This window comes from Rhizobium grahamii CCGE 502 (assembly GCF_000298315.2).
Classification (GTDB): domain Bacteria; phylum Pseudomonadota; class Alphaproteobacteria; order Rhizobiales; family Rhizobiaceae; genus Rhizobium; species Rhizobium grahamii.
The window spans coordinates 1-115,343 of the sequence record NZ_AEYE02000001.1 but is presented as its reverse complement, the minus strand read 5'-3'; the positions used below and the strand labels follow the sequence as shown (position 1 = coordinate 115,343).

Sequence of the window (115,343 nt, the reverse complement as noted above, 5' to 3'; positions counted from 1 at the left end):
CCGCTTTTCCGCATCCGGTCCTGCCGGATAGCCGGTCTGCAATGCTGCCAGTCCATCCGTGGTCAGCGTCGCTCCGGTAACGTCGAAGGGCATCATTCCCTTCTCGAATGGCTGCAACCTTTCGGATGCTCATGCCAATCTCGTTAAGGAGATTTATAGAGGCGGCAAGTGACACGGGGATGACGTCCAAGTGGCGTTTTTGTGAAGCGTCGAGGCAAACCGCGACGACAGATTGTACTGTGCCAACGCCCCCGGCGCGAGGGTCTAGACCGCCGATCAGCGTTGGTGCTGCCAGCGCCATTGCTCCATCCGGTCAAAACGGGACTTGTGCCCTCCGGCAAAATCGTGCGATGTCCCATTTTGGCTGGGGAGACCAACATGGGGGTAAATTTTGCCAACAGGTAAAGTCAAGTGGTTCAACCAGGACAAGGGCTTTGGGTTCATCACGCCGGATGACGGAGGCACTGATATCTTTTTGCATGTCACGGCCGCTCAACGGGGCGGAATCGACAATGTGAAGGAAGGCATGGGCGTCGCGTTCGAAGTCGCACAGGACCGTCGAACCGGCAGAACGTCTGCCGACAACGTCCGACAGGTTTGAAATGATCGGTGCGGCTGCAAGGCCGCACCGACTTGATGCTCGGAGACAAAATGAAGCGTAGCTTTGCTGTCTGCCTCTTCATGCTTCTGGCCACCGGACCGTCCCTCGCCGACGACGCCACCGCCAAGCTCGCGTTCTTCTACGACAGTTGTGTTTCCTCAGGTCCCGACTTTGAGCGTACGTCCGAGCGCGCGAAAGTCGACGAATGGCCTTCGATGGCACAGGACTTGGCGCTAACCTTCACGCCGATGGAAAACCCGGAAGCGCTCCAGGGATGGATTGTCAGCGGCGGCGAGAGCGAGAGCTTTCGTGCACTGGTGGTCTCCCGGGCGGATGTTGGCGGCAAGATTGTCGAAGGCTGCACGGTGGCATTGGGCGACGTCGACGCAACTGTCTTCGAGAGCGCCTTGGTCGAGAAGGCAAACGCCGTTTCGGCAGGCGAAGAGCAAGGGCAGGACCGCATCTACAAGCGATATACAGCCACCATCAACGGACGCAGTGAGGCGATCACCCTGACGCTTCCGCTCTACGCAAAAGGCTCCGATCAAATCATCGCCAGTGCGGTCGCAGAGCAGCAGATCGAACACTGAGATCGACTTGCCCGCGACGGTGATTCTCCACTTCACTATGAGATTTTAATACAGGAAGCCTCGCGGCCGAATGGAAAGCATACGGCCATTTCCCCCATCTTAGTGATGAAGCGCCGTGAGCCGACGGCTACCCGAGTGACTTCAACATAACTGGCTCTTGCTCGACCGCTCATCATATCGCCCCTGGGCAACGCATGGGCGGTCGACTTCGGACCACTCGTTCAGCTGGCCACCTCATCCATTGTCAGGAATCCCGCATGCGTCCCCAAAAGAAGCCATTCGTCGTGGAGATCAAGAGAACACGCCGTCTTTCTTCGAGAGTGCCATCAAAAAGCAATGTTCCTTTGGAGAAGGCCAGTTCCGAACACGAAAGGCATCTCCGTAGCGGGTCTGCTGCGAGCGCCGCACCGAACGACGAAAGGCAATAGGATGGTGAGCAGACACCTCCCTCACGAATATTTCTTCCTCAATGGTTCGCAATCTGACGGACCGGTTATCGGTCACATCGACGGCCGCCCCATTCCTGCACGCATCATCGACACGCGAGGCAGCCGCTATCGCTTCGTGGGCCTCGCCCGCCGCGACCCGCGTGGTCGCCTCGATGTATCCGCGCTGCGGAGGAATGAATGGCTGGTCGCACCCGACCTGATCTATGTGGCCGTTGCTTGAACCGCGACCTGTTGGACTTCACGGCGACCGGCTCGTGGTGTTTGATCCCCAACGGCGAACTTTTACGAAGGCATCGATAGGTTCTCACGGCATTTCCGCTTCCCATGCGGCGAAAATTCGCTAAGACCGATCACCGGCTATCACCAAACACCGGGACCTTACCCTTTCATGACCAAATTCGATGTTCTGACTGTCGGCAATGCCATCGTCGATATCATCGCGCGTTGCGACGACCAGTTCCTCATTGACAACAAGATCACCAAGGCAGCGATGAACCTCATCGATGCCGAGCGCGCCGAGCTTCTCTATGCGCGCATGGGACCGGCGGTGGAAGCCTCCGGCGGCAGCGCCGGCAACACGGCGGCGGGTGTCGCAAGCTTTGGCGGCAAGGCCGCCTATTTCGGCAAAGTCGCAGAAGACCAACTTGGCGAGATCTTCGCCCACGACATTCGCGCGCAGGGCGTTCACTACCAGACGCAGCCGAAGGGTACGTTCCCGCCGACCGCACGCTCGATGATCTTTGTGACTGACGACGGCGAGCGTTCGATGAACACCTACCTTGGCGCCTGCGTCGAACTCGGACCTGAGGACGTCGAAGCCGAAGTGGTTGCCCAGTCCAAGGTGACCTACTTCGAGGGTTACCTCTGGGATCCGCCGCGCGCCAAGGAGGCGATCCGCGAATGCGCCCGTATCGCCCACGAGAACGGCCGCGAGATGTCGATGACGCTTTCCGACAGCTTCTGCGTCGACCGCTACCGTGGCGAATTCCTCGACCTGATGCGCTCCGGCACTGTCGACATCGTCTTCGCCAATCGCCAGGAGGCGCTGGCGCTCTATGAAACCGACGACTTTGAGGAAGCACTGAACAGCATCGCAAAGGACTGCAAGATCGCGGCGGTGACGATGAGCGAGGATGGCGCCGTCATCCTCAGGGGTAGCGAGCGCTTCTATGTCGATGCGATCAAGATCAGGGAACTGGTCGATACGACGGGCGCTGGCGATCTCTTCGCATCCGGCTTCCTCTACGGCTACACGCAGGGCCGGACGCTGGAAGATTGCGGCAAGCTCGGCTGCCTCGCCGCCGGCATCGTGATCCAGCAAATCGGTCCACGGCCGATGAAGTCGCTGGCCGAAGCGGGCAAGCAGGCGAGCCTTATTTGAAGGCTTCGCCGGGATAAGCGCCCCAGATCTCCGACTGCGCCACCCAGCCTTCGGCGCCGTCGATCTTGGCAAAGCACCAGTCGCCATTGCATTCGCCGATGTTCATCATGACGCCGGGTTCGAGCTTGGCGACGACGGTTGCCGACGACAGGGCGTCGCGGCGCATGTTGACATAGACAGACTTGCCCTTGCCCTTCATCCATGGAGCGGCAATCGCCGCCCGTGAACCCGACAGCAACGATTGGTTGACCCAGCCTTCGGTGCCATCGGCATCGCGGATCTGGCGCCAGTTGTCGTATTCCTGAATGATCTCGACCGGCAGGCCGGCCTTCAGGTACATCCAGGAAGCTGCATAGTCCGTCCCGGGGCCGATTCGCAAATTGACCCGCTTGGACTTGAGCGTAACGAAGCGCGGCAGCGGTAGGCCGCTCGGTCCCTTTGCCGCCTGTGCGGAGGCCATTTCAGCCGTTCCCGCCGAAAGCACGAAACCGATCGCAAGGGCGAGGCAAGATTTCAGGACTTTGCTATGCATGGGATTTCCGTTTGCTCAGAGGAGGGCAGGACTGCTGCCTGATTCCGGGAATTCGACATTCCTGCGCACGCTGGACGAGTTTTGTTTGTCTTCGCGTGCGGGTCTGGTAGAAATTGCCCGGAACGGGAAAATTATCCCGCGTGTTGGTTAAGGACCTCTTTACAAGTTAGCGCCGGCGCACATGACGACGAAGAAAAAACCGAAGGTCTACATCACGCGGAAGCTGCCCGATGCGGTCGAAACGCGCATGCGCGAACTCTTCGACGCGGAACTCAATATCGACGATGCGCCGCGCTCCAAAGCCGAGCTGATCGCCGCAGTCCAAAACGCCGACGTGCTGGTTCCAACCGTGACTGACCGAATCGACGCCACGGTGATCGAGGAAGCCGGACCACAGTTGAAGTTGATCGCCAGCTTCTCGAACGGCACGGACCACATCGACGTCGAGGCGGCGGCCCGCAAGGGCATCACCGTGACCAACACGCCGAACGTGTTGACTGAAGACACGGCCGACATGACGATGGCGCTCATTCTCGCGGTGCCGCGCCGGCTTGGCGAAGGTGCGCGCGTGCTGACCGATCAGCCGGGCGAATGGGCCGGATGGTCGCCGACCTGGATGCTTGGGCGACGTATTCACGGCAAGCGCATCGGAATCGTCGGGATGGGGCGAATTGGCACCGCCGTTGCCCGCCGCGCCAAGGCTTTCGGCCTTTCGATTCACTATCACAACCGCAAGCGCGTGAACCCCGCGACCGAAGACGAGCTGGAAGCGACGTACTGGGAGAGCCTCGACCAGATGCTTGCCCGCGTCGACATCGTTTCGATCAATTGCCCCTCGACTCCGGCAACGTTTCACCTGCTGTCGGCCCGCCGCCTGGCTTTGCTGCAACCGACCGCCTACCTGGTCAACACCGCCCGCGGCGACGTGATCGACGAGGCGGCGCTGATCAAGAGTTTGCGGGAGGGAAAGCTTGCCGGTGCGGGTCTCGACGTTTTCGAGAACGAACCTGCGGTCAATCCGAAGCTCGTCAAGCTGGCCAACGAAGGTAAGGTCGTGCTTTTGCCGCACATGAGTTCGGCAACGATCGAAGGTCGCATCGACATGGGCGACAAGGTCATCATCAATATCCGGACCTTCATCGATGGCCATCGCCCGCCAAACCGGGTGCTGCCAGGCCGCTAAGCCGAGATCGCCTTGCGCATCTCGATCGACGTCGTTCTGGTGAAGCCGGGATGGGCATTTTCAGCGGTCTTCTCGAATCCCCAGCGCGCAAAAACGTCATGATTCTCGACGAGTTCGATGCGTGTTTCGAGCCGGAGCGACGGCAGTGCGTGGTCTCGTGCCGTCTGCTCCGCGACCACCAAAAGCCTACGGCCAATGCCTCGACCTTGCGAAACCGGAGCAATCGCCAGTTTGCCGATGTAAAGGCAGCCTTCTTCCGGTCGCAGGAAGACGCAGCCAGACAAGGTTTCGCCTTCCATCGCCACATAGGCGATTTCAACGCGGGCCTTGTCGGCAAGCGTCGCCCGCGTGAGGTTCGAGGCAGAGGACGGCGGATCGATGCGATCGTTCATATAGGCGAACGACGACAGGATCAGCGCCAGCAGCTCGTCCCAACGCTGAAAATCCTCATCGAGGCGGACGATGTTCATGATGCCTGGCTATGCCTTGAGCGGCGGCGCTTGTAGCGGATCGTGTCGAAGCGGGCGGCAAGCGCATCGTAGAGCACTAGCCGGCCGATCAACGGCTCACCGGTGCCGGTTACGAGCTTGATCGCTTCCATCGCCATCAACGTGCCGATCACTCCGGTCAACGCGCCGATAATTCCGGTCTCGGCGCAGGCCGGGATCAGTCCCGCGGGCGGCTTCTCGGGGAAGAGATCGCGATAGGTCGGGTTTGGCGTCCCGTCTTCGGTGGCCGCATAAGGCTTCAGAACCGTGACGGAGCCATCGAAGCGACCAACAGCGCCGGTCACCAACGGGATTTGCGTCGCCTCGGCAGCGTCAGCTGCCGTATAGCGCGTATCGAAATTATCGGAGCCATCGATCAGGAGATCAAAGCCGGATAGATGACGGCGCGCAGAATCCGGCGAAAAGCGTTCCTCAAAACGGATCACGTTGACATGCGGGTTCAAGCGGGCAATCGCGAAGGCGGCGCTTTCTGTCTTCAGCTCCCCGACCGTTCCCGAATCATGGATCACCTGCCGTTGCAGGTTGGAAAGCGAAACCCGATCGTCATCGGCAATGCCGAGCGTGCCGACGCCGGCGGCTGCGAGATATTGCAGGACCGGCGCCCCGAGCCCGCCCGCACCGATAACGAGCACGCGGGCGGCTTTCAGTTTCTGCTGGCCGGCGCCACCGATCTCCGGAAGCAGGATATGACGCTGATATCGCGCGATTTCTTCCGGGCTGAGGGGTTCCATGGGCAGGATGCTAGCACGGCCTTTGGTTAAGGGGGAAGCGGCATCGGTCATTCGAAAACCTTTCCGTCGGCAACGGTGAAAAATTGCGCGCGCTCGCCAAGGGCCGAGAACATGGCACGGTCGGTTCCCGTCATGAAAGCCTGACCGCCGAGTGAGTCAATGAGGTCGAAGAGCGCAGCACGCCTGCCTTCGTCGAGATGCGCGGCGATTTCATCAAGCAGCAGGACCGGCGCGTGGCCGGTGAGATTGGCGACCAACCGGGCATGGGCAAGGATCAGCCCGACCAGCAGGGCCTTCTGCTCGCCGGTGGAACACCGCGATGCCTCCATCTGCTTCTGCTGGTGGCGGACAAGCAGATCGGCGCGATGGGGGCCGTCGAGCGTGCGACCAGCCGCGGCGTCGCGGTAGCGGCTCTCCGCGAGCATGGCGGCATACTCATCCTCAAGATCGACGGCGGGGCGCGAGAACTGGCCATCCATGAAGCCGGCAAGCTCCAGCGCCGCGGCGGGAAAGGGCGAAGTTTCGTGCGTTTCGTCGATGAGGCGTGCAAGAAGGCCCAGCATCTCCTGCCGCGCCATCGCCATGGCAATGCCGAGACTCGCCATCTGCTGCTCGAGGCCGGAGAGCCAGGCGGGATCGAAGCGGCGTTCGTCGAGCAGCTTGTTGCGGCTGCGCATGGCGCGCTCGAAATCGCTGGCACGGCGGCCGTGGGCCGGATCGAGCGACAGGACGAGCCGATCAAGGAAACGACGGCGTTCGGACGAGCCACCAGTGAACAGCCCGTCCATCGAGGGCGTCAGCCATAGAAGGCGGAGGTGATCGGTCAATTCGTCGGCTGATTTTGCCGGCGTGCCGTTAATCCGCAGCCGGCGGGAGGCGCTGTCGTCGGTGGTATCGACGCCGGTGCCGATCTCCACCTCACCGTCCATGCCATCGAGCTCCGCGAAGATCGAGAAGCCGGCGGTCGCGCCAACACGGGTGATGTCGCCATAAGTGGCGCGGCGCAGGCCACGACCCGGCGACAGAAGCGAGACGGCTTCCATCAGGTTGGTCTTGCCGGCGCCGTTGTCTCCAGTCAGCACCACATGCCGACCGTCGAGCGACAGCGAGACAGACGCGTAATTGCGAAAGTCGGTCAACTTCAGACGGGACAGGGAGACCTTGTGCGGCATTCGATATCCGGATTCGTGGTGTCCGAGAGCTAAGCGCAACGAGAGCGGATGGCAAGGGTTCGACGCCGCTGCCGATGCAACGCGACGGAAGAGTGCATGTTGGCGCCATCGTCAGAGGATCGTATGATAACGCCGAGGCCGGGGGGACTTCGATGAGACAGTTGACGAAAACGCGGATAGTAGGCGGCGGTGTGGCGATCCTGTTGGTAGCCTATCTGATCGTTGCCTATTTCTTCATGCCTGAAATATGGATCCATCGCGACGCCAGCCGCGTCGCGGAATTTGGCCCAATGGTGACCACCACCAAACAAGACATTCGCGGCGATCCCATCAATGTCGGGCTTGTCGGCGCAAAGGAGGACGTGTTGCGGGCATTCGCGTCGGCAGGATGGGATCCAGCTGACAAGATCACGCTGCGGACATCGGCCGAAATTGGATTGAGTGTCGTGCTCGATCGGCCCGACCTCGACGCTCCGGTCAGCCCGTTGCTGTTCGAGGGACGCCAACAGGATTTGGCGTTTGAAAAGGCCGTGGGCAAGAGCGCCGACGAGCGCCACCACGTCCGTTTCTGGGAAACCAAGAGCACTGGCGAAGACGGGCGCCCGGTGTGGCTCGGCTCGGCTAGCTTTGACCGCGGTGTTGGCTTCAGCCACGACACCGGCCAGATCACCCATCACATTGCGCCTGATCTCGATGCCGAGCGGAATCTTGTAATCGGCGATCTTCAGTCCGCCGGGCAAGTGTCGTCGACCTACGAGATCGAGGGGATCGGTGCCACGAAGACCGGCCGCAACGGTGGCGGCGACCCGTATTTCACCGATGGAAAAACGCTGATCGGCGTGGTGCGCGGCCTCACCAAGCAATAGCCCGCTTCCACGCCGCATTGAATCGGTGGAAGATGCGGACCGAATCATGAGAGGTGCGCCGTTGAGGGTCGCCGCAGCACAGACCCTGGTCTCTCCCGACATTGCGGCGAACGGCAGCGCAATCCGGAGCATGATAGCGGCCGCGGCCGCCAGCGGAGTGCGTGTCATCAACTTCTGTGAGGGCTCACTTTCGGGCTACTCGAAGTTCCAGATCATGCATCCCGACGACTGGAGGAGCTTCGATTGGGGCAGGCAGGAGGCGGAGCTGAGGGCGATCGCCGATCTCTGCGGCGACCTTGGCATCTTTGCTGTTGTCGGCGGAGCGCATCGGCTGGCTGAAGGCTACCCGCCGCACAACAGCCTCTACATCTTCTCCGAAGGAGGCACACTTCTCACCCGCTACGACAAGAGGTTCCTTTCGAACAGCGAACTTGGCGGCTGGTACTCTCCAGGCACCGCACCCATCACTTTCGACGTCGACGGTTATCGATTCGGCTGCGCCATCTGCATCGAGTCGCAGTTTCAGGAAGTGTTTCAAGAATATGAGAGCCTTGGCGTCGATGCCGTGCTTTTCTCCTCATATGGCGTTGCCGAATACTTTCAGATTGCGCTTCGCGCTCATGCCGGGCTGAACTGCATCTGGATCGGCGCTGCGACGCCGGTCCAGAAGGCACCCAAAGGGCCGGCCGGTATTATCGGCCCGGACGGAAAATGGGTGACGCAGTGTCCCGCAACGCCCGAACCGAGCCTGGTGACCGCGCTGCTCGATCGTGGCGACCCTGTCTACGACATTCCGCTGCAGAAGGCGCGGCCATGGCGGCTAAAGGCGCGACAGGGCGACATCTATCGCGAGAGGATGGCCGATGATCCCAGAAGCGAAAACAGAAGCGGCTATTGATGCGCAATGCTGCTTTGCGTCGCAGTGCCTTCATCTTGTGGCATCGACCGTCTATATCAGCGGGGTCGCGGGTTGCGACGTGCCGGAGTTCATGATGGATACCGAAATACAAGGCCGTGCGGCGCATGTGGCCGCAATACGCGAGCGCGCCGAAGCCGAAATGAAGGCGATGGGCATCGATGAAGCGTTCATCGATCGCTTGGTCGAGACATTCTACGGCCGGGTGCTTCAGCATCCGACGCTTGGGCCGGTGTTCGATGCCAGGCTCTCCGGCCGCTGGCCGGAGCATATGCATAAAATGAAGAGCTTCTGGTCGTCAGTCGCTTTGCGCAGCGGCGCCTATGGCGGCAAGCCAGTGCAGGCGCATATCGGTGTCTCGAACCTGTCTGCCGATCTCTTCCCTCAATGGCTGGCGCTGTTTTCCGAGACGCTCAACGACATTGCCCCGAACCCCGAGGCCAAAGCCTGGTTCATGGCGACCGCCGAGCGGATCGCCAGGAGCCTGACGCTATCGCTGTTCTACAACCCGGCGCTCGACGATCCGCAGCGGAAGCCCGCTTAAGCCAGTTCAGGCAACACGCTTGTAGAAAAACGTCGTGGCGCAGAGGCCGCCTTCCGGCCACAGCGCATAGTCCGGGATGACCCCCACCCGCTCCCAGCCAAGCCGTGGATAGATCGCCTCGGCGTCGCTTCCGGTTGCCGTGTCGAGCACCAGAAGCGTCTTGCCGCGCGCGGCCGCTTCGCGTTCAGCCGCAACCATCAGCACGCGCGCCAACCCCTTGCCGCGCGCGGAGCGATGCACGAGCAGCTTCTTGAGATCGCCGCGATGCGGCTGGTTCGGCATCTGCGCCGCACCGACCTGCACCGTGCCGACGGCGCTCCCATCGATCTCGGCGACGAAGAGCAGCGTCGCGCCTGAAGCAACGGCATCTGCAACGCCCTGCCAATAGGGCTCCGCATCGGCATGGGTGTAGGGCTGCATGAAGCCGACGGAGGCGCCGCCGTTGACGCAGTCGGTCAGTACCTCGCAAAGGTCTGGTATCGCCATGCGGGCCTGTGCCGCGTCAAGAAGGCGGATCATTGCTGTCATCACTTTTTCTCCTGAAATGAATTAACGCCCGCGCCGGTCGAGCACGACGCAATAGCGGGCAGGAATGTTGCCGGGGTTATGGAAAACATGGCCTTCACCGACCGGCATGAACAGACAATCGCCCGGCAGCAGCCGGTAGACTGTGTCACCCGTCGTCATTTCCATCTCGCCATCGAACAGCCAAATGTGCTGAGTCATACCGCTGCTTGCCGCGTGCGGAGGAAAACTGACGCGACCGCCTGGCGGAAACTCGACGTCCACGATGTCGACATCGGACGCGGCGCCGGGCGGCGAGACGGAGCGCCTGAGGTAGCCCGTCTCCGGATCCCTCCAGACCTGCTGCTCCTGCCGGCGCGACAGCGGCGAGGCCTCACCCTCCTCGGCAAAGAACGCCGAAAGCGACAAACCGAGCGCTGCGCAAACCCTCGCGAGCAGCGAGGCTGTCGGACTAGCTTCACCACGCTCGATCCGCGAGATCATCGCGCGACTGACACCCGAGGCGCTGGCGAGGTCGTCGAGCGTCATATTCTTCTGTACCCGCAGCTTGCGGATGCGGATGGCGATCGCCTCTTCCAGTTCCTGTTCCATTATTCGATCCCAGCATTTCTATTATAATAGAAATGCATAGTCTGATCATGGAATCAAGCGCGAAGTTTCCGCCTGAGAAACAGCGAGTTATCGTAAACGAACCCCTGCTTTTCCGCTTTGCGGCAAGGGGCGGCGCTGCTATATGGCGCGCATGAGCACCAATCCGACCACTCCGCTTTCCCATATCCGCAACTTCTCGATCGTGGCCCACATCGACCACGGCAAATCGACGCTTGCCGACCGCCTTATCCAATCGACCGGGGGCCTCGCCGAGCGCGAGATGTCCGAGCAGGTGCTCGACAACATGGATATCGAGCGCGAGCGCGGCATCACCATCAAGGCCCAAACGGTGCGCCTGCACTACAAGGCCAAGGATGGCGAAACCTATATCCTCAACCTGATCGACACGCCCGGTCACGTCGACTTCGCCTATGAAGTCTCGCGCTCGCTGTCGGCCTGCGAAGGTTCGCTGCTCGTCGTCGATGCGTCGCAGGGCGTGGAAGCGCAGACGCTTGCCAACGTCTACCAGGCGATCGACAACAACCACGAGCTTGTCACCGTCCTCAACAAGATCGACCTGCCGGCGGCCGAACCGGACCGCATCAAGGAACAGATCGAGGAAGTGATCGGCATCGACGCCTCCGAGGCGGTACTGATTTCGGCAAAGACCGGTCTCGGTATCCCCGACGTTCTCGAAGCCATCGTTGAGAAGCTGCCGGCGCCGAAGAGCCCGGGCGGCGAGAAGGCTCCGCTGAAGGCGCTGCTCGTCGACAGCTGGTACGACACCTATCTCGGCGTCATGGTTCTCGTCCGCATTATCGACGGTGTTCTGACAAAGGGCCAGACGATCCGCATGATGGGCACGGACGCCAAGTACCAGGTGGAACGTGTTGGCGTGCTGACGCCGAAGATGGTCAATGTCGACAGCCTCGGCCCCGGCGAGATCGGCTTCATCACCGCGTCGATCAAGGAAGTCGCCGACACGCGCGTCGGTGACACAATCACCGAGGACAAGCGCCCGACGGCGCAGGCCTTGCCGGGCTTCAAGCCAGCGCAGCCGGTGGTTTTCTGCGGTCTCTTCCCTGTTGATGCCGCCGACTTCGAAGATCTGCGCGCGGCAATGGGCAAGCTTCGCCTCAACGACGCCTCCTTCTCCTTCGAGATGGAATCGTCCGCGGCTCTCGGCTTCGGTTTCCGCTGCGGCTTCCTCGGCCTGCTGCACCTTGAGATCATTCAGGAGCGCCTGGAGCGTGAGTTCGACCTCGACCTAATCGCGACCGCGCCTTCGGTCGTCTACCAGCTGACGATGACCGACGGCAGCGAGCGCGAACTGCACAACCCGGCCGACATGCCGGATGTTGTCAAGATCGACGAGATCCGCGAGCCTTGGATCAAGGCGACGATCATGACGCCGGACGATTATCTCGGCGGCATTCTCAAGCTCTGCCAGGACCGTCGCGGCATCCAGACGGAACTCACCTATGTCGGCACGCGCGCCATGGTTACCTATGAGTTGCCGCTCAACGAAGTCGTCTTCGACTTCTACGACCGCCTGAAGTCGATCTCGAAGGGCTATGCGTCGTTCGATTATCACCTCGAAGGCTATCGCGAAGGCAACCTCGTGAAGCTGTCGATCCTCGTCAACGGCGAGCCTGTCGATGCGCTGTCGATGCTAGTCCATCGCGCGTCTGCCGAAAAGCGCGGTCGCGACATGTGCGAGCGGCTGAAGGAGCTGATCCCGAAGCACATGTTCAAGATCCCGATCCAGGCCGCGATCGGCGGCAACGTCATTGCCCGCGAGACGATCTCGGCGCTGCGCAAGGACGTGACGGCGAAGTGCTACGGCGGCGACGCCACCCGCAAGCGCAAACTTCTGGATAAGCAGAAGGAAGGCAAGAAGCGCATGCGCCAGTTCGGCAAGGTGGAGATTCCGCAGGAGGCCTTCATCGCCGCGCTCAAGATGGGCGACGAGTAAAGAACCAATATCCAGCCCGGTCGGTGCGCAACGCATGGCCGGGCTGCCACATGCCCTCAGCTGCAGGCCATGTATTCCTTCACCAATCCCTCATAGGCGTCCATCTCCGGTAGCGCCTCATAGCTGCGGACCGCGCCGGTTTCGGCGAAAGGCAGCTTTTCACGTGTCCAGGTCTCGATAAACGGTTTGAACCAACGAGGATCGTCCAACATCGTCGGACGAAGATTGACGAACCAGTCCATCCCTTCCGATCGTGTGAACATCCAGGTCATGCAGTGGCCGCAGAAATAATGGTGCGCCTCGGCGCCGTGCAAACCGCCGACCACGGGCTCCCCTTCCGTGATCGCGAAGCCTTCTGCCGGGATCGCGGCGCTCAGCGAATAAGCGCTCGACGACATCTTCTGGCAGCCCGTGCAATGGCAGGCCATGGTCAAAAGCGGCTTGGCGCTGATCTTCAATCGCACCCGGCCACATCGGCAGCCGCCTTCCCAAGGCAGATCGACTTCACTCATCACGTCCTCCTTTTTTGTCATGCTCAATCTAGTGGCAGTCAGTCCTGCGTCAAACCCGCCCACCGCGAACGACAAACGCACCGGCGGATGCTGCCCTTAGAGCATCGGGAAATTGCGATCCCGGTCGGACATCTGCTCGACCGGCAGCGGCCAGCCGATGGCGATCTTCGGATCGAGTGCGTTGACGCCGCCCTCGGCTCCCGGCGCATAGGGCTTGTCGTGCAGGTAAATCAGTTCGCAGTTTTCCGTCAGCGTCTGGAAACCATGGGCAAAACCCGGCGGGATCATCATTGACCGCGCGTTCTCGGCCGAGAGAACCTCGCCATGCCACATGAGATAGGTTGGCGACTGCGGCCTCAGGTCGACTGCGACATCGAAGACGGTCCCGGCGAGGCAGGAGACGAACTTCGCTTCGTCATGCGGGGCAAGCTGGAAATGCATTCCGCGAATGGCGCCTTTTATCTGCGTCTTGGTGTGATTGATCTGCGCGATACGGCCGATGCCGAAATCCGAAAGCTCCTCGGTACAGAAGAAGCGCGAGAAAAAGCCGCGCTCGTCGCCGAGCCGCTGACGTTCGATCACGAGGAGATTGCTGAGAGCAGTAGGGATACGATTGAAACGGGACATGGAACTCGACCGGAACGTTTGGGGATAGCCGACAGAACGCTTTATCGCCTTGTTTCAACCGACGCAAACTTGACCTCACACCGAAAAAGGGCTCATTAGCGACCACTGTTCGAGAGCACTGATTTGGGCAAAATACTTATCACCGGGGCCTCCGGGTTCGTAGGCCAACACGTCCTGCGCACACTTGTCGCGCAGGGGGCCGATTTGCGTGTGGTCCTTCGACCGAAAGCCGTCGAAAAGGTGCGGGACGTCGAAGCGATCGAGATCGTGGAAAGCCCCTCTCCGTTTTCCGAGAGCGAAGGCTGGTGGCGCGATGCCTTTGCCGGGATCGATACGATCATTCACCTGGCGTGGTACGCGGAGCCTGGAAAATATCTCACGGCGCCGGAAAATCTGGACTGCCTTTCCGGCACGCTAACGATGGCACGGGCCGCAGCCGCGGTTGGCGTACGCCGATTTGTCGGCATCGGGACCTGCTTTGAATACGACGTCAGTTTCGGCAAGCTTTCGGTTGACACCCCATTGAAACCCCTCACGCCCTATGCGGCGGCAAAAGCGGCGGCGTTCATGGGGCTCTCGCAGTGGCTGCCGGCGCAAGGCGTCGAGTTCGCGTGGTGTCGCCTGTTCTACCTGTATGGTGACGGCGAAGATGATCGTCGCTTCGTGCCATATCTCAGAAAATCGCTCGAGGAGGGTCGGCGGGCGGACCTCACACAGGGAAAGCAGGTCCGCGACTTCATGGATGTCCATGATGCTGCCGCACGCATATGCGACGTCATCTTCGGAAAAGCCACGGGGGCTATCAACGTCTGCTCCGGCGTTCCTGTGACGGTGCGGGAACTCGCGGAACGAATCGCCGATCAATATGGTCGACGAGACCTACTGAATTTTGGGGCGCGTCCCGACAATCTTGTCGATCCGCCCATCGTCTTGGGAGTGCCATAGCTTGAGTGCAGCACCAACGGATGTCCGCGTGCTTTATGAGCAGCGGAGCCTGCCGATCTTTCAGAACAGAATGTACGATACCCTCGAGGACGCTCTCGCCTCGCCGAAGGGTGACATCTGCCTGGTGGAAGATCTGCGCACGGGTCTCGTCCGCAACGCAGCGTTCCAACCCGACTTGATGGTCTATGACACATCGTACCAGAACGAGCAGGGCTTGAGCCCAATGTTTCGACGCCATCTGGAAGAGGTCGCGTCGATCATTACCGCGAACATGGGTGAGAAAAACCTCGTCGAGGTCGGCTGCGGCAAGGGACTTTTCCTTGAGATGCTGGAACAGCGCGGTGTCGAGATAACCGGCTTCGATCCTGCGTATGAAGGAACCAACAAGCGAATTCGCCAGGAGTATTTCCAGCCAGGCAGCGGCATTGAGAGCGACGGGCTCATCCTCCGGCATGTCCTGGAACATATTCCGGACCCGGTCGCATTCCTCGGCCAACTGAAGGAAGCCAACGGCGGGCGCGGATACATTTACATCGAGGTTCCCTGCTTCGATTGGATCTGCGAGCAGCGGGCATGGTTTGACGTCTTCTACGAACACGTCAACTATTTCAGACTTTCGGATTTCCAACGAATATTCGGAACCGTCCTCGAAAGCGGTCGGATTTTTGGCGGTCAGTATCTCTACGTCGTCGCAGATCTGGCAACCTTGCGCCAACCAACGATCGATCAGAACGACCGCGTAAAAATGCCGCCGGACTTCGTCGAGAAACTAGAAAGCATCAGCCCCGGCGAAACGCAAACAGCGGTGGTCTGGGGTGGTGCTTCGAAGGGCGTGATATTTTCGCTTTTGCGGCAACGAAAAGGCCGTCCCGTCACCGCCGTGATTGACATCAACCCTTCAAAGCAAGGCAAGTTCCTGCCTTTGACGGGCTTGAAAGTTCAATCCCCGAACGAGGTGCTGCCCGGACTGCCGCCAGGCTCCGATATCTACGTGATGAATCGCAACTATTCTGAAGAGATCAAGAAAATGTCCAACAACGCCTACAACTATGTCGAGGTCGACCGTGGTTGATTTCAAGAGCGAAGTCGCCGACCGCATTGTCGCGATCCAAGGCAACGAAGAGTTCAAACGAAGCGCTTCCGATTTCCTGCGTAGGTCCGTCGAGCCAAAATATTCCTATAACTACTTCTGGATGGGGCGCCCGATTATCCAGTATCCCCAGGACATGGTCGCCATGCAGGAGATCATCTGGGAGACGCGTCCGGACCTCATCATCGAGACCGGGATCGCACATGGCGGCTCGCTGATCCTCAGCGCATCCATGCTTGCGCTCCTTGATATGACCGATGCGATGGAGGCCGGCGTCAGCTTTGACCCACGTACATCGAACCGACGTGTTCTCGGCATCGATATCGATATCCGTGCGCACAACCGGACGGCAATCGAAGCGCATCCGATGGCGTCGCGTATTCAGATGATTCAAGGGTCGAGCATAGACCAGAGCGTCATCGACGAGGTCCACCGGATCGCCAAGCCCTTCAAGCGCGTTCTTGTGTGCCTGGACAGCAACCACACCCATGACCACGTGCTGGCTGAGCTCGAGGCCTATGCGCCCCTGACCTCGGTTGGCAGCTATTGCGTCGTCTTCGACACGCTCATCGAAGATATGCCTGAAGACGCGTATCCAGACCGATCCTGGGGACCCGGCAACAATCCGAAAACGGCTGTGTGGAAGTATCTCGAAACGCATCCTGAATTCGAGATCGACCGGGCGATCGATCAGAAGCTTATGATCACCGTGGCCCCGGACGGCTTTCTGAAGCGACACAGATAGAACTCCCAGAGGCGGCGCTCTCAGGCCAGGAACCCTATATGAAAATCGTCATTCTCGCTGGTGGTTACGGCACCCGCATTTCCGAAGAGAGCCATCTGCGGCCGAAGCCGATGATCGAGATCGGAGGTCGTCCGATCCTCTGGCATATCATGAAGATCTATAGCCACTACGGCTTCAATGATTTCGTGATCTGCCTCGGCTACCGCGGCTACATGATCAAGGAATACTTCGCGAACTACATCCTGCATTCGGCAGACGTGACCTTCGACATGGAGCGCGGCGAGACGACCTACCACGCCACCAAGGCCGAGCCCTGGCGCGTGACGCTTGTCGAAACAGGCGAGGGATCGATGACCGGCGGGCGCCTGAAGCGTGTCGCGAACTATCTCGATGATACATTCTGCCTCACCTACGGCGACGGCGTGGCTGATGTCGACATCAAAGCTCTGACGGAATTTCATCAAAGGCACGGACGCGAAGCAACGGTGACGAGCGTCGTGCCGCCGGGAAGGTATGGCGCACTGCTGACCGACGATGGAAGAGTCACGAGCTTCACGGAAAAGCCCGCGGGCGATAACGGGCGCATCAATGGCGGCTTTTTCGTGCTCAACCGATCCGTACTCGATCGTATCGAGGGAGATCTCACGCCGTTCGAGGCCGCGCCGCTCGAAAGCCTCGCCACCGACGGCCAATTGATGGCCTTCCCGCATGACGGGTTCTGGCGACCAATGGATACGCTACGCGACAAGAACCAGCTGGAAGAGCTGTGGCACAGCGGCCATGCGCCATGGAAAGTCTGGTCATGAGCAGGCTTCCGGATCAGCGCTTCTGGTCGGGAAAGCGTGTCTTCCTCACCGGTCACACCGGCTTCAAGGGAACGTGGGCGCGGCTATGGCTTTCCCGGCTGGGCGCAGAGGTCACCGGCTATGCGCTTTCGCCAGCGACGGTGCCGTCGCTGCATCAGCTTGCAGGCAGCACCAGCCTCGCCGCCGAGACAATCGCCGACATCCGCGACGGAACGACGCTTGCCAAAGCACTGGACGATTGCAATCCCGACATCATCCTGCATATGGCGGCGCAGCCGCTGGTGCGGCGCAGTTATCTTGAGCCGGTCGACACGTTCGACGTCAATGTCATGGGGACGGTACGCCTGCTGGAGGCGGCGCGTTCGCTTGAGGCGCTCAAGGCCATCCTGGTGATTACGACCGACAAGGTCTACAGCAACGACGAGAGCGGACGGCATTTCGTCGAAACCGATCGGCTTGGCGGGCACGACCCCTACTCCGGCTCGAAGGCTGCGGCCGAGATTGCAACCGCGACCTACAGGGACTCCTTCTTCCGCTCGAAAGGCGTGCATGTCGGCACCGCGCGCGGCGGAAACGTGCTCGGCGGCGGCGACTTCTCGGAGGACCGCCTGGTTCCCGACATCGTCCGCGCCGCGATTGCCGGCAAGATCCTTGATATTCGCAGCCCGCTTGCAACGCGACCGTGGCAGCACGTCCTCGACTGCCTGAACGGCTATTTCCTGTTCTGCGAAGCGCTGCATAGCGGGGCCGTACCGGTCGAATCGCTGAATTTCGGGCCTTCGCCTGACGAAGCGCAAATCCCCGTCGGTGTCGTGGCGTCATCCGTCCAGACAGCCATGGGGCTCGGGCAAACCTGGCAGGATACGTCAGCGGCAGACAAGCCGCGCGAGATGCACGCGCTTGGCCTCGATCCTGCGGAGGCGAGCCGTTGTCTCTCCTGGCGCGCAAGGCTGAGCCAAGCGGACGCCATAGACTGGGCCGCGCGCTGGTACGATCAGTGGCGCCGGGGCGAAGATGCGCTCTCGCTCGTCACTGGCCAGATTGATGCTTTCACGAAAGGCGCTTAACCACATGTCTCACCAATGCCGTTTTTGCTCAGCGCCGCTGACGACCGTTGTCGCGGATCTTGGATCGACACCGTGGTCCAACTCTTTTCTGCCCGACGCGGCCGCGATTGCGAAGGAGCGCTCCTTCCCACTGAAGGTCATGGTTTGCTCGGAGTGCTTTCTGGTCCAGACAACCGAGAACGTGCCGGCTGACGAAATTTTCAATGCCGACTACGCCTACCTCTCTTCGTTCTCGACGAGCTGGCTTGAGCATGCCAGGCGTTATGCCGAGATGGTGACCGAGCGCTTCGGGCTCTCGGCGGATTCGACAGTGGTCGAGGTCGCCTCGAATGACGGTTATCTTCTGCAATACTTCGCCGCCAAGGGCATCGCCGTGCTCGGGGTGGAGCCGGCCGCGAATGCCGCAAAGATTGCCGAGAGCCGGGGCGTACCGACCAAGGTTGCCTTCTTCGGCAAGGAGACCGCCACGGCGTTGATTGAGAGCGGCGTACGTGCCGACGTGACGGCCGCCAACAATGTCCTGGCGCACGTACCTGACATCGCTGACTTCGTCAGCGGCTTCGCCATCCTGTTGAAGCCGGACGGCGTCTCGACCTTCGAATTCCCGCATCTTCTGACGATGATCGATGGAATCCAGTTCGATACGATCTACCACGAGCACTACTCCTACATGTCGCTGCTCGCGGTCGAGCGCATTTTCGGTGCTTGCGGGCTGAAGGTCTTCGATGTCGAAGAAATTTCGACGCACGGCGGATCACTGCGGGTGTTCGCACAGAAGGCAGAGGGCACACGCGCTGTGACGGACAGACTTGTCGCCCTCCGGAAAAAGGAAGAGGCGTTCGGTCTCAAGCAGCTGGCGACGTATGAGCGGTTCGGAACGCGGATCGAAGGCGTGTGCCAGGAGTTTAAGGCCTTCCTTGCTCGCGCCAAGGCCGAGGGGAAGACGGTCGCCGCCTATGGCGCCGCAGCCAAGGGCAACACCTTTCTCAACGTCTGCGGCGTCACCGCCGACGACATCGCCTTCGTGGTCGACCGCAGCGACATCAAGCAGGGCAAGCTGCTGCCGGGGAGCCATATTCCGGTGCATGCGCCGAGCCATATCGAAAGTGCAAAGCCGGACTATGTCGTCATCTTGCCCTGGAACCTGACGGAGGAGATCGTCAAGGCGAACGACCATATTCGGGCGTGGAGTGGACGCTTCGTCGTCGCGATCCCGACGCTGCGGATGCTTTGACCTTCGGCGCGCAAAGCGGTGCCCGAACGGCGCACCGCTTTGTCCTTTGGTGTCATGGGCCTGCGCGCAGGGCTTTGAGGTCCGCGAGATTGCGGAACCTCGTCAAGTGTGGATATCATCGGCGCAACGCGCCTCTAGGCCGACAGTGGTGCCGGCGGCATGTTTGCGCCGTTTCTCTTTTTTCGCCTCCGAAAGTCACTTTGCATGTTCCAGCATAGCCTTTCGCCGCACCTCCTCGGACAACGCTACATTTCAAATCAATGGCGACGGCATGTCGCAAACAGACGTTAGAGGGACGCATTTTCCCTTGAATTATCAGCGCAATTCTCTGCAAAAGCGGAGAATGTTGGGCCGGCTAGCGTCAACTTATTCAACCACTGATTGATTTGACGGAGCACGGCCATCTGAACCTAATGCGACCCGAGCGGATGAATATCGCCCTTTCTGTAGCCGGCTGAAGGACTACGGCGCCAAAATCATGGTCGCAGGAGGCGTCGCTCGTCATTTCATTTGGGGGCTTGCAACGTCAGACCTTTACGATAGGTTGCGCGTTGACCTAGACGTAACTGGTCACGGGAACAAACGACTAATAAAAGGCGCTAAGCCTAGAAAGGTGGCCCCCATATGAACTTCCTTACGAAAAAATTCTTGGCTTCAGCAGTGTTTGGCTCGCTGCTGGCCGTATCGGCCCACGCGGCGACTCTCAACATCCACAATGGTGGCGACCCGCAGTCCCTCGACCCTCAGAAGCTGTCGAGCGACTATGAGAACCGCATTGCAGGCGACATCTTCGAGGGTCTGGTAACGGAAGACCCGAAGGACGATCCGATCCCTGGGCAGGCCGAAAGCTGGAAGGTTTCGGAGGACGGCAAGGTCTATACGTTCAAGCTTCGTGACGGTATCAAGTGGTCGGATGGACAGCCGGTAACGGCAGGCGACTTCGTTTTTGCCTTCCAGCGTCTGGTTGATCCGAAGAGCGCCGCCGAATACGCCTACCTGCAGTTCACCATCAAGAACGCGGAAAAGATCAATAAGGGCGAAATCACCGATTTCAGCCAGCTCGGCGTCAAGGCGATCGACGACAAGACGCTCGAGATCACGCTTGAAAACCCGACTCCCTACTTCATCAACTCGCTGATGCACTACACCGCCTATCCGCTGCCGAAGCACGTGGTCGAGGCGAAGGGCACCGACTGGGTAAAGATCGGCAACATCGTCACCAACGGCCCGTACAAGCCGACCGAATGGATCCCGGGCGCATCAGTTACGACCGTCAAGAACGATCAGTACTACGGCGAGAAGGACCTGAAGATCGACGGGGTCAAGTTCTTCACGCTCGAAGACCAGGAAGCGGCTCTGAAGCGCTACCGCGCTGGCGAGTTCGATATCATGACCGACTTCCCGACCGACCAGTATGAGTGGATGAAGAAGAACCTGCCGGGTCAGGCGCACGTCACGCCGTTCCTGGCCAGCTACTACTACGTCCTCAACGCGACGAAGCCACCGTTCGATGACAAGCGCGTCCGCCAGGCTCTATCGATGGCCGTCAACCGTGAAGTCATCGGCCCGAAGATCCTCGGCACCGGCGAACTGCCGGCCTATTCCTGGGTTCCGCCGGGCACTGCCAACTACGGCGAGCCCGCCTATGTGAGCTGGAAGGACATGCCTTACAAGGACAAGGTCGAAGAAGCGAAGAAGCTGCTCAAGGAAGCAGGCTTCGGGCCCGACCATCCGCTGAAGGCGCAGCTCCGCTACAACACCAATGACAACCACAAGCGCGTGGCTGTCGCAATCGCCTCGATGTGGAAGCCGCTCGGCGTCCAGATCGAGCTCTACAACACCGAAACCAAAGTGCATTACGACGAAATGCAGCATGGTCAGGTGGAAATCGGCCGTGCCGGCTGGATCGCTGACTATAACGATCCGGACAACTTCCTCGGTCTGCTCGCTTCCGGCGTTTCGATGAACTATGGCCGCTGGAGCAATGCCGACTACGACAAGCTCGTCAAGGAAGCGAACGCACAGACCGACCTGAAGAAGCGTGCGGAAATCTTCAAGCAAGCTGAACAGCTCGCGCTCGACGATAGCGCCGCTATTCCGCTGTACTACTATGTCTCCAAGAACGTTGTTTCGCCGAAGGTCCAGGGCTTCGAAGACAATATTCAGGACATCCATCGCACGCGCTGGCTGTCGGTCAAAGAATAAGGAACACTGGCCCTTCCCGCCTAGCGTGGGAAGGGCCGATCCACGACCATGATCAAATATGCACTCCGTCGCCTGCTGTCGACGATCCCCGTAATGTGGATCGCCGTGACACTCAGCTTTTTTGTCTTGCGCCTTGCTCCCGGCGGCCCCTTCGATGGCGAACGGCCATTGCCGCCGGTAATCCTCAAGAACCTCGCGGCCCACTACAATCTCGATAAGCCGCTGATCGAACAGTATCTGATCTACGTCTTCGACGTCCTGAAGGGCGATCTTGGTCCCTCCTTCGCCAACGAAGACTTCAGCGTTGCCCAGCAGATCATGATTGGCCTACCCTATACCTTTACCATTGGCGGCCTCGCCTTCATCCTTGCCATCCTCATCGGCGTAACAGTCGGCTGTCTTGGGGCGCTTTATCAGAATAAGGCGCCTGACTACGTCCTCGGCCTGCTTATTCTCGTTGGCCTGGTTCTTCCAAACTTTCTGATTGCTCCCATCCTGCAGCTGATTCTCGGCATCCACCTCGGCTGGTTGCCTGTCGGCGGATGGGGTGACGGCTCGTTCAAATATCTCGTCATCCCGATCGTTGTGTTGGCATTGCCGCATGCGGGCCGTATCTCGCGCATGACCCGCGGCTCGATGATCGAAGTGATGAACCAGAACTACATCCGCACGGCAAAGGCCAAGGGCATCGGCCCGCGGCTGACCGTCATGCGCCACGCTCTGAAGCCTGCCATGATGCCGGTTGTTTCCTATCTCGGACCGGCGGCCAGCTACCTTCTCACCGGCTCGCTCGTTGTCGAGAGCATCTTCGGATTGCCCGGCATCGGCCGCTACTTCGTCAACGCAGCGCTGAACCGCGACTACGGCATGGTCCTCGGCACGGTCATCTTCTACATGGTGCTGATCGTCATCCTTAACCTTCTCGTCGACATCGCCTATGCGTGGCTCGATCCGAAAGTGAGAAACCGATGATCCTCAATCCCGCAAAAAGAGAGCTGCTTGCGGCCGAACTTCTCGAGGCCGAAGGGCTCTCGCACAAGAGCCGCTCTCTTACCGGCGATGCCCTGCGTCGTCTTTCCCGCAACAAGGCGGCCGTCGTTGCCATCGTTGTGCTGCTGCTTCTCATCCTGGCAGCATTTCTTGGGCCATACCTCATTCCGTTCGACTATGAGGAGCCGGATTGGGCGGCGTTCCGGATGCCGCCTGATATGGAAAGCGGCCACTATTTCGGAACCGACCCGAACGGCCGCGACCTGCTGGCCCGCGTGCTTTACGGCACCCGTGTTTCGCTCGCCGTTGCGGCGACCGCCACCATCGTTTCGGTGGTGATCGGGGTGCTGTACGGCGCGATTTCCGGCTATATCGGCGGCAGGCTCGACGCGATCATGATGCGCTTTGTCGATATCATGTATGCGCTGCCTTACATCCTTTTCGTCATCCTGCTGATGGTCGTGTTTGGCCGCAACGTCTACCTGCTGTTTGCAGCAATCGGTGCGCTGGAATGGCTGACGATGGCCCGAATCGTGCGCGGACAGACACTGTCGATCAAGCACCGCGAGTTCATCGAGGCGGCCCGGGCATCCGGCCAGAAGCCTTTCAAAATCATCCTCAAGCACATCATCCCGAACCTTGTCGGGCCGGTGGTGATCTTTGCGGCGCTGACGATCCCAGAAATCATCGCTACGGAGAGCTTCCTGTCCTATCTTGGTTTCGGTGTTCAGGAACCGTTGACATCGCTCGGCACGCTGATTGCGGAAGGCACCGACGCCATGGAAAGCATGCCGTGGCTGTTGGTCTTCCCGGCCTGCTTCCTCGTCGCCCTGCTGATGAGCCTGCTTTTCATCGGCGACGGTCTGCGCGATGCGTTCGACCCGAAGGATCGATAGATGCAACAAGAAACAAAAAAAGATACGCTTCTCGAACTACGAGACTATTCGATCACCTTTGCGACGCCGGATGGCGAGGTGAAGGCCGTTTCCAACCTGAACCTTTCGATCCGGCGCGGCGAACGTGTCGCGATCGTCGGCGAGTCCGGATCGGGGAAGAGCCAGACCTTCCTCGGCGTCATGGGGCTGCTCGCCAAAAACGGCCGCACCAGTGGCCAGGCACTGCTGGAAGGCAAGGACGTCTTGGCGCTAAAGCCGCGGGAACTCGATCATGTCCGCGGCAAGGACATGGCCATGGTATTCCAGGACCCGATGACCGCGCTCAATCCGTCGCTGCGGATTTCCCGGCAATTGACAGAGCAGCTTGAGGTTCACCGGGGCTTCACCGCGCGCGCCGCATCCAACGAGGCGCTCGATATGCTGAAGCGGGTCGGCATCCCCGACCCAACGCGGCGCTTCAACCTCTACCCACACGAACTGTCGGGCGGCATGCGCCAACGCATCGTCATTGCGATGGCACTGCTGACGAAACCGAAGCTGCTCATCGCCGACGAGCCGACGACCGCACTCGACGTTACGATCCAGGCCCAAATCCTCGATCTCTTCAACGACCTGACGGCGGAAATGAACACGGCGCTTGTCATGATCACTCATGATCTGGGCGTTGTCGCCGGCCTCGCGGATCGCGTTGCCGTCATGTATGCCGGGCGGATTGTCGAGGAAGCGCCGGTCGACGAACTCTTCGAGGTGCCGGCGCATCCCTATACGGCTGCGCTGCATGCTTCTATCCCGCGGCCAGACCAGGACGTCGATCAGCTCGCCGTCATTCCCGGCCGTCCACCCAATCTGCAGCACCTGCCGAAGGGCTGCAGCTTCTCGCCGCGCTGTCCCATGGTCCAGAACGATTGTATCGACGCGTCGCCGAAACTTGAGATGTTGGCGAAGGGCCATTCCGCGGCCTGCTTCCATCCTTTCCCGCGCCGTGAGGAGGTTCTGAGCCATGGCTGACCGTTCGCTTTTGAGGGTCGAGAACCTCACGACCCAGTTTGAAATTCCGTCGAAAAGCTTCTTCAAACCACCGATGAAGCTGACTGCGGTGAACAATGTCAGCTTTGACCTGAGAGAAGGTCGGACGCTCGGAATCGTCGGCGAGTCGGGCTGCGGCAAGTCCACGCTTGGGCGCTCGATCCTGCGTCTTTTGAAGTCGCAGAAAGGCCGCATCCTGTGGCAGGGACGCAATCTCCTCGATCTTTCGGACGAAGAGATGCGGGCAGCGCGCCGCGACATGCAGATCATCTTCCAGGATCCGATCGCCTCGCTAGACCCGCGCATGACCGTCGGCGATATCATTGCCGAACCGCTCACCGTCTTCGAGCCGAAGCTTACCAAAGCGGAACGCGTGGCGCGCGTCCGGGAAATCATGGGGGCCGTCGGTCTGGTGCCGGAGATGATCAACCGCTATCCGCACGAATTCTCGGGCGGCCAGGCGCAGCGTATCGGCATTGCCCGCGCTGTCGTGACGAGGCCGAAGCTCATCATCTGTGATGAGCCGGTCTCGGCACTCGACGTGTCGATCCAGGGGCAGGTGATCACCCTGCTGCGCAAACTCCGCAAAGAGTTCGGCCTGACCCTCATCTTCATCAGCCACGACCTTTCGGTTGTGCGGCTGATCTCGGACGATGTGCTTGTGCTCTATCTCGGAAAGGTAGTCGAGGCTGGCGATTGCGCCACCGTTTTTGACCGGCCGGCGCACCCTTACACACAGGCGCTCTTTTCGGCAGCACCAGTGCCTGATCCGAAACTTGCCCGCAACCGGCAGCGCATCCGGCTTCAGGGCGACCCGCCCTCGCCGCTCAATCCCCCGCCAGGCTGCGTGTTTTCTCCGCGCTGCTGGAAGGCCACGGATATCTGCCGCAAGGAAATGCCGCCGACGGAGCTGGTTCGGCCAGAGCAGACTGCAGCCTGCTATCACATGGACCGCTGACAGGGCATTAACACACACGCCAAGGGCCCGCCATCGCGCGGGCCCCTTTGTTCTTTATCCGGCGTACGAGGTGCACAGTCTGCTAGTTTTTCACTGGTGTCGTTACCGTCATCGAAGCGCGTTGCGCTTCGACCCGTTCCGTCAGCAGGCTGTAGGCGACATAGTACTTGAATATATTGCTGACGTACTGGACCGTTTCGCGCCCGACGATGGCCGCAGCGGCGTTTTCGACGTTTCCGAACCAGACGTCAGGGTTGAGCCGCATATCCTTCGCCTTGGCACGAAATTTCCGGAGATTCCCCGGGCCTGCATTGTAGGCGGCGAACGCCATCAACTGCTGGTCACGGGCTGATATGCCGGGATCATTGATATATACCTGAACCAGATAACGAAGGTACTTGGCGCCGGCCTCGACGTTCTTGTCCTCGCTTTTCGCAATGCCTGTGATGCCGATCTCCTTGCCGGACGCCGTGGCCGGCAGCAGTTGCATCACGCCGACCGCACCTCTCGTGCTATGCCGCGATTGATCGAGCTGCGACTCTTGATAGCCCTGCGCCATCAGCATGAGATAATCGAACGAATATGTGCTCGCATGCCTGCGGAATATCTCGACTAGCGCCTTGAAGCGATCGACGTCGGCCGGCGAATAGGCCCGCCGCAGCATGGTATCGCTCTTGAAATAGCGATTGCGCAGCATGTTCCCGAATGTCGTGCCGACCTTGTGCTGCTCGACGAACTTGTCGAGGACAGCCTTCAACTGCGGACTGTCCTTGCGGATCGCCCAGGCGATCTGTCCATGCGCTGACACGGCGATATCGGCATGCACCTTTAGATCCGTGAACACCTTCGACCATATGTCGGCCTTGTATTGGTCAACAACCGTCCAGGGAAGGAGTCCCGCGTTGACCATTTCCATCAGATCCTCGTCCTCGAGGTTCTCATCGATGGGCTTGACCTGGATCTCGGGCTTTCCGTCCTTCTTGAATTGTTCATTGAGTGACAGAAGATGCTCATAGTAGCTGCTGCTCTGGCGGACGCGGATTTCCTTGCCGGCAAGGTCATCGACGCTCGCAATCGGTTCCGCCGATGGCCCGGAGACCAGCACCTCGCTTGCATCGTTGTAGACCGGCGCACTGAAATCGACGTCCTGCAGGCGTGCCGGTGTCACCGTCAGATTGGCCATGACGATATCGCCAGACCCTTCCTTGAGCGCGGGGATCAGCCGGTCCCGGCTGGTCGGGATGAAGGCGATGCGAATACGCTCGATCTCTTTCTTCTTACCCTTGTTCAGCTCCGCCTCGAGGGCTGTCCCGAACTCCACCGCCGTTCCGTACTGACGGCCCCTGTCGATGAAGTAGATAGTCTTGCTATATGGGACCAGGATCCGGATGAGCCGTATCTTGGTCATCGCATCGAGATCGCCTGTGGTCGGCTTCGGCATGATCTTGCCGATTTCGATCTTCGTTTGCGCGAACGTACCAACCTGACCGAACAGTACGGCCATGGTTGCGAGCATTAGGCTGAAAAGGAAATGTCGCATGATCTGCCCCCAGCTGATGCTGAGAGCGTATCACGTCCATTCGACAATCATAGCGGTAGTTGAAGAGAGAAGGATGCCTTGAACAGGCTCTCCCGCTCAAGGCAGTTTGCCGGATTCAGGCGTGTAAGACGCCACCGCTGATTCCTGTTAGCGGGCGCCCCAGGTATCGGTCAACCGATAGCCTTCCGCCCAGGGGTCAGACGGATCGAGCATGTGCTGATGCGTGCCAGTAATCCAGGCGCGACCGGAAATTTCTGGCAGGATCGCTGCGCGATCACCGACTGTCGTGGTTCCCAGAATGCGGCCGGAGAAGGTCGAGCCGATCAATGAGACAGCGGTCAGACGATCTTCAGGCGTCATCTGCCCACGCGCATGCAATACCGCCATGCGCGCCGACAGCGCCGTTCCGGTCGGCGAACGATCGACCTTGCCGGGCTGGATCGCAACCGCAGCGCCTGCCCGCAGGCCTTCCGCGGTGCGCTCCACCGGACCGGCGAAGAGGCAGAAGGAGAAGTGCTTCCAATCCGCATTTTCCGGGTGGTGGAACCCGAGCGCAGCGTTGGCAGTGTTGGTGATGCGCACGCCGAGCTTTGCAATGTCATGCGCCTCGTCGGGCGACAGGCTGAAGCCCATCGCCGCGGCGTCGACGATGACGAAGCTGTCGCCGCCATAGGCAGTATCGACGGTCAGCGTGCCCAGGCCCTCGACTTCCAGCTTCGCATCCAGTCGTTCCGCAAAGCTCGGCAGGTTCTGCACGAAGATGCGCTCGGCCTTGCCGTTCCGGCATTCGGCGCGCACGCGAACGAGGCCACCGGGGGCTTCCAGGGTGATCTCAGTGACGGGCTCCTGCATCGGCAGGATGCCGCTGTCCAGCAACACAGTGGAGACGCAGATCGAGTTCGAGCCGGACATCGGAGGCGTGTCCTCGGGCTCCATGATGATGAAGGCGGCATCGGCATCGGGATGCTTCGGAGGGACCAGCAGATTGACGTGGCGGAAGACACCGCCGCGCGGTTCGTTCAGCACGAAGTTGCGCAATGTCCCGTCACGGGCGATCCAGCGGCTTTGTTCCCATATGGTTTCGCCGGGCGGCGGCGTAACGCCGCCAACGATGACATCGCCCACCTCGCCCTCGGCATGGGCGGACACGACATGGATGGTCTTGGTACTGCGCATGATACCTCCTCAGGAAAGCCAATTAGGGAGCCGCGGGGGGACGCGACCCGTCAGAGCCGCTTCGACACAATCAGCAAGGCTGCCGAAGCGAACGGCGCGGCCGGAGAGCCCTGGGCCGTAGTGGGCATACTTGCCGGAATTCGTCAGCAGGGCACGGGTCCGCGTCGGGAACAGCGGCTCGGAAATCGAACACCAGCAAAGATCGGGGAGGACCTGCACGCCCGCATCCTCCAACCTGTCGAGCAGACCCTCGTTGCGGGCATCACTGATCACCTGGCGACCGGCAGTGACGATCACCGCGACGCTGGCATGTCGGCGACGACCAGCCAGAACCTCAGCCAAGGCGCGGCATTCGGTCAAGGAGGCATGCGGACTGCCGATAGCGATGAGTTCCACCTCCTCCGGCCCGCCGTTCAGGGTAGTCCAGGCCGCAGCCATGTCGGCGCGGGAGATCGATGCACGGTCGGCATCATCGCGGGCAGCGCCGGCAGCTTCGGGCGTGACGCCTTCGATATGCAGCATGGGTGCAGCAGAGGTGGTGCCGAAGGCGGCGCACAGGGCCTTGAGATCATCCGGCGTCGGCTGTGCGGGAGCAAGGCCGCGCAGAAGCGGAATGCGGTCCGGCGCCGCGCGACCGGCGAGATAGCCGATCAGTGGCCAGAAGGCGTCGTCGACCTTTGCCGGCAACTCCACATCGATGATCCGCCGCGCCTTCCGGTGCTCGTCGAGATAGACGCCAGAAAGTGGCGCTCGACCGGTCAGCGCGATGCAGAGGTCGAGAAAATCGGGGTGCTTTGCCGTTCTGGCTCCGAGCACTGTGTTGGCGAAGATCACCGCATTGGATTCCGCCCAGGCGATGGATTCGCCCGCCTGCGGCGCGCTGTCAAGCAGGTAAGGAGAGCAGGTGAAGGTCGGCCGACAGCCCATGCGGACATAGGCATCGGCAAGCCCGGCCGCCGGGTCGCCGAACGCCTGCGGCACGCCCTGCGCCTGCCAATTGGCACGGTCGACGGAAATGGCGTTCATCGTGGTCGGCACGCAAACCTGCGCCCCCATGTCGGCCATCTTTTCCGCGAAGGTGAGATTGGCCGGGCTCGCATAAATGCAGCCGTCGATGTGGCCTTGCGTGACATCGACAAGGCCGTGCGCGCCCTGCTGCGCTGCCATGGCGCTGATGATGCGCATGGCCTGCTGCACGGCGACGCCCTGCTGTCCGTTCAGCATGGCGCGGTCGGCTTCGCTAAGATCGAGTGCAGCGGTTGCCGGTGGTGCAATCGGAATCTCCAACCCGTCTGCCACGACGGCCTTATCGCTGATCTCGGCGGTTTTCGCACGGGAGAGTGCGGAGAAGGCGTCGTGGCCAAGCCGCAGGACAGGCAGCGGCTTTCCGAACATTTCAGACGCGATCAGCGCACCGAGCGTCAGCACATCCTCGGCCTCCGAAAAAACCAGAGCGGCCGGTGCGCGCCCTGTCAGCACAAGATCGAGGAGAACGCCGGAGCCCGTGCAGGACCCACGGCTCGACGGCATCATCAAGATGCTGCCTGTCAGGCACGCCCCGTGAAGCGGGTGGTGTACGTCGATCACACAGCCGGTCGCTGGGTCGACTCCACCCCAGAAGCTTAGAGCCTCATCGGTGGCGATAACCGGACCGCGGACAGAGCCAGCGAGAATGCTGCGATCGGGTACAGAGTGTTTCATGTCGGCGAAGCCTCAAGGAGAGAGATGGCATTCACCAACGGGGATGTTACGAGCAAACGTCACGGTTCGCTCGCATTGATCCCCGTCAGAATCTTTGGGGCGAGAAGGGCGCGATGTCGATCGCGGGCTTCTTGCCGGTCAACAGTTCCGCGACGATGCGTGCGGTGCCTGCCGACTGCGTCAGGCCGAGATGGCCGTGGCCAAAAGCATAGACCACCCGCTTGGTATTACGGGCTTGGCCGATGGCGGGTAGGCTGTCGGGCAAGGACGGACGGAACCCCATCCATTGCACGCCGCCCTGCGGCTTCAACCCGGGCAGGAAGCTGCGAGCTTTCTCCAGCATCGCTTCCGAGCGTTGGAAATTCGGCGGCAGCTTCAGCCCTCCGAGTTCGACGGAGCCACCAACGCGAATACCCGTCGATAGCCGGGTAACGACAAAGCCGTGACCGCCGAAGGTAATCTGCGTGCGCAGGTCGAAAGCCTCGGGAGGAAGCGTGGTATTGTAGCCACGCTCCGTTTCCAGCGGAATCTTCTCGCCGATCGTGCGCGCCACTTGATGGGAAAAGGCGCCTGCCGACAAGACGACCTGTGCGGCCCGTCGCAAACCGCCGCCGACGCTCAGAACATCGACACCACCCTCGGCGGGACGCAAAGCCGTTACCTCTGCGCGCTCAATCATGCCGCCCATCGAGCGGAAGTGATCCGCCAAGGCCAGGGTATAGAGTTTGGGATCGGCGATCGAGTACCAACCCGGCGTGAAGGTGCCATGGGTGAAACGCGTCGCGAGGCCGGGCTGGATCTCGGCGATCCCAGCCGCATCGACGTGGTGGAACTCGACACCGTGCGCTTCGCGCGCCTTCCAGCCGGGAAGCGCGGCCTTCAACTCGGCCTCGCCCTCATAGACCTGAAGGTTGCCGTCCTTGCGCAGCATGGCCATGGTGCCGGTTTGCTGCAGGAACGGTTCGAGCTCGGCTTTCGAAAGATCCATCAGCGCGGTTTGCGCTGCGGTCGAATGGGCGACACAACCGGGCGCACAGGCCCGCCAGAACCGGAACATCCATGGTGCGATCTGCAGGGCATACGCCGGCGGCACCGAAAGCGGCCCGAGTGGGTCGAGCAGCCACTTCGGCGCCTTCTTCAGGATGCCGGGTGAGGCAAGCGGCAGGATGTCGGTAAAGGCGAAGGCGCCGGCATTGCCTGCCGATGCTCCGGCAGCGGGACCTTCGCGATCGAGTACGACCACGGAAAGGCCCCTTGCCTGTGCTACGATCGCCGCGGATAGGCCGACGACCCCCGCGCCGATCACGATGACATCAGGTTGGGTTTGATCGTTCATCATCGCCTCAGTGAGTGGCAGCGAGGAAGGCCTGCAGCTCCGGATCCTTCGGCGCACCGAACAGCTCTTCCGGCGGAGCGATCTCGGCCATTACACCCTTGTGGAAGAAAGCGACGCGATCGGAAACCTCGCGCGCAAACTTCATTTCGTGCGTGACGCAGATCATAGTCATCCCTTCGGAGGCGAGCATGCGCAGCGTGTCGAGGACTTCACCGACCAGCTGTGGGTCGAGCGCCGAGGTGACCTCGTCGAACAGCATGTATTCCGGCGACATCGCCAGCGCGCGGGCAATTGCCATGCGCTGCTGTTGGCCGCCGGACATGCGGTTCGGATAGACCTTGAGCTTCTCCCCAAGGCCTACGTGAGTGAGCTGCTTCACGGCGATCGCTTCGGCTTCTGCCTTGGGAAGACCGAGCACCTTTCGTGGCGCGAGCATGACGTTTTCCAGCACGGTCAGATGCGGGAACGCGTTCCACTGCTGGAAGACGATGCCGAGCTTGCGGCGGAGCTTATTCAGGTCGGTCGCCTTGGCATGGACATCCGTGCCGTCAACGACGATACGGCCGCTATCGATGGCTTCGAGACCATTGATACAGGTGAGCAATGTCGACTTTCCCGAGCCGGAACCGCCGATGATGGTCAGCACCTCGCCCTTCGGGACAGTGAGGTTGATGCCCTTGAGGACCTCCAATGAGCCGAAGGATTTGCGGACGTTTTCAATCTCAATCATTGGGGGACCACCGTCTTTCGAGATACCCGCCAATCCGGGCGATGGGGAAGCTGATGATAAAGTAGACTGCGCCGCAGATCATCAGGATGAACAACGGTTCCTGCAGCCGGGTCACGAGGATCTGCGAGGCGCGCAGCAGCTCAATCAGGCCGAGCCAAAGTACCAGCGCGGAATCCTTCATGACGCCAAGCGTGAGGCCGATCCAGGACGGCAGCGACACGCGTGTCGCAAGCGGCATGACAATGTAGCGCATATCCTGCGACCAGGTCATGCCGAGCGACCGGGCAGCACGCCGCGTGGTCGGCGACACCGAAGAAATTCCGCCTCGGACGATTTCCGTGCAGTAGGCGGCCGTATAGAGCGACAGGACAACGCAGGAGGTCGTGAACGGAGGCCAGCCAAGCCGCATGATCGACTGCAAAGCATTGCCGAGCACAAGCTGGATCAACAAAGGCACCGAGCGGAAGACGTCGAGCGCGAAGGTCAGCGGTGCGGACCAGTAGGGTCCGAGTTCGACGCGGATCATCCCGAAGAGGATGCCGAGGACGGTTCCGGCCGCGACCGAAACAACGGTAACCGCGAGCGTCATCCCCGCGCCTTGCGCCAGGAAGGCCAGATCACCCCAGGTGAGGGCAGTACCAAACATCTCTCACCTCTCTCAGTAGCGGAACATGCGCCAGGCAAGCGCCCGGGCGGCAAGGGTCAGAACTTTGGCGATGACGTAGTAGATCACCGCAGCCAAGGCGAAGAATTCAAAAGTACGGAAGGAGCGCGCATTCAGCTCCTGCGTCACGCCGGCAAGATCGGTGTTCATGCCGACGGTCACGCCAAGCGACGTCATCAGAACGGCCCAGACCATCTGGTTGGTCGCCGGCAGGAACGCCACGCGCAGCATTTGCGGAAGGACAATCAGTCGAAACGCCTGCATGGACGTCATGCCAAGCGAGCGCCCGGCGCGTGTCTGTGTGTCCGGGATCGCCTTCAGCGCACCACGGAAATTCTCCGCCAAGTAACCGGCGTTGTTAAAGGCAATGCCAACCAGGAGCGCGGTAAACGGCGTGAGGTGAATGCCAAAATTGCCAAGGCCAAAATGGGCCATGTAGATCTGGAAGAGCGCAGGTGTGTTTCGCGCAATCTCGACCCAGCCTGTGGCAAAGCCAGCGAGAATACGGTTGCCGGATAGCCGGAACAAGGTCAGCGCAAGCGCGCACGCCAGTCCGATAATCATGGACAGGAGCGCGATCTGCAGCGTTACCAGCGCGCCGTCGAGCATCTGGGGCAATGCCTTGAGCGCTTGGTTCCAGTGGAAGGTGTAGTTGAACATGACCGTCTCACCTTGTCGTAAAGCTACGGCGCGAGGGATGACCTCGCGCCGCGGGAGAAACGGTCCAGATTAGCGGTAAACGCCGTTGACCGCGAGCGACGGGACGTCGCCGCCGACCCACTTCTTGTAGAGCTCGGCGTAGCGGCCGGTGCGAACCTGCTGGTTGATGAACAGGTTCAGGTAGTTGACCAGACCGTATTCCTCACGATTGGTGAAGAGTGCGACGTAGTCGATGTCGAACGGCGCCTTGCCGACCACTGCGACGCCCGGGAACTTGCCGGTCTTGACGTTGGCCTGGGCAACGGTCGAGGTCGAGACGGTGGCGTCAAGCTGGCCCTGGCTCAGTGCGAGGAACACGTCGGCCTGCGTCTGGTAAGGACGGAACTCACCGACGCCCCAAGCCTTGACCTGCTTTTCGAGCGCGATCGCTTCGTAGGTGCCAGCCGTCGCGCCGACAACCTTGCCCTTCATGTCTTCGAACGACTTCACGCCCGACTTCTCGTTGGCGGTAACCGCCATCTCGAAGGCAAAGTAGGGAACCGTCATGCCGACGGTCTTGGCGCGCTCGAGCGTGTCGGAGGTGGAGGCAACGCCGACATCAACGCGACCGGACATCAGCGCCGGAATGCGCTCGGGGAACGGGGTCTCGACGATTTCGGCAGTTACGCCGAGCGCCTTGGCCAGATCGTTGCAGTAGTCCACGTCGAAGCCGATCGGATTGTTGTTCTCGTCGCGCGAGCCCATCGGCGGGAAGTCCAGCACAACGGCGCAGCGCAGCGTGCCCGAACCGATGATGTCGTCCAGCTTGTCGGCTTTGGCCGGGCTGGTCAGGAGGGTGGCGGTGGCCAGAAGGCCGAAAGCGAGGACCGAGGTTTTCATTTTTCTCTCTCCCAGAGTTGGATTTGTCGATGGACAGCGAGGCGCACTATTCCTCTTCAGCGCGCGCAAATCAATCTTAAAATACATCAAGTATGCAAAAAGTATAAGGCGAATAGCGATCATGTCGACAAAAAGGGCGGCCAAGTAGTGGCCGCCCTTTGCTTTTCTACCTCTCGATGAAAATCAGCCGAGGAAATCCTCAGGCAGAAGATCTTCCGACATATTCTGGTACGAGACCGGCCGCAGGAAGCGGCGGATCGACATCGTGCCGACGCTGGTTGCTCCGAAGTTCGTCGAAGCCGGATAGGGGCCGCCATGGACCATGGAATCGACTACCTCGACGCCTGTCGGGAACCCGTTGACAAGGACGCGCCCCGCCTTTCGCTCGAGCACTGGGCGCAGACGGCGGGCGTGGGCGATGTCGCCGGCATCCATGTGGATCGTCGCCGTCAACTGACCTTCGAAGCCGCGCGCCAGCTGCTCCATCTCATCGATCGTCTTAACGCGAACCACAAGGCCAAGCGGCCCGAAGACCTCTTCACCGAGGGCGTGGTCGGCCAGGAACTGCGCACCGGTCGTCTCAAAAAGGTTGGGTGCAGCCGTCCGGCCGGAGGACTCGCCGGTGAACAGCTGCTTGACCGTATTGCGGGTTGCAAAGCGCGTCTGTCCATCCTGATAGGCCTTCGCGATGCCGTCCGTGAGCATGGTCTGCGGCGTTACCTTGCCCAGCGCTTCGACCGTTGCGGCCACGAAGCGATCGGCTTCGGCGCCTTCCGCCACGACGGCGATGCCGGGATTGGTGCAGAACTGCCCGGCACCCATGGTCAGCGATCCCGCCCAGCCCTGGCCGAGCGTTTCGCCGCGTGCCTTCAGCGCTTCGGGCAAAAGGAACATCGGATTGACAGAACCGAGTTCGCCGAAGAACGGGATCGGTTCAGGCCGTGCAGCACACAGGTTGAAAAGCGCGCGACCGCCGGCGAGCGAGCCGGTGAAGCCGACAGCCTTGATACGCGGATGCTGCACCAGGGCTTCGCCGACTTGGCGATTGCCGCCCTGGATCAGCGAGAAGACGCCGGGATGAACGCCGGTCTTACGAATGGCAGCCTCGATCGCCTGGGCGACGATTTCGCCGGTGCCGGGATGCGCCGAGTGACCCTTGACCACAACAGGGCAACCCGCGGCTAGTGCGGCCGCCGTATCACCGCCAGCAGTCGAGAAGGCCAGCGGGAAGTTCGACGCGCCGAAGACGGCCACCGGGCCGATCGGGCGCTGAATGAGCCGGATCTCCGGCCGCGGCGCGGGTTGACGGTCGGGCAGTGCCGCGTCACGGCGGCGGTCAAGATACTCGCCCTTTTCGATGTGATCGGCGAAGAGCCGCAACTGGCCGGTCGTGCGGCCGCGTTCGCCCTGCAGGCGCGCTTCCGGCAGACCCGTTTCCTGGCTACCAATCTCCGTGATTGCCTCGGCGCGCACCTCGATCTCGTCAGCGATCGCACGAAGGAACGCGGCCCGCTCTGCGCGTGTGGAGTAGCCGTAGCTCCAGAAGGCATCTTCGGCCGCCTCGCAGGCGCGGCTCACCAGGTCGACCGTGCCGACGGCGAACTGATGCACTGGACCATGAGCCGGTGCGGATGCAAAAGTACCCGCTCCGTCGAGCCATTCGCCCGCGACGAGGTGTTTTCCATTGGGAGTGAAGACCATTTGCTATTCCTTCCTTGAAAGCCGGGGGCGCCTTGCGAAAATCCATCTGCAGGCGAATTGCGCATGTCGGATCTTTGTATACTCTATGTATTTATAACTTCAACACTCGATCGCCTTCGGCGGCCGGGCCAGCCATGAGAGACACAAGATGAGCGAGAACACCACCCTGACCGTCGCGGCCCTACAGGAGAGGGTCGATGCAATTTTCCGCAAGGCGGGCCTCAACGAGATCCAAGCCGGTGCGCTCGCTCGCGTAATTGTCGCCGGGGAGCGGGATGCCTGCAAGTCGCACGGTATCTATCGGATCGAAGGTGCGTTGCGTACGGTCAAAGCGGGCAAGGTGAAGCCGCATGCGGTTCCGGAATTGCTGCTGCAGGAGGGTTCGGCGATTGTAAAGGTCAACGCAAAGGGTGGCTTCGCCAATCCGGCCTTCGAACTCGGCCTGCCGGCACTCGCGGAGCGCGCCCGAGCATGCGGACTGGCAGCACTCGTTATCAACGACTGCACCCACTTCTCCGCCCTGTGGCCAGAAGCAGAAGCGCTGACCGAACAAGGACTTGCGGGTCTCGTCATGTGCCCGAGCTATGCGACAGTTGCACCGACAGGAGGCAACAAACCCCTGCTCGGCACCAACCCCTTCGCCTTCGCCTGGCCGCGCGCCGGCCAGCCACCCTATGTCTTCGATTTCGCCACCTCGGTTGCCGCGCGCGGGGAAATCGAGCTGCATCGGCGGGCCGGAAAGTCACTGCCAGAGGGGTGGGCAATCGATGCCGACGGCAATCCGACAACCGATCCGGAGGCTGCGCTTGCCGGCGCCATGCTGCCATTCGGCGGACACAAGGGCTCGGCCATCGGCACGATGATCGAGCTGCTCGCCGGCATTATGATCGGCGACCTGACAAGCCCAGAGGTGCTTGACTATCTCGGCACGACAACACTTGCGCCCTTCCATGGCGAATTGATCATCGCCTTCTCGCCGGAAGCCTTCGCCGCGGGCCGGCCGGGCAATCCGTTTGCGCGTGCAGAGATTTTGTTTGAGGCAATCGTCGGCCAAGGCGCCCGCCTGCCCTCACAGCGCCGGTATGTGGCGCGAGCAAAATCGGAAACCAATGGCGTCACGCTGACCGAGGCCGAAATCAAGCAGCTCGAGCGGTTGTTCGCACTCGGTCTGGAGGCGGTGGCCTGAGCCACCACCAGAGACCACCGGAAACGCAAAAAGGCCCTCCGTTGGAGGGCCTTTCGATCTGAGAGCTTTAGAAAATCAAGCCTTGTACTTCGCCACCGCGCCAGGGAGCTTGCTCCACTCCGCGTACCAGTTGTTGAAGAGCTTGAACTGAGATTCGACATAGCCGCGCTGGCTGTCCGTCAGGACGTCGGTTTCGTTGAAGTGGAGCGTGTATTCCTTGTCGCCCTTCAGCACCATCATGTGCTTGAAGAACAGGACGAGGTCCGGGCCTTCGTCGAACGAGGAGAGGACTGCCAGTGCCTGCTCGAGTTCCAGCGCGCGCTGGCGGGCATCCGCATCGCCTTCAGCAGCTGCCTGCGAAAGGTTGCAGAGGTGCAGCACTTCCTTCGGCAGCACATTGCCGATGCCGGTGATGGCGCCGGTCGCGCCGCAGTTCACGAAGCCGTGGAAGACGGCCGTGTCAACGCCGATCATCAGCGAAACACCATCATCGCGGCTGGTGATGTTCTCGGCCGCATAACGCATATCGGCAGCGCCGCCGAATTCCTTGAAACCGACGAGGTTAGGATGCTCGGCCCGGAGCGCAAAGAACAGATCAGCGCGGGTGGCAAAACCATAATAGGGGCTGTTGTAGATGACAGCAGGAAGATCGGGGGCAGCCGAGAGGATTGCCTTGAAGTGCGCCTTCTGGGCGCCGATCACCGAGCCACGCGACAGAACACGCGGGATGACCATCAGGCCCTGGGCGCCGACCTTCTGGGCGTGCGCTGCATGTGCAACGGCCGAGGCGCTGTTGACGGCACCGGTGCCAACGATGACCGGGATGCCAGCCTTTACAAGGCGCTCGACGCCTTCCATGCGCTGCGCATCGGTCAGGAGCGGCCAGTCACCCATCGAACCGCAGTAAACGACTGCCGACATGCCCTGGGCAATCAGTTCCTGTCCCTTGCGGACAAGGGCGTCGAAATCGGGGGTACGATCCTGCTTGCAGGGGGTCATCAGGGCGGGGATCACGCCCGAGAAAATCTTAGCCTTCATATCGGTCTCCTTTCGGCCGTTTGATCAGTCGGCCGACACAAACGCGTGCAGAGCCTCCCTCTTTGTCAGGTGATATATCATCTTGTATTTTATTTGTCGACAAGAAAAACGCAGACGCCGGCGCGGTCTTTAAAGCGCTATGTCGATCCCGACATCACGGCTGAAAAGCTTCTGCACTTGGGCAACGATCTGCTCCGCGTGCGCCTTGCCCAAGCGGTCGGCTGCCTCGATGTCGCGCGCCTCGATGGCGGCGATGATTTCGGCGTGTTCATCGACGAAGCGTTGCGGAAACTGCTCGTCGTAGGATCGATAATAGAGCCGGAGGATGCGTCTTCCCTCATCGAGCAATCGACGGAACAGGCTCGTGAAGTATGGGTTGCGGCCCGCCTCGGCGATCGCTGCGTGAAACGCCGCATTGGTCGAGATCATCCTCAACGCATCCCGCGCATTCACGGCAGCGGCATAGTCTTCGTGGAAACCACGGATGACGGCCAGATCCTCAGGGCGATGGTTTCGCGCGGCAAGCCTTGTCGTGACGCGGTACATCAGCACAAGCGCATCGAAGAAGGTGTTGAGGTTCAGGAAGTCGATATTCGATACCATGGTCGAGCGGTTTGGGAGCGTCTCGATCAGGCCCTCGCCCGCCAGCCGAACCAGTGCCTCGCGGATCGGTGTACGCGACATCTTGAATCGCTCTGCCAATTGCACCTCGTCGATGGGGCTGCCAGGAGGCAATACGAGATCAAGGATCTCGTCGCGCAAGAGGTCGTAGACCATCTTGACGCCGGAGCCGCGCTTGCGCTCTGGGGTGGAGTTCGTATCTGTATCAGCCATTGAAGAATCCTTTTGTCGACAAAAGGAATACTTTTTCTCGCGGACTGGTCAATAGCGCTGGCAACCTCGGCGGGTGAAACGGGCAGCACGTCGCGCGAGCATACAAAGCGGCGGCTCTCCGGATAACATGATAGACTGTCGCGAAGATCCATCGGCGCCACCCGAACTCGGTCGGCAATGCAATTAAGTGCTCATTTATTCCTCTATTCTAGCATTGCAAAACGACCCACTGAGGGGACGAAGGTACGAGACAGAATGCGGATCAGCACGATTACAAATTGGGCCTATGCCGTCACCGTTGTGCTCACCGTTCTCTCGGGCGGAGCGTTCATTCTGTCTGCCTATAGCGCCGTGCGCGAACGATCCGCGGTGGAAACGCGGCAGCAACTCGACGAGCTTGCTGATGAACTCGCAATAGCGGCCGAACAGACGACGGAGGATGCCCGCCTCTTTGTGATGCGCGGCGAGGACCGTCACCTTCAGGCCTTCCGCAGCGCCGATGGCGAGGAACGCGCTCGCGAGGAAGCCATCAAGGGCTTGAAGTTGACCAATCTGTCATCGCCGGAACTTGCCGCATTGCGCCGGTTGGAAAGTGACGCAGAGGCATTGGACCAAATCGAGGAACGTGCCGTTGCCGACTATGGGAACGGCGATCGCGACGGTGCACGGCAGACCCTTTTTGGACCGGAGCACGAGCGCTTGCAGACTGACCTGCTGGCCAGCGTTCAGCATTTTACCGATCTCGTGGCGACCCGCGCCGACGACGAACTCGCTGCAGCAAAAGCAAGAACCGACCTATGGGACAATATAGCGAAGTCGATGTTGGGGCTGACGGCGGCCGTCTTCATCGGCGTCCTGTACTTTGTGTTGAAGCGTCGGGTGGCAACGCCGCTGCTCAGAATGACTGGGATCGTCAATCGACTGGCAAAGCAGGACTATGACGTCGAGGTGCTGCCCGACAGGCGACATGACGAGATCGGCGAAATGAACGAAGCGATCCAGATCTTCCGCGACAATGGCCTGGAGCGAGAGCGCCTGGATGCCGAGCGGCGGCGCGATCAGAAAACGAAGGATCACATTCTTCAGATGATGCATCGGCTTCAGGCTTGCCAGCAACAGGAAGAGCTTGCCGATGTCGTTTCACTTTTCGCGCCGCAGATCTTTCCACATCTCGCGGGACACCTCTACCTCATGAACAGTGGCCGATCGGCCCTCACCTCCGCCAGTCGCTGGCTTCAGCCGAGCCGGTCGCATGACATACTGGCGCCGGCGGAATGCTGGGGGTTGAGACGCGGCAGGCCGCATGTCAGCGACCATTCGCGGGACGATGTCCCCTGCCAGCATCTGGAGGAAGGGGAACACGCTTGCATCTGCATACCGCTCTCCGCTCATGGCGACACGGTCGGTCTTCTCTATTTCGAGGGCACCGATGGCGGCAAGGCGATGGAGACCGCAAGGCTCTACATAGAGATCATCGCCGAGAACATCGGACTGGCGATCGCCAATCTTCAGCTGAGGGAACGGTTGACCCATCTTGCCGTACGCGATCCCCTGACAGGTCTTCTCAATCGTCGCTCGCTGGACGACGAAATGAACCGGCTTCGCCGAGACCCTGTGGATCGTCCCACGGCCTGCCTGATGGTCGACATCGATCACTTCAAGCACTTCAATGACGAGTTCGGACATGATGCCGGCGACCATGTGATGCGGCAGGTTGCAACCCTGATGGCTGAGACGGCTGGCAAGTCGGGTTCGGTTTACAGGTTTGGCGGCGAGGAGTTCACAGTCATTCTGCCCGAAGGGACGAGCGAGTCCTCATTCGATATTGGGGAGAAACTCCGCAACGCGGTCGAGGCTGCACCCATAACCTATCAGGGACGGCCGCTAGGGACCGTAACCGTGTCGATCGGGATTGCCTTGGCGGATGATGACAAACCAGCCGCCACAATCCTGCAAAGAGCCGACGCGGCCCTCCTTCGCGCCAAATCGAAGGGCAGGAACATCACTTTGATCGATGGCGCCGACGGGTCGCCCAATCATCGGCTTGCCGGGTAGCCTTCTCAATCCCTTGACTGCAAGCCCGCCCTTCCCCGCTTCACCGAGGGATCGACACGGTTGACGGCCTCGGCAGAAGTTACTTGCATGATGAAAGTCACTTCTGTACTGACTTGCATCATGCAACGAACAAGCTTCGCCAATTTCAAATGCCCGGTGGCCCGTGCGCTCGACAGCGTCGGCGACTGGTGGAGTATCATGATCTTGCGCGATGCGTTTCAGGGCCTCACACGCTTCGACGAATTCCAGAAGAGCCTCGGCGTTGCCCCAAACATCCTGACCCGCCGACTTGCGCATCTTGTCGAGGCCGGCCTCCTCCAGAAACGGCTCTACAGCGATCGCCCCGCCCGCCACGAATACGTGTTGACCGAAACGGGCCAGGATTTCTTTCCGGTTCTGATGGCGTTGTTTTCGTGGGGCCGCCGCCATGTGCCGGAGGAAGATCTTGCTTTCCTGCTCGGAAACGCTGACTCGGGCAAGGAGCGACGCACCCAACTCGTCGACGTCGAAACCGGCGAAGAACTCACCCCTCGGAATACCTGCCTGCTTCCCGGCCCTGCGGCCGAGGAAAGCGATCGCGAACGCATTGCGCGCGCCAGGGCATGGTATCTCGGCATCGATGCCTAACAAGGAAAAGAGAGATGAATCGGATCGTCGTGACTGGCATGGGACTCGTGTCGCCACTTGGCACGGGAGTCGAAACGGCATGGCAACGGCTGCTTGCCGGCGGTTCTGGGCTTCGCGTTCTCAGTGATGACATCGTCGGCGACCTCTCGGCTAAAGTCGGCGGTGTCGTGCCATCGGTCGCAGGCGACACTGAAGGCGGATTCGATCCGGACCGCTATATTCAGCCCAAGGATCAGAAGAAAATGGACCGCTTCATCCACTTTGCGATGGGCGCTGCTGACGAAGCAGTCCGGCAGGCCGGATGGACCCCTGATGATACGGTCGCGCGGGAGCGCACAGCGACGATTATTGCCTCCGGCGTCGGGGGCTTTCCCGCTATCACGGATGCGGTCCGTACAGTTGAGACGCGCGGCGTTCGTCGACTCTCGCCCTTCATCGTGCCGTCGTTCCTCGTCAACCTAGCAGCCGGCCAGGTGAGTATCCGCTATGGCTTCAAGGGTCCGCTCGGCGCTCCTGTGACGGCTTGCGCCGCCAGTGTCCAGGCGATCGGCGATGCCGCACGGCTGATCCGCTCCGGCGAAGCGGATGTTGCGATCTGTGGCGGTGCGGAGGCCTGCATCGACAGAGTAAGCCTCGGGGGCTTCGCTGCGGCGCGGGCACTCTCCACCGGCTTCAACGATCGACCGGAGCTTGCCTCGCGTCCGTTTGATACCGGTCGCGATGGCTTTGTCATGGGCGAAGGCGCGGGCATCCTCGTCATCGAGTCCCTGGAGCATGCGCTCGCTCGGGGCGCCACGCCGCTGGCCGAGCTGGTCGGATACGGCACTGCGGCCGATGCTTACCATATGACCGCTGGACCCGAAGATGGCGACGGAGCGCGCCGCGCCATGGAGGCAGCAATCCGGCAGGCCAGGATCGCCCCGTCGGAGATCAAGCATCTCAACGCGCATGCGACATCAACGCCGGTGGGCGACCGCGGCGAACTGGCGGCTATCGGCACCGTCTTCGGCCGTAACGGCGAGATTGCCGTGAGTGCGACGAAGTCCGCCACCGGCCATCTGCTTGGCGCCGCCGGCGGGCTTGAGGCGATCTTCACGATCCTTGCATTGCGCGACCAGGTCGCGCCGCCCACCCGCAATCTCGATGAAACTGATCCCGCTGCCGAAGGGCTCGACATTGTCGGCAAGACGGGACGTGAACTCGTCACGGAGTATGCAATCACCAACGGCTTCGGTTTTGGTGGTGTCAACGCAAGCGCCCTCTTCCGACGTTGGAGCTAAGAATTGGACACGTTCCAACCGATCGCTTCTCAGAGTTTGCAATTTGTGGTTCAAATCTCCGTGCTGCTTCCTGTCCCAATCATCTGGTGATGATCACTATCGGGATGGCACAACAGATCATTGGTTGCGCTGTTTCGCCAAATCCGGACCGTATTGCTTTGCTTGAATTAGAGACTTCCCTCTCTCGGTAGGTAAGCTTTGAAGCACTCGCCCCACTGGCGATGCGGTAGTGTCTCTCAACCGTCAATTCCGGCGGGAAGAAGAGGAGAGATACAATGAAAATCAAGGGCCTAGTAATCGCTGCCGTGTTCGCTCTTTCATCGGTTTCCGCAGTTTATGCGGCGGACAATGAGGCCGTCACGGATCAGGGCGGATGGGGCAACTACGCGGGCACAGCCCAGCATGGCAAGGGCAACTTCAGCGGCACGATACAGCGCGGCGGCTGGAATGACGCCACAACTGTTCAACACGGCAGATACAACGAATCCGTAACCTATCAAAAAGGTATCGGCAACGACTCCTATACAGAACAAACGGGCAGAGGAAACCTGTCTTTTACCGGGCAGTTTGGTAAGGGCAACACCTCCTCGACCTACCAGCAGGGCAAGGGCAATACCTCAGTCACCATTCAGCATTAGTATCGTACATTTGAAAGTCAGCGGCATTGCCGCTGACTTCTTTTGCCTGGAGTCCTACAATGATCGCAGCCCTCCCTCCCGTCGTTTGCATCATCGAGCACCATAAGGAAAGTGCCGGAGCGATGACCCTCATTCCGACAATCGAGAGTGACGGCCGCCGCGAAGGAACCTATCAGTTCGAGATTTTCTCGAATGCCAATGGCAATACTTCAAGCAATGTTCAAGGCGGCGATTTCCAGAAGGATGACCCGGGACGACTCGCGCTGTCGCGATCAACGGTCTCGGTGTCGCCGAACGGATGGAGCGCCCGGCTGACCGTCTACGGTCCTGACGGCGAGAAGCTCTGCGTCGTCTCGGTGCCGTGACATTTATGCACCGTTTGGGTGATCTTCCGAATGAAGGAAACGAGGCTAATTGATTGTATACTAAATTATAATAGTAATGGACCTCCGCGTGTCGTGCCGGCGTGCTTCGGCGGCCATATTGAGGTGATGAGGGAATGCGGATTTGTTGGGCCGTTCAGTCTCACAAACTGGCTGCTATCCTTGTTGCGACACTGGCGGGCATTGCAGGTAGCGGCTCCATTGCAGTTGCCGATGACATCAAAACCGCGCCGACGGCGCAGAGTGTTGAGCCTGCACTGGATCTGCAGATCGGGATCGGGATCAACTGGCTGAACCTACCAAGTTGGGGTTCGCGCCGGCCCGACTTCTTCGGAAGTGGAGATAGCAGAGTTACCGATGACGGCTTCAATCTCGGTGTCAGCCTGGATTTGCCACTCGGCCAGATGGGATCGCAGCCCTTTGTGTTGGAATGGAACGGCAGTATCGCCGACCTTTCGTCCAATTCCACTGACCGCACGAGCCTTGCCGGACAGAATTCACTGAACTTAACCTTCGGCAACGCCGCAAACGGCAGCATCAATACTCTGACCGCATCCCCTGTTGGCACCCTTCCTGCGGCTGCGGTGGCAGACGTGACAGTCAACGACAGCGCGGGCGGCGCGGCGCATATCAACTCCACGGCGTCGTCCACGGATCCGACTGGCCGGATTACGCAGTTTGCGTCGAGCAGCTCCATTACCGGTGGCGTTTTTACTGCGCTGGTGACCAATGGCGGCACGCCCAGCGCAGCTGCCTATGCGGCGTTTGCCGACAATACAGGCCTCACGCTGCAGGCGACAGGTGACCTCAGCAACAGCGCTATCGTGGATGAGCGCAATGAAGATGCCACGGTAATCGATCAAGCGCTGCTCCTTGGTGCTCCGATCGACCTGCAAGACGGCTGGGCGATTACGCCAAAAGTCGGGCCAATGTATCGATCAATCGATCGCGACGTAGATTTTCGCAGGACGCTTGTTATCGGGAGCAGCATTCCGGGCGTAGTGGTGCCTGGCGTCAGTGTCGCGCAGAACGACGAACTCGATGCGCGCTATGTCGGCGCTTTGGCCGAACTGGCTGTGACCAAGGCATTGCAACCGGATCTCAGCGTTTCGTTCGACGCACGATTCGGCGGCGCTTACCTTCATTCCCGCTATAGAAGCCACTATTCCGCAGGTCTGCCAAGCGTATCCACCGGCGACTTCGACTTCGTCTCCGAAACGCGCGACGACGCCAGCCTGCTTGCCGGCGTTGGCGCCGGGCTGCGGTACGCGCCGGTGGAGAACCTACAGGTTGGGTTGGACGCCGGCGTGAACTTCGTCAACAAGGTGCCAACAATCGACTATGTCGCGGATGCCGGTGGTGGCGTATCGCCCACGATCGGCATGAGCCACGCCATCGACTATAACGTCTCCGTCAACGTGACTTGGCGGTTCTGAGCCAAAGATCAGCACATCGCGGAGAGCATCGACAGGCAGTGCAGAAATTGCGTCTGCCGGTTCACCCCGACGCGCGCCATCGCGGAGGCAAGCTGGTTGTGGACCGTATTCTTTGAGACGCCACGTTGGCGCGCGATCTCCGACGCCGTTTCTCCCCTCAGAAGGCAATATGCGAGATCGGCCTCTGTCGGGGTCAGGCCAAAGATGGACTTGATCGTGTCAGGTGCCAACAGACTGTTTCCACCAAGTTCGCGTATCGTCAGCATGTAAACACGCTCATTGGTGGCAAAGACGTTCTTGAATTGCGATCCGAGGCCAACACGCCCCGACAGGGCATCGACGCTTACCAACCATTTGACATTCTTGACCTTGTCCTCGACCCAGGCAACGTGCCGAACACGCCCATGTAATGTCGCCAGGCCAATCAGACGGGCAACTTCATCCTGAAGGGCCGAATCGACGAAATCGATCGCCGAATCGCTGTATTCGACAAGCAGGTGCGATGCCTCGACAAATTTCTCGAAACTACCGTTGGCGAGACGCACCTGATAGTCTTCCGTGATAATCGCAGAAGGTGCGGAAGAACTGAAGAAGGCGCTCTCCATATGCGCGGACCTCTCCCGCTCCAGGAGCGTCGCCTTTTGGATGGCAAAGGCCGTCTGAAAATGCGGCAGCAATTTCTGCAGCATTTCGGCGGCTCTATCCGTTTCGGTTCGACCTGGGCGATCGAAATGGAGCATCAGCGTAATGCGGCGTCCGCCTTCCTTGACAAGAACGAGCGTCAGAAGGCTACCCTCCGTACCAAAGCATTCACGCACGGGTACTTCCCATTGGGGACTGAGCCTTGCCTTTAAATCGATCGTCAGGAACGCTCCTTGCCCCAGGGCAAGCGTCGCCGCATGCAATGCGGCAATCATCGGAGGGTTGGAGAGCGCGCTTTTCGGAACGCCTTTTGCGAACACGCTCGCGCGCCGATCTTCCGCTCCCTTGAAGCCTACGACAGCTCCCGCCGCGGCCTTGGTGATGTCGATCAGCTCCGCTATGACCTTTTGCCACTCGGGCGGGCTCACAACGGTCTCATAGATCAACTGCACCAACGGCAAGCATATATCTTCACCAAAGCTATTGACCATCGGACCCACTCCAATGCCTGGCGAATTTCCAAAATCTTACGTCCGGCCGCGTCTTTTAGAAACGCCGACCGCCGCATTTATTCAGCGGCACGATTGCCGCGCTTTCACCTCTCATGAATGTTTCAGGCTACCTTCATCCCGGTCCGACCGTGCGGTCGAAGGTGGTTCCCAGCCACTTGCCTGCTCTCCATGCCTCGGCGGCTTTAGGAAAAGCCGAAGAGAAGCCACGTCTCTATACGAAACAACGATGTCTCCTCCAGATTGTTTTTATGCCTTCTGATCATACAGCCAATGCCAAAAACAAGCAGTGCGCTCATTTGGCCAGAGACGAAATGCCGCTACAGGTGCGGCGTCTGATGTCGGAACAGCTCCGACAACACCCCTAAAAACCTAGAGATTTCTAAGAATAGCATGCGCCTTCTTGTTGTAAAATGGTTAATATCTGTCCTATTCTTACAACAATAGGGGTATATATTACTGTAATCTACAAGAATTACATGGCAATCTGAAGTTGAAATCCGGCTACCATCTATCATACAGTTGAAGTTTCGGCGCCTGGCCTGGCAGAGAACCGGTGGTTTTCTCCCTCGTCGCGCCGCTAAAATCCGATGTTTGCAATTTTTCATTGAATGCGATGTCTTCAAACAACCGTCGCCCTCACATTAACGTTGGGTTAACCATAATCGTCGTTTACCATAGGTAGCGGCCCCAAGGGTCGTTGATTCGCAAGTCCAGCGCGAAATTTGCGTATGGAGGTGAGGAAAGACGATTGCGGCGACCCAAAACGTTCAGTCTGCTGAAGGCATTAGGCTTGGCATTGCTTGCCGGGCTCGTGGCCGGATGTCAGTCTGCGGGAAATGTTAGCTCACCAAACATTTCCGAAACGGTCCCCGCCGAAAGGGCACTGGCTTTGCCTCCGCCAGGCGGCCCTTCGATTGTCAGCGTCGTCGAACACAAGCGCGGCAACGGCACGGAGCAGATGATTTCGCTCTACACATCATCTTCCGTATCCGGGCAAAATTTTCTTAAGGTGCAGTTCCTTGGTGCGTCGGGCGCCAATCCCGGCATCGGAAGCGCTTCCTACCAGATGATCAGTGAGAACGGGATAATCCGCGAAGCATTTGCCGCCGTGCCCGGTGTGCAGATGGCGCGATCGACGACCTATCTGCAAAACAGCTATGGACCGTTTAGCTACGCTTCGGGCGAGAGCGGTTCAGGCGATACGTGCATTTACGGCTGGCAGCAGATCCGCTCCAGCCGGTCGGCCCACACACAAGCGCGCAACTTCGGAATGATCCAGGTACGATTGCGCCTTTGCGATGCACGAGCAACCGAAAGGCAGTTGCTGGGCATTATGTACGGCTACACAATCGTTGGGACGCTCAATGGAGAAATCTGGAATCCGTTTGGATTTCCGCATGGCGCTGATCCAACACTCGGACGCCCTGGCAATCCGATCTATCCTGATGAGGGCGGCTACAGGAACACGCCGATGGCCTTCGGCTATGAACCTGCCCGTCCGGAAATCCAATCTCGTGTCGTTCGCGTACGCAGCGTTCAGCCGAAAGCGGAAGAGGCCCCTCTGCAATTGCCGCCCCCGACAGGTCCTCGTGTACCATTGCCGGACGGCGCCAGCGGTCAGCCGCAACCAGACATGTCAGCAGCGCCTTCGAACGAACAGACACAACAGAGAACCGTAACGGCGAGCGGCGTCACGGTGCCGTTGCCAGAGTGTATAGGGGATTCGGCCATGACGGCCGCGTGCCAGAGATAGACGTGAAGGGGCTATGGTGTTCCCAAGCGCCCAGCCTGCATTGTCAAAGGGATATTGATGCATAAAGCCCGAAGCATCATTACGTGGGCCATCGTTTCTCTGTGCGTGATCGCGTTGATCACATTGCCAGTGAACCTGCAGACCCAGCTGATCGCGAGCATTGTCGTTGTCGCCGTGATGGCGATCATCAAGGGGTTGAAGGCGGAAGGCACATGGAGGCTGATCGCCCTCGCCTTCGGCACCTCAATTGTTCTTCGCTATGTCTATTGGCGTACGACCAACACGCTGCCGCCGATCAACCAACCGGAGAACTTCATCCCCGGTCTGCTGCTCTATCTTGCGGAAATGTACAGTGTGGCGATGCTGGCGCTCAGCCTGTTCATCGTGGCCACGCCCTTGCCTCCGCGCCCATCGCGCGCGAGCAAGGAAGAGCGGTTTCCGCATGTCGACGTGTTCGTCCCTTCCTACAACGAGGATTCGCATCTCCTCGCCAACACGCTTGCCGCGGCGAAGGCCATGGACTATCCAGCCGAAAGACTGCACGTCTGGCTGCTGGACGACGGTGGAACCTTACAGAAGCGCAACTCCAACAAGTTGCTCGAGGCCCAGGCTGCCATGGCGCGTCACAACGAGCTCAGGAAGCTTTGCGACGATCTCGACGTCCGCTACCTCACGCGCGATCGAAACGAACACGCCAAGGCCGGCAACCTCAACAACGGAATGAAGCATTCGAGCGGCGAGTTGATCGCCGTCTTCGATGCCGACCACGCGCCAGCACGCGACTTCCTGCTCGAAACTGTTGGCTATTTCGATGACGATCCGAAGCTGTTCCTCGTCCAGACACCGCATTTCTTCATCAACCCGGATCCCCTAGAACGCAATCTTCGAACCTTCGAAAGAATGCCGAGCGAAAACGAGATGTTCTACGGCATCATCCAGCGCGGCCTCGACAAATGGAATGCGGCGTTCTTCTGCGGCTCTGCCGCCGTTCTCAGCCGGAGGGCACTGGAATCCCAAGGGGGGTTCAGCGGCATCAGCATCACCGAGGACTGCGAGACCGCACTTGCCCTTCACGGCAGCGGATGGAACAGCATCTATGTGGACAAGCCGCTGATCGCCGGGCTGCAACCGGCGACCTTTGCAAGCTTCATTGGCCAACGCAGCCGCTGGGCACAGGGGATGATGCAAATTCTGCGCTTCCGCTTCCCCTTGCTGAAGCGCGGTCTGACGGTCCCCCAACGCCTTTGCTACATGTCGTCGACGCTCTTCTGGCTCTTCCCGTTTCCCCGCACGATCTTCCTGTTCGCGCCGCTTTTCTATCTCTTCTTTGATCTGGAGATCTTCACCGCATCGGGCGGCGAGTTCTTGGCCTACACGCTGGCATACATGCTGGTGAACCTGATGATGCAGAACTACCTCTATGGGTCGTTCCGCTGGCCGTGGATCTCGGAACTCTACGAATATGTTCAGACGGTTCACCTGCTCCCGGCGGTGGTTTCGGTCATGCTCAATCCGCGAAAGCCAACCTTCAAAGTAACGGCGAAGGACGAGTCCATTGCCGTCAGTCGCCTCTCGGAGATCAGCCGACCGTTCTTCGTCATCTTTGCCGTACAGTTGGTCGCTCTAGCGGTGACATTCTATCGGATCTATGCCGAACCGTACAAAGCAGACGTCACCCTCGTTGTCGGCGGCTGGAACATCATCAACCTGATTATGGCCGGGTGCGCCCTCGGAGTCGTTTCCGAACGTGGCGAGCGGGCCGCGTCCCGCCGCGTACGGGTGAACCGTCGCTGCGAATTCGGGGTCGGCGGTAAGTGGTACACTGCATCGATCGAGGATGTGTCGGTACACGGCGCCCGGCTGCATGTGTTCAACAAGCAGCTAGACCCGATGGTGATCGGCTCCGAGGGGGAAATTCGTTTCCAGCCACACAGCGGCGCAAGCATCGAAACGCTGCCACTCATCGTCCGAAACATCCAGCCTTCCGGCGAGATTCTGGCCGTTGGCTGCCAATATGTTCCGAAGAATGCCCTCGACCATCGGCTGATCGCCGACCTGATATTTGCGAACTCCGACCAGTGGACGCAGTTCCAGCAGGCACGCCGCCACAATCCTGGTCTTATTCGCGGAACGATCTGGTTTCTCGGCCTTTCACTCTACCAGACGAGCCGAGGCCTCGTGTATCTTTTCCGCAGCATGAGGCCCGAGCGCGAGCGGCAACATCAGGCCGCGAAGGCAGGCAGCTGATGAAGAAGATCGCATCGATCTCTGCGTTCGTTCTTGCCGCCTCAACAATTGCCTATGCGCAGACGGCGCCTTTCGACATGTCGGGCGAGCGCGAGCAAGGCAGCACGCCAATGGTGCCGAGATTGACATTGCCGGCGGCGCCTGCACCGGCGACGGTCCCACAGACCTCCGTTGCACCGACAAGCCCGGCACCCTCGGCGACTTCCGCGACTCCTCCGTTCTCGATGGCACCTGCCTCACCATCTCCGGCCCCGGCGCCGTCACCGGCAGCGTCGCCCGCGCAGGCGGAACCGCCTCGCCCCCAATCTGCTGCACCCGTCGGCCCGGCGCCTGCAGAAGCGCCGCCACCAGTTCGCCAGCGAACCGCCGATGCGCTCCAGAGATTTGTTATTCCATTTACCAAGTTCGGGTTGGATGGCGAGTATGATCGCAAATCGTGGTCGGTCTACATCACACCGGAGCAGGCCGCAGCACCGGCGAAGTTCAATTTCTCCTATCAGAATGCTGTCGTCGTTGCTCCGGAGGCGTCTGAACTGACGGTTCTTCTGAACAATCGGATCGTCGGGCAACAGCAGATTGGCTCCTCGGACGCACCATCGAACGTTTCTTTCGACGTGCCCGCAGGGCTGCTGCAACCGGGCGCGAATCTCCTCACATTTGAAGCAACCCAGCGCCACCGCACTGATTGTACTGTTCAATCCACTTATGAACTTTGGTCGGACATCGACCCCGCAAAGACCTATCTAAGCTTCAGCGGGCAAGAGGCAGCCAAGTTTTCCAGCACGGATGCCATTCGCGCCATCGGTGTCGATGAAACCGGCAGGACGCAGTTCAATTTTGTCGTGCCGGCGCTCCAGCAGCCAGGCACGACAAAGCCGCTGCTACGCCTAGCGCAGGGACTTGCTGTTCTGAGCGGCATGCCGAACCAGACATTTTCCTTCAGCCCGAGCTCACTTCCTCAGCCTGGAGCCGGGCGCATGACCGTTGTCGTGGGAACGCCGGCCGAACTCCAGCCAGTCATCACTCCGCCGCCGGCCGCCCAGACGGCGCCGTCGGCCTCGTTCGTGACGGACCCGAAGTCGGGGGCCCCGATTCTCTTGATCAGCGGCCCATCCTGGCCCGCAATTTCGTCCGCGATCGACACGATCGTTTCGCCTACCGACCGTCCCGCGACGGCTGTTCGCGACACGCTGGCAACGCAGCGCTGGAGTGCTCCGGATGCGCCGCTGGTTCTCTCCGACACGAACCTCACCTTTTCGCAGCTCGGCGTGAAGACGGCGGAGTTTTCCGGACGCCGCTTCCGGACCAATTTCAATATCGGCGTGCCGTCCGATTTCTATGCGAACGCTTATGGCGACGCCACCGTCCTGCTGGACGCAGCCTACACACAAAACATCCTGCCCGGCAGCCATATCGACATCTATGTCAACGGCAACATCGCTTCGACTGTGCCGATCTCGTCGACAGGTGGAGGCATCTTCCGGCACCTGCCAATTCGCGTGACAATGCGGCATTTCAAGCCGGGCTTGAATACGTTGTCGCTCGAAGCCATCCTGATGACGAAGGAGGACGAGGTGTGCGTGCCTGGCACGACTGCTGGCGCAGCACCGCGTTTTGCACTCTTCGACACCAGCGAGATTCACATACCGGACTTTGCCCGGATCGGGCAGCGGCCGAACCTTGCCGGTCTATCCGGTACCGCATATCCCTATAACCGAGCGACACAGCCAACGCCGCTTTTCATCGACATGATTGATAGCGACACCTTGTCTGCGACCGCGACGCTGCTCGGCCGAATGGCCGTCGCTGCGGGCCGCCCGCTCGACATGGAGCCTGCCGCGACGCCAGGTGCCATCGGCGAACGGGACGCAATTTTCATCGGTTCCATTTCGCAGATGCCGGCAGCCGTGCTCACGCAACTGAACATTGCGACGACCAGCCAGGCATCCTGGCAACCTCCAGCAGCGACGCAGTCAAATCAGACAGAACCATCGGTGAGCTTCGACGATTGGCGCTCGAAAGTCAGTGGCGGCGTGTGGCGTGGGCAAATCACATCGTTTCAGGAGTGGCTACGCCGCAACTTCGACATTTCGCTGAGCTCACTGCAGTTCGTGCCAGGGTCGGAAGAAGTCTTCACGCCTTCTAACGCCGAGAGTTTCCTGATCGCTCAGGGTAAGAGCGCAGCAGGGGGATCGACCTGGACCGTTGTCACGGCTCCCTCCGCTAACGATCTGCGCGAAGGTGCCGAGGCACTCACCGCACAAGTCAACTGGCCGCAGGTCGCCGGTCATATCACCACCTATTCCAGCAAGACCGGTAAGATCGTCAGCGTCCCGGTTGGCCGCTTCGACTTCGTGACCTCTCAGCCGTGGTCAATTTCAAACTACCGCCTGATCGCCGCGAACTGGTTGTCGACCAACATCCTGTCTTACGCGTTCCTCCTGGTCGTCCTTTCGCTGCTGATCGGAGTGACAACGGCTGGCATGCTTTCCAGGCTGGGCAGGCGCGAATGAAGAGGCTTCTAAAACTGATCTGGGCCGCAAGCTTTGCGGTTGCCGCTTTCTGCCAGTCCGCCGAAGCGCAAGGTCCGGGGATCACCCCGGAAGCATGGGGCGCGTACAAGGCGAAGTTTCTCGATGCGAGCGGCCGCATTGTCGATGATGCAAACGGCAATATCAGCCACAGCGAAGGTCAAGGTTATGGTCTGCTGCTCGCCTACCTTGCCAACAGCCCCGCTGATTTCGAGCAGATATGGTATTTCACGCGTACCGAGCTCTTGTTGCGCGACGACGGCCTCGCCGCCTGGAAATGGGATCCCACGGTCACGCCTCACATCACCGATACCAACAATGCGTCGGATGGCGACCTCCTGATTGCCTATGCCTTGGCCCTTGCGGGGTCCACTTGGAAGAAGAGCGAGTATATCGAGGCGGCCGCAAAGATGGCGCAGGCGCTGCTGTCGCACCTCGTGATCAATTCAGGTGGACGTACGCTGCTGCTGCCAGGCGCCAGCGGTTTCGATTCTCCCGATCGCAAGGATGGCCCGATCATCAATCCCTCCTACTGGGTCTATGAAGCAATCCCAGTGATGGCGCTGCTTGCGCCGTCAGACGCCTGGCAGAAACTGTCCGACGACGGTCTGGCGCTGCTGCGCGCCATGCAGTTCGGCCCACGTAAGCTGCCCGCTGACTGGGTGAGCCTCCATCGTATGCCGGTGCCCGCCGCCGGCTTCGACGCGGAATTTGGATACAATAGCCTGCGAATCCCGCTCTACCTCGTTCGCGCGGGAGTTTCGGACAAGGCTCTGCTGGCAAGATTGCGCGAGGGAATGACCGCCGAGGACGGCGTGCCGGCGACGATCGACCTCACGTCCGGCAAGCCGAAAACGCTGCTGCCGGACCCCGGTTATCGAATTGTTAACGATGTCGTGGCCTGTGTGACAAACGGTACGAAGCTGCCTGAGTCGTCGCAGCGGTTTGAGCCATCGCTCTACTATCCATCGACCCTTCATCTTCTTGGGTTGGCATTTATCGGGGAGAAGCATCCGGAGTGTCTGTGAAATCCTCATCCGTTGCAATTGTTGTTGCGGTGGCGGTGGCCGGTCTGGTGGCCGCCCTGAAGGATCGCGCAGCGCTACAGGAGATGCTGGGCTTCCGCACAATGGCTCAAGCGCCTGCGCCGCAATTCATGCTTATGAGTCGTGTCACGGGGCCGGAGGTCAGCCCCAAGCCGCAAATCGACGTCCAGGCGATTGCCGATCGGCTGCAGGCGGCAACTACAGTCCCGCCGCCGGCGCCTCAAGAGAGCGAGATCGCGGGTGAACCGGCCGGGAATTCGGTCGTGGTTGCGCAGGCACCGCAGCAGCAGCCAAGCGCCGCCCCGCCAGCAAAGCCCGCACAGCCAAAAGTCGACGAGAGCGCATTGCGCTATTTCGCCAGCCGCGGCGACAAGGCGCGATTGCAGGCGGAGATCGCGCGGCTGCAGGCGCTGTACCCGAACTGGGTGCCGCCGGCCGATCCTCTGGCTGTTCCGCAGGGCGGCGACCCGCAGTTGGAGCAAATGTGGCAACTATACTCGGAGGGGCGCTACGCAGAACTCCGCAAGGCCATTGCCGATCGGCAAGTTTCCGACTCGGGATGGCAGCCGCCGCCGGATTTGCTGGACCGGTTGGATGTCGCCGAGGCCCGCGCACGCCTCGTCAATGCCTCCGACCTGAAGCAATACGCAACCGTCATTCAGATCGGCGCCAATACGCCGAGCCTTCTCACCTGCAGCGACATCGATGTGCTCTGGAGAGTTGCGGAGGCGTTCGCAAGGACGGATCGCGCGCCACGCGCCCGAGATACCTACGTCTATATTCTGAAGAACTGCACGAATCCGCAGGAACGTCTGGCAACCGTCCAGAAAGCGTCCGCTTTGCTGTCCTACGCGACGATGCAGGATCTCCTGGCGCTCGAGCGTCCTGACGGCAACGGCGGCCGCGAATTCGACAGCATTCGAAACGACTTGGCGCGCCGCTTCGTCGCCGCCGGCAACGACGACCCCGATCTTGCCGTGGCCCCGGCTTATCTCTCGATTGTCCAACGACTCGCCGAAACCGAAGGGCTTGCCTCCGACAGCCTTCTACTTGGTTGGTACCAGCTTCGCCGGGAGAATTATGCGGACGCGGAAAAATGGTTCCGGGCAGCACATGAGAAGGAAGACACGGCTCTTGCCTCCCAAGGCCTGGCGCTGGCGTTAATCGCCGAGAAAAGGCCCCAGGAGGCGGAGGAAGTGGTCTACAAGTGGCGCGGCACCTCCAAGGATGCGACGGCGACCTATCTTGCGGCGACGGCAAATCTGATGGCGCTGCAGCCGCCCGCCAACCTTAGCGAAGAAGTGCTTTCGCGCATGGCGACGGAGGTCATCGCGCAGAAATATGTGCCGACGGCGCAACAGTTCGGTTGGTTTGCCCGAACGCTCAACCAGCCGCAGACGGCAGCGCGCTGGTTCGAAACGGCATTGCGTTGGAAACCGGACGACGAGCCGTCCGCCTACGGATTGGCCATTACACGTCAGCAGCTGCGCGACCGGGCGGGCGTCGCCGAGATCCAGCGCCTTTGGGCAGGCAAGTCCGACCGCATTGCGCAACTGGGCGAGACAGGCAACCGGCAAGCCACACAGCGGCCGCTGCCGCCGCCTGGGCAGACGGTACCGCAGGGCGAAACCGCTTCGCCGCCCGAGATCGTCAAGGCGCCCCCGCAACGCACCGAAGTCGCACGCCAGCCTGCGCTGCAAACGGTAACGGTTCGCCGCGGCGCGCGGCAACTGCGCGGATGCACCACCACGGTGAATGCGCAGTTGCTCGATCCGGAAACGGCGCTGTCGCGTGGCTGGTGCCTGATGGACATCAATCGCCCCATGGAGGCAGCAAAAGCGTTCGAGGCGGCGCTGGCCAGTCCGAACCGCAAGACACGCGAAGATGCAGCCTATGGCCAAAGCCTCGCGTATTTACGCGCCGGTCTGTCCAACAACGCTGCCGTCGCGGCCACGAAAGCACCGCAGACACAACAGCGTGCGGCCGAACTGCAGGTCGCGATCTTGGCCGACAGGGCCGTCGCAGCCTTCGGCGCCAAGCGCTATCGCGAGACCCTGATATACCTCGATCAGCGTGCACAACTCCGGCAGGAGCCGATCGACCTGATGGTGCTGCGCGGATATGCCTATTTGAGCATGACTATGTACGGCGACGCTGAGCGAATATTCACGGCTGCTGCTGCGACGGGCAACAAGGACGCCAATCGTGGCCTTGCCGATCTGAAGGCAGCGACGCATCCCGATACCAACGATTGACGGTGGAGAGGCGGCGCCTGGCGGGGTCTACTTAAAAATCAAGGTAGACGCGTACTCTCGGGCGCATGGTTTCTATCGAGGCTTTGGGTGTGGATCAGTCCTTTCACCTTGCGTCGAGCCACCCGAGCAACACTCTCCGCAAGAATTATCAGGCATCCCAGGAAAAGCAGGCAGGCGCCTGTCAATCCTCCGATCATCCCGAGCTTCACCATCAACCCAACGCCCGCGATCAGCGCGATCGTCAGGAGCGCAACGGCACCATCATCGATGAACATGCCGATGATTTCGTTTAGAGCCATCCTCAGGATTTTCATCTGACGACCTGCCTGACCTGGTTGGCACGATAGCGCTGGAGCGTTCTTACCAACGCGAAAGAGGCCAGGATGAGCACTAAAAGGATCGACAGCAGGGCCAGATCGTCTCCCGGCCATTCCGCACCAATCCCCTCGCCCACCCAAAAAATTCCGAAGGCGCTCAGGAGCAGTCCGACGGCAAACTTGAGGCTGTTTTCCGGGACAGTCGATAGGGGTTTGTGTACAGCGAAACCGACGACAAGAACCAATAGACAAGCCGCAACCGCGCCAACACTTGCGTAGCCGATCATCCCACGGCCGGCGCCAGTCGCAATGACAATGAATACGACCTCGATGCCTTCGAGGAGAACCGCCTTGAAGGCCGTGATGGCTGCCAGTAGATTTGCGCGGCGATCGGAGGTCTGCATGCGAAGTTTGTTCGTCTCTTGTACGAAGGCTTTCTCCTCATCATGCAAGGCAATAAAGCCTGCCGCCCTGAGGATCGCCTTTCGTAGCCATCGCATTCCGAACAGAATCAGCAGCGTCCCGATCACAAACTGCATGAGCTCGATCGGAATCATCCCAAGAAGGGGTCCGAGCGTGAGCACAAGGACCGCCAGAACTGCAATTGCCAAGCCGGTGCCAAGGAAAGCCGGTCGCCAACCCTGCGTAACGCCAACCGCCAGGATAATCGTGAAAGCCTCTACGACTTCAACCAGCGAACCAAGGAACGAGGCCGTGATCGTAGACGATATGCTTGCAACCGTTGTCATGGGTGTTCCGAATTCATTTTTCAGGTTAACAAGCGCGCCACTCCGGCAACCGAAAGGAATTCCTAGCGGCGCCTTCAGGCACTTTGACCGATTGTGCTTGCCTGCGCGAACCGCCGACGTTTAGCCGGTATTAAGCCCCACAAAATATTCCAGGCGGTCGGCAAAAGCGCCGTTCCAAACCTCAGGTGTGCCCTTTTGCTTTTGGGTCCCAAAGCTGACGCACGCCTGAAGAATGGTATTCGCCGAGCAGAGTACCAGCCAATCGACGATTTTCTCGCAGGTCCTACCCTTCGAGCAAGCGACGGATTTCCAACGCACGCTGTGCAGACGGCGCAAAAGATTCGCGGTGGCTATTCGAGCTCGATCTTGGCGTCACGCACGAAGGGTGTCCACTTGGCAATCTCCGCCTTGACGTGGGCAGCGAGCTCTTCCGGTGTGGAACCCACGATAACGGCACTGAACTCGGCCATTCGCTTGCCCACTTCAGGATCGGCGAGCGCCTTGTTGGCTGCCGAGTTCAGACGGGCTACGACATCCGCGGGGGTGCCGGCGGGAGCAAACAGCGCGTTCCAGGTATAGGTTTCATAGCCGGGAACGGTCTCGGCAACGGTCGGCACATCGGGGAAGGATGGCGCGCGTTCCTTGGTGGTAACCGCAAGCGCACGCAGCGTGCCGCTCTTGATGTGGCCAGACGAGGACGGCAGGTTGTCAAACATGATCGGAACCTGATTGCCAAGGACATCATTCAGCGCCGGGCCTGACCCCTTGTAGGGGATGTGCTCCATTTCTACGCCCGCCATCGCCCTGAAAAGCTCACCGGAGAGATGCAGCGGCGTGCCATTGCCGGAGGAGGCATAGCTATATGTGCCTGGATTGGTCTTGAGGAGCGCCACCAGTTCGGCAACCGTTTTGGCCGGCAATTCGGGATTGACGACGAGAACGTTCGGAACGACGACCAACAGCGAGATCGGCGCAAAATCCTTTTCAGGATCGTATGGGGTTGACTTCAGGATCAACGGATTGAGCGCGTGGGTCGCGACGGTCCCCATCAGGATCGTGTAGCCGTCAGCATCGGCGCGCGCAACATTGCCTGCGCCGAGATTTCCGCCTGCGCCTGCGACGTTCTGCACGATCACCTGCTGGCCCAGATCCTCGGACATCTTCTGCGCGAGGATGCGGGCAACGACGTCCGTCGATCCGCCGGCTGCAAACGGGACGACCATCGTCACCTGCCGATCAGGAAAATCTGCCGCTCGCGATGGTGATGCGGCGACCAACGCCGCGCCCACAGCAAGGCCCGCAGCAAGCGTGCTGCGTCGGGTCAGGTTCAGTTTCGTCATCCTTATTCCTCCTCGTTGCGGTCTGTTTGTCGGCGTGATGCCATTTCGTTCCCTCAGTCTTCTTCCTGGAAAACCTCCTCGCGCTTCGCCTTCACCGACGGCAGGAACACCACCAGCAGGACGGCAAGGGCGATCAGAAGCAAAATGGCGCTGATTGGACGTGTGACAAACGTCATCGGATCGCCGCGCGACAGGATCATCGCACGCCGGAGATTTTCCTCCAGCAATGGTCCGAGCACGAACCCAAGCAGCAACGGTGCCGGCTCGCAGCGCAATTTGACCAACAGGTAGCCGGCTAACCCGAAAAAGGCGACCGCGTAGAGGTCGTAGACGTTGCTGTTGACGCTGTAGACCCCGATCGAGCAGAAGGCCATGATAATCGGGAAAAGCACGTAATAAGGAATTGTCAGCAATTTAACCCAAAGGCCGATCAGGGGCAGGTTGAGCACAACCAGCATCAGGTTGCCGATCCACATGGATGCGATGATCCCCCAAAACAACGCCGGCTGCTCGGTGGCCACGTTTGGACCCGGCACGATCCCCTGGATGATCATTGCGCCGACCATCAGCGCCATCACCGGATTTGCCGGAATGCCCAGCGTCAGCAACGGAATGAATGAGGTCTGAGCACCGGCGTTGTTGGCCGATTCCGGCCCGGCCACACCGGCAATGGCGCCGTGACCGAACTCCTGCGGGCGATCGGAGATGCGCTTCTCCACGGTGTAGGAGGCAAAGGCGGCAAGGATGGCGCCGCCACCCGGCAAAATCCCGAGTGCGGAGCCAATCGCCGTGCCACGCAGCACAGGTGCGATCATCCGCCTGAAGTCCTCGCGCGTCGGCCAGAGGCCGCTAACCTTGGCCATCAGCACCGTGCGGGTCTTCTCTCCCTCCAGGTTGCGCAGGATTTCCGCAACACCGAACACGCCAACGGCAACGGCAACAAAATTCAGTCCGTCGGCATATTCGCGAATGCCGAGGGTAAAGCGGGGCGTTCCCGTATAGATATCCGTACCGACCAGTCCAAGCAGCAGGCCGAGCGCGACCATGGCGAGGGCTTTGACAATCGAGCCATGCGCTAGGGCCACCGAGGACACCAGGCCGACGATCATCAACGAGAAGTACTCCGCAGCACCGAATTTCAGGGCAAGTGCGGTGAGCGGGATTGCGAAGATGGCGACGAGGAAGGTCGAGACGGTGCCGGCAAAGAACGAGCCGAGCGCGGCAATCGACAGTGCCGCTCCTGCCCTGCCGCGACGGGCCATCTGATAGCCGTCAATCGCCGTCACAGCCGAGGATGACTCGCCGGGCATGTTGATGAGGATCGCTGTGGTTGAGCCGCCATACTGTGCCCCGTAGTAGATGCCCGCCAGCATGATCAGCGAGGAAACCGGCTCCAGCTGGAAGGTGATCGGCAACAGCATGGCGATCGTCGCGGTCGCCCCGATCCCTGGCAAGACACCGATCAACGTACCCAGCAGCACACCGATGAGGCAGAAAAGAAGGTTTTCCGGTGAGGCAGCGGTGCTGAAACCCAAGGCGAGATTGCTGACAAGATCCATCGTCGCCTCCTAGAACCGAACCCAAGGGCCGAACCGCTCGAACGGCAAGCCAAGCGCATAGCTGAAGACGATGACCGAGAAGAGGGTTATGGCGACCGCAAGCACCAACGCCAGCGGCACCTTCATCCGCGAAGATGCGAAGGCCGCGACCAGCGATACCAGAAACAGCGACGGCACGAAGCCCATCCCGCGCACCGTAAATCCAAAGACGATCGGTGCCGGCAGAATGAAAGCCATTCCGCGCAGCGCGATCGGGCCCAATGGTTCGCCTTGGACCCGTGTTGCCTGGATCAGCACGATCAGGCCAAGAAGCGTCAGGACGACAGCAAGCAGCAAGGGGAAATAGCCCGGCCCCATCCGCAGTGCGGTGCCGAGTTCAAGATCGAGACATTGATAGATGAAGAAGCAACCCAACCCGATGAAAAGCGTGCCGCAAAGCGCGTTGGTGCTGTCGAATGTCAGCGATTTCATATGTCCCCCTTGGCGATTGTCGTGGCGCGGCACGCCGGCTGTCCCGAACGCGAAAAAGGACGGTCGGCTGTCGCATCGATCACGCCGCCCGAAATCCATTCTGGGCGGCAATCGACACTAGCTAGTCGGCGTATTGACCCGCCGCCTCGATCACCGGCTTCCAGCGGGCAATCTCTGCTTCGAGTTTCGCCTTGAGGGCGGCCGGCGTTGCATCCGCTTCCGGCGATGGCTCGGTGCCGAGTTCGGCGAAGCGGGCGACAACGTTCGGGTCCTTAAGGGCAACCTGTAGCGATTTCGACAGCCGCTCGGTTACGGCAGCCGGTGTGCCCTTGGGCGCATAGATCCCATGCCAGATGCCGACCTGGAAGTCGGCAAGACCCGCTTCGACTGCCGTCGGCACATCAGGCAGCACCTTCAGGCGTGCGGGCGAAGTAACGGCATAGGCCTTGATCGTGCCGCCCTGGATCTGCTTGGTCGTGTTGGTGGTCTGGTCGCACATGATGTCGACCTGGCCGCCGAGCAGATCGGTCATGGCGGGGCCAGTGCCTTTGTATGGAACGGTGGTCAATGGCGTTTGGATGGCGCTCATCAGCATCATGCCGCACAGGTGCGAAGCCGCGCCGATGCCGGCATTTGCAACGGTAACGCTGTCCTTGTTGGCCTTGACGTATTCGACAAGGCCCTTGAGGTCGGCCGGCTCAAAATCCTTGCGCGCAACGATCGTCATCGGCACGTCGGTCACTAGGCCCACATACTCAAAGGAATTCAGGGTGTCATAGGCAAGCTTGCGATAGAGCGTGGCGCTGGTCGCCATGCCGATGTGGTGCAAGAGCAGCGTGTAGCCATCTGCATCAGCCTGAGCGACGCGGCCTGCACCAAGGGTACCGCCAGCGCCGCCGACATTTTCGACGACAATCTGTTGACCGAGGTCCTTCGACATCGACTCGGCAACCAGACGGGCCACGGTATCCGTTGGGCCGCCGGCGGCAAACGGAACTACCATCGTGATCGTCCGTTCCGGGTAGGTTTGAGCGATTGCGGATGCGGAAACGAGCGAAACGGCAGCAATGGCCGTCACGCCCAACAAGGCATTCAATATTTTCATTTCATCCTCCCAGTAACCCGCCGGAACGGCTCCCCCCGCTCCGGTCACGAACTGTCACTGTGGAACGCCTCGTGCGCCGGACAACCGGCAGAGGCGTAGCTCCTCGCATTTTCCTGCATGATACCACACGAGACGGGTGGAAAAGGGGACAAACGGACGGGATCGTGGGTGGATTTCCACCCATTCACGCTTCGTCCTCGTCGTCACTCCTCCCTTTTTCGAGCCCGTATTTCTGCATCTTCTCGTAGAGCGTCTTTCGCGAAACGCCGAGCATCTCATAGACCGGGCGAAGACTCCCGCCGTGAGCAGCAAGCGCACTGGCAATAAGGCCACGCTCGTAGGCTGCAACCCTGTCTGCAAGTTTCTGATTTTGCTCTGCTGTGTCCTCCGGCTGGAGATCGAGACCAAGAACCAGCCGATCGGCGGCGTTGCGCAATTCACGCACATTGCCCGGCCAGGCCCGCGAGCCTATCCTGCTGATCATTTCTGGCCGCACCTCCACGTCGCTGCGCCCGTAGCGGGCCGCCGCCTCTCGAACAAGCTGGAGAAACAAAAGCGGAATATCCGCCTGTCGTTGCGCAAGCGCGGGCACGTGAATAGTCGCGACATTGAGACGGTAAAGAAGGTCTGGACGAAAGCGGCCCCGCGCCACTTCGGTTTCCAGATCGACCTTGCTCGTCGCGATGAAGCGCACGTCGAGCGGTACTGCCTCGTTGGAGCCCAGGCGCGTGATAACGCGCTCCTGCAGCACGCGCAGGAATTTAGCCTGAAGATCGAACGGCATCGAACCAATTTCGTCGAGCAGGATCGTGCCACCTCGGCCGTGCTCGAACTTGCCGTATCGCGGCCGAAGAGCCCCGGGAAAAGCACCGGCTTCGTGCCCGAACAGCTCGCTTTCGATCAGGGTCTCCGGCAATGCAGCGCAATTGATGGCGATGAACGGCTTTTCTGCGCGGGCGCTGGTATCGTGCAACGCGCGGGCAACCACCTCCTTGCCGACGCCGGTCTCACCGATGATCAGCGTGTCGGCATCGGTCGCCGCGATTGCACGCAGCCGATACCGCAGATCTACCATGGCCTGCGTGCGTCCCGGCAGACGCGCCTCGATGTCGTCGCGTTTGCCGGCGACGGCGCGCAGCCGCCTGTTCTCGAGAACCAGACTGCGCCGATCCAGCGCGCGTCGGATGATGCCAACCAGATGCTGGGCCGCGAAGGGCTTTTCAACGAAGTCATAGACCCCGGCGTGCATGGCGTTGACGGCGAGCTGCACATCTGCGTGTCCCGTCACCAGAATGACCGGTATCTCGGAATCCATCTCGCGGACGCGCTGCAACAAAGTCATGCCATCCATGCCAGGCATTCGGATATCGCTGATCACCACCCCGTCGAAGCCGTAGCCGACACGCTCCAAAACCGGCTCGGCGCTCGCGAATGTAGCAACGTCCAGTCCGAACAGGCTGAGCGCCTGGGCGGAAGAGCGACGCATTTCCTCTTCGTCGTCTATCAGGAGTATCCGGCCTTCCTTCATTCGGCCGCCTCACTGACAACGGGCGCGGCATCAAGCACGATACGGAACTCGGCGCCCCCGTCTTCTGCATTGCCGACCGAAAGGCTGCCACCGAAATCCTTGATGATATTGTAGGAGATCGACAGGCCCAGTCCGAGGCCGCGGCCAACGCCCTTCGTGCTGAAGAACGGATCAAAGATGCGCTGGGCGATCGACGGAGGAACCCCCGCACCGTGATCGCGAACCGTAATGATCATCTTGGCGCCATCCCGAGCTGCCACGACATGAATCCGCCTGTCATCAAGGCCCTCCACCGCATCGGCGGCGTTGGTGATGATATTGACGAGAACTTGCTGAAGACGCACTGAGCCCGCCTGCACGGCGGCGGAAGGTTCGCCGAGGTCGATGACGAGTGTCGCGTCTGCCACTTTCAAACGCGCGGAAACGATTTCGAGCGTATCGGTGATCGCAGTTGCGAGCGAAACCGGCCCTACCTTTTCATTTGGCTTGCGCGCAAAATTGCGCAGATGTCGGCTTATCGACGCCATCCGGTCTATCAGGCCGGAGATGCGAGAGAGGTTGTCGCGGGCCTCGTCGACTCGATCGCGCTCAATCAGCATCGCGGCACTGTCCACATAGGTCTTGGCGGCAGCAAGCGGTTGGTTGAGTTCATGCGATAGCGCGGCTGACATTTGTCCGAGGCCAGCAAGTTTTCCCGCCTGGATGAGATCCGCCTGCGTCTGGCGAAGCTTCTGTTCAGTCAGCCGCCGCTCGGCGATCTCCTCTTCGATGCGCTCATTGACGCGCGCGAGAGCGGCGGTTCGCTCCTCGACACGTTCCTCCAGTTCATTGCGCGCATCGATCTGCATGCGCATCCGCTCCTGCGCCCGGGCGCGACGCTGCAGCACGATCGCGACAACCAGCCCCAACAGACCGATTGAAAGCAGCACCGCGATGAGCATGGTCCGCGCCTGCGAATGCACCGAACTTGTGTCCATCAACACACTGACGGTCCAGTCTGCATCCTTCATATAATGAGAGAGCGTCAGATATTCCCTCGGCGCGGCGCCGTCGGCGACGGTAAGCAGCCGATGACCATTGGCATACTGCTCGCTAATTGGAAGTGGCCTGAGAGCAGCCTCGGCATAGCGGCGCGATGCCTGGGTGCGTCGCAGGCGCTCCTCTGTCAATGGCAGGACGGAGGAATACAGCCACTCGGGGCTACCGGTCATGAAGATGATGCCTTCCGGGTCGGACACCAGTATCTTGTACTCACCGCCCTTCCACGACGCCTCGATCGAGTCGATGTCGACCTTGAAGACAATAACCCCGCGTACGGTCCGGTTCACCTGGATGGGTGAGGCGAAGTAGTAGCCTCGCTTCAACGACGTCGTACCGAGCGCGTAAAACCGCGCCTGACCGCCTCTTGCAGCGTCTTGAAAGTAAGGGCGGTAGCTGAAGTTCTCCCCCACGAAGCTCGTCGGCCCATCATAATTGCTTGCAGCAATCGTATCGCCGTTCATCCGCATCACATAGATGTCGGATGATTCAAGCAGAGCGTTGATTTCCTTCAGATAAGTGTTTGCTCTACTGCGGAGAGCCTCATTGCCGGGATCGTTCACCAGTTGTTTGATGTTGTCGTGATCGGCAATCAGTTCAGGCAGTGGTTCATATCGGCTCAAATGTCCCGCAAGCGCCGAAACCGCCAGACGCAAGGCGGAACCAGCCTGCAAGGACGCGTCGTTCATATAGCTTCGCGTCGCGAATTCCCTGCCGGACGATATGGCCGCATAGCAAGCAGCCGACAAAAGGCAGAGTCCGACAAGAACACGAAATCGCTGCTTCACGAACGCGGGCTCCTCCCTCCCCTCGCCATGGCCCTTCCGAGCACGGGGTAAGTGTAGAGATCAAAGGCAGAGTTTCCAAGAGCGATCCCGATGGATCCGCCTGGCCAGGAATGGCTTCGGGCATGACAGGCGAAACAAATGGTCCGCTGGACAGGCGGCAGGCTACTCGGCCGCTTGTCGCCGAGCCGTAAAGCCAATCTGCATTCTCTGCGGATTCTCCTGGCGAAGTGTGCGCAGCATCTCCTCGTACTCTCGTTCCATCTCCGGCGTTACAGACGGCCGCACCTCCTGCAGCGCTCTTGTGAAATCCTCGTTGGTGACGGTCGATGCGTCGAGAGACTGGCGAAGCGCGATCAGCCCTGCCCGCCGCGTCAGATCTTCCAAATCTGCTCCGGTGAAGCGCTCGGTCTTTTCAGCCAAGTCGTCGAGATCGATGTCGCCGGCCAATGGCATCTTCTTCGTATGAATGCCCAGGATCTTCCGTCTGGCTTTCGCATCCGGAACGGGAACATAGACCAACTCATCGAAACGGCCCGGGCGAAGCAGAGCCGGATCAAGCAGGTTCGGGCGGTTGGTGGCAGCCATGACGACGACACCTTGCATGTCTTCGAGGCCGTCCATTTCAGCCAGAAGCGTATTGACTACGCGCTCTGTCACAGCGGGCTCGCCCAATCCTCCACCTCTCGCAGGTGCCAAGGAGTCAATCTCGTCGATGAAGACAACTGTCGGCGCAACCTGTCTGGCGCGTTCGAAAAGGCGGGACACCTGCTGCTCGGACTCGCCGTACCATTTAGACAGGAGATCGGACGATTTGGTTGCGACAAAATTGGCCTCGGCCTCGCGAGCGACCGCCTTTGCAAGGAGTGTCTTGCCGGTTCCGGGCGGTCCGAACAGCAGAAAGCCCTTCGCTGGACGGATGCCCATGCGCTTGAACGACTGGGGAGATCGAAGCGGCAGTTCCACCCCTTCTCTCAGCCTCATTTGCGCTTCATCGAGGCCGCCAACATCCTCCCACCGGACGTTGGGAGCCTGGATCATGATTTCGCGCAACGCCGATGGCTGTATGCGCTTCATTGCGGACATGAAATCATCTTGCGATACCGTGAGTCTTTCGAGGACCTCGGCGGGAATGCCATCCCTCAGATTGATATCCGGCAGAATACGCCGCAACGCGTCCATCGCTGCCTCGCGCACCAACGCGCCGAGGTCGGCACCGACAAAGCCGTAGGTCGTCCGGGCGATCTCATCCATGTCGGTGTTTTCAGCGAGCGGCATTCCTCTTGTATGGATGGCAAGAACCTCCCGCCTTCCATTCTGATCCGGCACACCAATGACGATTTCGCGGTCAAAGCGCCCCGGCCGACGAAGCGCTTCATCGATGGCGTCGCGCCTGTTGGTCGCGCCGATCACCACAATGTTTTGCCGCGGCTCCAACCCGTCCATCAGCGTCAACAGCTGAGCAACAATGCGCCGCTCTACCTCTCCGGTGACTTGCTCGCGTTTTGGGGCGATGGAATCGATTTCGTCGATGAAGATAATCGACGGCGCGTTTTGCGACGCCTCCTGGAACACCTGCCTCAGGCGCTCCTCGGACTCACCGTATCGGCTGCCCATGATTTCCGGGCCGGCGATATGGTAGAAGTTGGCTTCCGTTTCGTTGGCAACGGCTCGCGCAAGCAGCGTTTTGCCGGTCCCTGGAGGGCCGTAAAGAAGAACACCCTTCGGCGGATCGATCCCGAGCCGCTGAAACAGTTCAGGGTGGCGCAATGGCAACTCGACCATCTCCCGGACTTGGTCCACCGAAGACCCCAAACCGCCGATATCGTCGTAGGTGACGTCTGCCCTGCGTGCTTCCTTCGGCTCTTCGAACTGCGGGCGAAGCTCAACGACCGTTTGCTCAGTCATCTGGACGATGCCACGGGGCTGTGTTGACACAACAACAAGCCTGATTTCCTGGAGACCGTATGCCGGCAGATCGAGAAGGTTTCGCAACGCCTGATCCCGCGGATCTCGCCCGCTGGCGCGCTGCTGGACGGAGGTCGAGATGACGTCGCCCGCCACCATCGGCCGGTGCAGAAACGTTCGCTGCAATGCCTCGCCCGAACCCTGGAGAACGAGGTTTTTCTGGGCGGGCGCAAGCACTACTTTCGCGGCCGGTCTCGCCTCAACCTTGCGAACCTCGATGTGATCCCCACTCGTCGCCCCTGCATTGACCCGCTGCAAGCCATCGAGACGCACGATGTTGAGCCCCTCGTCATCTGGGTAGGGCTGCATCGCAATAGCGGCCGTGTGACGCTTGCCTATCAACTCGATGAGGTCGCCCTCGCGCACGCCAACCTTACTCATTGCCGCGGCGGATAGCCGCGCGATGCTCGCTCCGGCGTCCTGCGGCCTCATGTTGGCAACTTGCAGCGTGAGAACCTGCTCGTCGGAAACAGACATCGCCCTCTCCAAAATCATTCCTGAAATACGATCATGTGGTAGCTAGAGGCGCATGGAAAAAGACAAGCCATAGAGTCGAGTAACCAGGGTCCTGCGGCACTCTGCCCAGTGACAGCCCATCGGATCCGGCTTGCGATGCGCACCCCGACCGCTAGATCCCATCATCATCGCGGTCCGGTGCAACGCTTTGAATTTGGCAAGGTAGAGAACATGCGTCAGGTACGAGGTCATCCCGAGATATTGCCGGGCTTCAACTGGTATGACATTTCTCTCAAGGAGTGTTTGATCAGAACGGCGATCGGAGGAAGCGGACCACCCCTGCTGCTTCTGCATGGTCACCCTCAGACGCATCTGACATGGCACAGGGTCGCGTCGGTCCTTGCGGAAAACTTCAGCATCATCGCAACCGATCTGCGCGGCTATGGCGACAGTTCGAAACCCGAGGGCGGCCCTGGGCACATCAACTATTCCAAGCGGGCAATGGCCCTAGACCAGATACAAGTCATGAAGGAGTTGGGATTTGACCGCTTCTCCGTTATAGGCCACGACCGCGGCGCGCGCGTTGCGCACCGCATGGCCCTCGACCACCCGGAAGCAATCGACCGACTTGTCCTTGTCGACATCGCGCCGACGGCGACCATGTACGCACGAACCGACATGGAATTTGCTCGCCGGTACTTCTGGTGGTTCTTTCTGATTCAGCCATACCCTCTGCCGGAGCGCCTCATTGCGGGTGATCCGGACTTCTTCCTTGATCAGCACATCGCAAGACAGATCAAAAAGCCGGGCGCGGTCGATCCGCTTGTCCTTCGGGAGTATCGGCGCTGCTTTGCCGATCCTGCAACGCGCCATGCCATATGCGAGGATTATCGCGCAGCTGCCAGCATCGATCTCGTTCACGATGCGGCCGACGAAGACAAGCGCATCCAGGCGCCGCTCCTGATCTTGTGGGGCGCCCAGGGGACAGTCGGTGCGCTCTATGATGTGCTGCAAACCTGGGACGACAAGGCGACCGATATCCGCGGCCACGCCATCGATTGCGGGCATAGTCCGCAAGAGGAAGCGCCCAGCGAACTGCTCGATGCTCTGGAGGCCTTTCTGTGACATCCAGCACCGCCACGGCTCTATAAGGGCGTTTCCCGCGATCAACTACAAAAGTCGCAGGAGGCGATGGGACTTTGGTCCAGTCCGAAGGAACCTACGTCGCAAACTTCGTTCAACCTAAGTAGGTCCCTGCCTGCCCGCGAACTCCCTTACCATACAAGGGGATCGAAGTCGGACCTCGCTTACCGAGGACTGGGATCCGACCAAGGAGGGGGCAATGGACTATCGTGCGTTCTTCACCAACGCCCTGGATGGGCTACGTCAGGAAGGGCGCTATCGCGTCTTTGCCGACATAGAAAGAGTGGCGGGCGCCTTTCCGCGCGCCCGTTATCATGATGGCGAACGGGTGCGTGATGTCATTGTCTGGTGTTCCAACGACTATCTCGGCATGGGGCAGAACGACAAGGTTCGGCAGGCCATGCATCGTTCGATCGACCTGTGCGGCACCGGCGCCGGCGGCACGCGCAACATCGCCGGCACCAACCATAGTCACGTCCTGCTGGAGCGCGAATTGGCCGACCTCCATGGCAAGGAGGCCGCCCTGCTGTTTACGTCGGGCTACGTCTCCAACTGGGCGGCCCTTTCGACCCTTGCGGCGAAGCTGCCGAACTGTGTCGTCCTGTCCGACGCGGGCAACCATGCCTCCATGATCGAAGGTATTCGTCACTCCCGGGCCGACTACCGGATCTTCAAGCATAACAGCCCAGAGGATCTGGCTCGCTGTCTTCGCGAAGTCGAACCCGGCCGCGCAAAGCTGGTCGCCTTCGAGTCGGTCTATTCCATGGACGGCGACATCGCGCCGATCGCGGAACTGTGTGACGTGGCTGAACAATATGACGCCATGACCTACCTGGACGAAGTTCATGCCGTCGGCCTCTACGGCCGGCATGGTGCAGGGATCGCAGAACGTGACGGGGTCATGAATCGTCTTACAATCATCCAGGGCACGCTCGGCAAGGCATTCGGGGTCGTTGGGGGATACATCGCATCCAGCGCTCCCGTGGTCGACTTCGTCAGATCGTTCGCCTCCGGCTTCATCTTCACGACGGCGCTTCCACCGATGCTTGCGGCCGGAGCTCTTGCCTCCGTGAGGCATCTGAAGGAAAGTCAACGGGAACGAGAAGCCCAACAGCGTCACGTCCGGATGCTGCGCGAGCGCCTCGACGAACGGGGCATTCCGCATCTCGCCAATCCCAGCCATATCGTGCCGGTGATGGTCGGCGATCCCGTGAAATGCCGGACTGTCGCCAATCTGCTGCTCGACGATTTCGACATCTATATCCAGCCGATCAATTACCCAACCGTTCCCCGCGGCACAGAAAGGCTGCGCATCACCCCTTCGCCCCTCCATAGCCGGGCAGACATCTATCGGCTGGTCGCTGCCCTGGATGAGGTTTGGGAGCAGACGGGACTCGCTCGCGCTCCAGGGGTCATAAGGAAACAGCCGGCAAGGATGCCGATACCGGCCTGGCAGCCGAAGGAACCAGCCATCTGCGCCGGCTGCCGTACCCTTTTGGCGATGAGCAACTGTTCCACCGGTGGCGACCGCGCCGCAATGGCGGGCGCCACCTTGGCGTAGAGGGTCCGTCATGAACGTGAGACGGGCATGGATGAATAAATCAACTCGGTTCGACACCGCCGCGCGGGGTTGCGTCGGCTGGCTGCGGAAAATGGCATCGGCGATCGCACTTGCGGTGATTGCCGCGGCCGTGCTCGTCAGCCCCCTTCTTGTCGGAAAGTCACGTTTGGGCGCGGGCTCGCCGAAACTTGTCTCGGATATGGGCCTCGCTTCAAATGCGGACAACGCGCCGACCGTCACAACGGTCACGGCCGAAACTCGGCGTCTCGAGACGCGCACGATCGTCTCCGGATCGCTTGTGGCGCGCGAGGAGGTGTCCGTTGGAACCGAAAGCCAACACGCGAGAATTCAGGCGGTCCTCGTGGAAGAAGGCGATCAAGTCCATGAAGGGCAGGTACTCGCCATCCTGGCGTCCGACCTCGATGAAATCGCGGTCTCGATGAATGAGGTCGAGATCGAGCGCGCGAACGCCCTCCTCCTCCAAAGCGAAAGCTCGATCGCGCTGGAAGAGGCCAATCTCGACCTGGCGCGCAAAGCGCTCGAAAGGGCCCAGCCTCTATCCCGCAGCGGCGTGACATCGCTTGACGTGCTCGAGCAGCGCGAGGCCGACTTGAAAGTAGCTAAAGCCAAGCTGAGGACCGCGCAGCAAACGAGACGGGTCGCCGTCGCAGAACGCGCGATCGCCTACGTCAAACGCCGAGAGCTGATGACCCGCCTCGAAAAGAACCGGATCAGGGCGCCCGCCGCAGGCATCGTCACAGAGCGGATCGCAAGGCTCGGCGACATCGCCTCCGCCGACGCGCCGCTATTCCGGCTTGTCAGAGATGGTCTCGTCGAGTTCGAGGCCATGGCGCCGATGCGTCTTGTCGGGCGTGTTCAAACTGATTTGCCTATCGTCGTCACTGTTCAAGGCATGGGCACAGCCGTCTCTGGCACACTGCGGCATATCGCGCCCAGTGTTGATCCATCCACCCGGATGGCACGCCTTCGCATCACCCTTCCCCAATCCGAGGCTTTGAAGATCGGCGCCTTCGCCCGCGCCGAGCTGCCTTACGTCGAAGGAACGTCGCTTGTCCTGCCTCTCATCGCCGTCCGTCAAGCGCCCGAAGGAGCGCAGGTGGACGTGGTGACCTCAGGCGTCGTTGAAAGGCGAAGCGTGGTGACAGGGGAGCAGACGGCTGAGCAGATCCAGATCCTGTCAGGTTTGCGCGAGGGCGAGCATGTGGTGCTGCGTGCAAACGGAATCGTCCAGGCGGGTATGCGTGTGCGACAGGTGCTCGCCGCCTCCGTTCTCGCCTCGAGCAAGTGAGGTTGCTCATGTCGTTCAACCTTTCCCGCTGGTCGATCGAAAGGCCCGCCTACAGCATTGCGATTTTCGTTCTTCTGGTCGTGATGGGCCTTCTGTCGCTGCATGCGTTGCCGATCAACCGTTTTCCCGAAATGGAATCTCCAATCGTCAAGGTCGTGCTTCGGCAGCAAGCGGCCTCGGTCAGCGATCTCGAATATGACGTTGCGCAGAAATCCGAAGACGCCTTGCTCAGGCTTCAAGGGATCCGTCGCCTTGATACCACGATCGAGGATGGCGCTGTAACCTTCAACGTGGAGTTCGATAGCGGCATTGACCCACAGTTGGCGCTCGAGCGTACCGATCGCGCTGTCCGTTCGATGCGAGGCGACCTTCCGGCGGCAGTCGAAGAACCGGCGATCGAGATATCGAATTTGCGGGAGATCGCCATAGCGACCTTCGCCGTGCAGTCGAACACAATGTCTCTCCAGGCGCTCAGCCGCTTGCTTAACGATGATGTCCTGCGCCGGTTCGAGCGAATTCGGGGCGTTGGAAAGGTCGCCCTTAGAGGCGGTGACGACCGTGAGGTTCGGGTCTGGCTCGACCCTGACGAGGTGCTCGCACGCGGGCTGTCCGCTGGTGCCATAGGCGCCGCGCTTCGCACCGCGATCACCAATTCCCCCGCGGGTATCGCGTCCGCCAATGACATCGATCGACCAATCAGAACGGTATCGGCGCCTTCGGCCGTTGCCACACTCGCCAACGTCGTATTGCCGGATCCCAACGGTTCCATTCTGAGGCTTTCGGATATCGCCCGGATCGAAGATGGCTGGGCCGAGGCCAACGGCTTCGCCCAATTAAACGGGGAACCCATCCTGGCTCTCTCCTTCTTCACGGAAAAAGGCGCAAACGAGGTCGAGACATTCGCGCGCATCCGCGCGGCGATTGACGATTTCGCCGCTGAAGACACCCGCCTGCAGTTCACCTTACTGGACGAGAATGCCAGCTACACCCGCAACAATGTTGCAAGCACTGTGAGTGGCATGATCGAAGGCGCGGTCTGCACGATTGCGGTGCTGTTTCTCTTCCTGAGAGATTGGCGTTCGGTCATGATCGCCGCAATCAGCCTGCCACTTGCCGTGATCCCAACATTCTTCGTGATGGAGGCGCTCGGCTTCTCCTTGAACCTCGTCTCACTGCTCGGATTGACGCTGGCGATCGGTCTGCTTGTCGATGACACCATCGTCGAAATCGAGAACACGGCCCGGCATCTGGAAATGGGAAAGACGCCGCTCCAGGCGGTCATCGATGCAACGGACGAAATCGGCAGCTCCGTCATTGCAATCTCATTGACGATCGTTGCCGTCTTTGCGCCGCTTGCCATGATCGGCGGCATGCCCGGTCAATATTTTCGCGAGTTCGGCATGACGGTCGCAGCGGCAACGGTGGCCTCTCTCCTCGTTGCCCGTCTCATGACGCCGCTTCTCGCGTCAAGAATGCTCCGGCCGAGGGCGCCCGATCCGCGCAACTCCGCCTTGCCTGCCAGCGGCTATTCCCGACTGTTGAGATTTGCGACCGGCTGCCACCGCGTTCCACTTGGACGATCTCGAGCGGGCCTGCCTCGCCGCACTATGACGCTTGACGTGTCCTTCATCACGATTGGTCTCGGCATCGCTTCCCTCGCATGGGCTGCCTTTTTCGTCCTGCCCGGCCTGACATGGGGCTTCATTCCGGAAGAGGACGGGACACAACTGCGATTTACGGTCGAGATGGCGGGCGGCACGAGCAACGCCTCCATGCGGGAGAAATCAACCGAAGTGACCAGGTTGCTCGCCGCTGATGAAAATGTGGTGCATGCTTACGCTTACAGATCAGCCTCCACTGGCCGCGTCGCCACCCGACAGGCCTTCTCCATCCAGATTGAACTCACCGACCCTGCGGATCGCGCGCAAACGCGACAAGTCATTGCCTACGATATAGCCCGGAAACTAACATCGGTCGCCGACATCAGGGTCAATCAACTTGGGCTCACCGGCGGGCGGCAGTTTTCCGTCTCGTTGCTGTCAGAGGACGCGGCTGCACTGGAACGCACATCCGATTGGCTAGCGTCCTCAATGGCAGCCATCCCTTCAATCGCTCATGTCTCACCCTTCGGCGCTGCGCACAGGCCGGAGCTTCAAATCATCCCGGACCTTGATCTTGCCGCCTCTTTGGGTGTCGACCTGCATTCGCTGTCGAATGCAGTGCGCATTGCAACGATGGGCGACAGGGATCGGGAACTCGGCTCCATCAAGATCGATGGCCGGAGCGTCCCCGTTCGGGTTGAGGCCGCGAAATCGGCCGATGATCTGTCGCTGGTCGGGACCATTCCCCTGCGAACAGGAAACAGGAAGGTGATCCCCTTGGGCGCAGTTGCACGCATCGCGACAGCTTATGGACCAGGCCAGATCCTGCGTGAGGATGGCTTGCGCCGGATCGAACTCAACGCCGACCTTGCCGCGGGCGCCTCGCCGGGGACGGCGCTCGCGCACGTGAAGTCACTGATTGAACAACATCCATTACCGGCCGGCGTAAGCCTGCAAACGGCCGGGGAAACGCGCTCGATGGAAGATTTTTTTGCGAGCTTTGTTGACGCGAGCATTCTCGGCTCGACCTGCGTTTTTGTCATTCTCTTTGTTCTCTTCGGTAGTCCGTTTCAACCGCTGACAATCCTTCTGTCGCTCCCGCTGGCGCTGTCCGGTGGGCTCATCGCGCTCGCCGCGACTGGCCATGGCGTAACCATGCCGGTTCTGATCGGAGCTCTTATGCTCATGGGCATCGTCGCTAAAAACGCCATTCTGATCGTCGATCTGGCCAGTCGAATGATCGAGGCGGGCGAGGACCCGCGCGAGGCCGTTGTGTTGGCTGCCGAGCGACGACTCCGGCCAATTGTCATGACCACTGTTGCCATGGTTGCCGGCATGATGCCTGTCGCCTTCGGAACTGGCGATGGCGGCGCATTCCGCGCTCCCATGGCGATCTTCGTCATCGGCGGGCTGGTTGCCTCAACCGCGTTGTCGCTCGTCTTCGTGCCGGCGCTCTATCTGCAAGTACAGAAGATAGGCGCCATGATCACCGGCATTTGGTCACCAAAACCTTCTCTCCGCGCTCCGACTCAACTGCCGGTTAAGGTCGGGAAGGACACGGTCGGCGCGATCGGCGTCGGCGGTGCACCGGGCGGCAACCTCGATGAAGCCTGCGCCGTCAGAGCCATCGAGAAGTTGGCCGACAGATTGAAGTAACTGTGATGGAAAGCGTCCGTGCCCAATTGCGGTTCGGACGCTTCATTTGCCTGCCTACGCCTTCGAATATGCGAAGATTGTGGAGTCCTTCGCGTCCGGTTAGAAGTGATAATGGTCCAACGCGCGACGGCGGAATTATGAATCGCTATCCCATGTTCAGCCCGCAGCTTCTGATCAGCTTCGTGGCCGTGAGCGAGACCACCAGTTTTACACGCGCGGCCGACCGGGTGTCGCTATCGCAGTCCACCGTCAGTCAACAGGTGCGCCGCCTGGAGGAACTTCTAGGCAAGGCGCTCTTCGAGCGAACCTCCCATGAGGTGCGGCTAACCGAAGAGGGCATCAAGCTTCTGAGCTATGCGCGACGCATTATTGCGATCAACGAGGAGGCGCACGATGCGCTGACCGGACCGTGGCGAGACGGCGTTCTGCGGCTTGGCATGCCTGAGGATTTCACCGTGCCGACGGTCGAGTTGCTTGCAGCCTTCAAGCGCGAGCATCCGAATCTCCGACTCGACGTCACCAGCGGCCTCAGCCGCGACCTGCACCGCGCCTACCTTCAAGAGGAACTCGACCTCGTGCTGGTCAAGCAGCGACGGGTACACCTGCCGCGCGCCGCACGGGCCGAACCACTGCTCTGGCTCGACAGCCAGAAGCATCCAGCTATCGACCAATCGCCGGTTCCGATTGCCGTCTTTCCCGTTAGCGGGCTCTACCGCGAGGAACTGTGCCAGACGCTGGACAGCCTCGGCGTTCGCTGGCGCGTCAGCTATAGCGGCGGGGGCCTCGCAGCCCTTGCGGCCGCGTCTGCCGCCGGTCTCGGCGTTAGCCTGCTACCGGCAAGCTGCCGGTTGCCGGCGCATCGTGTGCTCGGTACCGCCGAGCATTTGCCACCGGTCGAGGACTTCGAACTTGCTCTGTTCTACCGGGACAACGCTTCCCCCTTGGCGCTCGACCTCGCTGATCGGCTCATTGCTTTCTGCGGTCTGACACGCTGACGTCATTGGCAAATCGAATAGCCAGCATTTTCAAATTTCGCTGCCATGCAACGGGGACATTTCCTAAAATACGTCATCCTTCCATGCACGACGATGAGGAGACGATAGTGCAACACGCTGTATCGCAGAGCCGCAGGGCCTTCCTAAGCCGCACCGGTCAATTGACGACAGTCGCGGCAGTCACAGGGCTGACGGGCGGCATGAGCCGCGAGGCCGCAGCCGAGACCACGAATTGCGCTGAGAGCGCCACGGTAACGACAGTGAAAGACAGCCACTATCTGCTCGGCAACGTCCGCCTTGAAGAGGGTTTCGAGAGGGATGGCGATGTCATCGTCGCCACCCGCACCGCGCTATACACACTGGAAGTCAAAGACGGCAAGGTCGCCGCGCTGCATGCCGCCGGAGCCACGCTACCGGCGGGCCTGCCGACCTACGAGGCAGGCGGTCAACTCGCCCTGCCGACCATACGCGACATGCACATCCACCTCGACAAGACATTTTACGGTGGCGCGTGGCAGGCGCCGCGGCCACGCCAGGGCAAGACGATCATGGATATGATCGCACTCGAGGAAAAGCTGCTGCCGAAATTGCTGCCGACCTCGGTCCAGCGCGCCGAAGGCCTGATCGCGCTCCTGCAGTCCAAGGGCAGCACGATTGCCCGCAGCCATTGCAACATCGATCCGGTGAGCGGCCTGAAAAGCCTGGAGCACCTGAAGCTTGCGCTGGAGAAACACCAAGACGACTTCATCTGCGAGATCGTCGCCTTCCCACAGCACGGTCTGCTGCACTCGAAGGTCGATGGCCTGATGCGTGAAGCCATGCAGATGGGCGTCGAATATGTGGGTGGCCTCGACCCAACAAATGTCGACGGCGCCATGGAAAAATCGCTCGACGCAATGTTCCAGATCGCGCTCGACACCGGCAAGGGCGTGGACATTCACCTGCATGAGACAAGTCCGGCCGGCGTTGCCGCGATCAACTACATGATCGACACGGTGGAGAAGAACCCAGCACTCAAGGACAAGGTGACGATCAGCCACGCCTTCGCGTTGACGACACTCGGCCCTGAAGTCCTCGAAGAGACGGCGGCGCGGCTTGCCGCAAACGGCATGACGATCGCATCGACCGTACCGATCGGCGGGCTGATGATGCCACTACCACAGCTCAGCAAGGCAGGCGTCTTCGTGATGACCGGCACCGACAGCGTCATCGACCATTGGTCGCCCTTCGGCAGCGGCGACATGCTGGAGAAGGCCAATCTCTACGCCCAACTCTACCGCGGCTCCGACGAGTACCACCTGTCCCGCTCGCTCGCCATTTCCACCGGCGGCGTCCTGCCACTCGACAATGACGGCAATCGCGCCTGGCCGAAACCCGGCGACGATGCGGGTTTTACGCTGACGACCGCGAGCTGCTCGGCCGAAGCCGTCGCCCGCATGCCCGCCCGCAGCGCCACCTTCTACAAGGGCCGCCTCGTTTCTGGAGGAATCAGCAAGGCCTCCTCGTAAAAGCGGAAGGCCGCCGAAAAGCGGCCTATTCCCCATCGCGGCGGCACGATCGCGTTCCGGGCAGTTTCTGATCCTTGGAATAACTGGTTGGGCGAGCGGCTAGCGCTGCACCCACGGCCGATTTTCCCGACCGCGCGCGCCCCTTGCCGCAATGCGCCGGGATGCCTCAGAGCGAAGCCGTGATGCCGCCGTCGACGTAGAGCACATGTCCGTTCACGAAAGAGGAAGCGTCGGAGGAAAGGAAGATGCAGGCGCCAACAAGCTCTTCGACTTTGCCCCAGCGGCCAGCCGGTGTGCGTTTTTCCAACCAGGCTGAGAAGGCCGGATCGGCGACGAGAGCGGCGTTTAGCGGCGTGTCGAAATAACCAGGGGCGATCGCATTGCATTGCAGACCGTATTTCGCCCAGTCGGTCGCCATGCCTTTGGTCAGGTTGCCGACCGCGCCTTTGGTCGCCGTATAGGGCGCGATGCCGGGGCGAGCAAGCGCGGTCTGGACGCTGGCGACATTGACGATCTTCCCTGCGCCGCGTTTGATCATGTGACGCGCGGCCGCCTGGCTGACATTGAAAACCGTGGAGATGTTGGTCTTCAGCAACCGCTCGAAGGCATCTGCCGGAAAGTCCTCCAATGGCGCGCGGTGCTGCATGCCAGCATTGTTGACGAGGATGTCAATGGCGCCGATTTCCGCCTCGAAGCCATCGACGGCGTTGCGCACGGCCTCGTGATCCGTAGCGTCGAAGGCAAGCGTGTGCTTGACGCCGAGGCTTTGGGCCGCCGCCTGCAGCTTCGCCTCGTCGCGGCCATTGAGGACGATCTCTGCGCCGGCGCCTGCAAGGCCCTCGGCCAGGGCATAGCCGATGCCCTGCGAGGAGCCGGTGACGAGGGCCCGCTTGCCCTTCAAGCTGAAGAGTTGAATGCTCATGCGTCTTTCCTCAAGTGAATGCAATTTGCGTTTTCATCGATTGCCCCTTGTCTGAGTCGGCGCCAGTGCACGTCTGTCCGCAACCTTGCCACCCTCGTTCTAAACCTCTCCGTCGGATATGGCAGGAAGCGTGACCAAAAACCGTGCGCCTACGCCCTCTTCATTTTCGACGCTGATCGCTCCTTCGTGATCTGCCACGATGAAACGACATATGGCTAGGCCGATCCCAACGCCGTCCGCCTTCGTCGAGAAGAATCCGTCGAAGATCCGGCTTAGATGGTCGGAAGCTATGCCACCACCTGTGTCTTCCACACTCAGCATTATCACTCCATCCAAACCATACGATGTCTCAACAACGATTTGTCGCCGGTCGGTCCCGGCATGCGAGATGGCCTGAATACCGTTCAGCAGCAGGTTCACGATCACTTGCTGAAGCTGAATTCGGTCGCCCAAGACGTTCGGAAGCCCTTGCTGCAGCCGGGATGAAATGTTGACGGCTTGGGCGCGCGCTTCGATCGACACAAAGGTCGAAGCCTCTTGCACCATGGCGTTGATATCGACCGGCCTTCGCACTGGATCGCGCTTGACGGTCATATCTTGAACCCGGCTAATCACTTGATTGGCACGGTGAGCATTTTCCATGATCCGCGTCATCAACGCCTTCACCTTCGAAGGGTTCGGTTCCTCCCGATCCAGCCATCTAGTTCCTGTGTCCGCGTCAGTTGCGATCACTGACAGAGGTTGGCGCACTTCATGCGCGATCGTGGCCACAAGTTCGCCAAGCGCCGATACGCGCGACGCATGCGCAAAATCCGCCTGGACCCTACGAAGTTCTTGTTCGGTTCTCCGTTGCACGGTGACATCTACCATCATCAGCAGCGCAAGGTCCGGGCATTCACGGGTTTGAGGAAATGTCACGAAGAGAAGGACATCAAGAACCTGACCGTCGAAGGCGCGGAGTTTCATTTCTTCGATGTGGCTAGGACGTTCCGTGAAGCGCGCCAATGCGATACGCGTGACGGTGTCCGGGCTTGCTGCAAAGAGATATCCAACGGGACCAACAAGGTCTTCCTTGTTCGCAGCGCGCAACAGTGCGACTGCGCTATCATTGACCGCGGTGACAACCACCGACTCGCTGACAAGCTTCAAGAGTTCGGAGGTTGTCCCAGGGTTGCTCGTCAATTCATCACCGAACTGCTTCGCGCGCGCGAAGGTCTCAGTCATCACCCGTGAATCGATTTGCCACAGCGGAAGCAATAAGTTGTTAATGAGACTTCGATAGCGCTCCTCACTCGCTTTCAACTCTCGATACCGCTGAGGTGCAATCCACTCACCTTCGTTGTAATTGTCGGTGTCGGTAAGGGCGGCGTTCGCGGTGAGGATCCGCTCTCCCCCGAGCAAATTCGTTTGCCCGACCGGCCGGTTCCGAGATGGGGGTTGATCCATGCTATCTCTCAATCTGTTCCAAGCGAACTGCAGGGCACCGCGCGTAACGCCAACCATCTTCGTAGCAGGTCCAACTGCAAAACAACGGTACGGTACTTTACCGTACCGTTGTTGTCAAATTTGGAGCTTGCGGCGAGTTCCCTTAGATCCCTATTATACAAACGCGTGGGTCAGACGTTGGTATCTGGGCTGCCAATAGCTCCATAGAGGAACGTCGCGACGGCTTGCCTTACCGCGAATGCGATCTCTTCATCGCTCGGAGGTCTGCCACCGAGCAACGCCACATAGTGGGTCGGACCCCGGACAAGGGCTAGAAACTGCTCCGCAGCCGAGATTGGATCGCTAATCTTTTCCTGTGTTTCGAAGTAATCCACCAGAAGCTGAGAAATGCGATTTGTTGCATGACGTAAAAAGCTTTCCCCCAGCTTCGGCAGGTGCGGCGCCTCCGAAATGACTGCGCGGAAAAGAGACAACCCTTCTGGCGAGACAACAGTTCGCAGGTAACTCATTCCGAACTTTGTCAATGTTTCCTGCAGATCGCCACTATGCTTGACCCTTAGTTCTTCCACAGTGCGGTCCGAAACGCGCACGGCAACCGCAAAAAACAACTCGTCCTTGCTTGGGAAGTACTTATATAGCGTCCGCTTCGAGCCGCCGACGATTCCGATGACGTCATCCATCGACGTCCGGGAAAAGCCTTTCTCAAAAAACACCGTCGTTGCAGCGGCGATGATTTCGTTCTTTCTGGCTTCTTCTTTGGGAGAAAAGGATTGGTTCATAGTTGATCGCAAACGAAGTCTTTCTGAAATGGTACCGGTACTGTAGCGTACCGCCCCTTGCACCTCAATCAGGAAACGAACGAAATTGGCGAGGCGCCCCCCTACTCGAGACGACGTCAAAAAGAGCCACGAAGCCGCACCTAACGCCACGACGGCAATTGCAAAGAGGGGCACTACCCCGGTTCGAGGTACTATCCAAGCTCAGTTTATCTCCAGCTGTTCAATCGTATTGAGGCTTTGTTTGTGCCTTCGCTTCTGCTTTGCCGGGTCGAGACGTGCCGGTCCAGGACCGTCGCGGACCCTATGCCGGGGTGTGCTACCGGTCGACCCAAACCTGAGTTGGGGGATTTTGTGCGCTCAGTGACCGCAGGGATGAATCGGGTAACGAGTGGCGCGCGCAGAGCCCCGCTCGGCGACCTTCGGTTCGCGACCAAACGTTCGTTTAATTGTATCGCCTTACCGGTCTGATACCATGAGATGTAACCGAAGCTCTCGTCATCGGGCGGAGAGGTAGCGCGATTGGCTTGGCGAGAGCATGAACTACCTTCGAGTGAAGAATGACGGGCACGCAGCAGCTATCTTCGACAGATAGCGTTGGAACCGACGGCTTGCGAACTAGAGGTCATGGGGGTCGCCACAGCCTTTTGACCAAGGCATGCGCGTGAGCACGGTCTGTGGTCTCACCACCCGGAAAGTTTGAAAAGCCGAACATCTCACCTCCAGTGCCGTTAGACTGAAATTTTCTTTAACCGCCGCGAACTGCTGCGGCCCAGTCCTCTGAGGTTCCATGCAGGCCACGAAACAAACGACGATCGCTATCATAGACGATGATTGCGCTTTGCTAGAGGCCCTCCGTGACCTCTTCGAAACCGTCGGCATCTCCAGTCTGGTTTACAGCTCGGCCGACGACTTCTTGAACTCTGGCGACCTGTCCCGTGTGGACTGTGTGCTCGCCGATGTAAGAATGCCAGGGACCAGCGGCCTCGCGCTCCTCGATGCGGTGGTTCGGGCTGAAGGCCCTCCGGTTTGCATGATGTCGTCCTTTGCTGAGAGCACCATCAGGCAGCACGCGCTGTCGGCCGGCGCAGCGTTGTTTCTGGCGAAGCCTCTGAACTCGCGGGATCTGCTCGAGTTTGTTGCGCAATCCACGTCGCGTTGAAGAAAGACAGCACGGATGTGTTTCTCGCGAGCGTCTTTGGCTGCCGCCAGGGGCGCCTCCGGGTGCCGGGCGGTACCAAATGCAGGCGTAGTACCCAGAACCGCCCGGCCACTGGAACTCGGTCCTGCCAAGATCCGCCCACCTTACCACAGTCTCTGGTTTCATTCGGAGGCTGTCTTTTTCGTGTCGCCAGGTGCGGCAAGGAGTATCAGCGTGATCGATGCTCGGCGGTGTTTCTTTCAACGGGTGCGGAGTTGAACACGCACGATGTTCATCTGCAATTCGTCACTCGATGCATAGCGGCCCCAGTATCTGGATCAGACGTTTCGCCTCGGCTTCGTGTATGCCTGCACGTTTGTACGTCCCAGACTTGCTTTGATGTCGCAAGATGGGAACAGACAGCGTTCGCCTCCCGCTTCAATGACGGGCACTTGGAACCCCCATACCTTCGTTTGGGAAGAAGCCGGTCCTCTCAGGTGCTAATTTTGCAAGCAATTTTGCGTTGGAGGTTACAATGCAGGCAACCAAATATTTCGTCTATGGCATGGTCGGCTTCAACGCGCTGCTGTCGACCTGGCTGTGCATTCACATGCTCTACGACCCCGAAGGCTGGTACTATTTCGTCCCGGGCGTCACGGATACCGGGATGTTCAACCAGCATTTCATTCGAGATATCGGAATCATCCAGGGTTTCGTCGCGCTCGCCTTTGCGATCGGCCTCCGGAAGCCCGCCCGCCGCCTGGAACTTTGGGCTGGCGGGACGCTGTGGCTAATCGCTCACGCCACCTTCCACTACTGGGAAGTGGCGGTTGGTATCTGCGGCCCGTCCGTGATCCTGCGGGACTTCCCGGCCGTTAGCCTTCCGGCAATCTTCGGCATTGTTGCAACGCTTTGGGCGGCTCGCCACGCGATTGGCTCCTCGGCGCAAAAAGGATCTGAGCAATCCTTGCAAGGTTATTGAGCATAGGGTCGACATGCGGAAGGGATGCGCTGGCGAGCCGTCGCAAGTACACCGGCGGCCGTCGACCCCGCTCCAATCATGAAGATTGGCGTCAGCCGGTCGTGATGCGGGCGGGGAGTGCCGTTTGGGCTGGGGCACGGGGCAAGCGCCCTGGAGCGCGCCAGGCTCCGGTCCTGTGGTATATATTGATCGGGGTAATCGGCGGGGCGGGCAAGCGTTGTTGGCCAGCCATGCGCATTGATACCTGGCCAGCGGCGGCGTATCGGCCGAGCACGAATGCGGAACAAGATCTGAAGCGGTTTTGCCAACGCCTAGTGGATGCGCTGCTGGCCTCCGCCGCCGGTCGGGCGGCTTCCCGGCTGATGCGCCGCTCGGGCTGCTCGCTTGCATTGCTTTAGGCTGGCAACCGTTCGGAGCGGACCAGGATGGTCGGGTGGCTCCTGGGCATAGTCAGCGCAACCTTGAAGCCTGCGGCGACCGTCCTCAATGCGCAATCTTGACTGTCCGGAAAAAGGATCTCTCGCGCTGAACGAACTGGGCGACAACATGATCAGCGAACTTGAACGAAGCAGGTGGTCTCGCATTGGGTCGCGCCGCCCGCGCTACCTGCACATGGGGCTCTTCATAGTGGCTTATGTGTTGGGCGCTGGTTTCGCTCAGTTGCTCGCCGTCGTGCCCGGAACAGACATCTCCATTTGGCCGCCGAGCGGTGTGTTCATCGCTACGCTTGTCGTTGCTACGCCGCTAAGCTGGCCCTGGTGGGTGCTGGCGGGCCTCATGGCCGAACTGTCCTGCAACCTCCTGTGGTTCCACAATCCGTTGCCAGTCGCAGTGCTGATAAATTCCGGCAATGCACTCGAGGCAGTATTCGGCGCATGGCTAATCCAGCGGACCTGCAGGCGTCCGGTTCGGCTGGAAACCTTGCGCGAGGTTGTCGTGTTGGCTTTGGTGGGCGCTGGAATTGCGCCCATTATCAGCGCGACCGTGGGAAGTGCGACTCTCGCGTGGTTTGGCATGCAGTCCTTCACGGGCGCCTGGCCATTGTTCTGGATCGGAGACGCCACGGGGGTATTGATCGTTGCACCGCTAGCTCTGGTTTTAGTCCAGAACTGGCGTCGTGAGAACTCGATCTCGGCAGCTCCGCGATGGATCGAAGCTTGCGCCGTCGGCTTGATCTTTCTGGGTGTTGCCGCCTTTTCCTTGAGCAGCTACCTGCCCTTCGCCTACCTCATCATGCCGCCTCTACTTTGGGCCGCTGCGCGTTTTGAGTTCAAGGGTGCGGTCATCGCCTTGGCTCTCCTCGCTCTGATCACGGCAGCATTCACGATTACCGGCGTCAGTCAGTTTGCCGGCGATCCCGCATCCCAGCATCAAAAGCAGATCATGCTGCAGCTGTTTTTGGCGATTTCGGCCCTTTCGGCGCTCGTCGTGGCGGCGATATCCCGGCAGCACCATACCGCCTTGGTGACATTGCGTGAAAGCGAGAGGCAGCTATCGCAGCTCATCGACATGGTTCCGATCCACCTTTGGCGGCTGAGCCCGAACGGAGAACCAGTCTTCTTCAACCGGCGCATGGTCGACTATCTCGGTATGGACGTAGCAGACACAGATAGGCCCGGCATGAGCCGACTGGAAGCGTTCACAGAGACCGTGCATCCGGACGATGCGGCTCAGGTTTGGGAGAGTCTGCGACGCTGCCTCGCCACCGGCGACAGTTTCGCACTGCGATGCCGCTTGCGGCGTGCCGATGGTGCCTATCGCTGGATGTCGAGCCGGGCAGAGCCGATGCGCGACGACGGTGGACGCATCGTCCAGTGGTACGGCCTCTGTCACGATATCGACGATCAGATGCACGCGGAAGGGGCGCTGCGGCGAAGCGAGCGGCAGCTGCAGCAGATGATCGACACCGTGCCTGCCATGATCTGGTGCATGACGCCGGAAGGAATACCCTGTTACCTCAACAAACGAACAACGGATATCACCGGCATTACCCTGAAGGATATGGTCGCGCCTGATGGCGCGCGATATTTGGCCGTCGTCCATCCGGATGAGCGGGATGGGGTGGATAGGACCTTGGCGCACGCAATCGCGACGGGGACTTCTTTCACGGCGAGGTACCGTCAGCGCCGCTCCGGTACCTCCCATCGGTGGGTCGAGAGCCGTGCCGAGCCCCTGCGCGACGACTTAGGCAAGATCGTCCAATGGTACGGCGTGAGCGTCGACATCGACGACCTGGTGACCACGCAGGAGGCATTGCGCGACAGCGAGCGGGAGTTCTCGCAGATCGTGAACATGGTTCCGGTCCATATCAGGCGACTGACGCCCGAAGGCGAGCCGACATTTTTCAACAAGCGCCTGCTGGATTTTGCCGGCCTGGAGGCCTTGGAAAATCTCGACAGGTCCGGCTTGAGCAGACTGGCGGCAGCCATAACGACGCTTGTTCACCCCGATGATGCAGGAGGCCTGTCAGAATCCTTTCAATATTCCGTAGCTACCGGCGCACCCTATTCCATGAAGTATCGCATCCGACGTGCGGATGGCGCCTACCGTTGGGTCGATGGCCGTGCGGAACCGCTGCGAGACGAGAACGGAAAGATTGTCCAATGGTATGTCATTTCCATCGATATCGACGACGAGATGCGCGCCCAGGAAGCCCTTCGCGAACGCGAGCGGGAGCTCTCGCAACTGGTGGACATGGTGCCCAGCCTCCTGTGGCGGCTGGACCCCGAAGGGCGGACGACCTTCTTCAACAAGCGCATCAGGGATTTTTTCGGCCCCGGGATACCAGACCTCGACAACCCGGAAGGGAACCGACTGCCTACGATTATCGAGGCTATTGCGCATCCCGATGATGTCGCGGGTCTGAAGGAGGCGCTCGGCCGCTGCCTCGCTACAGGCGAGCATTTCTCCATGAAATATCGCATGCGGTACGCGGATGGTGTCTATCGCTGGGTGGATGGTCGTGCCGAGCCGCTGCGGGGTCCAAGCGGGGGCATCACCCAGTGGTTTGGCCTCTCCCACGACATCGATGACCAGGTGCGCGCCCAGGAGGCGTTACGCCAAAGCGAGCAGTTGTATCGCGCTGTGTTCCATTACACACCTATTCCTCTTTGGCGGGTGAATACTTCCCGCCTCGATGAGCTTTTGAATCAGGTGCGCTCGCAGGGCGTAACGGATCTCGGCCGGTACATGAACGAGCATCCCGACTTCCTGAAGGAGGCCATGGACCTCACTGTGATCGAAGAAGTCAATCGGAGCGCAATCGAGCTTTTCGGCACCAAGCACGACACCGACCTGACCGGGCCGATCACCCCGTATTGGCAGGCGCCATCCGATAGGGTGAGGCGGAGTTTCGAAGCACGCTTCCGTGGCGAGCAGTCTCACGCCGAGCATGCAAAGTTCAGGACCTACGACGGGCGCGCGCGCGAAGGTCTCCACACCACGGTATTCCCGTCGGCCCTCGCCAACCTCGGTATCAGCATCGGTAGTTTTCTCGACGCTACGGATCGCATTAAGGCGCAGGAGGATCTGCGGATGGCTCACGAAAACATGGCGCGCGCGAACCAGGCCGCAAGCCTCGCCGAGCTTTCGGCATCCATTGCCCATGAAGTCGGTCAGCCCTTGGCGGCCCTGGTGTCCAGTTCGGACGCCTGCCAGCGTTGGCTCACCGCGAACCCACCCAATATGGAGCGCGCCCAGATGGCTCTGGAGCGCATCATGCGTAGCGCCAACTCCGCAAGCAATGTCGTGACCCGCATTCGCGCGCTGTTCAAACAATCCGCGGAGACGCGAAGCATCACTGATCTTGAAGGGATCATCGCGGAGGCGCGCGACCTTTTGGCCGAGGAGGCTTCGAGACGCCGAGTCCGCATGGCCGTCGAAGTTGAAGACGGTCTTCCGCGCATCGCGGTCGATCGCGTCCAGATTCAACAGGTTCTGATCAATCTGATGCGCAACGGCATGGAGGCGATGGACCTCACGACAGACGATCGGGTCCTTAGCGTGCATTTGCGCCGCATGAAGGGCGTCGTGCAGACCGAGATCAGCGACCGCGGTCCTGGCATCGAATTTCCCGAGAAGATCTTCCAGCCGTTCTTCACGACGAAGGAACAGGGCATGGGCATGGGACTGGCGATCTGTCGTTCAATCGTCGAATCGCATGACGGACGGCTATGGGCGGAGAACAACAGGCCGTTCGGCGCTACATTCATCTTCACATTGCCGATCGAAGTAAACCTGGAACTGTCAGGACAAGTTGCCTCTGGTCTGAGGGCTGAACGGGATCGCGTCTCGTGACTTTCTCGACGGTCGCACATCGGACGCGGGCAACCAACCACCTAACATGGCTGTGCAAGCCTGAGACTACCGCCTGTCCTCAGCCATCGCTGCCGCGAGCGCGGTCAGCTTGGCGCAACCAACGTTTGATTGAGTTGAGCCGTTGATATCCAGCCGTTGCGAGCGGTTTGTGGGTGCTGGCGTGGGAATATTGAGGGGCCAAACCAAGGCCGGCCAATATCGTCCTGTTCGTCGTGCACGCCTGCAGCCTTTCAACGCCGGAGAGACCGGAGACGTTTAATGAAGGCTCAGCTTAAGCCCAGAATCAATCTTGATGATCGTACTGCGTTGGAGACGGTTATACCCCTCGACACGCCCTTCATCGTCTTTGTTGATCCGGCCAGTTCTTGCAATTTTAAGTGCACATTCTGTCCGACAGGCCACCGCGACCTGATCGCCGACACCGGCCGTTTTCAGGGCGCGATGAAGTATGAGGTTTTTCAGAAGGTCGTCGATGAACTTGGCGATTTTCCTCAGAAAATCAAAGTCCTGAGAATGTACAAGGATGGCGAGCCGCTTCTGAACAAGCGTTTCGCTGACATGGTTGCCTACGCAAAGCAAAGCGGACATGCCGACTATATCGATTCAACGACGAACGGCACCTTCATCACCCCAGAACGGATGGTGCCGGTCATTGAAGCGGGATTGGACAAGCTCAACATCTCCGTGGATGGAATGACGCGAGAGCAGTACATCCAGTTTACAGGGTTCAAGTTTGACTTCGACGCTTTCGTGAAGAACGTCAAATGGCTCTATGCCAACAAGGGGAACATGGAAATCTCCATCAAGATCCCTGGAGAACTCATCACCGAAGCCCAAAGACAAGAATTTTTCGACACTTTCGGCGACTATTGTGACCGTATCTTCATTGAGAATTTTGCGCCTTGCTGGCCGGAATTCGATATCGAGAAGCATACCGGTGTCAAAATCACCGGCGGCATCTACCAGCAGGAGATCGGCAATACGGACACCTGTCCCTACATTTTCTATGGGTATTCTGTAAACGCCGACGGTCTTGTCAGCTCGTGCTTCCTTGATTGGGGGCGAAAGCTCATCATCGGTGACGTCCGAAAGCAGACGATGAGGGAAATATGGAACTCGGACGCAATGAATGCCCTCCGGCTCCAGCATCTCGAAGGCCGTCGTTGTGAGAACGGTACTTGTGGCAATTGCGGTCAGTTGACCCATTGCCTTCCCGACAACATCGACGCGTTTCGCCCTATGCTGCTCGATAAGTTCAAGTCCGTCGTGACCCTGGATCCTGGCGCTCAGGCTCCGGGCGGACGCAGGATTGCAGTCGAGGCTGCCGAATGAACATCTTACACATTGCGGCTCATCTCGGCGGTGGAGTGGGCAAGGCGCACAGCAGTCTGTGCAGCGTTGATCCAGGTTCCATCAAGCGAAGCTACCTTCTGCTCGAGTCTCCCCGCGATCTCCGGCATGTCGACTTGCTTAGGCAACTTGGCGCCGATGTTGTGGTCGCACCGGATCGCCAAACCATATCGTCGATGGCGGCAAAGGCGGATATCGTTCAGGTGGAATGGTGGAACCATCCAAGATTGTACGAATGCCTGTGCGAAACCGCCTGGCCGAAGATGCGGACGCTATTTTGGTCGCACATCTCGGGTATTGCGGCTCCTTATCTGCCGACCGGGCTTCTGACTGGTGACGACCGGTTCGTCTTTTCGTCGGAGTGCTCGTTCGCAGCCCCCAACGTAGCGACGCTTCCTCCCGCAACAAGAAGCAAATTTAGTGTCGTCAACAGCGGTTTTGGCCTTCCACCTCGGACAGTTGACGGTGGGCGCCGAAACCGCAATTCGATCAGCTACCTGGGGACCGTCGATTTCGCCAAGATGAGCCCGGATATCTTTCGCGTCGCCGATGAGGCCGCCACGTCAGAGGCACCGGTCCGTCTATGGGGAGAGGTCAGCCCGTTGAGCGAAGTCGTTCATACGGCGGCGGCCATGAGAGACCCGCGACGCGTCCGCTTTATGGGCCACACTGATAATCCGGCGGCTGTCTTCGCGCAAACCAGCATCTTTCTGTACTTGCTGCAGCCGGAACACCTTGGGACGGCAGAAAACGCGCTGACCGAGGCAATGTCATCAGGGTGTGTGCCGGTCGTGTTTAACAATCCCGCGGAAGCGGCCATCGTCGAAGATGGTCGAACAGGATTTGTCGTGTGCAACATCGCGGAGGCCACGGAACGGCTTCGCTGGATGATGCGAAATCCGGAAGCTGTCGCGGAAATGGGCAGGAAAGCTGCTGACCATATAGCGACAACGCGGATGCCCGTTTCGAGCGCCATGGCGTTTGAGAAAATCTATGCTGACCTTTTGCAGGTCGAAAAACGGCGCACGGATTTCCGCAGCAGGCTTGGCGATACGGCCGCCGAATGGTTCTTGTCGACCAAGACCCTGGCCCGTGCAACGCCCGAAAAGCTTGACCTTCGCACCGGTGGGCGCGCAGCAAAGGGAACGATTGATCATTTTCTCACCTGCTTTCCAGAGGACACGTCGCTGCTCTCGCTGATTGCCGATCCGACGGACGGTGATTGGTCATCGGATCGTCCCAATTGCCTTTCTCGAGACCGCGAGTTTGCGGTCGCATGACCGGGAAAGAAGGATGAAGGTCACGTGACGGCAATGGCAAATCCGTTTCATCACCAACGAGCAAGTTCGCAGGAGGTCGCACAAGCGTCTGCCGCGCATGGCGCGCTTCACTTTTCTGCGCTGCCGGATGGGATGACTGCACGAGAGCTTCTGTATCGAATCAATGATGCCACCTGCCGCTTTTCGGCGCGCCCGCTGCGCGATCCGCTGGTGCTCTACGGCGCCGGCGACATGGGAAGGCTCGCGCGCGATTACCTCCGCGCAATAGGGCGCGACTTTGCGTTCGTCGTTGACAAGAATGCAGTCGCACTTCGTAACGATCCGCTTTGGGCAGACGTGCAGGTTCTTCACCCATCCGAGGTGCGTGATGACATGATGCGCTCGGCGCTGCTGGCAGTCAGTATCGCCACGACGCCCTTCGTTCCGCTGGAAAAGGCTTTGCGTGAAGCCGGCTGGCATGACGTTGTGCCCTTCTACGATATCGCCGAGAGCTACCGTGATCGGCACCCCCTCTCGAACGGTTGGTTCGCCGAAAAACTGACATCGGAAGAACTTGCCAGGACGACGAACGTCCTGCTGGGATGGGAGGACGATCTTTCTCGAGCCCACCACCTGCAATTTCTGGCATGGCGACGTCTACGCGAGGAATGGACCTTTGAAGGCGCGCCGGTCACGGGCGACAATCGCTTCTTTATTCCCGAGGTGCGGGGTTGCTTGGATGCGGTGTCGGTCTTTGTCGACGGCGGCGCGCATGACGGGAGCATTACTGCAAAGCTGATCGCCGAAGCCGGGCTCCGTCAGGCTGCTATTGTTGCGATCGAGCCGGATGCGAAGAATGCCGCCGCCTTCAGCAGAAGGCTTGCATCTCTGGACGCCAAGGGTGCTGCCGATGTGACGCTGCTGCCATACGCACTCGACTCAGTGGAGCATGAACGCGGTTTCCACGACGGGCTCGGATATGCCTCCCAACTATCCGATACGGGTCGAGAGCGTGTTCGGACTGTAACGCTGGATAGTTTGGCTCTCTCCCCGGGCTTTCTAAAGCTGCACCTCGAAGGGGCGGAACTCAACGCCCTTAGGGGTGGATGCGAAACGCTGCAGCAGCATCGGCCCATCGTTGCCGTCACAACCTATCACAACAGCGACGGTCTATGGCGTACCCCTGAGTATTTGATGGAGCAACTTCCGGCCTACCGCTTCTTTATGCGACTCCATAGCTGGTGCGGCACCGGAGCGGTCGTCTATGCAGTTCCTCAGGAAAAAGTCCGTATCCAATGAAACATTTCGCAAACGGCAGCCAACTCGTCTTCGATCTCGGGATGAACAACGGTGACGACACGGACTACTATCTGAAACGCGGCTTCCGCGTCGTGGCGCTTGAAGCCAATCCGGAGCTTTGCGAAAGAGCCGCCAAGCGTTTCGAGCCGGAAGTGAACGACGGGCGGCTTACCATTGTTCACGCGGCGATCTGGGAGCGTTCAGGCGAAGCGGTCTTCCACATCAACCTCGAAAACGATCATTGGAGCAGCATTGATATCGGTTGGGCTGGGCGTAACGACGGCAATTGCCGCGCGATCACCGTTCGCTGCGTGACTTTGTCGGAGTTGTTCGCCGCGTACGGCGTACCCTTGTATCTCAAGATCGATGTCGAGGGCGTCGACCACGTGGTGCTCGATCAATTGAAGGCACTCCCGAGCCTCCCTTTGTATGTCAGCGTCGAGGACTGTCGTTTCGGCTTCCAGTATCTGGAGACGCTCGCGGCATGCGGCTACGACGGGTTCAAGTTGCTCGATCAATCAACAGTTCCGTCGCTTCGCGATAGCTCGCTTAGCTACAATTTTCCGGTGGGTTCGTCCGGGCCGTTCGGCGATGACGTTCCTGGCTCATGGTCATCGTACGGCTCTGTTGTCGATAGCTATTCGCACACTGTCCGCGACTTCAATGGAAACAGACTAGCCCCGCGCACGCAGTGGTGGGACATCCACTGCACGCGCACGCCCCAAGAGAAGCATCATGACTGAAGATCAGAAATTTGCGGCATACGTCGCCGGCAACATCGAGAGTGCAAGTAAGGATGCAGGCTTCATCGGCCTCTCACAAGTGTGGGTCCGCGAATGCATCCGTCACAACTATGTTCAGAACTTTACGTGGTTGGGCCGCCCGATCATCCAGGTGCCGCAGGATATTTATGCCATACAGGAACTGATCTGGGCATGCCGGCCCGACCTCATCATCGAGACAGGCATCGCACATGGCGGATCGCTCGTCATGAGCGCGTCGATGCTGGCCATGCTCGACTATTGTGACGCCATTGCCGATGGTCGCGTTCTTGATCCGAAGGCGAGCCGTCGTAAGGTCGTCGCTGTCGACATCGACATCCGAAAACACAACCGCGCGGGAATAGAAACCCATCCGCTCGCTCATAAGATCTTCACGATTGAAGGGTCGTCGATCGCACCGGACGTCTTTTCCCAAGTAGCTGCGCACGCGAAAGGCTACGAACGGGTCATGGTCTTCCTGGATTCCAACCACACGCATGACCACGTCCTTTCTGAATTGGAGCTGTACGCACCGTTGACGTCAAAGGGATCCTATTGCGTCGTGTGGGACACTGGTGTCGAAGACCTGCCCGAAGATATGTGCGGCGATCGCCCCTGGGGCAAAGGAAACAACCCGAAAACCGCCGTCAGGGCGTATCTCGAACTCCTGTCATCCGAAGGACGGAGCGGTTCCGACGGCGGAAAGCTGTCATTGGAAACCGACAAGATCATCGAGAACAAGATCATGATTACAGCATCGGCTGACGGATTCTTGCGCCGCGTTTAAACGCTGCCCACAGGCAGAAGGCGCTCTATCCGGTTGTCACCGTGCAACACCTCCGCTTCGAACGCAACGACGTTTTGAAGCGATCACGTAACGAGCAGGAAAACTGAATGGCTACCGACACATTTTACTATCCTTCCGGCGGCGAGAGCGTCTTCTTCTCGAAGCTTGATGAACTCGCAAAGAGATGGCCGCATGAAATTCGGCATTACCTGGATCTGTTCCCGGTCTATGCGAGCCGCCGTTCTTTCATTCGCCAGCTTGCCCACTATGAGCTTTTCAAGCTCACGGTAGATCTGCCCGGACACTATGCGGATTTCGGCGTCTATTTCGGCAAATCGTTCTTCAGCTGGCATAAATTCCTCGAGACGTTCACGCCAACGGCCACGCATAAGAAGGTCATCGGTTTTGATACGTTCGATGGCTTTCCTACCCTTGCAAACGAGGACGGCGTGGTTGATCCGAACATCCAGAAGGAAGTCGGCGGCCTTAGCTCCGGGAGCTTCCTGGAGGAGTTTCAGGCGTTGCTCAAGCTCCACAATGAAGATGGAGTGATCCCCAGCAATCGCGGCTCGATCGTCAAGGGCGACATTTGCACGACCTTGCCTCGCTGGCTCGAAGAAAATCCCGAGGCGCGCTTCTGTCTGCTCAATCTCGACGTCGACATCTATGAGCCGACGCGCATCATCCTCGAGCAATGCTGGGATCGCCTGGTACCCGGTGGCGTGCTGATCCTCGATGAATACGCGACAAGCAAGTGGCCCGGCGAAACGCTCGCTTGGGACGAATTCGCGCGCAACAGGAAGATCGACAAACCCTTATCAAGATTTCCCTGGGCAAACGCACCGGGAGCATGGCTGGTCAAGTGACATCGACAAGGAACGCCGGGCACTAGATCTCACCGGCGTCTGGTCGCGCACGTCAACAGAGCGGGGCCACCTTGGATGGGCGGCCAAAGACTGAGCAGGACGGCGCGAGCGCGCGAATACGACAGCGGAACGCAATAATGGAAAAAAAGACCAAGTTGAGCATTTGCATACCGACGTACAATCGCGCGGCCTTCCTACGCTTTCTGCTGACCACTTTCGTAGAACAGAAAATTATCGATTTTCCGTATGAAATCGTGATCTCGGACAACGCTTCTACCGACGACACGGCGACGGTCGTTGAGGAGTTTCTCTCTCAGGGGCTGCCTATCAAGTACTGCAGGCGTGAGGTGAACGGCGGAGGTTGGCCCAACCTCGCAAACGCCTATCAGCAAGCGATCGGAGAATACGCTCTCTATCTTGCCGACGACGATCTTCTCAATTTCCAGAACCTGCGGGCGGCCATCGTCTACCTCAACATCAATCCCGAAACGGTCGCCTGTTATGCCCCGTGGACTATGTACGACGCCATCGATGGGGTCGATGTCAGTCTGTTCTACACCATTGAAAAGAATCGCAAATTCTCTCGCCGAAGCTTCAGCGACGTCTTCGACTTCATGACAAAGCGGCACATTTTTCCGGAGATCGCTATCTATAGAACGTCGGCCTTGAGGTCGGCCTTCGTGCCGAAAGACTTTTGCTTCTGGGCATTCTCCCATCTTGCCCATTTGCTCGATGTCGGCGCGGTCGCTTTTCTCGAGAAGCCTTTCTATCGATCCGTCGCGCGCACCGCTGTCGTGCGGGACCGCGCTCAGGCCGGCAACGACGAGGCAATGACAGGATGGGACCGCTATCGAGGTGGCCTCGAATACTTTCTCTATTTAGGCTCGAAACGGGGCCAGATTGACCTCTCGCCTGCAAAATCGGCGCAATACGAGGAGGCGTGCAAAGTCTTTACAATGCGTCGAATGTCGGTGGCATTGCGCATGTGGTTCGAACGAGGCGAATATATCAAGGCTTACGAGATTTTTGCGCGAATGTGCTATGGGGGCTGCAGCCAACATCCCGAGGTCCAAGACGTCCGTGAGAGGCTGCCCTTGATGGTGGCGGTGCAAACGCTGGCGCAAAAGGTGAATGCCGCGTCAGGCCTGAAGTACCTGATCCTTGATCAGGTCTCATCCGTCGAGTCGCTCGCAAGCCTTCTTATCGAGGTTGGCCTCAACGATAGCATTGCGATACTTCCGACCCCGACCAAGCACACCCCCGAAATAACGTCCGCCGCAGCGGTATTTACGTCAAATGCTGCTGGACGCGACGCTTTCCTGAACAACGGATACAGGCCAAACATGGTCTTTTGCGAAAGCGATATGGTGTCGTCGGTAGTGACTTAGTCTGCTGACCGATCGGTGAGCTGCATATCGTTTTCGGCCCGAATATTGCGGGACCTTTACGCGACTTAACGCAAGGCGGGCGCCACAAAGACGAGCGATACGGCAGGCGGGCGGCGAGCCGTCGTTGCGTCGGGCCTGTCAAGGCCGCCTTTTGAGCGCCGCTGGGGCGATTAGCATAAGCGTAAGAAGCCCGCTTGGTTGCGGGCGCCTAATTACCCAGAGACTTACAAAAAAGCCTGCATCGCGACAGATGTGTGCGGCGCGTTGACCATTGGCACAGTGCTGAACTTGAACATCTGGGGCACTTGTAGATGCTCCCGAATGTCTAGGTGGATGGAAGAAAGCATCGTCCAGCTAGTGCCTCCTCAGCACCATCTCCGCTGCCTTTTCCGCGATCATGATCACCGGGGAGTTCGTATTGCCGGACACGATCGTCGGCATGATCGAGGCATCAACAACGCGCAGCTTCTCAAGCCCATGCACGCGCAGATTTGCATCCACCACCGCCATCGGATCGCTTCCCATCCTGCAGGTGCCGACAGGGTGAAAGATCGTGGTGGCGATATCACCGGCACGATGGATCAACTCGTCATCGCTCTGATATTGCCGGCCCGGCAGCATCTCCTGCGGTCGAAAACGGGAGATAGCCTTCGTTTCCATAAGGCTGCGCGCATGGCGGATAGAATTTGCCGCGAGCAGCCGGTCGCCCGCGGTCGACAGATAGTTGGGACGGATTTCAGGGGCGACCGAGGCATCACGAGTCGTCATGTGCACCGCGCCGCGACTTTCCGGCCGGAGGTTGCAGACAGAGACAGTTACGGCAGGATAACGATGAAGCGGTTCACCAAGACGGTCGGTGCTGAGCGGCTGGACGTGATATTCGAGATCGGCCGTCGCAACGGCCGGATCGCTTCTGGCGAAAATGCCGAGCTGGCTCGGCGCCATCGACAAGGGACCGGAGCGGCTGATTGCATATTGCAGGCCCATGCCGGCCCGGCTGAAGAGGTTGTGGTAGAGCTGGTTCAGCGTGCGTGCGCCCTCGACCTGGAAGACGGTGCGGATTTGCAGATGGTCCTGCAGATTTTCGCCAACGCCTTGAAGATCATGCAAGACAGGAATGTCGAGCGCCGAAAGAACATCCGGCCGGCCGACCCCCGAGAGCTCCAGAATTTTCGGCGAGTTGATCGCCCCGGCCGAGAGCACGACCTCGCGTGACGCCCGCGCAATACAGGATCGGCCTTTCAGGCGGAAGCGCACGCCCGTTACCATCTTCCCGTCAAATTCCAGCCGCTCGGTTTCGGCGCCGGTCAGCACGCGCAAATTCCGGCGCTTCATCGCCGGCCGCAGGAAGGCTTTCGTCGTGTTCCACCGTAGCCCGCCCTTTTGATTGACCTCGAAATAGCCGGACCCTTCGTTGTCGCCGTCGTTGAAATCGTCGGTCTTTCGGATACCCAGTTCTTCCGCGGCATCGCGAAACGCATCGAGAATCGGCCAGGACAGCCGCTGGCGCTCGACGCGCCATTCGCCGCCCGCGCCGTGCATGACCGATCTGCCGCGATAATTGTCTTCCGACTTCAGAAAATAGGGCAGCACGTCATCCCAGCCCCAGCCGGCGTTGCCCGCCTGCCGCCAGCCATCGTAATCGGCCGCCTGCCCCCGCATGTAGATCATGCCATTGATGGAGGAGCAGCCCCCGAGCACCTTGCCGCGCGGATAGTTGAGGACGCGGCCGTTGAGACCTTTTTCAGCGGCCGTCTTCATCATCCAGTCGGTGCGCGGATTGCCCATGCAATAGAGATAACCGATCGGCACATGCACCCAATGATACCGATCCGAGCCGCCGGCTTCGAGCAGCAGCACCCGGTTTTTCGGATCGGCCGAGAGCCGGTTTGCCAGTACGCAACCGGCCGACCCCGCGCCAACGACGATGAAATCGTAGCTGCCTTCATCCACCAGCGTTTCATTCATGGGCATGGTCACGCTGCAACTCCTGTCGCGGGGCTTTGCGCTTCCGAAAGGCGCCGCCACAGCGGCGTCATCGCCACAGTAACATCCTTGTAGAGCCCATAGCGACGGTCGTAGTGGGCCGACAGCGCGCCGTTCGGCTGATAGCGCCGATCGGTGCGGACCATGGCGGTGGCCCCTTCGGTGAAATCGGCAAACAGGCCGACACCCGTCCCGGCCGCGATCGCAGCCCCGAGCGCCCCGGTTTCCCGCGAAACGGCGACGGTAACAGGAACGCCGAGGACATCCGCAAAGATCTGCGGCCAGAGCTTGCTGCGCGAGCCGCCGCCGGAGAGCACAGCCTCCTCGAAGGTTGCGCCTGCCTTGCGGATCGTCTCGATATGCTGGCGATGGCCGAAGGCGACGCCTTCCAGAAGCGCCCGGATCAGGTGCCCCTTGGTATGCCAGCCGGCCATGCCGTAGAAGCCGGCCCGCGCGTGGCCATCCTGCTGGGCGCCATAGAGATAGGGGTGATAGAGCGGATCGTCGGCCGCTGGCGTGACCGCGGCAGCAAGCGCGCAGGCCGCATCGAAGGGCGAGATGCTTTCCTCATGCTCCCCTTCGAAGAACTCTCGCACCAGCCATTCGAGATTGGCGGCCGACGTCGCGCTATTTTCCATCGCCATATAGCGGCTGCGATCGAAGGTGGAGGACATGAAGACTGGGCCATTAATATCGGGACCATCGATGATCACCTGGTTGATGCTCCAGGTGCCGGCAATGATCGAGGCGCTGCCGGTGCGCGACACGCCCGAGCCGAGCGCCGACGCCACGACATCGAACAGCCCGCCGATAACAGGTGTGCCTGCCGCAAGCCCGGTTTCGGCCGCCACCTCTTCCGCCACATGTCCCGCGATATCGGCGCTTTCTATCAGCGGCGGCAGCATGTGCATGCTGTCTGCGAGGCCGTAGGCCGCCATCAGTGTCCTGTCATAGCGGCGGGCCGCAAGGTCGAGCAAGCCGGCGCCGGACATGTCGGAAACTTCGCTGACGCGGCTACCGGTCAGCCGGTTGACAACGAAATCCTTGGAGAAGAACACCGTGCCTATGCGCTGGAACAGGTCCGGCCGGTGGCGCTTCAGCCAAGCGAGCAGAGTCGGCGTCTGGGAGGGCCAAGGGCGCTGGCGCGCGATCGGCGCTGTGCGGTCGCCGACCCCTTCCGCTGCCCATTCCTCGACAAGTCCGGTCGCGCGCGTATCGAGCGACTGGATACCGAGAAGCGGCTGACGATCGCGATCGAGCGCATAAAGACCATTGCCATGGCCAGCACAGCCGATCGCAGCGATATCCGTGGCAGCAATGCCGGCCTTGTCTAGGCAGGTGCGGATCACCCGTTTGGCATTGGCCCAGAGTTCGCCGAGGTCGCGCTCCACGTGACCGGGGTACGGCATACGACTATGCCCCTCCTCCCCGGCGTAGGCCACCTCCCGGCCGTTGAGATCAAAGATTACAGCCTTGATGACGGTGTTTCCGGCATCGAGCCCCAACAGATATTTTTCCATTCCGAACCCCTCCCAAGGTTCTGGCAGAGTTTTGCGCGATTCCGGCTGAAAACACAGGCCCCCGCTTCCATCACCCCTTCCGATAAAGTGCGAAAGCCTCTTCGCCAGTCGCATCCTCGTGGATGATCGCCATCAGGCCGCGCACGACGGCGCTCGGATTGGCATGCTGGTAGACGTTGCGCCCATAGACCATGCCCACCGCACCCTGCCGCATCAAGGCGGCGGACTTGGCGAAGACGGCGGACAAGTCCTCCTTGCCACCGCCGCGCACGAGAACCGGGCAGCGTGCCGCCTCGACCACACGGTGAAAATCCTCCGGGTTGGTCGTCGGGTCGGCCTTGACGATATCGGCACCCATCTCGCGGGCAAGTCGCGTCAGCGTCACGATCTTGTCGGCATCGCCATCGACCATATAGCCGCCGTGCTCAGTCACCGGCTGCATCACCAGCGGCTCGATCATCAGCGGCATCCCGTATTTCTCGCAATCGGCGCGAACGCGGGCAATGTTCTGGACGCATTGGCGGAAAAGATCAGGCTCATCCGGCAGCATGAACAGATTGACGACAACGCAGGCCGCATCCGTCTGCAGCGCGCCGATCAGCGGCTCGGCCTCGTTCTGCAACACGGCCCACATATCCCGGTGGCGGATGCGGTTATAGGGGTTGCCCATGTCGATGCGCATGACGAGGGCCGGCTTGTCCTTGCCGGGCAGGTCCTGCAACAGGTCGGCCTGACCATAGTTCATCTGGATCGCATCGGGCTTCGCGTCGACCAGCGCCTTCAGCACGGCGGGCATGTTCTCCAGCCCATCGAGGAAGGATGGCTCGTTGCAGACGCCATGATCGATCGCCACATCCAGGCAACGGCCGTTGCCGAACAGCCGGTTCATCCGGACCTTGCGGTTGTCTCGCATAATTCACTCCTTTGTTCGTTCCTTGCGGAAAGGGCTTCCTCCGAAACGCCGTGACGGTCGTTCAGGAGGTTCAGAAAACGGGTTCGCTCCTCGGCGGTGCGCTGCGGCGGCCAGCGTTTTTCCACGGCGAGGATGGCGAGCACGGCGTCGGTCGTGTCGAGCGAAAGTTCACCACTGATGGCGAGTGTTGTGCGCCGCAAGAGCAGGTCGTCCAGATGCTCCACGGCTTCGTGACGGATGAGATAGATGAACTCGCGGGTGCTGTAGCCGGCATGAGGCAGAAGATAGTCCGGTTCCAACACGATAAAGTGGGCGACCTCCTGCGCGTCCGTGCCATAGCGTTCAAAGAGCGTTTCCGCGCGATCGAGGGTGATGCCCGTCGCCTCAGCGAGCTGATGGACCCAGAGGTTCGGCTTGCCTGGAAAGCCACGTCCACCCCCGAAGGCACGCTCGGCGGTATCAATGCGACGTTTTCGGCCGAGCCGTTCCAGCGTCATATCGGCCGCCAGTTCCCCAAAGGAACGGAAAGTGGTCCACTTGCCGCCAATCATGCAGAGGACCGGCGGCTCGCCGTCGCGGCCTTCAAGCATCGTGCAGAAATGATCGCGCGGAATACGGCCGGTGAAGCTGTCATTGCTTGCCGGCAGAGGCCGAACGCCAGCAAACTGGAAGACGATCTCCTCAGGCCGGATCGAAATGCCCGGCAGCACGAATGCCAGTGATTGCAGGATATAATCCCGCTCGTCTGCCTCGCAGCGCACCGTTTCGGGGTCATCCACCCGGATATCGGTCGAGCCGACCAGCACCTTTCCAAGATAGGGAAAGAGGATGCAGATGCGGCCGTCCTCATTTTCATAATAGATCATGTGGCCGTCGAGCATGTCGCGCAGACCGGGATGGTCGATGATCAGATGTGAGCCCTTGGTGCCGCCCATCAGCGGCACGGGACGAGCCGCCTGCGGAAAGAGCGTGCCATTGGCGATATCGATCCAGCCGCCGGTGGCGTTGATGACGAGGGATGGCTTGACTGTCAGCATCTCGCCCGAAATCCCGTCACGCAGCAGGAAACCTCCGGCTGGAGCCTGCTCGATCGTCGCATAGTTCAGAGCGGAGGCGTTCGTGTCGGTCGAGAGGCCGTCGCGTAAAATTTCGATACCGATGCGCTCCGGGTGGCTGACCCAGGCATCGTAATAGGTAGCGGCGCTGCGGATCGCCGGGTTGAGCGCCGGCCATTTGGCAAGCGTGCTGCGGCGGCCGCGAAACTGGTGCTTCCGCATCAGGGCGCGCTTGCGTGTCAGAAAATCATAGATGCTGAGCCCCGCCTTGATGGTGATGGCGCCGCGGCGGCTCGGGCGGCGAGTGAGGCCGAGGAAACGCACGACGCCGTTACCGAGACCCGAAAAGACGTCGAAGATCGGAACAGTGGTCGGCAGCGGTGCGACGTAGTGGGGGGCGTTGCGCAACAACCGGTCGCGCTCGACCAGCGATTCCCGGACAAGGCTAAACTCGCCGTTTTCGAGATAGCGCAGCCCCCCATGCACCATGCGCGAGAGCGCAGCGCTGGCACCGGAACAATAGTCGCCCTTCTCGACCAGCAGCACGTTCACGCCCTGCAGCGCCAGCTCGCGAAAGACGCTGAGCCCGTTGATGCCGCCGCCGAGGACGCACACGTCCACCTTCGGGCTCTTGCGGAGCCCGTCCAATGTCTCTTCACGGTTCATGATGACAGCCTGTTATCCGTCCATGTTAGCCAGTTTCGCAGCCAGCGCCGCGTCAATGGCCGAAAGATCGTCCGCAGAAAGCCTGAGCGTTCCAGCCCGTGCATTGTCGAGTGCTTGCGCCGGATTGCGCGCGCCACAGAGAGAAAAGGTGACGCCCGGCTGCGAAAGCGTCCAGGCGATCACCACCTGCGCGATGCTCGCCGCATGCCGCTCCGCGATCGGCCGGATCGCGTCGGAAAACGCCTTCGCCTTCTGCCGGTTCGCGACGGAAAAGCGCGGATTGCCCTTGCGCTGGTCGTCGCCTGCGAAGATGCGATCCGGCCCGATGGTGCCCGACAGCAGGCCGAGCGCCAGCGAGGAATAGCTGAGCGTCGAAATCCCGTTTTGAACAGTGAGTGGCAGCAGGTCCGCCTCGATTTTGCGATCGATCATGCTGAACCGCTCCTGGATCGCGTCGAGCGATCCAGTTTGAACATATTGCTGAAGCTCGGCCTTATCGACGTTGCTGGCGCCGATGGCACGGATCTTGCCGGCCGCCTTCAGCTCCTCTAGCGCCAGCATCGTCTCCTCGACCGGCGTCGTCGCGTCCTGCCAATGAGTGATGTAGAGGTCGATATGATCCGTGCCGAGCCGGCGCAGACTTTCCTGGACTTCGTGGATGATAGAGTCACGCCCGAGATAGCGGTGAACCGGCTTGCCATCCTGGTCGAAGAAATGCTTGCCCTTCTGTGTATGCCAGACGAGGCCGCACTTGGTGGCGATGACAGCCTTGTCGCGCCGACCGGTGAGCGCCTTGCCAACGATCTCCTCAGAGCGGCCGAGGCCGTAAGCCGGGGCCGTGTCGATGAGGGTGACGCCAGCATCGAGCGACGCCTGGATGGCGGCAATGGATTGCGCCTCGTCCGTTCCGCCCCACATCCAGCCGCCGATCGCCCAGGTGCCGAGCCCGACGGCGGATGCCTTGACGCCCGAGCGCCCGATCTCGCGGATCAACTGTTCGCCGCTCATGCCGAAAACCCTTCCTTGGATGCAATTTCAAGAATGCGCGCCCCGGTCGCCTCGTCAGTGACGAGCGTATCGAGATGGTTGCCGCGCAGCACGCTCAGGATCGAGCTGGCCTTGTTAAGGCCGCTTGCGACGCCGATCTTCGTCGGGATCGAGGCGAACTCTTCCAGCGTCAGCGAAACCAGCGCCCGGTTCAGGCTGTAATCGCAGACCCGGCCCTCGCGATCGAGCAGATGGGCGAGCAGTTCCGCACTCGCGCCGGAATGTTCAATGGCCTTGCGGTCCTCGCTCGAAGAAGGATGCAGGTCGTAATAGGTCGAGTCCGTGCTGAGGATCGAGCCGATACCAACCACCGCGACCTTGGCTTCCCGCGCCCGCCGGAAGACATCGGCGACGGCGCGCATGTTGATCAGCATGTCCCGCTGCACGGCATCATCGGCAAAGAGCGGCGCGTGGATCTGGTAGGAGCGTCCGCCGAGCCGGTCGGCCATCAGCGTCGAGACGTGGTTGACGTCGGTATAGTGTTTGCCCTGTACGCAGCCGGTCGCGGGGATCACCTCGACGTCGAAACGGCGGGCGGGCTGCAGGCCGGCGACGACGGCCCCGACACCCTTGCCGCCGGTAATGCAGATCGTGTCGCCATCGGCGATTTCCTCCAGCAGCAGCCGAGCCGCAGCTTCCCCAACCGCTTGCAGCGCCGTCTGCGGATTGTCGGAGACTGTCGGCACCACCACGGCGCGGCGGATGCCGCCGAGCGAAAGCAGGCGCTCTTCCATGTCCACCAGCGGTTCAACCGGCGACTTGATCTTGATCTCGACAAGGCCGAGCTGGCGGCCGCGCTTGATCAGCCGGTTGACGGTGGCGTGCGAGATGCCGAGCTGGTCGGCAATCTGCGACTGCGTCAAACCTTCGAGGAAGTGCAGCACCAGCGCCTGGTGCATCTGGCGCGCGATGACGATTTCCTCGCGTGGCGCTGTGGTCTTGGGTTTCAGTTTGGCGATCGGCATATCAGGCGGCCTTCCGCTTGTGCAGGAAATGATCGATGGAAACGGCGGTGAGCAGAATGCACCCCTTGATCATGTCCTGCCAATAGACGGAGACATCGAGCAGGATCAGCGACGAGGTGACGACCGAGAGCAGCGCGATGCCAAGGATGGCGCCGAAGATCGTGCCCGAGCCGCCGTTCAGTGAAGCCCCGCCAATAACCGCCGCCGCGATGATATTCAGCTCCATGCCGACGCCGAAAGTGGGCGTCGCGGCACCGAAGCGGGACATATAGATGACACCTGCGACACCTGACAGCGTCGAGCAGAGAACCGTCACCCAGAACTTCACCTGGTTGGTGCGGATGCCGGAATAGAGTGCCGCCTTCTCGTTGCTGCCGGTGTAGAAGACCTTGCGGAAGGCGGTCGCCCGGCGCAGCAGGAAATCGAACAGGATGACGACAGCGACGAAGATCAGGATCACGTAGGGAACACCATAGAACGTGCCCTGCCCTACGGCCTTGAAACTTGCCGGTAGCGTGAAGAGCGAGAGCGGCGTGCCCTTGGTTATGATCAGGCAAAGCCCGCGTACGATCACCATGCCTGCAAGTGAGGTGATGAAGTGATTGAGCCCGACCACCGTCACGAAGAAACCCATGATCGCCCCAATGAAACCGCTGGCGAGAATGCCGACTAGCGAGGCCGTCCACGGGTCCAATCCGGCAAGGAACAGCGAACCGGAGAGCACCATCGCAAAGCAGACGACCGAGCCGACTGCGAGATCGATACCGCCGACTATGAGCAGGATCGTCATGCCGACGACGACGATGCCTTCCACAGAAAAGCTCATCAGCATGGCGCGGAAATTGCCGAACGTGAGGAAGTGCGGAGAGGCAAAGCTCATGATGGCGCAGAGCACCAGGATGATTGCGATCAGCCCCGCCTCGCGCATAGTGCCGATGCGTTTCCAGTGTCCGGTTTTCGGCATGTCCGCCGCGATCGTGTCGATTGCCATTCCCGTTTCCCCCTCCTTACGCGGCATGATCTGCCGTCCTTGCCGCATTGACCCCCGAGGCAAGGCGGATCACGGCTTCTTCCGTCATGTCTTCCGGGCCAAGCTCGCCCGCCATGCGCCCCTCCCGCACGACCATTACGCGGTCACAGAGCCCGAGCAGCTCCGGCATTTCCGACGAGATGACGACAATACCGATACCCGCGCGCGCGAGGTCGCGCAGCAGCCGGTGAATTTCGGCTTTCGCGCCGACATCGATGCCGCGTGTCGGCTCGTCCATCAGGATCACCTTGGGATTGACGGCAAGTTGCTTGGCGATCGCCACCTTCTGCTGGTTACCGCCCGAAAGCGATTTGACTGGCGCCTCGACGCCGCCCATGCGCACCGCCAGCCGCCGCGCGAAATCCTCCGCCAGCGCCGCCTCGGCGCGACCGTTGAGCAGACCGGCATGATTGGTGAGCGCCTTCAGGTTCAGCACCGAGATATTCTGGGCGATCGACATTTCCAGGAAAATGCCCGAGCCCTTGCGGTCCTCCGACAGATAGACGATGCCGGTCTTGACCGCATCGGCATAGGCGCGGATCGCCTGAGACTTGCCATGCAGGCGGACCTCGCCGGACGTATGCGCACGAAGGCCGCAAATGCCCTCGGCGATTTCTGTGCGGCCGGAGCCGATCAGGCCGCCAATGCCGAGGATTTCGCCTTTGTGCAAATCGAAGCTGATGTCATGAAAACGCGCACCGTCGCTGATGCCATCGACTTCAAGGATCATCTCGCTCGGCTCCTCGCCCGCTCCGAGTTTGTCGGGATAGAGCTGCGTGATCTCGCGACCGACCATGCGGCGCACCACGTCGTCAGCCGTGACATCGGCGACGTTGTCGGTGCAGACATAACGGCCGTCACGGAATACGGTCACCCGGTCGCAGAGGCTGAAGATCTCGGCCATGCGATGGCTGATATAGATAATCGAGATGCCGTTCGCCTTGAGATCGCGGATGATGGAAAAGAGCTGTTGCGCCTCGGTTTCGGTAAGCGCAGCAGTGGGCTCATCGAGGATCAGAACGCGGCAGTCCAGCGTCAGCGCCTTGGCGATCTCGACAAGCTGCTGGCTGGAAATCGGTAGATCGGCGACCTTCTGGCGCACATCGATGGCGGCGAGCCGGTTCATCACCGCCTGGGCATCGCGCTCCAGGGCACGGTAATTCATGAAAGGGGTGCGTCGGCGGTTGATTGCCGCCATGAACATGTTTTCGGCCACCGTCGCATCCGGGCAAAGTGCGATTTCCTGATGCACGAGACCGATGCCCAGCGATTGCGCAGCAGCCGGCGAAGCAATGCGCACGGGTTTGCCATCGACGCGGATCTCGCCTTCGGTCGGCTGCAGCACGCCGGCGATGATGTTCATCAGGGTCGACTTTCCGGCGCCGTTTTCGCCACACAGCGCATGAACCTCGCCGCGTTCGAGCGTGAAGTTGACATCGGTCAAGGCCTTCACCGCCCCGAAATGCTTGGTCATGCCGTGAATGGTGAGCACCGGCTCCGCCATTGTCATTTTCCCTTACTTCATAGCCGGCAACAGATCGATGCGGCTGCTGTAATCTGACGCTTCTCCCCCAGCGGGGAGAAGTGCTAAGTTCGCGAGGCGATGAGGAGACTGTGCGGCATGCTTAGAGCCAGCCCCCTCATCCAGCCGGGGAGAAGAGCCCCCTGCCCTTATTCCTCGATTCCCTTCGTGCCACGCCGCTTCAGGTACTTGTCCCAATAGAAGTCGTCGGCATTTTCGGCGGTGACGATCGAAAGGCCGTTGTCGACGACCGGGATGCTCATCGGGTTGAAGCCCGAGCGCTTGGCGTCGTTCATCGGGTCGATCAGTTCCGGGTGCTTTGCAAGCCACAGCAGCATGAAGCCCATGTAGCCCTGCATGCCTTGGTTCGGGTTTATCGATCCGAAGACTTCGCCGGCCTTGATCATATCGAGGATGTTGGCGTTGACGTCGGCGCACATCACGAGAACCTTGCCGCCGTTTTCCTTGGACGCCTGCGAGGCACCGATCGCGGAGTTCGCCTCTGGCATGAAGACTGCGCCGAGGTTCGGATTGGCTTGAATCAGGCTCGAAAGCCCCTGGTAGGCCTTGGTCGGGTCTTGGTTGGAAGCGGCGCGGCCAACCAGCTTCATGTCCGGCCACTTTTCTTCCATACGGCCGATGAAGGCGGTGATGCGCTTGTCGTGGTTGTCCTGACCGGGATTTTCCAGAACCGCATATTCGCCCTTGCCGCCCATCTTCTCGGCAATCGCGTCGGCGGCATAGACTCCTTCGCGATTGTTGTCCGAGGTGATGAACGAAACGCGCTTGGAAAGCGGCGAGTCGGCGGCGAAGGTGACGACGGCCGTGCCTTGGTCTATGGCGCGGTTGATCGGCTCGATGAACGGATCGGAGTTCATCGGATGGACGAGGATGCCGGCGGGGTTCTGGGCCAGCGCCTGGTCGAAGGTGGCGATCTGCTTGTTGACGTCATATTCCGGCGTGCCGGTATAGGCCGTTTCGCAGCCGAACTGCTGGCCGGCCTGCTTGAACATCTCATAGACCGGGAACCAGTATTCGACGCCCGAAACCATGACGTTCATGACGTATTTTTCACCCGGCTTGCAGCGGAACGGATTGTCGGTCTCCGCCGACGCCGTGCTGGCAAAAAGCGTTGTTGCAAGGACCGCCAATGCGGTCGAGCCTAAAAATTTGCGCAAGATTCCTCCTCGAGGCCGAAGCCCCTCCCAAAAGCCCGAGGGCGTCAAACCGACGCCGCTGATCGCGTTGAAACCGAACTTCCTCCTCGAAGTTCGATGAGAACAATAAAGGCGAAGACAAAATGCATGTCAATATAATTCATGCAGTGAAATATATTTCAGATCATTATTGCGACGACTGCGGCGCAACAGGTCCAGCAATACAAGCGCTGTACCGCGAGGTGTTATTGTTTCCTGAGTGCAGCGTGATCGTGCCATCAGCCATGATGAACGTCTTCACTTGTTGAGCTGACACGGGTGGGTGACGCTGGCGCGAAAAGCGGCTAAATTCGCTGGCAAGCGCCAGTTTGAGCCTTGAATTCGTTCGGCGCAACTCATGACAGCACGTTCACAGCGAAATCATCTGAGAGCGCATGGAACGATCCGGCAAATCAGACGGCAAGACATATTGCTTTGGTGACTATCGGTTCATTCCGGACCGTCAAGTGCTGATGCTTCGCGACAACCCTTTGCGTGTGGGAAGCCGGGCTCTCGATCTGCTCCAATTGCTCGTCAGCCGTGCGGGGGAAGTCGTCGGCAAGGACGAGCTGATGAGCTTCGCCTGGCCGAACACTTTCGTTCATGAGAGCAACCTGAAAGTCAACATCGCCGCGCTTCGCCGTGCGCTTCCACAAGCGCCTTCAGGCCGATCGTGCATTGCCACCGTGACCGGCCGCGGCTACCGCTTCGTTGCGCCCCTGCGCATCTATGGTGGAGACCAGCCGCACCTCTCCTTCGATCCGGCCAACGCTTTCATCCGCCAGTTGCCCCGCCTGCCGCAACTTGTCGGTCGCCACGACGTCGTTGCGGAACTCGTCGCCAGGCTACCGGAAAGCCGACTGGTAACCGTTGTCGGACCAGCGGGAGTCGGCAAGACGACTGTCGCTGTCGCCATGGCAAAAAGCCTTCTGGACAACTATCGGGACGGTGTCTGTTTTGTGGATCTTGCCGTCATCGGCGATCCCCAGCTTGTGGAGGTGACGATAGCGACGTCGCTGGGCATCGGCGGCAGATGGGCGAATACGCTTGCCGGGATCGTCGAGGCATTGCGCAGTCACGAAATGCTGCTCGTGCTGGACAACTGCGAGCATGTTCTCAGCACCGCGTCGGCGATCGCGGAACACCTTACGCTTGCGCTTCCGGGCCTTCACATCATCGCCACAAGCCGGGAGCCACTTCGATCACGGTCGGAGAGCGTCTATCGCCTGTCTCCGCTCCGCTATCCAGACGAACACCGCGGAGAGAACCGGACGGATGCCCTGACCTTCCCCGCTGTCCAGCTCTTTGTTCAACGCGTCAACGAAGCCTGCGGGTACCAACTCGATGATGCCGACGCGCCAGTGGTGGCAGCCATATGCCGACGTCTGGACGGTGTTGCGCTTGCAATCGAGCTCGCCGCATCGCGGCTGCCGCTATTGAAACCGACAACCCTGCTTGTTCTGCTCGAACACAGTTTCGAGCCACTTGTCGCCAACTCTGCGGCGACCCCGCCACGACACCAGACCCTGATCGCCACCTTGGAGTGGAGCTATCAGCTCCTGTCCAAGGATGAGGCCAAACTTTTGCGCCTCCTATCGGTGTTTTCGGCAGGCTTCTCTCTCTCCGATGTCATCGGCGTGGCCGACTACACCGACCGAGGCATCGAGGAGATTGCGACTTGCACGGAAAGCCTCGCGGCGAAATCGCTTTTGTCGGCCGCGCACGACGTCGAAAGGCTACGCTATCGGCTGCTCGATAGCACCCGCAGCTTCGCGGCGGAGCAGTTGGACAGGAGCGGAGAAGCCGCAGACGCCCGGTCGCGCCATGCGCGCTACCTTCTCCGTCTGTTCGAGCAAGCTGAGGCGGAGTGGCCCTGGAGGCCCAGGAACGAATGGACCGCTTGCTACGCACATCGAACAAACGACTTGCGCGAGGCGATCAACTGGAGTTTTGGCAAAGGCGCCGAACCGGAGGTGGGCGTGCGCCTTACCGCCGCAGCAATTCCGCTTTGGGACGAATTGTCGACCGTCGCTGAAAGCCGGCGATTTGTCGAGCGCGCGCTGCAAAACACGGAAGCGCTGTCGCGCTGCGATCCCGCTGTCAGGATGAAGCTCATCGCGTCCTATGCCTCAGGTCTCAATTTCTCCGATCATCTCGGGCCCGAAGCCGACGCGGCTTGGGCGGAGGCCAACCGACTGGCGCGCGAGATCGACAATATCGATTATCAGCTTCGAACTTTGTGGGGCCTCGGCATATTGCAGAGCTTCACTGGGCGGCACAGGCAGGCGATCGCGACGCTTGAGCAGTTTGCCAAACTTGCATGCGGGGAGGATGAACGTCTGGCTATCGTGGAGGGAGAACGGGTCAGGCTGACGGCCGTCTTCTATCGCGGTGATGTAAAGCGCTCGCACTGCGACCTGAAGCGACTCGCGCACGACAATGCCACCACCGCCAAGCGCTCGGCCGTCGCCCGCTTTCAGATGGACCGATTCGTGTCGGTCCGGGTGGCATTGGCGATGACAGCCTGGGTGGCGGGAGATCGCGCTGAGGCGACGGCGGCACTGCGGGACGCGCTCGACCATAGTCTCGCACTCAACCATACGGTCTCGCATTCCAACGCCCTGGCACAGGCCGCCCTACCTATCGCCGTGTGGTCCGGTGATACCGAAATTGCACGCCTGCATGTCGCAGCGCTTGCCCGCAATCTTACCTTGCGCGAAATCGCGATCTGGCGACCGGTCTGTCTTTTCTACCATGGCGTCGTTGGGAGCATGGAAGGCGACCCCGAAGGGGTCGACACGATGCACCTCGGAATTGAGCAACTCGTCGCCAGCAACTTCCTTGTTCGGGTGCCGTTCTATCTCGCCATTCTCGCCGAAGCTGCCTTGCGCGACGGCCGCATCGCGCTGGCCCGCGACTGCCTGAGCGCCGCTTTCGACCGCGCCGATCGGCAGGGCGAACACTGGTCCCGACCGGAGCTACTGCGCGTGCGCGGAATGCTGCAGCGGCTGGATGGCGACCTGTCGGGCGCCTCGGAAACGCTGCTGCTCGCGGCGGAAACCGCAAGGGAAAGCGGTGCGCTTTTCTTCCAGCTTCGGGCGTCGACGGCGTTAGCGGAACTATGGGTGGAGGCCGACCGGCACGCGGCAGCGGCAGAACTGCTGTCGCCCGTTTGCGCCGAATTCGATGACCTATTGCCCTGCGGGAACGTGGTAAAGGCGCGTCAACTTCTCGAAGCTCTCCGGCAGAACACCTATCCTGATTGACTCTTGAACCTAACCATTCTTGTTCGCAACCAGAACCGGGTCGAGGACAAAGGCGGTCCGCTCGGCGAGGTCATGGATTCTGGACAGGTAATTCTTGAAATGCGGCGTCGCGCGGTGCGCCGCTGCCGCGGCGTTGTCGATATAGAGTTCATCGAGAATGTAGCGGTCGGCTTTCGCCTGATCCCGCCAGACATCCCATCGCAGATTGCCCGGCTCCATCCTGCAGTCGGGCGCCATAGCAAAGAGCAGCGTCTCGAGTTCTTCGGCTTTGCCGGGCTTGGCAAGCAAGGTGGCCATGATCTTGACGTAGGGCATGATCCGGTTCCGCTATTTATCGGCAGTTTCGATGAAGGCTGCGACCTCTCTGGCGTGCGACTGGTTTTTCGGCGGCAACAGAGGCGACTGGAGCGAAAGCGGTGATGGCAGCGAGCAATATCCAGATTGAGCGTTTCATCGTGTCAAACTCCTGATGTCTCGCCGGCGGACCGATGCCGGCCGTTCGGGAAATTTGCCGAGATGATATCGTGAGGGTTGCGGATCGGCTGGTTAAAAGACGTAAAAACCGAAGTGGCTACGCAACAGCCTGGATCGGCCGCTGGTGCCAGGCGAATGCCTAGGTTCTCCGGGCCGGATAAGGCCCCAGGAAAAGAACCACTGTCGCGCCACCGATGAGCAGCACCGCACAGGCTTTGAGGATGCCCGAATAGGTGCCCGTGTTATCGAACGCGTAGCCAAACAGGCTAGGACCCACGAAAGCGCCTACCACGAAGATGCCGTATAGTGTCGCATAGGTCGTGGCGTAGCTCCGCATCCCGAGATAGCGGGAAACCAGATAGGCCATCAGGTCGAATTCCACTCCAGATACCAGGCCGAGTAATAGGATGGCGATGCAAGCCATGGAGAAGCCTACATCGTCCAGCGAAAGGATGAAGCAGGCAACAGCGCCGAGCGTCAATATGACCGTGCCAACCGCGGGCGCCCAGAACCTGTCGACCAAAACGCCGCCAATCAGTCGACCGGTCACGGCCGCTATTCCGACAAGCGAGGCGAGTTGGACAACTTCCGTCGGCGAAAGCCGCAGCGAACGAAGGATGTTTTCAATGTTGGGGAGCGGAGCCGCGACGGCAAGGGACATCGGAATGAAGACGATTGCCAGAAGCCAGAACGAGCGCGAGTGAAAGGCCTCGCGTGCGGTCATGCCTTCCAACGCTTTGCCTGGCGCCGGTCGAGCGTCGACATTCCTGCTACGCAATCCGGCAAAGCCCCACAGAACCATCGGACAAGCTATGAGGATCGGCATGGCGCCCACTATGAGGATCGCGATACGCCAACCGCCGGTCTCGATCAGCAATTGAGCCAGCGGCTTCACCACGAAGGCGAACAGGCCTGCGCCGGACAGCGCGATGCCAAGGGCAAGACCCCGACGCTCCTCGAACGCACTGTTGATCACCCGCGTGAAGACGACCGGCGTCGCCCCCAACCCGAAAATCGCGATGGCCAGCCACGAGAGATAATATTGACCGATCGAGCCACTTGATGCCGCAAGCGTCATATAGCTCAGGCCTAGGCACGACAACGAGGTTGACGCCACCAGGCGCACTCCCAACCTGTCGATCAACATCGCGAAGAATGGCCCGATCGCCAGAACTGAGGCGGCCAACAACGACAGGCCGCCAAAAATTGTCGCGAACGACCAGCCGAATTCTCTCGCGAAAATCGGCGCGAAGACGCCGACCGTGTAGAACGGGATGGCAGGCAAGCCAAAAGCCGTTCCAAGTAGGCTGGCTAGAACGATCCGCCAGCCGCTCGTGAACTCGGAGAAGTCCGTTCCCTTCATAAAGGCTTCCTTCGTCGAAACCAGTCGTTCGGCAACCGAATCGCTGCGCAAAAGTGCATGCGCAATCCATCTCTGTCAGCAACTCATGTACGATTGACCACAGTCGTAACATCGGCGGAACCTATTGGAAGGCGGCCGATCGGATGAGAACCGTGCTGTCTCCGCAATGTCCGCCTCTTGGATACGACGACTACCATGTCGAAGACAGAGATGAAGGCGCACTGCGGCATCCCAACCGACCTTGATTGACGATGTTGCCGCTTGCCCAGAGCGCGCGGCGCAGGGTCGCGCTATTTGATCTTGAGGTCGCTTCCCTCGACGAACAGGTTCGGCAACGCCGCTCGGGTTTGCGTCCATTCCTTGCCGATCAAGCCTGATATCCTCACGACAGAAGATTCACCTCTTTTAACCGGCGACCATCCTTGAGCGATGCTACCAATGTGGTGGGCCGGGTGGATAGCGAAATCCGACAGGTTACGGCCCGACAGCACTGAGCGGGTTCGAGCTTTCGGTGGTCCTTGGCGGCCATGCCTGCTTGCGCCTGGACCGGATTGGTCGAGAACCATCGGATCGAGGAGGGAGCATGCCTCGCGCGCTGAGCACACTGACTTTGTCGGACGCCAAGCAGATGCTCCAGGCGGCTGAGGCCAAGGCGGCCAAGCTTGGTATCCCCTACAACATCGCCGTGGTCGATGCCGGGGGCGCGCTGATCGCATTCGCGCGCCAGGACGGCGCGCTCGAAGGTAGCATCGATCTTGCCATCGGAAAGGCGAAGACGGCTCGGATGTTCAACAAGACGACCGAATATCTCGCTGAATTGGCGCAGCCAGGCGCGCCGCTGTTCGGGATAGAGCAGAGCAACGATGGCCGGGTGGTGATTTTCGGTGGCGGTTTGCCTGTGACGATCGACGATCAGATTGTCGGTGCCGTCGGCGCAAGCGCCGGTTCGGTCGAGCAGGACATCGCGGTCGCTGAGGCGGCAGCCAGCGCGATCATGACAAATCCAACCTGACAAAGGAGACCAGTTATGAAGGCAGCGCGCATTCTTGAATACAAGAAGCCCCTCGTCCTCGAGGACATCAAGGTTCCCGGCATTCAGCCCGACGAGGTGCTCGTGAAGGTCGCCGCTTGCGGCATGTGCCGCTCGGACGTGCTGCTTATTGATGGCTTCTTCCAGGGCTATGGCGATATTCCGCCCCCCGTCATTCCTGGTCATGAGATCACCGGAACAGTCGAGAAGATCGGCGGTGTCGTTGCCAAGGCCTCGGGCCTTGCGGAAGGTGACCACGTCGTCGTCTCGCCCGGATGGGGCGACGGCGTCTGCAAGCATTGCCAGGTCGGCAATACGCACATCTGCCCCAATGTCCGTTGGCCGGGGTTTGGTCCTTATGGTGGCTTTGCCGAATACATCCCGGTGCCGGCACGCTATGCCATCAAGGTCGCCAAGCACCTCAAGTTCGAGCAACTGGCACCCCTGACAGATGCCGGACTAACTCCTTATCGCGGGCTCAAGAAGATCCGCAATGCCGGTGGTCTGGGACCCGATAAGGTAGTCGGCGTGTTCGGCATCGGCGGCCTTGGCACCTATGCCGTCCAATATGCCAAGCTGCTGGGCGCGGGCGGCCCAGTCGTTGCCGTCGCCCGGAACGAAGAAAAACTCCAGGTCGCCAAGAAATATGGCGCCGACCACGTCATCGCGATCGAGGGCAAGTCGTCGGAAGATGTCGGGAAAGAGCTTAAGACGGCGACCGGCCAGGACAAGTTCGACGCGATCATCGACTGCGCGGGCGCGACGGAGATGATGCAGCTTGCCTTCTCGCGCCTGGCGATCAACGGGCACTACGCAGACGTCGGCTTCATCGACGACCGGATCAACATTCCGTTGTTTCCACGCGTCTCGGGTGAGCAAACCTTTCACGGCTCCTTCTGGGGAAACAACGCCGATCTCATCGAGGTCATGGCGCTGGCTGCCGAGGGCAAGATCCAACACACGATCAAGACGATCTCGTTCAAGGATATCAACGAATACATCGATCTCATGCGGGACAACAAGATCGTCGGGCGTGCCGTGGTCACATTCTGACGGCACGGACTGCGAGAACCAAGCCGAATCATATGTTTAGGAGACAATCATGACCCAGCATGTCCTGTTCATCGTCACCAATGCAGCTGTAATCGGACCGCAGAGTCGGAAAACCGGCTTTTTCTTTGCGGAAGTTGCCCACCCGTTCGATGTGCTCGACACCGCGGGCATTGCCGTGGAATTTGCCTCACCTGCCGGCGGATGGACGCCCTATGACGCGTATGACGAAAAGGACCCCGCCCAGAAGGCGTTCTTCGCGAGCAAGGCCTTTCGACGGCTGAACCGCAGCCGGAAACTTAGCGAGGTCGACGCCGCCGACTACGATGCCATCCTTGTGCCCGGCGGATTGGGACCGATGGTCGACATTCAGCGAAATGCGGAGGTGCAGCGGGCGATCGCGCGCGCCTGGACGACAGACAAGCTGGTGACCGCCGTTTGCCACGGGCCCTGCGCGCTGCTCGGCGTAGACGTTGGAGACGGCAAACCGTTCGTCCATGGCAAAAAGCTGACGGGCTTCTCTAAGAAAGAGGAATATGACTATGCCCGCGAGGACGTGCCTTACGAACTTGAGGACGCGCTCAGAGCCGAGGGCGCGGAATACTCGTCAGTTGCCAATTGGCAGCCGCATGTTGTCGTCGATGGCCGCCTAATTACGGGCCAGAATCCCGCTTCGGCAGGGGAGCTCGGGAAGAAACTGCTTGGGGCCTTGCGAGACCGTGCCTCCCCGGCCTGAGGCATCGACATCAGACAGGAAAACCACCATGCCGCAATCATTCGTGAAAATCACCGCCAGCCTGACTGCGCATCCCGCCAAAGCGGATAAACTGCGCGAGTTGCTGATCGGCCTGGTGCCGCATTGTCGGGCGGAACCAGGCAATTTGCGCTGGGACATATGGCGAGACACCTCAATGCCCGCGCGCTACTTGCTCGATGAGCTTTATCGTGACGCAGAGGCGGTCGACGACCATCGCCAGACTCAGCACTATTAGGCCTATCTCGCCCAAGTTCCGGCGTTGGCGGATCGCTCGGCGCTTGTCTTGGAAGCTGCCGCGCTCGGGGAGTAACCGGAACGGAGGGTCTCATGCTCAAAGTGGTGCAAGCCTATGATCGCGAACATATCGCCGATCTGCCGACAGACGACGCCGCAGCTCTCGAACGCAAGCTGACCGTCGCCCACAAACGCTTTTAGACCGACGCGGGTGGCTAAAGCCGCACCAACGTAAGGCGATGCTCCTGCGCCTTGCAGATCTGGTTTTGCAGCAAGGCGAGACGTTCGCGGTACGCATCGCACGAGAAGGGGGCAAGCCCTACACCGATGCATTGGTTGAAACCCATCGCGCGATAGATGGCATTCAAAA

At 60.1% G+C, this 115,343-nt stretch carries 97 protein-coding genes and 1 pseudogene (1 of these 98 running past the window's edge); 54 read left to right on the top strand and 44 right to left on the bottom strand.

Translation table 11 applies throughout. From position 1 onward, the window contains the following. Positions 1–96 carry the 5' end (the start) of a hypothetical protein gene (locus RGCCGE502_RS36480; protein WP_141652279.1) on the bottom strand. The gene continues 195 nt to the left of window position 1, outside the view, so 96 of the gene's 291 nt are visible here — the first part of the coding sequence; it begins with the start codon at positions 94–96; its stop codon lies beyond the left edge, outside the window. A gap of 295 nt (positions 97–391) precedes the next feature. On the opposite strand from RGCCGE502_RS36480, the gene RGCCGE502_RS00480 reads away from it, so the two are divergent. The 4 genes from RGCCGE502_RS00480 (at position 392) to RGCCGE502_RS00465 (ending at position 3,021) form a co-directional block, all read left to right on the top strand. Continuing rightward, positions 392–601 (top strand): cold-shock protein, encoded by a 210-nt coding sequence (locus RGCCGE502_RS00480; protein ID WP_016552198.1) that lies wholly within the window; start codon positions 392–394, stop codon positions 599–601. A gap of 50 nt (positions 602–651) precedes the next feature. After that, positions 652–1,191: a hypothetical protein gene (locus tag RGCCGE502_RS00475; protein ID WP_040673839.1), complete on the top strand. Its 540-nt coding sequence runs from the start codon at positions 652–654 to the stop codon at positions 1,189–1,191. Positions 1,192–1,620: 429 nt separating this feature from the next. Then, positions 1,621–1,860, top strand: a complete 240-nt coding sequence (locus RGCCGE502_RS00470; RefSeq protein WP_016552196.1) for a hypothetical protein — start codon at positions 1,621–1,623, stop codon at positions 1,858–1,860. Between the two features lie 168 nt (positions 1,861–2,028). Continuing rightward, positions 2,029–3,021 (top strand): adenosine kinase, encoded by a 993-nt coding sequence (locus RGCCGE502_RS00465; RefSeq protein WP_016552195.1) that lies wholly within the window; start codon positions 2,029–2,031, stop codon positions 3,019–3,021. On the opposite strand, the gene RGCCGE502_RS00460 is transcribed toward RGCCGE502_RS00465, so the two are convergent. After that, positions 3,014–3,553 (bottom strand): SH3 domain-containing protein, encoded by a 540-nt coding sequence (locus RGCCGE502_RS00460; RefSeq protein WP_016552194.1) that lies wholly within the window; start codon positions 3,551–3,553, stop codon positions 3,014–3,016. The two genes, RGCCGE502_RS00465 and RGCCGE502_RS00460, sit on opposite strands and share 8 nt — an antisense overlap. Before the next feature lie 181 nt (positions 3,554–3,734). On the opposite strand from RGCCGE502_RS00460, the gene RGCCGE502_RS00455 reads away from it, so the two are divergent. Beyond that, on the top strand, positions 3,735–4,736 hold the full coding sequence (locus RGCCGE502_RS00455) for a 2-hydroxyacid dehydrogenase (protein WP_016552193.1): 1,002 nt from the start codon (positions 3,735–3,737) through the stop codon (positions 4,734–4,736). On the opposite strand, the gene RGCCGE502_RS00450 is transcribed toward RGCCGE502_RS00455, so the two are convergent. The 3 genes from RGCCGE502_RS00450 to recF are packed head-to-tail and all read right to left on the bottom strand — an operon-like array spanning position 4,733 to position 7,148. Further along, positions 4,733–5,206 (bottom strand): GNAT family N-acetyltransferase, encoded by a 474-nt coding sequence (locus RGCCGE502_RS00450; RefSeq protein WP_016552192.1) that lies wholly within the window; start codon positions 5,204–5,206, stop codon positions 4,733–4,735. The two genes, RGCCGE502_RS00455 and RGCCGE502_RS00450, sit on opposite strands and share 4 nt — an antisense overlap. Continuing rightward, on the bottom strand, positions 5,203–6,027 hold the full coding sequence (locus RGCCGE502_RS00445; protein ID WP_016552191.1) for a molybdopterin-synthase adenylyltransferase MoeB: 825 nt from the start codon (positions 6,025–6,027) through the stop codon (positions 5,203–5,205). The genes RGCCGE502_RS00450 and RGCCGE502_RS00445 overlap by 4 nt, the downstream gene beginning before the upstream one ends. Then, positions 6,024–7,148 (bottom strand): DNA replication/repair protein RecF, encoded by a 1,125-nt coding sequence (gene recF, locus RGCCGE502_RS00440; protein WP_016552190.1) that lies wholly within the window; start codon positions 7,146–7,148, stop codon positions 6,024–6,026. The genes RGCCGE502_RS00445 and recF overlap by 4 nt, the downstream gene beginning before the upstream one ends. A gap of 152 nt (positions 7,149–7,300) precedes the next feature. On the opposite strand from recF, the gene RGCCGE502_RS00435 reads away from it, so the two are divergent. From RGCCGE502_RS00435 to RGCCGE502_RS00425, 3 genes are all read left to right on the top strand, one after another. Then, positions 7,301–8,014, top strand: coding sequence for an LssY C-terminal domain-containing protein (locus RGCCGE502_RS00435; protein WP_016552189.1), 714 nt, complete (start codon positions 7,301–7,303; stop codon positions 8,012–8,014). 46 nt (positions 8,015–8,060) lie between these two features. Next, entirely contained in the window at positions 8,061–8,912 is an 852-nt protein-coding gene (locus RGCCGE502_RS00430) for a carbon-nitrogen hydrolase family protein (protein ID WP_019279583.1), read from the top strand. A 94-nt stretch (positions 8,913–9,006) separates the two neighbouring features. Beyond that, complete coding sequence (locus RGCCGE502_RS00425; RefSeq protein ID WP_016552187.1) at positions 9,007–9,474, top strand: group III truncated hemoglobin; 468 nt, start codon at positions 9,007–9,009, stop codon at positions 9,472–9,474. Between the two features lie 6 nt (positions 9,475–9,480). Here RGCCGE502_RS00425 and RGCCGE502_RS00420 read toward each other — a convergent pair whose 3' ends face one another. Together RGCCGE502_RS00420 and RGCCGE502_RS00415 are read right to left on the bottom strand one after the other, a co-directional pair. Continuing rightward, positions 9,481–10,002, bottom strand: a complete 522-nt coding sequence (locus tag RGCCGE502_RS00420; protein ID WP_016552186.1) for a GNAT family N-acetyltransferase — start codon at positions 10,000–10,002, stop codon at positions 9,481–9,483. Between the two features lie 21 nt (positions 10,003–10,023). After that, complete coding sequence (locus RGCCGE502_RS00415) at positions 10,024–10,590, bottom strand: helix-turn-helix domain-containing protein (protein ID WP_016552185.1); 567 nt, start codon at positions 10,588–10,590, stop codon at positions 10,024–10,026. Between the two features lie 142 nt (positions 10,591–10,732). Between RGCCGE502_RS00415 and lepA the strand changes: the two genes are divergently transcribed. Further along, entirely contained in the window at positions 10,733–12,565 is a 1,833-nt protein-coding gene (gene lepA, locus RGCCGE502_RS00410) for a translation elongation factor 4 (protein WP_016552184.1), read from the top strand. A gap of 56 nt (positions 12,566–12,621) precedes the next feature. Here the strand turns inward: lepA and RGCCGE502_RS00405 are convergent, their stop codons facing one another. Next, positions 12,622–13,077 carry a GFA family protein gene (locus RGCCGE502_RS00405; protein WP_016552183.1) on the bottom strand — a complete coding sequence of 152 codons (456 nt, stop codon included), beginning with the start codon at positions 13,075–13,077 and terminating at the stop codon, positions 12,622–12,624. 96 nt (positions 13,078–13,173) lie between these two features. Next, complete coding sequence (locus tag RGCCGE502_RS00400) at positions 13,174–13,704, bottom strand: dTDP-4-dehydrorhamnose 3,5-epimerase family protein (RefSeq protein ID WP_019279581.1); 531 nt, start codon at positions 13,702–13,704, stop codon at positions 13,174–13,176. Between the two features lie 123 nt (positions 13,705–13,827). On the opposite strand from RGCCGE502_RS00400, the gene RGCCGE502_RS00395 reads away from it, so the two are divergent. The 11 genes from RGCCGE502_RS00395 to RGCCGE502_RS00345 all read left to right on the top strand — a co-directional run bounded on the left by RGCCGE502_RS00395 (position 13,828) and on the right by RGCCGE502_RS00345 (position 25,666). Further along, positions 13,828–14,649, top strand: coding sequence for an NAD-dependent epimerase/dehydratase family protein (locus tag RGCCGE502_RS00395; protein WP_016552181.1), 822 nt, complete (start codon positions 13,828–13,830; stop codon positions 14,647–14,649). A 1-nt stretch (position 14,650) separates the two neighbouring features. Then, on the top strand, positions 14,651–15,721 hold the full coding sequence (locus RGCCGE502_RS00390) for a class I SAM-dependent methyltransferase (RefSeq protein WP_019279580.1): 1,071 nt from the start codon (positions 14,651–14,653) through the stop codon (positions 15,719–15,721). Further along, positions 15,699–16,484 carry a cephalosporin hydroxylase family protein gene (locus tag RGCCGE502_RS00385; protein WP_016552179.1) on the top strand — a complete coding sequence of 262 codons (786 nt, stop codon included), beginning with the start codon at positions 15,699–15,701 and terminating at the stop codon, positions 16,482–16,484. Before RGCCGE502_RS00390 ends, RGCCGE502_RS00385 begins: the two co-directional genes overlap by 23 nt. A gap of 38 nt (positions 16,485–16,522) precedes the next feature. Beyond that, complete coding sequence (gene rfbF, locus RGCCGE502_RS00380) at positions 16,523–17,290, top strand: glucose-1-phosphate cytidylyltransferase (RefSeq protein WP_016552178.1); 768 nt, start codon at positions 16,523–16,525, stop codon at positions 17,288–17,290. Beyond that, positions 17,287–18,357, top strand: a complete 1,071-nt coding sequence (gene rfbG / locus RGCCGE502_RS00375) for a CDP-glucose 4,6-dehydratase (protein WP_016552177.1) — start codon at positions 17,287–17,289, stop codon at positions 18,355–18,357. The genes rfbF and rfbG overlap by 4 nt, the downstream gene beginning before the upstream one ends. Before the next feature lie 4 nt (positions 18,358–18,361). Further along, the gene (locus tag RGCCGE502_RS00370) at positions 18,362–19,591 is read left to right on the top strand and encodes a class I SAM-dependent methyltransferase (protein WP_016552176.1); all 1,230 of its coding nucleotides are present in this window, start codon (positions 18,362–18,364) and stop codon (positions 19,589–19,591) included. Positions 19,592–20,215: 624 nt separating this feature from the next. Then, positions 20,216–21,796, top strand: coding sequence for a peptide ABC transporter substrate-binding protein (locus RGCCGE502_RS00365; RefSeq protein WP_016552175.1), 1,581 nt, complete (start codon positions 20,216–20,218; stop codon positions 21,794–21,796). Positions 21,797–21,844: 48 nt separating this feature from the next. After that, a complete protein-coding gene (locus RGCCGE502_RS00360; RefSeq protein ID WP_016552174.1) occupies positions 21,845–22,768 on the top strand; it encodes an ABC transporter permease subunit in 924 nt (307 codons plus the stop codon). Next, a complete protein-coding gene (locus RGCCGE502_RS00355; protein WP_016552173.1) occupies positions 22,765–23,682 on the top strand; it encodes an ABC transporter permease in 918 nt (305 codons plus the stop codon). Before RGCCGE502_RS00360 ends, RGCCGE502_RS00355 begins: the two co-directional genes overlap by 4 nt. Then, complete coding sequence (locus tag RGCCGE502_RS00350) at positions 23,683–24,690, top strand: ABC transporter ATP-binding protein (protein ID WP_016552172.1); 1,008 nt, start codon at positions 23,683–23,685, stop codon at positions 24,688–24,690. It abuts the gene before it with no gap. Next, positions 24,683–25,666, top strand: coding sequence for an ABC transporter ATP-binding protein (locus RGCCGE502_RS00345; protein WP_016552171.1), 984 nt, complete (start codon positions 24,683–24,685; stop codon positions 25,664–25,666). Before RGCCGE502_RS00350 ends, RGCCGE502_RS00345 begins: the two co-directional genes overlap by 8 nt. A gap of 82 nt (positions 25,667–25,748) precedes the next feature. Here RGCCGE502_RS00345 and RGCCGE502_RS00340 read toward each other — a convergent pair whose 3' ends face one another. The 9 genes from RGCCGE502_RS00340 to RGCCGE502_RS00300 all read right to left on the bottom strand — a co-directional run bounded on the left by RGCCGE502_RS00340 (position 25,749) and on the right by RGCCGE502_RS00300 (position 36,053). After that, positions 25,749–27,206 carry an MltF family protein gene (locus tag RGCCGE502_RS00340; RefSeq protein ID WP_016552170.1) on the bottom strand — a complete coding sequence of 486 codons (1,458 nt, stop codon included), beginning with the start codon at positions 27,204–27,206 and terminating at the stop codon, positions 25,749–25,751. 147 nt (positions 27,207–27,353) lie between these two features. Next, entirely contained in the window at positions 27,354–28,382 is a 1,029-nt protein-coding gene (locus tag RGCCGE502_RS00335; protein ID WP_016552169.1) for a trans-3-hydroxy-L-proline dehydratase, read from the bottom strand. Between the two features lie 9 nt (positions 28,383–28,391). After that, the gene (gene lhpI, locus RGCCGE502_RS00330; RefSeq protein ID WP_016552168.1) at positions 28,392–30,083 is read right to left on the bottom strand and encodes a cis-3-hydroxy-L-proline dehydratase; all 1,692 of its coding nucleotides are present in this window, start codon (positions 30,081–30,083) and stop codon (positions 28,392–28,394) included. A gap of 85 nt (positions 30,084–30,168) precedes the next feature. After that, positions 30,169–31,419, bottom strand: coding sequence for an NAD(P)/FAD-dependent oxidoreductase (locus RGCCGE502_RS00325; RefSeq protein ID WP_016552167.1), 1,251 nt, complete (start codon positions 31,417–31,419; stop codon positions 30,169–30,171). Between the two features lie 7 nt (positions 31,420–31,426). Next, positions 31,427–32,149, bottom strand: coding sequence for an amino acid ABC transporter ATP-binding protein (locus RGCCGE502_RS00320; protein WP_016552166.1), 723 nt, complete (start codon positions 32,147–32,149; stop codon positions 31,427–31,429). Continuing rightward, positions 32,142–32,795, bottom strand: a complete 654-nt coding sequence (locus tag RGCCGE502_RS00315; protein ID WP_016552165.1) for an amino acid ABC transporter permease — start codon at positions 32,793–32,795, stop codon at positions 32,142–32,144. Before RGCCGE502_RS00315 ends, RGCCGE502_RS00320 begins: the two co-directional genes overlap by 8 nt. A 12-nt stretch (positions 32,796–32,807) precedes the next feature. Next, complete coding sequence (locus tag RGCCGE502_RS00310) at positions 32,808–33,473, bottom strand: amino acid ABC transporter permease (RefSeq protein WP_016552164.1); 666 nt, start codon at positions 33,471–33,473, stop codon at positions 32,808–32,810. A gap of 69 nt (positions 33,474–33,542) precedes the next feature. Beyond that, positions 33,543–34,352 (bottom strand): ABC transporter substrate-binding protein, encoded by an 810-nt coding sequence (locus tag RGCCGE502_RS00305; RefSeq protein WP_016552163.1) that lies wholly within the window; start codon positions 34,350–34,352, stop codon positions 33,543–33,545. A 183-nt stretch (positions 34,353–34,535) separates the two neighbouring features. After that, complete coding sequence (locus tag RGCCGE502_RS00300; protein ID WP_016552162.1) at positions 34,536–36,053, bottom strand: aldehyde dehydrogenase (NADP(+)); 1,518 nt, start codon at positions 36,051–36,053, stop codon at positions 34,536–34,538. 148 nt (positions 36,054–36,201) lie between these two features. On the opposite strand from RGCCGE502_RS00300, the gene RGCCGE502_RS00295 reads away from it, so the two are divergent. Next, positions 36,202–37,239, top strand: coding sequence for an Ldh family oxidoreductase (locus tag RGCCGE502_RS00295; RefSeq protein ID WP_016552161.1), 1,038 nt, complete (start codon positions 36,202–36,204; stop codon positions 37,237–37,239). A gap of 75 nt (positions 37,240–37,314) precedes the next feature. Here RGCCGE502_RS00295 and RGCCGE502_RS00290 read toward each other — a convergent pair whose 3' ends face one another. After that, complete coding sequence (locus tag RGCCGE502_RS00290; protein ID WP_016552160.1) at positions 37,315–38,277, bottom strand: dihydrodipicolinate synthase family protein; 963 nt, start codon at positions 38,275–38,277, stop codon at positions 37,315–37,317. A 129-nt stretch (positions 38,278–38,406) separates the two neighbouring features. Further along, positions 38,407–39,111 carry a GntR family transcriptional regulator gene (locus RGCCGE502_RS00285; RefSeq protein WP_016552159.1) on the bottom strand — a complete coding sequence of 235 codons (705 nt, stop codon included), beginning with the start codon at positions 39,109–39,111 and terminating at the stop codon, positions 38,407–38,409. Positions 39,112–39,366: 255 nt separating this feature from the next. Between RGCCGE502_RS00285 and RGCCGE502_RS00280 the strand changes: the two genes are divergently transcribed. The 6 genes from RGCCGE502_RS00280 to RGCCGE502_RS00255 all read left to right on the top strand — a co-directional run bounded on the left by RGCCGE502_RS00280 (position 39,367) and on the right by RGCCGE502_RS00255 (position 45,530). Continuing rightward, on the top strand, positions 39,367–41,166 hold the full coding sequence (locus RGCCGE502_RS00280) for a diguanylate cyclase (protein ID WP_016552158.1): 1,800 nt from the start codon (positions 39,367–39,369) through the stop codon (positions 41,164–41,166). Positions 41,167–41,286: 120 nt separating this feature from the next. Continuing rightward, positions 41,287–41,793 carry a winged helix-turn-helix transcriptional regulator gene (locus RGCCGE502_RS00275; RefSeq protein ID WP_019279577.1) on the top strand — a complete coding sequence of 169 codons (507 nt, stop codon included), beginning with the start codon at positions 41,287–41,289 and terminating at the stop codon, positions 41,791–41,793. Between the two features lie 14 nt (positions 41,794–41,807). Next, positions 41,808–43,073 (top strand): beta-ketoacyl-ACP synthase II, encoded by a 1,266-nt coding sequence (fabF, locus tag RGCCGE502_RS00270; RefSeq protein ID WP_016552156.1) that lies wholly within the window; start codon positions 41,808–41,810, stop codon positions 43,071–43,073. A 275-nt stretch (positions 43,074–43,348) separates the two neighbouring features. Continuing rightward, the gene (locus RGCCGE502_RS00265; protein ID WP_016552155.1) at positions 43,349–43,711 is read left to right on the top strand and encodes a hypothetical protein; all 363 of its coding nucleotides are present in this window, start codon (positions 43,349–43,351) and stop codon (positions 43,709–43,711) included. A gap of 59 nt (positions 43,712–43,770) precedes the next feature. Further along, positions 43,771–44,076, top strand: a complete 306-nt coding sequence (gene csgH / locus RGCCGE502_RS00260; RefSeq protein WP_016552154.1) for a curli-like amyloid fiber formation chaperone CsgH — start codon at positions 43,771–43,773, stop codon at positions 44,074–44,076. A 134-nt stretch (positions 44,077–44,210) separates the two neighbouring features. After that, positions 44,211–45,530, top strand: coding sequence for a hypothetical protein (locus RGCCGE502_RS00255; protein WP_016552153.1), 1,320 nt, complete (start codon positions 44,211–44,213; stop codon positions 45,528–45,530). Positions 45,531–45,538: 8 nt separating this feature from the next. On the opposite strand, the gene RGCCGE502_RS00250 is transcribed toward RGCCGE502_RS00255, so the two are convergent. Continuing rightward, the gene (locus tag RGCCGE502_RS00250) at positions 45,539–46,663 is read right to left on the bottom strand and encodes a helix-turn-helix transcriptional regulator (RefSeq protein WP_016552152.1); all 1,125 of its coding nucleotides are present in this window, start codon (positions 46,661–46,663) and stop codon (positions 45,539–45,541) included. A 769-nt stretch (positions 46,664–47,432) separates the two neighbouring features. Here RGCCGE502_RS00250 and bcsN point away from each other — a divergent pair. From bcsN to RGCCGE502_RS00225, 5 genes are read left to right on the top strand one after another with little or no spacing between them, the layout of a single operon-like run. After that, positions 47,433–48,437: a cellulose biosynthesis protein BcsN gene (gene bcsN / locus RGCCGE502_RS00245; RefSeq protein ID WP_016552151.1), complete on the top strand. Its 1,005-nt coding sequence runs from the start codon at positions 47,433–47,435 to the stop codon at positions 48,435–48,437. A gap of 57 nt (positions 48,438–48,494) precedes the next feature. Next, positions 48,495–50,684 (top strand): UDP-forming cellulose synthase catalytic subunit, encoded by a 2,190-nt coding sequence (gene bcsA, locus RGCCGE502_RS00240; protein WP_016552150.1) that lies wholly within the window; start codon positions 48,495–48,497, stop codon positions 50,682–50,684. Beyond that, a complete protein-coding gene (locus RGCCGE502_RS00235; RefSeq protein WP_016552149.1) occupies positions 50,684–53,197 on the top strand; it encodes a cellulose biosynthesis cyclic di-GMP-binding regulatory protein BcsB in 2,514 nt (837 codons plus the stop codon). Before bcsA ends, RGCCGE502_RS00235 begins: the two co-directional genes overlap by 1 nt. Beyond that, complete coding sequence (locus RGCCGE502_RS00230; RefSeq protein WP_016552148.1) at positions 53,194–54,243, top strand: family 8 glycosyl hydrolase; 1,050 nt, start codon at positions 53,194–53,196, stop codon at positions 54,241–54,243. The genes RGCCGE502_RS00235 and RGCCGE502_RS00230 overlap by 4 nt, the downstream gene beginning before the upstream one ends. Then, positions 54,240–56,516: a hypothetical protein gene (locus RGCCGE502_RS00225; protein ID WP_016552147.1), complete on the top strand. Its 2,277-nt coding sequence runs from the start codon at positions 54,240–54,242 to the stop codon at positions 56,514–56,516. Before RGCCGE502_RS00230 ends, RGCCGE502_RS00225 begins: the two co-directional genes overlap by 4 nt. Before the next feature lie 38 nt (positions 56,517–56,554). Here RGCCGE502_RS00225 and RGCCGE502_RS00220 read toward each other — a convergent pair whose 3' ends face one another. The 9 genes from RGCCGE502_RS00220 to RGCCGE502_RS00180 form a co-directional block, all read right to left on the bottom strand. Next, entirely contained in the window at positions 56,555–56,815 is a 261-nt protein-coding gene (locus tag RGCCGE502_RS00220; protein ID WP_341875022.1) for a hypothetical protein, read from the bottom strand. Positions 56,816–56,826: 11 nt separating this feature from the next. Continuing rightward, positions 56,827–57,582 carry a COG4280 domain-containing protein gene (locus tag RGCCGE502_RS00215; RefSeq protein WP_016552145.1) on the bottom strand — a complete coding sequence of 252 codons (756 nt, stop codon included), beginning with the start codon at positions 57,580–57,582 and terminating at the stop codon, positions 56,827–56,829. Between the two features lie 350 nt (positions 57,583–57,932). Next, positions 57,933–58,922 carry a Bug family tripartite tricarboxylate transporter substrate binding protein gene (locus tag RGCCGE502_RS00210; RefSeq protein ID WP_016552144.1) on the bottom strand — a complete coding sequence of 330 codons (990 nt, stop codon included), beginning with the start codon at positions 58,920–58,922 and terminating at the stop codon, positions 57,933–57,935. Between the two features lie 53 nt (positions 58,923–58,975). Then, positions 58,976–60,481 (bottom strand): tripartite tricarboxylate transporter permease, encoded by a 1,506-nt coding sequence (locus RGCCGE502_RS00205; RefSeq protein ID WP_016552143.1) that lies wholly within the window; start codon positions 60,479–60,481, stop codon positions 58,976–58,978. Positions 60,482–60,490: 9 nt separating this feature from the next. Continuing rightward, positions 60,491–60,952, bottom strand: a complete 462-nt coding sequence (locus RGCCGE502_RS00200; protein WP_016552142.1) for a tripartite tricarboxylate transporter TctB family protein — start codon at positions 60,950–60,952, stop codon at positions 60,491–60,493. A 121-nt stretch (positions 60,953–61,073) separates the two neighbouring features. Further along, complete coding sequence (locus tag RGCCGE502_RS00195) at positions 61,074–62,057, bottom strand: tripartite tricarboxylate transporter substrate-binding protein (protein WP_016552141.1); 984 nt, start codon at positions 62,055–62,057, stop codon at positions 61,074–61,076. A gap of 184 nt (positions 62,058–62,241) precedes the next feature. After that, positions 62,242–63,585, bottom strand: coding sequence for a sigma-54-dependent transcriptional regulator (locus RGCCGE502_RS00190; protein ID WP_016552140.1), 1,344 nt, complete (start codon positions 63,583–63,585; stop codon positions 62,242–62,244). Next, positions 63,582–65,411: a sensor histidine kinase gene (locus RGCCGE502_RS00185; RefSeq protein ID WP_016552139.1), complete on the bottom strand. Its 1,830-nt coding sequence runs from the start codon at positions 65,409–65,411 to the stop codon at positions 63,582–63,584. The genes RGCCGE502_RS00190 and RGCCGE502_RS00185 overlap by 4 nt, the downstream gene beginning before the upstream one ends. Positions 65,412–65,573: 162 nt before the next feature. Next, the gene (locus RGCCGE502_RS00180) at positions 65,574–67,853 is read right to left on the bottom strand and encodes a CDC48 family AAA ATPase (RefSeq protein ID WP_016552138.1); all 2,280 of its coding nucleotides are present in this window, start codon (positions 67,851–67,853) and stop codon (positions 65,574–65,576) included. 210 nt (positions 67,854–68,063) lie between these two features. On the opposite strand from RGCCGE502_RS00180, the gene RGCCGE502_RS00175 reads away from it, so the two are divergent. The 6 genes from RGCCGE502_RS00175 to RGCCGE502_RS00150 all read left to right on the top strand — a co-directional run bounded on the left by RGCCGE502_RS00175 (position 68,064) and on the right by RGCCGE502_RS00150 (position 77,605). Continuing rightward, entirely contained in the window at positions 68,064–68,957 is an 894-nt protein-coding gene (locus tag RGCCGE502_RS00175) for an alpha/beta fold hydrolase (RefSeq protein ID WP_019279576.1), read from the top strand. Between the two features lie 217 nt (positions 68,958–69,174). Next, positions 69,175–70,536, top strand: coding sequence for a 5-aminolevulinate synthase (hemA, locus tag RGCCGE502_RS00170; RefSeq protein WP_016552136.1), 1,362 nt, complete (start codon positions 69,175–69,177; stop codon positions 70,534–70,536). Positions 70,537–70,567: 31 nt separating this feature from the next. Continuing rightward, positions 70,568–71,845: an efflux RND transporter periplasmic adaptor subunit gene (locus tag RGCCGE502_RS00165; RefSeq protein ID WP_016552135.1), complete on the top strand. Its 1,278-nt coding sequence runs from the start codon at positions 70,568–70,570 to the stop codon at positions 71,843–71,845. Positions 71,846–71,853: 8 nt separating this feature from the next. Next, positions 71,854–75,102 (top strand): efflux RND transporter permease subunit, encoded by a 3,249-nt coding sequence (locus tag RGCCGE502_RS00160; RefSeq protein ID WP_016552134.1) that lies wholly within the window; start codon positions 71,854–71,856, stop codon positions 75,100–75,102. Between the two features lie 137 nt (positions 75,103–75,239). Further along, the gene (locus tag RGCCGE502_RS00155; protein WP_016552133.1) at positions 75,240–76,097 is read left to right on the top strand and encodes a LysR substrate-binding domain-containing protein; all 858 of its coding nucleotides are present in this window, start codon (positions 75,240–75,242) and stop codon (positions 76,095–76,097) included. Positions 76,098–76,204: 107 nt separating this feature from the next. Further along, positions 76,205–77,605, top strand: coding sequence for an amidohydrolase family protein (locus tag RGCCGE502_RS00150; RefSeq protein ID WP_016552132.1), 1,401 nt, complete (start codon positions 76,205–76,207; stop codon positions 77,603–77,605). A 166-nt stretch (positions 77,606–77,771) separates the two neighbouring features. Here the strand turns inward: RGCCGE502_RS00150 and RGCCGE502_RS00145 are convergent, their stop codons facing one another. From RGCCGE502_RS00145 to RGCCGE502_RS00135, 3 genes are all read right to left on the bottom strand, one after another. Beyond that, on the bottom strand, positions 77,772–78,527 hold the full coding sequence (locus RGCCGE502_RS00145) for an SDR family oxidoreductase (RefSeq protein WP_016552131.1): 756 nt from the start codon (positions 78,525–78,527) through the stop codon (positions 77,772–77,774). A gap of 99 nt (positions 78,528–78,626) precedes the next feature. Further along, entirely contained in the window at positions 78,627–79,973 is a 1,347-nt protein-coding gene (locus tag RGCCGE502_RS00140; RefSeq protein ID WP_016552130.1) for a PAS domain-containing sensor histidine kinase, read from the bottom strand. Positions 79,974–80,143: 170 nt separating this feature from the next. Beyond that, positions 80,144–80,926: a TetR/AcrR family transcriptional regulator gene (locus tag RGCCGE502_RS00135; RefSeq protein ID WP_244441663.1), complete on the bottom strand. Its 783-nt coding sequence runs from the start codon at positions 80,924–80,926 to the stop codon at positions 80,144–80,146. 613 nt (positions 80,927–81,539) lie between these two features. Here RGCCGE502_RS00135 and RGCCGE502_RS00130 point away from each other — a divergent pair. The 10 genes from RGCCGE502_RS00130 to RGCCGE502_RS00085 all read left to right on the top strand — a co-directional run bounded on the left by RGCCGE502_RS00130 (position 81,540) and on the right by RGCCGE502_RS00085 (position 94,899). Next, entirely contained in the window at positions 81,540–81,911 is a 372-nt protein-coding gene (locus RGCCGE502_RS00130; RefSeq protein WP_016552128.1) for a response regulator transcription factor, read from the top strand. Between the two features lie 514 nt (positions 81,912–82,425). Beyond that, the gene (locus RGCCGE502_RS00125; protein ID WP_016552127.1) at positions 82,426–82,872 is read left to right on the top strand and encodes a hypothetical protein; all 447 of its coding nucleotides are present in this window, start codon (positions 82,426–82,428) and stop codon (positions 82,870–82,872) included. Positions 82,873–83,418: 546 nt separating this feature from the next. Then, complete coding sequence (locus RGCCGE502_RS00120; protein ID WP_141652281.1) at positions 83,419–87,168, top strand: PAS domain-containing protein; 3,750 nt, start codon at positions 83,419–83,421, stop codon at positions 87,166–87,168. A gap of 279 nt (positions 87,169–87,447) precedes the next feature. After that, positions 87,448–88,521: a radical SAM/SPASM domain-containing protein gene (locus RGCCGE502_RS00115; protein ID WP_016552125.1), complete on the top strand. Its 1,074-nt coding sequence runs from the start codon at positions 87,448–87,450 to the stop codon at positions 88,519–88,521. Continuing rightward, a complete protein-coding gene (locus RGCCGE502_RS00110) occupies positions 88,518–89,819 on the top strand; it encodes a glycosyltransferase family 4 protein (RefSeq protein ID WP_016552124.1) in 1,302 nt (433 codons plus the stop codon). The genes RGCCGE502_RS00115 and RGCCGE502_RS00110 overlap by 4 nt, the downstream gene beginning before the upstream one ends. 33 nt (positions 89,820–89,852) lie before the next feature. After that, complete coding sequence (locus RGCCGE502_RS00105; protein ID WP_016552123.1) at positions 89,853–91,097, top strand: FkbM family methyltransferase; 1,245 nt, start codon at positions 89,853–89,855, stop codon at positions 91,095–91,097. Continuing rightward, positions 91,094–91,840 (top strand): FkbM family methyltransferase, encoded by a 747-nt coding sequence (locus RGCCGE502_RS00100; protein WP_016552122.1) that lies wholly within the window; start codon positions 91,094–91,096, stop codon positions 91,838–91,840. Before RGCCGE502_RS00105 ends, RGCCGE502_RS00100 begins: the two co-directional genes overlap by 4 nt. Then, positions 91,833–92,645 carry a cephalosporin hydroxylase family protein gene (locus RGCCGE502_RS00095; protein WP_016552121.1) on the top strand — a complete coding sequence of 271 codons (813 nt, stop codon included), beginning with the start codon at positions 91,833–91,835 and terminating at the stop codon, positions 92,643–92,645. The genes RGCCGE502_RS00100 and RGCCGE502_RS00095 overlap by 8 nt, the downstream gene beginning before the upstream one ends. A 107-nt stretch (positions 92,646–92,752) precedes the next feature. Then, positions 92,753–93,511: a TylF/MycF/NovP-related O-methyltransferase gene (locus tag RGCCGE502_RS00090; protein ID WP_016552120.1), complete on the top strand. Its 759-nt coding sequence runs from the start codon at positions 92,753–92,755 to the stop codon at positions 93,509–93,511. Positions 93,512–93,648: 137 nt separating this feature from the next. Further along, positions 93,649–94,899, top strand: a complete 1,251-nt coding sequence (locus tag RGCCGE502_RS00085) for a glycosyltransferase family A protein (RefSeq protein WP_016552119.1) — start codon at positions 93,649–93,651, stop codon at positions 94,897–94,899. A 354-nt stretch (positions 94,900–95,253) separates the two neighbouring features. On the opposite strand, the gene RGCCGE502_RS00080 is transcribed toward RGCCGE502_RS00085, so the two are convergent. The 9 genes from RGCCGE502_RS00080 to RGCCGE502_RS00040 form a co-directional block, all read right to left on the bottom strand. Further along, positions 95,254–96,873, bottom strand: a complete 1,620-nt coding sequence (locus RGCCGE502_RS00080; RefSeq protein WP_141652280.1) for a GMC family oxidoreductase — start codon at positions 96,871–96,873, stop codon at positions 95,254–95,256. A gap of 2 nt (positions 96,874–96,875) precedes the next feature. Further along, a complete protein-coding gene (locus tag RGCCGE502_RS00075) occupies positions 96,876–98,405 on the bottom strand; it encodes an FGGY-family carbohydrate kinase (RefSeq protein ID WP_016552117.1) in 1,530 nt (509 codons plus the stop codon). Between the two features lie 70 nt (positions 98,406–98,475). Beyond that, positions 98,476–99,318 (bottom strand): class I fructose-bisphosphate aldolase, encoded by an 843-nt coding sequence (locus tag RGCCGE502_RS00070; protein WP_016552116.1) that lies wholly within the window; start codon positions 99,316–99,318, stop codon positions 98,476–98,478. Beyond that, the gene (locus RGCCGE502_RS00065; RefSeq protein ID WP_016552115.1) at positions 99,291–101,039 is read right to left on the bottom strand and encodes a glycerol-3-phosphate dehydrogenase/oxidase; all 1,749 of its coding nucleotides are present in this window, start codon (positions 101,037–101,039) and stop codon (positions 99,291–99,293) included. Before RGCCGE502_RS00065 ends, RGCCGE502_RS00070 begins: the two co-directional genes overlap by 28 nt. A gap of 12 nt (positions 101,040–101,051) precedes the next feature. Then, the gene (locus RGCCGE502_RS00060; RefSeq protein ID WP_016552114.1) at positions 101,052–102,047 is read right to left on the bottom strand and encodes an aldo/keto reductase; all 996 of its coding nucleotides are present in this window, start codon (positions 102,045–102,047) and stop codon (positions 101,052–101,054) included. Further along, positions 102,044–103,051, bottom strand: a complete 1,008-nt coding sequence (locus RGCCGE502_RS00055; protein ID WP_016552113.1) for a sugar-binding transcriptional regulator — start codon at positions 103,049–103,051, stop codon at positions 102,044–102,046. The genes RGCCGE502_RS00060 and RGCCGE502_RS00055 overlap by 4 nt, the downstream gene beginning before the upstream one ends. A 1-nt stretch (position 103,052) precedes the next feature. Then, complete coding sequence (locus RGCCGE502_RS00050; RefSeq protein ID WP_016552112.1) at positions 103,053–104,042, bottom strand: ABC transporter permease; 990 nt, start codon at positions 104,040–104,042, stop codon at positions 103,053–103,055. Positions 104,043–104,058: 16 nt separating this feature from the next. Continuing rightward, on the bottom strand, positions 104,059–105,585 hold the full coding sequence (locus RGCCGE502_RS00045; protein WP_016552111.1) for a sugar ABC transporter ATP-binding protein: 1,527 nt from the start codon (positions 105,583–105,585) through the stop codon (positions 104,059–104,061). Between the two features lie 167 nt (positions 105,586–105,752). Further along, positions 105,753–106,781, bottom strand: coding sequence for a substrate-binding domain-containing protein (locus RGCCGE502_RS00040; protein ID WP_016552110.1), 1,029 nt, complete (start codon positions 106,779–106,781; stop codon positions 105,753–105,755). Positions 106,782–107,194: 413 nt separating this feature from the next. Between RGCCGE502_RS00040 and RGCCGE502_RS00035 the strand changes: the two genes are divergently transcribed. Further along, positions 107,195–110,065: an ATP-binding protein gene (locus RGCCGE502_RS00035; protein WP_016552109.1), complete on the top strand. Its 2,871-nt coding sequence runs from the start codon at positions 107,195–107,197 to the stop codon at positions 110,063–110,065. A gap of 9 nt (positions 110,066–110,074) precedes the next feature. Here the strand turns inward: RGCCGE502_RS00035 and RGCCGE502_RS00030 are convergent, their stop codons facing one another. Beyond that, positions 110,075–110,380, bottom strand: coding sequence for a putative quinol monooxygenase (locus RGCCGE502_RS00030; RefSeq protein WP_016552108.1), 306 nt, complete (start codon positions 110,378–110,380; stop codon positions 110,075–110,077). Between the two features lie 298 nt (positions 110,381–110,678). Next, positions 110,679–111,902 carry an MFS transporter gene (locus tag RGCCGE502_RS00025; protein WP_040673822.1) on the bottom strand — a complete coding sequence of 408 codons (1,224 nt, stop codon included), beginning with the start codon at positions 111,900–111,902 and terminating at the stop codon, positions 110,679–110,681. A gap of 583 nt (positions 111,903–112,485) precedes the next feature. Here RGCCGE502_RS00025 and RGCCGE502_RS00020 point away from each other — a divergent pair. The 5 genes and pseudogenes from RGCCGE502_RS00020 to RGCCGE502_RS37830 all read left to right on the top strand — a co-directional run. After that, positions 112,486–112,914, top strand: coding sequence for a GlcG/HbpS family heme-binding protein (locus RGCCGE502_RS00020; RefSeq protein ID WP_016552106.1), 429 nt, complete (start codon positions 112,486–112,488; stop codon positions 112,912–112,914). A gap of 15 nt (positions 112,915–112,929) precedes the next feature. Then, positions 112,930–113,985, top strand: a complete 1,056-nt coding sequence (locus RGCCGE502_RS00015) for an NAD(P)-dependent alcohol dehydrogenase (protein ID WP_016552105.1) — start codon at positions 112,930–112,932, stop codon at positions 113,983–113,985. A gap of 49 nt (positions 113,986–114,034) precedes the next feature. Beyond that, complete coding sequence (locus RGCCGE502_RS00010; RefSeq protein ID WP_016552104.1) at positions 114,035–114,718, top strand: type 1 glutamine amidotransferase domain-containing protein; 684 nt, start codon at positions 114,035–114,037, stop codon at positions 114,716–114,718. A 28-nt stretch (positions 114,719–114,746) separates the two neighbouring features. Then, positions 114,747–115,049 (top strand): annotated as a pseudogene (locus RGCCGE502_RS00005) (putative quinol monooxygenase). Positions 115,050–115,212: 163 nt separating this feature from the next. After that, positions 115,213–115,343, top strand: a 131-nt coding sequence (locus RGCCGE502_RS37830; RefSeq protein WP_016552101.1) for an aldehyde dehydrogenase, incomplete at its 3' end; no start/stop codon positions are given.

Excerpts from the sequence above, each read along its gene's own strand:
- RGCCGE502_RS00155 (WP_016552133.1), top strand. The coding sequence starts at position 75,240 with ATGAATCGCTATCCCATGTTCAGCCCGCAGCTTCTGATCAGCTTCGTG.
- RGCCGE502_RS00035 (WP_016552109.1), top strand. The coding sequence starts at position 107,195 with ATGGAACGATCCGGCAAATCAGACGGCAAGACATATTGCTTTGGTGAC.
- RGCCGE502_RS00190 (WP_016552140.1), bottom strand. The coding sequence starts at position 63,585 with ATGAAGGAAGGCCGGATACTCCTGATAGACGACGAAGAGGAAATGCGT.
- RGCCGE502_RS00025 (WP_040673822.1), bottom strand. The coding sequence starts at position 111,902 with ATGAAGGGAACGGACTTCTCCGAGTTCACGAGCGGCTGGCGGATCGTT.
- RGCCGE502_RS00105 (WP_016552123.1), top strand. The coding sequence starts at position 89,853 with ATGGCAAATCCGTTTCATCACCAACGAGCAAGTTCGCAGGAGGTCGCA.
- RGCCGE502_RS00095 (WP_016552121.1), top strand. The coding sequence starts at position 91,833 with ATGACTGAAGATCAGAAATTTGCGGCATACGTCGCCGGCAACATCGAG.
- RGCCGE502_RS00450 (WP_016552192.1), bottom strand. The coding sequence starts at position 5,206 with ATGAACATCGTCCGCCTCGATGAGGATTTTCAGCGTTGGGACGAGCTG.
- RGCCGE502_RS00235 (WP_016552149.1), top strand. The coding sequence starts at position 50,684 with ATGAAGAAGATCGCATCGATCTCTGCGTTCGTTCTTGCCGCCTCAACA.
- RGCCGE502_RS00405 (WP_016552183.1), bottom strand. The coding sequence starts at position 13,077 with ATGAGTGAAGTCGATCTGCCTTGGGAAGGCGGCTGCCGATGTGGCCGG.
- RGCCGE502_RS00010 (WP_016552104.1), top strand. The coding sequence starts at position 114,035 with ATGACCCAGCATGTCCTGTTCATCGTCACCAATGCAGCTGTAATCGGA.
- RGCCGE502_RS00100 (WP_016552122.1), top strand. The coding sequence starts at position 91,094 with ATGAAACATTTCGCAAACGGCAGCCAACTCGTCTTCGATCTCGGGATG.
- RGCCGE502_RS00180 (WP_016552138.1), bottom strand. The coding sequence starts at position 67,853 with ATGTCTGTTTCCGACGAGCAGGTTCTCACGCTGCAAGTTGCCAACATG.
- RGCCGE502_RS00220 (WP_341875022.1), bottom strand. The coding sequence starts at position 56,815 with ATGGCTCTAAACGAAATCATCGGCATGTTCATCGATGATGGTGCCGTT.
- RGCCGE502_RS00275 (WP_019279577.1), top strand. The coding sequence starts at position 41,287 with ATGCAACGAACAAGCTTCGCCAATTTCAAATGCCCGGTGGCCCGTGCG.
- RGCCGE502_RS00345 (WP_016552171.1), top strand. The coding sequence starts at position 24,683 with ATGGCTGACCGTTCGCTTTTGAGGGTCGAGAACCTCACGACCCAGTTT.
- fabF (WP_016552156.1), top strand. The coding sequence starts at position 41,808 with ATGAATCGGATCGTCGTGACTGGCATGGGACTCGTGTCGCCACTTGGC.
- RGCCGE502_RS00085 (WP_016552119.1), top strand. The coding sequence starts at position 93,649 with ATGGAAAAAAAGACCAAGTTGAGCATTTGCATACCGACGTACAATCGC.
- RGCCGE502_RS00435 (WP_016552189.1), top strand. The coding sequence starts at position 7,301 with ATGAGACAGTTGACGAAAACGCGGATAGTAGGCGGCGGTGTGGCGATC.
- RGCCGE502_RS00050 (WP_016552112.1), bottom strand. The coding sequence starts at position 104,042 with ATGGCAATCGACACGATCGCGGCGGACATGCCGAAAACCGGACACTGG.
- RGCCGE502_RS00310 (WP_016552164.1), bottom strand. The coding sequence starts at position 33,473 with ATGTTCAACTACACCTTCCACTGGAACCAAGCGCTCAAGGCATTGCCC.
- RGCCGE502_RS00200 (WP_016552142.1), bottom strand. The coding sequence starts at position 60,952 with ATGAAATCGCTGACATTCGACAGCACCAACGCGCTTTGCGGCACGCTT.
- RGCCGE502_RS00420 (WP_016552186.1), bottom strand. The coding sequence starts at position 10,002 with ATGACAGCAATGATCCGCCTTCTTGACGCGGCACAGGCCCGCATGGCG.
- RGCCGE502_RS00055 (WP_016552113.1), bottom strand. The coding sequence starts at position 103,051 with ATGCCGATCGCCAAACTGAAACCCAAGACCACAGCGCCACGCGAGGAA.
- RGCCGE502_RS00070 (WP_016552116.1), bottom strand. The coding sequence starts at position 99,318 with ATGCGAGACAACCGCAAGGTCCGGATGAACCGGCTGTTCGGCAACGGC.
- RGCCGE502_RS00350 (WP_016552172.1), top strand. The coding sequence starts at position 23,683 with ATGCAACAAGAAACAAAAAAAGATACGCTTCTCGAACTACGAGACTAT.
- RGCCGE502_RS00445 (WP_016552191.1), bottom strand. The coding sequence starts at position 6,027 with ATGACCGATGCCGCTTCCCCCTTAACCAAAGGCCGTGCTAGCATCCTG.
- RGCCGE502_RS00255 (WP_016552153.1), top strand. The coding sequence starts at position 44,211 with ATGCGGATTTGTTGGGCCGTTCAGTCTCACAAACTGGCTGCTATCCTT.
- RGCCGE502_RS00290 (WP_016552160.1), bottom strand. The coding sequence starts at position 38,277 with ATGAAGGCTAAGATTTTCTCGGGCGTGATCCCCGCCCTGATGACCCCC.
- RGCCGE502_RS00320 (WP_016552166.1), bottom strand. The coding sequence starts at position 32,149 with ATGATTGAGATTGAAAACGTCCGCAAATCCTTCGGCTCATTGGAGGTC.
- csgH (WP_016552154.1), top strand. The coding sequence starts at position 43,771 with ATGATCGCAGCCCTCCCTCCCGTCGTTTGCATCATCGAGCACCATAAG.
- RGCCGE502_RS00355 (WP_016552173.1), top strand. The coding sequence starts at position 22,765 with ATGATCCTCAATCCCGCAAAAAGAGAGCTGCTTGCGGCCGAACTTCTC.
- RGCCGE502_RS00340 (WP_016552170.1), bottom strand. The coding sequence starts at position 27,206 with ATGCGACATTTCCTTTTCAGCCTAATGCTCGCAACCATGGCCGTACTG.
- bcsA (WP_016552150.1), top strand. The coding sequence starts at position 48,495 with ATGCATAAAGCCCGAAGCATCATTACGTGGGCCATCGTTTCTCTGTGC.
- RGCCGE502_RS00300 (WP_016552162.1), bottom strand. The coding sequence starts at position 36,053 with ATGGTCTTCACTCCCAATGGAAAACACCTCGTCGCGGGCGAATGGCTC.
- RGCCGE502_RS00230 (WP_016552148.1), top strand. The coding sequence starts at position 53,194 with ATGAAGAGGCTTCTAAAACTGATCTGGGCCGCAAGCTTTGCGGTTGCC.
- RGCCGE502_RS00030 (WP_016552108.1), bottom strand. The coding sequence starts at position 110,380 with ATGCCCTACGTCAAGATCATGGCCACCTTGCTTGCCAAGCCCGGCAAA.
- RGCCGE502_RS00365 (WP_016552175.1), top strand. The coding sequence starts at position 20,216 with ATGAACTTCCTTACGAAAAAATTCTTGGCTTCAGCAGTGTTTGGCTCG.
- RGCCGE502_RS00280 (WP_016552158.1), top strand. The coding sequence starts at position 39,367 with ATGCGGATCAGCACGATTACAAATTGGGCCTATGCCGTCACCGTTGTG.
- RGCCGE502_RS00295 (WP_016552161.1), top strand. The coding sequence starts at position 36,202 with ATGAGCGAGAACACCACCCTGACCGTCGCGGCCCTACAGGAGAGGGTC.
- RGCCGE502_RS00090 (WP_016552120.1), top strand. The coding sequence starts at position 92,753 with ATGGCTACCGACACATTTTACTATCCTTCCGGCGGCGAGAGCGTCTTC.
- RGCCGE502_RS00430 (WP_019279583.1), top strand. The coding sequence starts at position 8,061 with ATGAGAGGTGCGCCGTTGAGGGTCGCCGCAGCACAGACCCTGGTCTCT.
- RGCCGE502_RS00475 (WP_040673839.1), top strand. The coding sequence starts at position 652 with ATGAAGCGTAGCTTTGCTGTCTGCCTCTTCATGCTTCTGGCCACCGGA.
- RGCCGE502_RS00460 (WP_016552194.1), bottom strand. The coding sequence starts at position 3,553 with ATGCATAGCAAAGTCCTGAAATCTTGCCTCGCCCTTGCGATCGGTTTC.
- RGCCGE502_RS00425 (WP_016552187.1), top strand. The coding sequence starts at position 9,007 with ATGGATACCGAAATACAAGGCCGTGCGGCGCATGTGGCCGCAATACGC.
- RGCCGE502_RS00205 (WP_016552143.1), bottom strand. The coding sequence starts at position 60,481 with ATGGATCTTGTCAGCAATCTCGCCTTGGGTTTCAGCACCGCTGCCTCA.
- rfbG (WP_016552177.1), top strand. The coding sequence starts at position 17,287 with ATGAGCAGGCTTCCGGATCAGCGCTTCTGGTCGGGAAAGCGTGTCTTC.
- lhpI (WP_016552168.1), bottom strand. The coding sequence starts at position 30,083 with ATGAAACACTCTGTACCCGATCGCAGCATTCTCGCTGGCTCTGTCCGC.
- RGCCGE502_RS00195 (WP_016552141.1), bottom strand. The coding sequence starts at position 62,057 with ATGAAAATATTGAATGCCTTGTTGGGCGTGACGGCCATTGCTGCCGTT.
- RGCCGE502_RS00045 (WP_016552111.1), bottom strand. The coding sequence starts at position 105,585 with ATGGCGGAGCCGGTGCTCACCATTCACGGCATGACCAAGCATTTCGGG.
- RGCCGE502_RS00125 (WP_016552127.1), top strand. The coding sequence starts at position 82,426 with ATGCAGGCAACCAAATATTTCGTCTATGGCATGGTCGGCTTCAACGCG.
- RGCCGE502_RS00315 (WP_016552165.1), bottom strand. The coding sequence starts at position 32,795 with ATGTTTGGTACTGCCCTCACCTGGGGTGATCTGGCCTTCCTGGCGCAA.
- RGCCGE502_RS00285 (WP_016552159.1), bottom strand. The coding sequence starts at position 39,111 with ATGGCTGATACAGATACGAACTCCACCCCAGAGCGCAAGCGCGGCTCC.
- hemA (WP_016552136.1), top strand. The coding sequence starts at position 69,175 with ATGGACTATCGTGCGTTCTTCACCAACGCCCTGGATGGGCTACGTCAG.
- recF (WP_016552190.1), bottom strand. The coding sequence starts at position 7,148 with ATGCCGCACAAGGTCTCCCTGTCCCGTCTGAAGTTGACCGACTTTCGC.
- RGCCGE502_RS00470 (WP_016552196.1), top strand. The coding sequence starts at position 1,621 with ATGGTGAGCAGACACCTCCCTCACGAATATTTCTTCCTCAATGGTTCG.
- RGCCGE502_RS00165 (WP_016552135.1), top strand. The coding sequence starts at position 70,568 with ATGAATAAATCAACTCGGTTCGACACCGCCGCGCGGGGTTGCGTCGGC.
- RGCCGE502_RS00455 (WP_016552193.1), top strand. The coding sequence starts at position 3,735 with ATGACGACGAAGAAAAAACCGAAGGTCTACATCACGCGGAAGCTGCCC.
- RGCCGE502_RS00360 (WP_016552174.1), top strand. The coding sequence starts at position 21,845 with ATGATCAAATATGCACTCCGTCGCCTGCTGTCGACGATCCCCGTAATG.
- RGCCGE502_RS00060 (WP_016552114.1), bottom strand. The coding sequence starts at position 102,047 with ATGAGCGGCGAACAGTTGATCCGCGAGATCGGGCGCTCGGGCGTCAAG.
- RGCCGE502_RS00015 (WP_016552105.1), top strand. The coding sequence starts at position 112,930 with ATGAAGGCAGCGCGCATTCTTGAATACAAGAAGCCCCTCGTCCTCGAG.
- rfbF (WP_016552178.1), top strand. The coding sequence starts at position 16,523 with ATGAAAATCGTCATTCTCGCTGGTGGTTACGGCACCCGCATTTCCGAA.
- RGCCGE502_RS00075 (WP_016552117.1), bottom strand. The coding sequence starts at position 98,405 with ATGGAAAAATATCTGTTGGGGCTCGATGCCGGAAACACCGTCATCAAG.
- RGCCGE502_RS00400 (WP_019279581.1), bottom strand. The coding sequence starts at position 13,704 with ATGTCCCGTTTCAATCGTATCCCTACTGCTCTCAGCAATCTCCTCGTG.
- RGCCGE502_RS00305 (WP_016552163.1), bottom strand. The coding sequence starts at position 34,352 with ATGAAAACCTCGGTCCTCGCTTTCGGCCTTCTGGCCACCGCCACCCTC.
- RGCCGE502_RS00370 (WP_016552176.1), top strand. The coding sequence starts at position 18,362 with ATGTCTCACCAATGCCGTTTTTGCTCAGCGCCGCTGACGACCGTTGTC.
- RGCCGE502_RS00120 (WP_141652281.1), top strand. The coding sequence starts at position 83,419 with ATGATCAGCGAACTTGAACGAAGCAGGTGGTCTCGCATTGGGTCGCGC.
- lepA (WP_016552184.1), top strand. The coding sequence starts at position 10,733 with ATGGCGCGCATGAGCACCAATCCGACCACTCCGCTTTCCCATATCCGC.
- RGCCGE502_RS00415 (WP_016552185.1), bottom strand. The coding sequence starts at position 10,590 with ATGGAACAGGAACTGGAAGAGGCGATCGCCATCCGCATCCGCAAGCTG.
- RGCCGE502_RS00080 (WP_141652280.1), bottom strand. The coding sequence starts at position 96,873 with ATGCCCATGAATGAAACGCTGGTGGATGAAGGCAGCTACGATTTCATC.
- RGCCGE502_RS00160 (WP_016552134.1), top strand. The coding sequence starts at position 71,854 with ATGTCGTTCAACCTTTCCCGCTGGTCGATCGAAAGGCCCGCCTACAGC.
- RGCCGE502_RS00265 (WP_016552155.1), top strand. The coding sequence starts at position 43,349 with ATGAAAATCAAGGGCCTAGTAATCGCTGCCGTGTTCGCTCTTTCATCG.
- RGCCGE502_RS00325 (WP_016552167.1), bottom strand. The coding sequence starts at position 31,419 with ATGAACGATCAAACCCAACCTGATGTCATCGTGATCGGCGCGGGGGTC.
- RGCCGE502_RS00210 (WP_016552144.1), bottom strand. The coding sequence starts at position 58,922 with ATGACGAAACTGAACCTGACCCGACGCAGCACGCTTGCTGCGGGCCTT.
- RGCCGE502_RS00110 (WP_016552124.1), top strand. The coding sequence starts at position 88,518 with ATGAACATCTTACACATTGCGGCTCATCTCGGCGGTGGAGTGGGCAAG.
- RGCCGE502_RS00020 (WP_016552106.1), top strand. The coding sequence starts at position 112,486 with ATGCCTCGCGCGCTGAGCACACTGACTTTGTCGGACGCCAAGCAGATG.
- RGCCGE502_RS00215 (WP_016552145.1), bottom strand. The coding sequence starts at position 57,582 with ATGACAACGGTTGCAAGCATATCGTCTACGATCACGGCCTCGTTCCTT.
- RGCCGE502_RS00140 (WP_016552130.1), bottom strand. The coding sequence starts at position 79,973 with ATGGATCAACCCCCATCTCGGAACCGGCCGGTCGGGCAAACGAATTTG.
- RGCCGE502_RS00065 (WP_016552115.1), bottom strand. The coding sequence starts at position 101,039 with ATGAACCGTGAAGAGACATTGGACGGGCTCCGCAAGAGCCCGAAGGTG.
- RGCCGE502_RS00130 (WP_016552128.1), top strand. The coding sequence starts at position 81,540 with ATGCAGGCCACGAAACAAACGACGATCGCTATCATAGACGATGATTGC.
- RGCCGE502_RS00145 (WP_016552131.1), bottom strand. The coding sequence starts at position 78,527 with ATGAGCATTCAACTCTTCAGCTTGAAGGGCAAGCGGGCCCTCGTCACC.
- RGCCGE502_RS00465 (WP_016552195.1), top strand. The coding sequence starts at position 2,029 with ATGACCAAATTCGATGTTCTGACTGTCGGCAATGCCATCGTCGATATC.
- RGCCGE502_RS00385 (WP_016552179.1), top strand. The coding sequence starts at position 15,699 with ATGTCGAGGTCGACCGTGGTTGATTTCAAGAGCGAAGTCGCCGACCGC.
- RGCCGE502_RS00250 (WP_016552152.1), bottom strand. The coding sequence starts at position 46,663 with ATGGTCAATAGCTTTGGTGAAGATATATGCTTGCCGTTGGTGCAGTTG.
- RGCCGE502_RS00115 (WP_016552125.1), top strand. The coding sequence starts at position 87,448 with ATGAAGGCTCAGCTTAAGCCCAGAATCAATCTTGATGATCGTACTGCG.
- RGCCGE502_RS00335 (WP_016552169.1), bottom strand. The coding sequence starts at position 28,382 with ATGCGCAGTACCAAGACCATCCATGTCGTGTCCGCCCATGCCGAGGGC.
- RGCCGE502_RS00175 (WP_019279576.1), top strand. The coding sequence starts at position 68,064 with ATGCGTCAGGTACGAGGTCATCCCGAGATATTGCCGGGCTTCAACTGG.